Raw genomic sequence first — 97,999 nt, forward strand, 5'->3', positions numbered from 1 at the left:
GTCACCCGCGCCAAGACGGGTCCAGCGCAGCCTTCGGATGGATCGATGGCCTTGCCGGGAGATGGCCAGCAGATTGATACCAAATCGGGACCGAATCTGCAGGTCAGTTGCGCTCCGGTCCAGAAGCAGGGAATTGCTCTGGACTACCAGCTCCTGCAGTGTTGTATCGTCATCCTGGTTGCTATCAGTGTCGTCTTTTCGTTGTTTGTCGTCTTCTTCATCTACATCCTGGGGCGCTTCCGAGCTTTTTGAGTCATGAGTGTCTTCCTGATCCTCCGCTTCCTCATCCTTTACTGCGCGGGTATCTACCGCCTCCTCGAGTTTCAGGCCCAGGGTAGTCAGGGTCGCCCCCAGTGCATTGGGGTCTGCTTCTATCACCAGAATGTCGCCTGCGCGCAGTACCTCCCCCGGTAGTGGAGACGTAACCCGGAAGTCGTTGCGCACCAGGCCGACTATTTGGGCGTCCTCTTCGTCCAGCAGTTTTTCAACATCGCGCAGCTTACTGTCGACCAGTTTGGCATTCTCACTGATACGCACTTCTGTGAGATAGGTACCTGTATCGAAGCTTTCGGCGTCGTGCTTGTCCCGTTGAGGTACCAACCAGCGACCAAAAACCACTACAAAAAGCACGCCAATCAGTGCCACGGTCAAGCCCACTGGCGTGAAGTCGAACATGGTGAAGGTCGAGCCGATTTCGATCCTTCGAAAGTCGGCGACAATGAGGTTGGGCGGTGTACCAATGAGCGTGGTCATACCGCCGAGGATCGTACCGAAAGCCAGTGGCATCAAAACCTTGCCGGGCGCTATTTCCTGGCGTTTGGCTATTTGCATGGCTATGGGCATCAGTAGCGCCATGGCCCCCACGTTATTCATGAATCCGGACAGTCCGGCTCCAAGCAGCGTCAGCGCGCCAATACTCAACAGGGGTCCGCTATCGCGGGGCAGGATCTTCTGCGCCATATATTCTACGGCGCCGGTGCTCTGTAGGCCGTAGCCAAGAATAAGAACAGCGGCCACCGTAATGACGGCCGGTTGCGCGAAGCCGCTGAAGGCTTCCGTGCTGGGGGTCAGCCCCGCGAACACACATGCAAGCAGGGCGGCGAGGGCGACGATGTCATGACGCAGGCGTCCCCACAAAAACAAACCGACGGTCGCGGCCAGAATGCCGAAAATCAAAGCCTGATCAAGATTCATAATGTGCTCGTGGTCGCAGGACACTCAATGGGTATGGCTTCAGAGCAGGCGGACCTTGAATCTTCGCCCCTTTATCTTGCCCTGCTCAAGACGCTGAAAAGCTACGGGCGCCATATCTCTTTTGATCGCTACCAGAGCCTGGTAGTCGGTAATGCTGATCTTGCCAATGGCCTCGGCGGGTAGTCCTGCTTCGCCGGTCAGCGCGCCCAATAGATCACCAGGACGGACCTTGTCCTTTCTGCCGCCAGCAATAGCCAGGGTGCGCATCGGGGCTATAAGAGGGGTGTCCATCCCCGCAGGCAGTTTTGACAAGGGGTGCCAGTCAAGTGGTCGGCCGATTGCCGTCTCGATGGCGTTGGCACGCCCACCCTCGGACGGGGCAACCAGGCTTAGTGCCAATCCGGGTTCACCGGCCCGGCCGCTGCGGCCGATCCGGTGCGTATGCACCGCGGGGTCGGGGGAGAGTTCCACGTTGATCACTGCGGCAACGCCGGCAATATCGATACCTCGGGCGGCAACATCGGTTGCGACCAGGACACTGCAGCTCTGGTTGGCAAATAGCGCGAGAACTTCATCGCGCTCGCGCTGTTCCATATCGCCGTGCAGGGTCAGAGCGCTGACCTTGTGCGCTTGCAGGTGTTGGAGCAGATCCTGGCATTGCTGGCGAGTATGGCAGAACGCTATACAGGGTTGCAGCCGTTCTGCAGCAAGGAGCCGCACCACTGCCTGGAGTCGTTCGGCCGGGGTTATCTCGTAGAATCGCTGGGTAATGGGATTCTCGGGCTCGGCTTCCTCGATGCTGATGCGCTTTGGTGATTGCATGAAACGGCTCGCGAGCGCTTCGATTGAGGGCGGATAGGTAGCCGAAAAAAGCAGTGTTTGCCGACGAACGGGCGCCAGGTCGATGATCGCACTGATCGCGTCGTAGAAGCCCATGTCGAGCATCCGGTCTGCTTCATCCAGCACCAGGCAGTTAAGCCCCTTGAGTTCAAGGGTGCCTCGATCCAGGTGATCCTTCAAGCGCCCGGGCGTGCCTACGACAACATGTGCACCTTGCTCAAGCGAGGCAGCCTGGGGGCCAAAGGGTGTTCCGCCGCAGAGTGTGACAATCTTGATGTTGGGCATGGCGCTGGCAAGTGAGCGCAGGGCGGTTGCGGTCTGCGCGGCAAGCTCACGTGTGGGACTGAGTACCAATGCCTGGCAGCCAAGAAATGTCGGATTCAGTGGCACCAGCAGGCCAATACCGAAGGCGGCGGTTTTCCCGCTACCGGTACGCGACTGTGCGATCAGATCATCGCCGGTAAGAATGACCGGGAGCGCTTCAGCCTGTACCTGGGTCATTTGCTTGAAGCCAAGATGCTCGAGGGTTTGCAGGAGCGCGGTGGGTAATGACAGGCTGGAGAAAGAGGACGATTGCACTGGTGGCACCTGATGTTTAATGGCCTCTCAGTGTAGCAGAATGACTTATACCCTTAGCGCTTGATTCGGGACTTGCGAAACCCCCCGTGGCTGGTAAAGGAGCCGGTATCGCCGAAGATCCAGAAACGCGTGGCGCGACTGAACGCAGTTGTACGGGAAACATGGTAACTGCGCGCCTTGTTATACGCCCAGATCCAACCGCGGTTACTACTACTCATGATAATCACTCCATGATGACCATTGGTTAATGTGTTCAACACGCTACTGGCGGGATGTGACAATGTTACGTCACCAAGGGAGGGTGGTGCTGTTGTGCGTCTTTTTATTGGCGCATTCAGTTCGAGGCATAGTACGCCAGTGACTCGCAATAAGAAAAGGGAACGTTTCGTTCCCCTTTTAAATTCGTCGATAAGTGACGTGAATTAGTCTTTTGCGGCAATAGAGGTGCAATTCCGTCCATTTTCCTTGGACTGGTAGAGTGCCTTGTCAGCGGCTTCAATCAGGTGGGTATGGTTTAGCATTGACTCATTCAGCTCGGCGACGCCCAGGCTGATGGTGACATGCAGAACCTTGTCATCGTGGGGAATCTTCAGCTCGGCTATTGCCTTGCGCAGGCGCTCGGCAAATTTATATGCGCCATCCTCGGGTGTGTCGGGGAGGAGCACTGCAAATTCTTCCCCTCCGTAACGTCCAGCGAAATCGGTTTCCCTGGCAAATAACCTGGTCAGGCGCGCCACCTCGCGGATAACCTCATCGCCCAGCTGGTGGCCATAGGTGTCGTTGAAGTTCTTGAAGTGATCAATGTCGAACATCAAAAGGCTGGTGGGGCGTTCGTACCGCTGGTGGCGAGAAAACTCGTTTTCCAGGCATTGTTCCCAGTAACGACGATTGAGCAGCCCAGTCAGCCCGTCGCGCAGGGCCAGTTCCTGAAGTTGGTTGTTGGCCGACTCCAGCTGCCTCTTGTTGACCGCGACACTGGTCACATCATAGATGATCAGGCAAACATGATCGCTGACGCCACTGGTGCTGCGCAGGGGGATAATAGTGACATTCTGGTACATCTCGTCTGCCAGTCCGGTAATCGGCTGATAGCTCTTGAAACGCATCAGGTTGGGCCGCTGTTCCCAGATTGTGAAAGCTCGGGTTCCAAGCATCACGGCCGTTTCTACCTTGCGACTGAACCAGTTGCGTTCAATTTCCGGAAAGATCTCGAACAGGCTTTGCCCGGAAACCTCATCAGACCCACGCCCGGAATGGTTTTCCATGAAGCTGTTCCAGACCTCGATCTGATAATCACGATCCATGACTACCACGCCGACATCAATGCTCTGAACTACATCCAGGAGCCAGTGAAGTTCGGAGATGTCAAACTGGGCGGGCATGTTCCGTTCCTTTTGATGCGTTCAATTGATCATGAAGTCGAGTGTCTCGCGCAGCCGGGGTACCGAGTCCTCGGTGAACAGCAGGAGAAGGTCGAAATGGATATCCAGATCCTCCAGGCCGTAGCTGATTTCTACCGCAAGCGTGCGTTTCCAGCGGCGCTGATTAATGCGCACCAGATCTTCGATCGGACAGTGCTGGCCAAGTACCAATGGGTGGCTTTGCGACAAGCTGATATTGAGTTGTTCCGACAGGCCGTTGAGACAGGCGCCAATTATGATGCTGGCAAGATCCAGGAGCATTTCCAGTCTTGCAGACTCATCTTCCTGTGTGTCCAGAAGTTTGGCGACATCGTTGATTTCGGCATCATGAAAAATAAGCAGGGCTTCGCCTGCTAAACCGCCGCCGATATAGCCCTGGCATATTGCTGTGAGGCTCTGCCCCCTTTGTGCATCGGCCAGCGTCATATGCAGTTCGCCAACTTCCAGAATGTTGACGTTGGGAATGGGTAGTTCGATGAAGACACCGAGCACCTTGCTCAACAGGTTGGCAGCACGTCCCATGGCAATGTTGGTCACTTCACGAAACGCGTCGCGGAAGGAAACATTGGGCAGGTCGGAGAACTCGGAGGTCTGTTCAGATGGTGCTCTGGTCAGGGGAACTTCGACTCCGAGTGCACTGAGGGCTGCCGCCAGCTGCATGGGGTCAGCCGGTTTCTTGATGAAAGCTTTGGCGCCAAGGGCCTTGGCCCGGCGAACCGCTTCGTCCTGAACGTCGCCGGAGACGACTATCACCTCCGCTTGCAGGCCTTCCTCGCGTATCTGGGCGAGCACGCCGAAGCCGTCGAGTTCGGGCATCGTCAGATCCAGCAGCACAATCTGACCAGCGCCCTGGCGGATAGCTTCGAGACCTTCCAGGCCGTTGGTTGCCTGTGTTACCCGGAATGGCCAGTTTGACGGCAGCGACCGAATAAGCTGCTTGCGCGCCATGTTCGAGTCGTCGCACACCAGCAATGGTATGGTGCTCACATCCACTATCCTTGTTACATTGGGCGATTTGAATGAAGTTGTCGCCATTTGGCGCTTGCCTGGAGCAGGCATTTGGCCATACTTTGCGCAAGAATGCCAAAATGAGAAGTTATTGAGAAGCTATTGTGCGGAAATGTCGAGGATTTTTTTGTTCACACAGGACGTTGTACGGCACCAAGGAATAAGCAAGCCGATTCAGGAGTGGACGGATGAGCGTGGGATTGGAAACCAACCAGCAACACAGGCGCCTAGTGCTCAAGGCTCTGTTATGGATGACGGTGGCGGCAGGTACTCTGTTTGCCAGTATCAATATTGGGCGTGGGCTTTGGCTTTTAGCTGCAGGCGAGGCTTTTTTCGTGCTGTTTGCCCTGTGTGTATTGCGCCTGGTTGATCGCAGGGAGAATTTGAATTGGGTGACGATGGCGTATCTTGTGCCGTTTTTTTCCCTGATGGTGCTGGCCATGCTGCTCCCGCGTACGTCAACTACGGTCTTTGCCTGGATCCAGACTATCCCCATCATCTGCTATCTGCTGCTGGGTCTTCGCGGCGGTTTCTGGATGTCTCTGATTTTCATCAGTCTGGGGGTTACTGCCTTCAGCTTTCATTTTATTAACGAGCAGGAATTGTTGCTCACCTTGATGGTGCTCGCGAACGTGCTGTTCAGTAGTATGGCCATTATGATTTTCTCGCATATATATGAACGCAGCAGAGTACAGAATGAGGCACGTCTTATCGAGTTGGCGAGCACCGACAATCTGACGGGATTGGCTAATCGGATGAAGCTGGCGGAAGTGCTGGAGCGCGAGCGCAGTCACGCTTTGCGCGATAACAAGCCGCTGTCGCTGATCATGCTCGATGTGGACTATTTCAAGCGTATCAATGACCAATTCGGGCACGAAACGGGAGACCGGGCTTTACGTCATCTGGCTGGGGTACTTTCCAGCCGCTTGCGCGAAACTGACCTGCTTTGCCGGTTGGGTGGAGAGGAGTTTGCCGTATTGCTGCCGGGGGCAACGCTGGATCAGGCGGCGGAGTTGGCCAATGACCTGCGCCGGCACCTGGGTAATCGACCTCTGGAGGTTGGCACCGGTCAGCAGGTCATGACGTTCAGTGCCGGTGTGGCTACCCTCGGAGAGGATGGTCAGAGCCTTGACCAACTAATGCAGACTGCCGATCGGCGCATGTATGAAGCCAAGGCGGGAGGGCGCGACCAGGTTGTCGCCGCGGGCCAGCAGTATCCCTTGACGGCGCCAGGCACGACCCTGCTTTGAGTTCATGTAATTAATAACGCACATCCGTAAAATAAAATTGAATAAGCGGTCAGCTCTTCTACACTCAGTCTTGGGTCAAACGTCCAGACGGCTGGGCCGAGGAGTAAATCATGCGTATCGGCGTACCGCGGGAAATAAAGAATCATGAATACAGGGTCGGTCTCACCCCAACAGCGGTGGCCGAGCTCGTTCGTCACGGTCATCAGGTCTGCGTTGAGCACGGTGCCGGGGCATCTATCGGCTTCACTGACGACGATTACCGTTCAGCTGGGGCTCGCATGGCTGGCGTCGAAGAGGTTTTCAGCCAGAGTGACATGATCGTCAAGGTCAAGGAGCCCCAGCAGGCCGAGCGCGATCGCCTGGGACCGCAACATGTGCTGTTCACCTATCTGCACCTGGCACCCGATCGCCCACAGACCGAAGGGTTGCTTGCCTCAGGCGCGTTGTGCATAGCCTACGAAACAGTTACCGATAGCCGCGGTGGTCTGCCCTTACTGGCGCCCATGTCTGAGGTGGCCGGGAGAATGGCTGTGCAGGCGGGGGCGGGTTGTCTGGAAAAGGCACGCGGCGGCCGTGGTGTTCTGCTTGGCGGCGTGCCCGGTGTGCCCAGGGGGAAGGTGGTGATTCTCGGGGGTGGTGTTGTGGGCAGTAATGCGCTGGCCATGGCCGTCGGAATGGGTGCGGATGTCACTGTGCTGGACAAGAATCCCGACGTGCTGCGTCAGCTCGACGCACGTTACGGCAACCGCATCAATACGCTGTATTCCACCGCAGGCACACTGGAAGAACAGTTATTGGGTGCTGACCTGGTCATAGGTGCGGTTCTGGTGCCAGGGGCTGCTGCTCCGAAGTTGATCAGTTCAGACCTGGTGTCGCGCATGCAGGCCGGGGCGGTATTGGTGGATGTGGCCATTGATCAAGGGGGCTGCGCGCAAACCTCGCGTGCAACTACTCACGCGGACCCCACATTCGTGGTTGATGAGGTAGTGCACTATTGCGTTGCGAATATGCCGGGTGCCGTGGCGCGCACGGCCACCCAGGCACTGAACAATGCTACCTTGCCCTTTGTGCTGGCGCTCGCCAACAAGGGGGCCAAGCGCGCATTGGAAGAGGATGAGCATCTACGTCATGGGCTTAACGTGGCTGCGGGCAAACTCACCAATGCCAGCGTTGGTGAGGCTTTGGATATTCCAGTTCAGTCTCTGGAGGACGCGCTGGGTTCTATATCCTGATTGGGAGCAGAGGGCCTATCAGCTTGGTGTGTTGCGGAGTTGGCAGGGAAAAGCTCGGTGTGTAATTGCTCAATACGCTGGTCTTTTGTTTGCCAGAGATCATTAACCCATTTCTGAAAGCGGTTTTTGAACACAGCATCATTCTGGTAATCGCCCGAGAAGAGCTCTGGGGCAAGCTCCACCTGACGAATATCTATCACCACTCGGTCAACCTGACCGCTTACCAGCGCCCAGAAACCTGGTGGCTTGCCCTGGGGGTAAACGATGGTGACGTCGAGCAGTGAGCGCATCTGCTCGCCCAGCGCTGCCATCACAAAAGCCACTCCACCCGACTTGGGTTTAAGCAAATGCCGGTATGGCGAGTTTTGCGCGCGATGCTTGGCTGGCGTCCGTCGCGTTCCTTCAAGATAGTTGACGATGGTGACGGGTAAGTTACTGAACTTGCGACAAGCGCGCCGGGTAATCTCGAGATCCTTGCCCTGGTCCTCTGGGAATTTGGCCAGGTGAGCCTTGCTGTACCGCTTCATGAATGGGTAGTCCAGTGCCCAGAAGGCCAGACCAAGGAAAGGAATCCAGATGAGTTCCCGCTTCAGAAAGAACTTGAAGTAGGGCGTTTTACGGTTGAAAGCCTGCAACAGCGCGGGAATATCGACCCAGGATTGATGATTGGAAATGACCAGATAGGAATGTTGTGGGGCAAGCGTACCCTCACAACGTATGTCCCAGTGGGTGCCCGTCATTCGGTTTATCGTTGCATTGACGCCAGCGGCCCAGGTTTCCGCGATCCACATCACAATACGGGAGCTATGCCGTTGGAAACCCTTGAGGGGTATGGCAACCTTGAGAAGTGCCACGATAAGCATCGGGCCGATGCCAACCAGCGTGTTGAAAAGAATAATCAGACACGTCAGCGTGCCGGTTAACCAATGTGGCATGTACCTGTTTCCAATCTGCGACATCAGAATAATAACGTCTTTTATCGAACCCGGCAGCCCTCGGGTCATGGGTCAGAGTGATATCACCCGTTAAGGCGATTGTCGATATTCGGGGATGTCTCTAATGTTGCTTTAAATAACCTGTGCCGCTGCTTGAAGCTGATTTGCACAGGCATGCCCCGGAGTTTCTGTTCCATGTCCCGGCAGTTCATCTTTGCACAAGCCGTAGATGACGCACTTAACCGCGCGGATCCGCATGTCAGGGTGCTGCCCGTTGTTCTGAGACTTGCGCTTGCGATTGTGGCAGGAGCCCTTGTCGGGATTCCCTGGCTGAGCCCTTCTCTATTCTGGACTGCCTGGCTTGGCTGGGTCCCCCTGCTATTTGCGCTTCGCCATGCCAGCCTCGGTGTTTCCCTGATCGTTGGATGGACTGCCGGCACCGTCTGTTTCGCGATAGCCAGTCACTGGATGCTGAATTTCGTCGGCTATCTTGATGATTACTCGCCGTCGCTCACGTTCATCTTGAGCCTCGGGTTCTGGTTTTATGCGGGCCTCGCTCTGGGGCTGGGTTGCCTGTTGTTTCGCTGGCTAAACGTACGTCTGCAGGGGTGGGAGCTACTCACCTTTCCGTTGAGTCTGGTCGGCGTAATGGCGCTTTACCCCCTGTTGTTCAAAACCCACTTTGCTGAGGCGCAGGCGCAGTTCCTGACGGGGCTTCAGGGCGTTGACCTGCTGGGCGCCAAGGGCCTGGACCTGGTCATGATGCTCTGTAGCGTGCTCATTTATAGGGTGATGGTGGGTCCTGCGCGTGGTCATGCCTGGAGGGCTAACGCCCTGGCAGTGTTAGCGTTGCTGGCATGGTTTGCCTATGGCGCAGTCAGTGTTGCGCACTGGGACACGCAAATGGAGGATTGGCAGATTCGTCGCATTGGCCTTGTGCAACCTAATGATGCGGTGACCCTGGCGATCCCGGAGCCACCAAAGGGTTTCAGTCGTGAGAATCCGGAGGAAATGGCTGCAACGCTCAGGCTGGCCCAGGCTGGTGCCCAAGTGGTTATCTGGCCCGAAGCGCGTTACAAGGGCTATTTCGATAATTTCAGTGTGCGTCAGGCTTATTCCAAAGCATTGGCTCAGAGTGGTGTGGGCCTGGTTTTTCATGATGCCGAGAAGCGTTGGAAGGATGGCGAGGAGGTCTACTACAACTCGGTAGTGCATATTGACCGGCAGGGTAATGAGGTTGGTCAGTATCGCAAGATGCGCAGAATGCCATTCGGTGAGTACCGCCCCGCCGTTTTTGGACTGCCCGGCCTGAACTGGCTGACAACACAGCTATTCGGTGAATTCCTGCGTCCCCTCGCTGCGGGAACAGAGCATGGCGAGTTTGCCGTGGATGGTATGCGGTTGGTACCCAAGGTCTGTTATGAAACGGCGTTTCCCATGGATGTGGCCGATGCTATCGGCAGTGACGCGGCGGGCAAGGTCCTGCTGTTTGTTTCACAGGACAACTGGTTTGGCGAAAGCACACAGCCGTTTCAGCATCGTGCAATGTCAGTGGTGCGCGCGGTGGAGAACCGGGTTCCGATGATTCATTTGATCAACAATGGCCCTTCAATAGTGGCCGCGCCCAATGGTCGGGCCCTGGCATCGACATCTGCTTTCTCCCGTGCAGAACTGGTAGCAGATCTGCGTTTTTCGCCCACTGCGGGGGGCAGTCTGTACAGTCGTTATCCGGGTATCATCGACTGGCTGATCTATGGCGCGCTTGCAGTGCTTTGTATCGCTGGCGTTCTGGCTGGCCGCCACCGCGCTGCGAGTGACGTGGCGGATTAGACGAACAGGCCTGCGGTGTAGCCCGAAGACCATGCCCACTGGAAGTTGAAGCCACCCAGATGCCCAGTGACATCGAGCACCTCACCAATGAAGTAAAGCCCAGGCTGTTGTTTTGCCTCCAGGGTTTTTGAGCTGATGCCGGCGGTATCCACCCCTCCCAGAGTGACTTCTGCTGTGCGGTAACCTTCGGTACCGGAAGGCCTCAGCGTCCAGGTATTGAGCTGATGACCTATCTGTTCAAGCAGGCGGTCGCCCATTTCCGCCAACGGCAGCTCCTGCGCCTGCGGCCACCAGAGAGCTTGAAGTTCCATTACCAGGGACTTGGGTAGTTTCTGCCCCAGCAGAGTACGTAAGCGGGTCTTGCTCTGTTGCTGCTTGGCCTGGAGCAACCAATGATCCGCGGCTACGCCTGGCATAAGATCAATCAGTAGAGGGTCGCCAGGGAACCAATAGTTGGAAATCTGCAACATGGCGGGGCCACTCATGCCACGATGGGTAAACAACATATTTTCGGTAAAGCTCTGGCCGTTGCATGTTGCTGCTACCTCGACTGCCAGACCGCTGAGGCGCTCGCACATCGACTTTGTATTGTCACTGAACATGAACGGGACCAGGCCTGCACGTCGGTCGGTCAGAGGGATATCGAACTGCCGGGCGATATCATAGCCAAACCCACTGCCGCCAAGGGTAGGAACAGAAAGGGCGCCGGTGGCAACCACCAGAGAGTTGCATTCAAGTTTCCTTCGGATTCCGGCTTGTTCCACGCACAGGGCATAACGAGACGACTCGGACTCCAGTGCCTCGATGGCGTCGATGGTGCAATGGGTCTGTATCTCGACCCCGGCGCGGTCGCACTCCTTGAGCAGCATATTGACGATATCCTTTGCCGAGTCCACACAGAAAAGCTGACTGTGGCTGCGCTCTTCGTAGGCAATTCCATGCTGCTCGACCAGTGCGATAAAATCCCACTGGGTGTAGCGGCTCAGGGCTGACTTGCAGAAATGCGGGTTATCCGAGAGGAAGTTATCGGCTTCCACGAAATGGTTAGTGAAATTACAGCGGCCGCCGCCAGACATGAGAATCTTCTTGCCGACCTTGTTGGCTTTTTCCAGTACCAATACTCGACGGCCCCGCTGCGCTGCAGTGAAAGCACAGAGTAAGCCGGAAGCGCCTGCGCCGAGAATGATGGCGTCATACTGTTGAGCGGAAGGTCGGGCTGTTTGTGACACGCGATATCCATCGAAAATGGCGTTGCAGTATAACAATACTTGCAGCTGATTCAGCGATTGTCCGCGGGTATGGATGCCTTTACCCGCACACGATTATTTGCGTCCCGGCTGTCGCGGATCAACTGATCACTACCAGCGGCATAGACCGACTTTGCCAGGCGGTCGTATAGAACCACGTTGACGGTTGCCGCCAGGTTCATGCAACCAATGGTGGGGATGTAGATTACTGAATCGGCACGATCTATCAGCGTCTGCTCAAGACTGCCGTCCTCCGGCCCAAAAACATACAGCGCCTTTTCGGGGTGTTCAAAGGAGGGCAGGGCCGTAGCGCCCTCAACCAGCTCCACGCAGACCACTTTCACGTCTGCAGCGAGGTTGCAGAGTATATCTTCCACGGGTAATAGCGGGATGCGCGAGGCGGCGCTTTTGGTATCAGTGTGGAAGCGGGCCGCGCGATTGTAACGCTCGCCTGTATAACTGACGGACTGCGCGCCGTAGCACCCTGCTGCGCGCATGACCGAGCCGACATTGGTTGGGCTTTTGGGATTGACGAGACCGATACATATTGATGTATTCATTGGTTCGGACCCGTGGGAAGTTGGCAGCCGTTGGTCGGGAAGAAGAAAGCGCTCGACGTGTCGCCAAGGCTGACAGGATGTATAGTGCGCTGATCGAATTCTAGCACGGTAATCCCATGAAACTCCTGATCCGCAATTTGTCACGCACTACTACTGAAACAGAAATGCGCAACCTGTTCGAGGCGCACGGCCTGGTGCAGTCATGTGTCCTGGTCATGGACAAGCAAACCGGAGGCTCCAAGGGCTTTGGTTTTGTCGAAATGCCCCGCCACGATGATGCCAAGTCAGCTATCAAGGCCTTGAACAACCTTGAGGTGGCCGGTAGTCGCATTCGAGTCAAGCGCGATGAATCCGAAGAGGCTGCCAAGGGTGCCTGAGCAGCATGGGCATGACCCACTGCATGGTTTAACCCTGAAGCGGATACTCGAGGAGTTGGTCGAGGCGTATGGCTGGGAAGAGCTTGGACGGCGAATACGCATCAACTGCTTCATAGTCGACCCGAGCATTGGCTCGAGCCTGAAGTTTCTGCGTAAAACGCCTTGGGCACGGGAAAAGGTAGAGGCTCTCTACCTTGAGACTCAGCAGTCCTGAGCCAGGCAGACCTTTCCCGGAAACGTAATGCATAGAGCTCATCAAGATAGACCGAAGGTCGGAGCGGTCTAGGCCTATTCGTCGATACGGTGGGCGCGGTTGCCTCCCGATTTTTTCGCTTGATACATTGCGCTGTCTGCCAGATCCACCAGCCGTTTTTCCTCATCACCGTCATCGGGGTACAGCGCAATGCCGATGCTCGGAATAATGATCAGCTCCAGCTCGTCGAAAAACAGTGGGGCATTCAGCGCCTCACGGATCTTTTCGGCAATTGCATGGGCTTGCTCCGGTTGATCGAGGGTCTCCAGCAGGATAACGAACTCATCTCCGCCGATGCGAGAAACCGTGTCCGACTCGCGTAAGCAGCGCGTTATTCTGTCGGCGGCGACCTGCAGCAACTGGTCGCCGATAGCGTGGCCATGGGTATCGTTCACCAGCTTGAATTTGTCGAGATCCAGATAGAGCACAGCAGCCTTACCCTTTTCGCGCCGCGCTCGGGCCAAGGCCATGTTGATACGATCGCTCAACAGCATGCGATTGGGCAGCTTGGTCAATTGATCGTAGCGGGAAAGGAACTCCAGGCGCTCATGCATACGGGCACGTTGGATAGCCGTGGCTATCTGCGTCGAAATGTAATGCAGTAATTGCTGGTCTTTTTCGGTAAACGCCGGGGCTGAAAGCCGATTCTGAATAATCAGGGCCCCGTGGATGCCTGCGGTTGTCGCCAGGGGCACTGCCAGCCAGTCCATACTGCGGTCGCGGATATTGAGCGGATTGGGAGTAACAGTTGTATTTGGCTGAGCTTTCAAGCGTATCGGCTGACCACCCTGAATGACTGCACTGCACAACGCCAGGGTATCGGCATTGACTGAATCCAAGTCCTGATTTCCTTCGTCTGCGTTGTACACAAAGTCGGTTTTATTCTCCTGCGGGTCATGCAGAGCAATGCAGAAGACGCTGGCCGGCAGTAAGCCAGCAATGATTTCATGTATACGACGGAACAGTACTGGCAGGTTCGCTGCGTTGGATGCGGCTTCGGATATGGCATACAGCGCCGCTTGCATGGCTTCGGTGTGCTTGCGTTCGGTGATGTCATGGGCAACTGCGACGCGTAACTGGTCTTTCTCCGACCAGTTTGCCGACCACATGATATGCACGACGCTGCTATCCTTGCGGATATAACGATTCTCGAAATGGTTGGTCAGGCGGCCAAGCATGACTTCACGTGAGATGGCGATGGTTGCTTCATGGTCATCAGGGTGAACCTGATCAATCAGCGCCTTGCCAATCATGTCATGGGGCAGGTAACCGAAAATTCTTTCACAGGCCCCGCTGATGTATACGAGCCGTCCTGCCGTATCAACAACACATATGGCATCAAGTAGTAAATCCATTACTGCGGGTGAAAGCGGAAAGCGGCTGTCTTCCGTGCCGCTTGCGGTCCCTTGCTCTGCTTTTTTCAACGCCCAACTCCCTTAAGGCCCACGGGCTACTCTCAGAAAGATAGCTCAGGCCGCAGCTGGTGTCCTGAAAATTGCACCAAAAGGGGGAATGTCTAACCATACTTGCGTTTTTTTTCAGCCTTGCGGTATAGCGCTCGCAGGGCTTTGGACTCCTTGCTGGCGCCGCTGCCATGTGAAACCAAGATGCGGTGCCAGATAGCCTGTTTCTGCTCGGGTGACAGACGCTTCCATGATTTCTTTTCCTCGTGGGTGCGACCGCAGGCTTTGCATACATCATGTTTGTTGAAGTCGCAGAGGTCGATACAGGGTTTTTTGGTAATGGGTTCGCTCATATCACCCCTTAGGTGTTCAGGCTCAACCGTTTCGGCTGATAACCAAGGTGTTGGTGTGTGCAGGCATGAAGAGATCTTCTTCGGCTAGATAGTCCCACCTTTCAACATGGCAGCTGTGCCGTCCGTGCTCGCAAGTGTGCCTGATCAGGTTGACCGAGTTTGGAATGCCTCCGCGCACCCTGGATGACAGGGCTGTGCCGGCCTGGGCGGTCCAGCCAAGGCGGCCTTTAGCTCCATGCTGACCATGCAGTGGCCACACATAGGGCAGATGAATATGGCCTCCCACCAGCAAATCCAGCCCTGCATCGACCCATCGAGGTACCGCTTTTTCGTGGCCTATCAGCAGATTGGTCAAGTCGGATTGTTCTCGGGCGCGCACGGGATGGTGTTGCATTACCACGCGCAGTTGCTCTGGCCTGGCCTGGCCCAGCCTGTTGGCAACGCGCTCGATCTGCGCGCGACTGACCGCGCCGTCCGTGTGCCGAGAGGGTCGCGAGGTATTCAGGCAAAGGACCAGTAATCCTTCGCTTTCGTATACCGGCTCAAGTTCGCTGCCAAAGGCACGCTTGTAATTGCCATAGGGACTGAAGACCCGTGCGAAAAGATTGAATAGGGGGATGTCGTGGTTTCCCGGTACTGCCAGTACCGGCGCGGGCAGCTGTGTCACGAACTCCCGTGCGGCGGCGAACTGGGCTCGACGTGCCCGCTGGGTGATGTCGCCGGAAAGCAATATGACTTCGGGTTTTTGCTCTCTGGCCAGGCGTAGCAGTGCGTGCATGACCTGTGGCTGTTCAGTGCCAAAATGAGGGTCGGAGATTTGCAGTATGCAGGTCATTCACGCTCCCGTTTCGAGGGGTCGCGAGGCACCAGCAAGGGCAATTTGTCCGGTGCTACACGAAATGTCAAAGGGGCATTCATCCAGCATATTTCGCCATCCATCGCGACTTTCAAGCGTTTTCGGGTCCTGCCGGGGCGCACCGTCATGGTATCGAAACCGAAACTGATGACATCCTCTGACTCTCCCATGCGCCGTAAAAATCCCCGAATCAGCAGACCGTAGAGTGCCAGGGTACCCCGCGAGCGAGACGTCATTGCGACCAGGTGGTGGCGTTCAATCTCGTCCACCTGATCAAACCCCAGTTGTTCAAGCTGCAAGGCATTGTTGCCGACCACGATGGTGGGTGTGGTCAAATGGCGTCGGGGCTGGCCCTCGAGATCAATCTGCACTTTCAGGGAGCGGTGTGCATGCATCAGGGTCACCAGTGCTGACCAGAGCGCTATCAGTCGACTACGCCCATAACGACGCTTGTAGGTTTCGCGGTCTTCGAGCAGCTGTGGATACAGGCCTAGGCTCGCGTTGACCAGAAAGGTGCGGCCATTGAGCATGCCGATATCGACAGGTTGAATGACGGCGTCGAGCAGGCAAGCCAGGGCCGCCTCGGTATTCTGCGAAATTCCGTAGGTGCGGCCAAAGTAGTTGAAAGTGCCCTGGGGCAGAATACCGAAAGGTACGCCACTGCCGAGTACGACCTCGCTCACCGCACTCAGGGTGCCATCGCCGCCCACGGCCACCACGATACCGTCGTTTTCGATGGCCAGTTTCAGTGCGTGCCTGGCAGTAGCCGCCAATTGCGAAGGGTCATTGACCGGTATCAGTTCGAAGCGTCTGCCGGCCTGAGAAAGCGTTTGCTCAATGGTCTCGCGTGTCTGAAGCACGTCACGACTTCCCGAGCCATTGTTCATTACCAGGTAAAGGGGCTCTGTTCCGCTTAGTGATCTGGTCAAGTCCTGACTCTTCGCGCTCTCCGCACCCTGGTTTTCCGGGGGGGAATCTTGATGGGTTGTCGACATGCTGCGTGCGTAATCCATGGCCTAAAGGATGTTTGAGCCTGTTGGGCCGAGGAGGTTCAACGTAGCTGGCTATCTTTGCTTCCCCTGCGGTTATAAGCCGAATCGCCGCCGTCTGCCTCGTCGTGGGCTTGCTGACAGCTCACACAAAAGCGTACCCCGGGGACGGCCTTGCGCCGGGCCTCGGGGATTGGCGCTTCGCATTCTTCACAGTGCGTGAGGCTTTCACCTTTTGGCAACTTGTTGCGCGCCCGTTGTACTGCTTCATCCACAGTGTCGTCTATCTGATCCTGTACCGCTCCGTCCTGCGCCCATCCGGTAGCCATGGCTGCCTCCGCATTTGTGTGCACTGCAGATCATGGATGCCTGCAGGCCGCTTTAATCAGAGCATAGACGTATTGTCAGGTAGCTGCCGGTTGGCGCTTCGGGTTTCAAGCGGCCAGCATGGTCCAGATACCCACCATGCTAACGGCCAGTAGCACGCTACCCAGGATGCGGAAAAATACCGGTGTCTCGGCGTGCATGATGTGCGCATGTGCCCGCAGACCGATCAAATGGCCGATTGCCGCACACGGAAGCAGCCAGAGGTGATGGATCAATTGCAGGTCAACTCCCGCATAAAGAAAGGCTGCCATCTTGATAGTCACAAGAATGAACCAGAGGGCGAAAAGGGTATCGCGGAACTGCTCTTTGGCCAGATGCTGGGCTGCGACAGCAATGATGAGTGGAGCGCCGATCAGCGAGGTGCCACTGACATAGCCGCCAAGCATCAGAAATAGAGTATCGACTACCCGGCTGCGGCTGCGAAAAGGCCTGTTGGTGATGTACGACACGGAGTAGGCGGCGACGATGACAAAAATGATGATGCTCATGATGTTGCCGGGCAGCGTCAACAGGCCGAATACGCCAATCATCTTGGGCACGATCATGATGCCCAGAATGCGTCCCAGATAACGCCAGTCGACAGTGCCGACTTTTTTACCCGAGTCTGCCTCTTGCTGGCGGCTCTGCTTGCGGTTGTTCAGCGCGATGGTCAGCGAGGAAAAGAACAACAGATGCATTGCGATTAACGGCAGGAAGACCAGCGGATCGTTGTGCACCAGCAGCAGGAAGGGCAGTGACAGCACAGCGCCGCCAAAGCCCAGGCCCGAGCGCACGAAGCCGCTCCACACGAAAATCAGGCCAATAAAGGCGTACTGATAGGGCAGTAGATCGGCCATGGAATGCAGGTCTCAGGGCAAGGGGGCGACAGTCTAAACCTTAACGGGTGACTGACCAAAACGCAGCGCAGGGAGATTTTTCTTTTGGAATACGATCACTGGCAGGCCAGGTCATCACGCAATCGCCAGAATGACTATGTTGCGCGCGGCCCCGGGAACTACGGTATAAAGGCTGGGTCCCATGTTCAGCGCTGTTGCGCCCCTGGTCGAGCCGGTTCGAAACACTTAAGGAGTATTCCATGACTATTGCATTGACGCCTTTGATTTCCCTTATTGCGGGTATTCTTATTCTGGTGGTTCCCCGTCTGTTGAACTATATCGTTGCGATCTATCTGATCATTATCGGCCTGGTGGGCCTCTTTGGCGGTGGTTTCAATCTGCGGATGTAATAGCCCCTCGCCGTTATGCCGGCCGCTGACAACGGTCGGCATTCAGGCGCTTTATTGCGCTTGGTCGTCTGCAATCGTTCCCGCCAGCTTCTTCTCCCAGAACATGGCACGGCCCAGTCTAGGGTCAAGCTCGTACCCACTGAAGCCGTAAGCACGATACGCGGCCTGAGCAACTGTATTGCCCTCAAGCACCTCGAGCGTCATCTTGCAGCAACCGAGTCTCAGGGCCAGCTCCTCAGCTTTGTCGAACATCAGTCGTGTCAGGCCTCTGCCCCTGTATTCGCTTGCCACCACCACGTCGTGAATATTCAAAAGTGGGCGACAAGCAAAAGTGGAAAAGCCCTCGAAGCAATTTGTCAGCCCCGCGGGCTTGTCATCAACCAGCGCCAGAATTACATGGGCGGTGTTGCGTTTGCGCAGTTCACCGATCAAATTCTCCCGGGTACCTACAGCCAGCGGCTCACCGCCACCCATGGGGTCGCATGCATAGTGGTCTAGCAGGTCGATAATCGCGCGAGCATCTTCAGGAGAGTCAAGGTCGGCCTCTATTATCCGGGTGCCGGCATGGTCTGGCGCTGGTCTGAAAGGCTTCACGGTATTTTCTTTTCCTTGGGGTTGTCGTCCAGTTCTTGCTGGGCTACCAGCTTGGCCTCCTCGGTCTTCGGCGGAATCAGACTCAACACCTGCCAGCCGGGTTTGGGATCAAGAACACCTTCGTCTACGAACACCTCCAACCGTCCTTTTGGTGAGATTGCAAACAGCGGTACAACCTTGCCGTCATGCAATTGCGCCAGGTTTGTGAAATCAAACTCTTCGGTCAGTTTGGTGTTGCGAATCTCCCATCCTTTGCTCAACAGGCTGGCCAGCTTGCTGTAGCTCATGTCTTTATCGAACAGCGTATGGCCGCGGTGCTCGGTACCCAGTTTGTGTTTCTCGGCCTTATCGGTCTCAGTGGTGGAAAGCAGGGTATAGACTTTTTTGGCGCCGAACTCCGTACCGTAGCGCATGCTGGCCACCACGTTGATCCCCAGGCTAGGCGAAAGGGCGAGAAGACGGCCAATACCGATCAGGTCCAGATGTTGATCAGCGTAGGCCGAAACGGCATTGCCGTAGAAGGTGTCCAGTCCTTCCATCCGGGCTTCGCGGATGTTTTCCCACTGGGTGTCAGTCAGAATGACACGCACCCCCCTTTTATTCAGTGCACGGGCAATGCTCCTTGCCACCGGATTGGCACCTACTACCAGAAAACCGGACGCAGCGGGCTCGGCGACCTTGAGCAGGCGAGCCAGGCCACGGGACGTGGCACTCTGCAAAACAACCGTACCAATAATGATGGAGAACGTCAGCGGAACCAGTATGGCAGCCTCCGGATGTCCTGCCTCTTCCAGTCGGATGGCAAACAGGGCCGAAACGGCAGCCGCGACGATACCGCGAGGCGCGATCCATGACAGCAGCGATTTCTCCTGCCAGGTCAGACTTGAGCCGATCGAGGAGATCCAGATGGATGCCGGGCGTGCGACCAGTTGCATCACCAGCAACAACAGCAGGGGAGTCCAGCCGAGTGCGAGAATATCGTCAAGGGTGAGCCGAGCGGCAAGCAGAATGAACAGGCCGGAAATCAATACAACGCTGAGATTTTCCTTGAAGTTGAGGATCTCGTTGATGTGCAGATCCTTCTTGTTGGCCAACCACATGCCCATCAGCGTAACCGCCAGCAGCCCGGACTCGTGGGCCAGTGAGTCGGAGAGGCTGAATGCGGCGAAAACCACCGACAGTGTCGCCAGGTTCTGCAGGTAGTGTGGAACCCATCCACGCTTGAGTACAAAGCCGAGGAACCAGCCGCCGGCTATGCCAAGCAGACTGCCCACGGCCATAATCTCAAGAAAGGCCACCAGTCCATGAAGGACGCCCGCGCTCTGGCTTTGTGCAACTACAAACTCGTACACCACAACCACCAACAGGGCGCCGATGGGGTCGATAAGAATGCCCTCCCAGCGCAGGATGTTGGATATGTTGCGATTGGGGCGGACGGTTCGCAGCATCGGAACTATCACGGTGGGACCCGTGACCACTGCCAGGGCGCCAAACAGTACGCTCAGCTCCCAGCTCACGCCGATCAGATAATGCGTGGCGATGGTTACGATCAACCATGTGATAGCCGCGCCTACGGTGATGAGCCGCTGTATCACGGCCTTCTGGCTTCTAATTTCGCTCATGTTGAGCGTCAGGCTGCCCTCGAACAGGATGATCGCGACCGATAGGCTGATCAGCGGGAACAGCAGATCACCAAACAGCTGATCCGGGTCGATCACCGAGGTAAAGGGCCCAAGAACTATGCCAGCGGCAAGTAGAAACAGAATGGCGGGCAGCTTCACGCGCCACGCCAGCCATTGGCAGCCAAACGAAATGACGCCGATGACAGCGATGCTCAGACTTGCCGATAACAACATGGATTTTCCTTGGGTGCGCGAATCAGCCTCAGAGTGTAGCGGGAGTGTTGTCTATGTCTAGCGTTGGCTGGCAACGGAAGTTACTGAATGAACGGCATAAATCTGTGGAGCTTTGTCTGTCCCGATGCGAGCATCAGGACAGATCGTCACCTTCATCTGCATTTGAAGCAGGATTAACAGAGCTAGATTGCTTGTGGGTTTTGGCTGCTGGCCGTGTACGATCATCAAGGTCTGGCGTGAGTTTGTTCAGACCTTCAGCGGAAACGATATGCAAATCGCGTTGTGGAAATGGAAATTCGATATTGTTCTGATGAAACAGGTCCCAGATAGCCAGGCGCACCTTGCTGGCCACATTGACCAACCCTTGTTGCGGATCGCTTACCCAGATGCGTAGTTCGAAATCCACCGAGGAATCGCCGAAGCCAACCAAGTGGGCCTGGGGAGTATGTATGCCATCGCGTAGTACCCTGGGCTGTGTCAATGCGGCCTCGACCATTAGCTCGATGGCTTTGTGTACGTCGGAGCGGTAAGAAGTACCCACTTCGATCTTCAAGCGCACAGCGGTATCGGAGTAGCTCCAGTTAATTACCTGTTCGGTTATCAGGTTCTCGTTGGGAATCAGATATTCCTTTCCATCACGCGTGGCAACCGTTGCGTAACGCGCGCCCATTTGCTTGATCCAGCCGTATGCATCGCCAGTCTCGATGACATCACCGGGTTTCAGGGATCGGTCCAGAAGCAGGATAATACCGCTGAACAGGTTGGATACGACCTTCTGCAGGCCGAAGCCAAGACCAATACCCAAGGCTCCGGAAAAGACAGCCAAAGCTGTCAGGTTCACACCGACAAAGGTCAGAGCAACCACCACGGCCACCAGATACAATGCGATGCGCAGTACTTTGCCGATCAAGACGCGTGCTGCAGGAGTGACCCCCTCCAGATAGACGAGCCGACTTTCTACCAAGCGAGCGACCAGGCTCGATAACCATATGAAAATAGTCAGCACCAAAATGCCGTTGATGAACCCCATCAGCGACAGTCTCATCTCGCCTATATTGAAAGCGATGGAGTCAAGCAGATCCAAAAAGGCCTGCAGCCAACCGAGAATGGCCAATGCTGCCAGGAACCAGACTATAACCGCTATCAGCTTGGCCCACCCAGGCTGGCGCAGAAAACTGGTGGCTAGACGAATGATTACCCAAGCGGTAAGCAGGTTGGCCGCAATACGCAGGAGTTCGCCATCCAGCCCAAGCCGTGTTATTACACCATGGACTATCCAGGCGAGCAGAGCGGCTGCTCCGGTGCTAATAACCAATAGCAGCCGGTGCAGCGTGTAACGCATGCTGGGTAGCAACGCCTCGCCTGCCAGCATGCTGTCGATTTGCGGCACGACGCCCCGCCGCAATACATAAGCGGTTAGTAGAATGAGGCCAAGCAACAGTAGCTCAATCAACGTGCCTAGCGTGAGCAGATAAGTGCTGGCCCAGTTGCCGAACACCTCCAGGGTGTCCTCAATGGAGATGCTTGGAACGTCCAGAGGGTCCCGCGTGTTTTCTTCGATCATGGAAAGAGTGCAGCACCTAAACCTGGGGTTGTCGAGGTGCCTACGCCAATAGAGTCCAGCCAACACCCATTGCAGCACATGCTCCCAGGAGGGTCAGCATGCGTATTTTTTTCACGAAGAGCAGTACGAAGGCAATCAGGGTGATACCCAGCAGGGGTACATTGATACTGGCTAGTCGGGGTATCAGCAAATCCAGTCCGTAGATGGTGATTCGATCTTGCTGGGCAAACAAGGCGTTGAGTGCAAACCACAGCGCCAGGTTGGCAATAACGCCTACCACGGCGGCGGTGATGGCTGAAAGCGCAGCCGATAGCGCTTTATGTCCACGTAGCTTTTCTACATAGGGAGCGCCGGCAAATATCCAGAAAAAACACGGCAGGAAGGTCACCCAGAGCGTCAGCAGCGCACCGGCGGTAGCAGCCAGCAGGCTTGGCTGCGGTAACCCCTCACGAAACCCTGCAAGAAAGCCGACGAACTGGGTAACCAGAATCAGGGGGCCCGGTGTGGTTTCGGCCATCGCGAGTCCATCAAGCATCTCCCCAGGTTGCAGCCATTGGTAATGCTCCACGCCTTGCTGGGCGACATAAGACAGCACCGCATAGGCGCCGCCGAAGGTGATCAGCGCCATTTTCGAGAAAAACGAGGCAATCTGGGTAAACACGTTTTCGCTGCCAAGCAGCCCATGCATCCCGAGCAGTGTTCCGACCCAGAGCAGCATGCAGACGAGGGCGGCTGTGCGAGTTCCCGGGCGAAGATTCACCTTCATTTCCGCTGAATGCAGCTCCTCGCCCCCGGCGGGAAACAAACGTGCGCCCAGAAAACCGATCAGGCCGGCACCGATAACCACCAGCGGAAAGGCAAGCCCAAACACAAAGAGAGCAGTAAAGGCAGCGCCGGCCAGCAGCGGTTTGAGAATGCCCTTTAGTGTACGAGCGGCAATGCGTATCAGCGCCTGGGCAACAATGGCCAGGACTGCGGCCTTGAGCCCAAAAAACAGACCCTCGACCAGGGTCAGTTCCCCCAACAGGACGTACAGCCAGGACAACCCCAGGATGGCAACAGCACCTGGCAGGATAAACAGCAGGCCAGCGATCAGGCCACCGCGCACCCCGTGCAGCAGCCAGCCGATATAAGTGGCTAATTGTTGGGCCTCAGGCCCTGGCAGCAGCATGCAGTAATTGAGTGCATGGAGAAATCGTCTTTCGTCCAGCCAGGCCTTTTCCTCGACGATGATCCTGTGCATAAGGGCGATCTGACCAGCCGGTCCGCCGAAACTCAATAAACCGATACGCCACCAGACACCTGTTGCTTCACGCAGGGAGACTTGGATCATAGGAGATTGAACCTGTAGAGACATATATGGGTCTTTAAGTTAGGGCCTGTGTTTCGGGGTACGGCCTGCAACAGGATCGACGCTGTCATTGCAGTTCGATATTGACGTTGCCCTGACAGCCAGCCACTCAGCAACTACGCTGACGTTATTAATGATTATGTATAGAGGATATAACATGGCAGTTACAGCTACAGATCCGATCAAGATCCTTTTCGCGATTCTATTACCGCCCCTGGGCGTATTTCTTGAAGTAGGTTTCAAGGGGCATTTCTGGTTGAACATCCTCCTGACCTTGTTTGGCTTCATTCCGGGCATCATCCATGCCCTCTATGTCATCCTCAAGCACTGAGCCGCCAGGCTTTTTAACGCGCACAAAAAAACCCGGCCTGAGCCGGGTTTTTAGTGCCGCTATCAGCGGCCGTAGCGCGCCTTGAATTCGCGACGACGACGGTGCAGGACCGGCTCGGTGTAACCGTTAGGCTGCACTGTGCCTTCAACACACAACTCGACCGCGGCCTGGAAGGCGATGCTGTCATCGAAGTCGGGTGCCATTGGCTTGTAAGCCGAGTCGTGCTCGTTTTGCCGGTCAACCACCGAAGCCATACGTTTCATGGTTTCCATTACCTGATCCCTGGTGCAGATACCGTGGCGAAGCCAGTTGGCAATGTGCTGGCTGGAAATTCGCAGCGTAGCGCGGTCTTCCATCAGGCCCACATCGTTGATATCAGGGACCTTCGAGCAACCTACGCCGTGATCGATCCAGCGAACGACGTAACCCAGAATGCCCTGAGCGTTGTTGTCCAGTTCCTGCTGGATTTCCTCTGCGGACCAGTTGGTCTTCTCTGCCAGCGGTATGGCCAGGATGTCGTCTACCGATGCGGGCTTGCGCTTGGCCAGTTCGTCCTGACGTTCACTTACGTTCACCTTGTGATAATGCAGCGCGTGCAGGGTTGCGGCGGTGGGGGACGGTACCCATGCTGTGTTGGCGCCTGCCAGCGGATGCCCGATCTTCTGCTCGAGCATTGCAGCCATCAGATCAGGCATGGCCCACATACCCTTGCCAATTTGTGCCCGGCCCTTGAGCCCGGTAGCCAGACCGATATCCACGTTGCTGTTCTCGTAGGCGGCAATCCACTTGGCACCCTTGATCTCGCCCTTGCGAATGAACGCACCAGCTTCCATGGAGGTATGAATCTCATCGCCGGTACGGTCAAGGAAGCCGGTGTTGATGAAGGCAACGCGCTCGCTGGCAGCCTTGATACAGGCTTTGAGGTTAACTGTGGTGCGACGCTCTTCATCCATGATGCCGACTTTCAGCGTATTACGCTGCATGCCAAGCATGTCTTCCACTCGACCGAACAGCTCGGTGGTGAAGGCGACTTCCTCTGGACCATGCATCTTCGGCTTGACGATATAGACCGAGCCGGTGCGCGTATTCTTGCGCGTGGTGTTGCCATTGAGGTTGTGCAGCGCGATCAGACTGGTCACTGCGCCGTCCATGATGCCCTCAGGGATCTCGTTGCCGTCCTTGTCGAGAATGGCATTATTGGTCATCAGATGACCTACGTTACGAACGAATAGCAGTGAGCGGCCGTGCAGGTTCAATGTGGAGCCATCAGGACGAGTATATTCACGGTCCGGGTTCATCGTGCGGGTAAAGTTGCTGCCACCCTTGGAGACGCTTTCCGACAGATCGCCTTTCATCAGGCCGAGCCAGTTGCTGTAAATGACTGTCTTGTCATCAGCATCGACCGCGGCAACCGAGTCTTCGCAGTCCATGATGGTTGTCAGGGCTGACTCCATCAGAACATCCTTAACACCGGCGGCGTCAGTCTGCCCAACGTTGCTGGTGGGGTCGATCTGGATTTCGAAATGCAAACCATTGTGCTTGAGGAGAACGCCCTGGGGCTGGCCAGGTTCGCCGGTATAGCCGGTGAACTGCGCTGCATCCTTGAGGCCGGTCTGCTTGCCATTGTTCAGGGTAACGACCAGTTGGCCGTTCTCGATCACGTAGCTTGTTGAGTCGACATGGGAACCTTCGGCCAGCGGCGCTGCCTCATCAAGGAACGCACGTGCAAGAGCAATGACCTTGTTGCCGCGAATTTCGTTATAACCGGGGCCCTTGGTGGCGCCGTCGGCTTCGGAGATCGCATCGGTACCGTAAAAAGCATCGTACAATGAGCCCCAGCGTGCGTTGGCGGCGTTCAATGCGAAGCGCGCATTCATGACCGGTACAACCAATTGTGGACCAGCCAGAGTCGCAATTTCTTCATCGACGTTGCTGGTGGTGGCCTGGAAGTCGGCAGGCTCGGGGAGCAGGTAACCGATTTCCTGCAGAAAGGTCTTGTAAGCGGCGGCGTCGTGGGACTGGCCAGCGTGTTTCTGATGCCACGCGTCGATTTGCGCTTGCAGGTCGTCACGCTTGGCGAGCAGCGCCTTGTTCTTCGGTGCCAGATCGTTGATCAGTGCTTCGAAACCCGACCAGAAGGCCGCAGTGTCTACGCCAGAGCCGGGGATGGCCTGATGATTGATAAAGTCGTGAAGTACCTTGGCAACCTGGAGGCTGCCAACTTGGACGCGTTCAGTCATGGAAAACCCTCACTCTGCGGACAACCTTCGCGAACGTGCGTAGGTCGTGGAATTTGGAGACGCGGTATGTTACACGATGATCGATTGCAAATCATGTTCAAGGCATGGAATTGTGTCGCGACCCGTGTCGTGTCCGGGTAAACGTAGCTTACTCCTTGGGAATCAATACTCACCTTTTGATCAGTTGAGAAGTGAATGGATCAGGTTTTTTTGGACGTGCTGGTCGAACAGTTGCCAGAGTTGGAACCGGGGCTAAAGCTGGACGATTCTGCGCGGCGTTATGCGTCTTACTACGGTATCGACTTTAGTGATCGCGCGCGCCAGCATCTGGGTCGCATCCAGGTCGACGAGTTTGCCGTGGCTGTGCAGGTCTGGTTGCCGCCGCAGGCACGGGGAACCTTGATCATCCTGCATGGCTACTATGATCACATGGGTCTGTATCGCCACCTGATCAGTTGGGCTCTGCAGCGAGGTCTGGCGGTCATGGCCTTTGATTTGCCGGGCCATGGCCTGTCCAGCGGCGAGCGAGCAAGTATCGATTGCTTTCTGCGTTATCAGAAAGTGCTTGATGAGGTATTGATACACGCCTCTGGGTGGGGCTTGCCTGCGCCCTGGCATCTGCTTGGGCAGAGCACCGGTGGCGCAATTCTGATCGACAAGCTTTTGCACGGACCGTTGCCTGAGGAATTGGGGCGTACGGTATTGATGGCGCCTCTGGTCAGGCCACGCAAGTGGGGGGTATCGCAGGTCAGCCTGCGGTTGCTGGGTGGGTTCGTGCAGCAATTGGGCCGCCGTTTCACCGAGAATTCGACCGATCAGGAATTCCTCGACTTCATACGCGAACGCGATCCCTTGCAAGCCCAGTTTCTCCCTGTTGCCTGGGTGCAGGCGTTGGAGAAGTGGATACCCCGAATCGAGCAGGCCAGCCCCAGCGGACTGAGTCCGCTGGTGGTACAAGGGCAGTTGGATGGTACCGTTGACTGGCAGCACAACATGCGCGTACTTGAGCAGAAGTTCGACAATCCGCAGATTTTTTATCTTCCCGAGGCGCGCCACCATCTGGCTAACGAGGATGAGCTGATTCGCCGTCAATACCTTGCCTGGCTCGCTCGCCAACTGGATATCTGAGCCCGGGCCGCGCAGCCTGTGCTCAGGGGTTCAATGCCTCACTGGTGGCCTGGGTCATGGCCTGATAGGTAGCTACGCCTTCGGCAGTCTGGGTCCACTGAAGGTATTGCTCCAGTTCCTGGTTGCTGAGATCGCGGTAAACATAGGCAAGGGTGTTTGGCAGTTCAGGAACCATCTGGTTGCGTATGTTTTCACGGCGCGCACTGACCAGATCCACCGGTACCTGGAATAGACCGCCCAGCAGCTCATTGGCGCTATCGGTTGCCAGGTTGGCGAGGGCCATCGATACCTCAACTCCAACTTCCAGTGCGGGCAGGGTGGTGCCCAGTTGGCGCAGCAAGGTGTAACGCTGGGGATCAATCTGCTGCTGGGGTATGCCGCGTTGCATTTCCTTGACCGACGCGGGGGCGGTTGCTCGGGTTTCCATTGTGACTACCTTGCGACCCAGGGGGCTGCGGTAGAACTCGATTGCTTTTTCATGGGCAGAGTCGGGCAGCGTTACAGCCAGACGGCTACGCGCCCGGTCTTGCATGGCCTGGGGTTCAAAACGCTGATTGCTCTTGTTGACCAGGCTGGCATGCACATTGGCTGGTAACTGCTGTGCATATCGTTGCTGAGCGGCGCTCAGGGCATCCTGGAAATGGCGCTGGTGAGCTGCCATCCCCGACAGGTCGTAGAGCTGCGCGGGCGTCTGAGCCCTTACGTTCATGGCAATGAGGGCGACACTGATTAACAGTGCCATGGCCAGCAGGTGGATCGATTTAAGGCGCATAGATTCTCGCATTGAGGATTGTGGTCAGAACAGACTGTTTGGCAGGCTTGTTGTGCCAGCGGCAAAGGATACAATGCGCCGGCTGGCAGCCTGGGACGTCAAACCGATGTCTGGGGGTGTCAGGTACTCCAAGCGTAGCATCCAACGCAACATTCGAGTTTATAACCATGTCCGAGTTCCCCCTTGCCCTGGGCGATTGTTTCGAGCGCATCGCCGATGACCTGGTTGTCCGTCGCTGGTCCGTTCAGGAGCAGGCGTTGCCTGACGAGCTGGTCGGCGAACTGGGCGCGGTCTGCCGCCAGTTATGGCGCCGCGATGACCTGACACCGGCGGCTGTGGGTCCCGCTGGAGAAGAGCTGGTTATCCCGTCGATTCGTGGTGATTATACGCGCTGGCTGGATGACTGCCCGCCAACGATGGCTGGAGCCGCTTTTCTGCAGATCATGGATGGCCTGCGTTCTACGCTTAATCGCAATCTGTTCATCGGACTCGATAGCTTTGAAACCCACTACGCTCTCTATCCCCCTGGTGCGGGATATCGAAAACATCTGGACCGCTTCAAGGGAAGCCCCCTGAGGCAGGTATCGGTAGTGGCTTATCTGAATCAGGCCTGGCAGCCAGGGGACGGGGGAGAATTACGTTTGCATCTGGAGCAAGGCAGGCATGATGTCGCGCCGCGCGGTGGCACCCTGGCGGTATTCATGAGCGACAGTATTGTGCATGAAGTGCTGGCGGCGAACCGGGAGCGTGCCAGCCTCGTGGGCTGGTTTCGCCGTAGACCGGACAATCCGCTTTTGCGCTAGCAGATTGCCGGCCTGCTATTGGCAAATCAGAACAGGACGCGGGCGCGGATAGTACCCTTGACCTGCTGGACCTTCTCCAAAGCCAGCTCGGAGGCGTCAGCGGAGACGTCGATCACTACGTACCCCACCTTTTCATTGGTCTGCAGGAATTGGCCGCAGATATTGATGTTGTTCTGCGCGAATACCTGGTTGATTTCGCTCATCACGCCAGGCACGTTCTGGTGAATGTGCAGCAGGCGATGCATGCCAGGATGCGAGGGCAGCGCCACTTCCGGGAAGTTGACCGAAGTGATGGAGGTGCCGTTATCGCTGTAGCGCACCAGCTTCTCTGCTACTTCCAGGCCGATGTTGGCCTGCGCTTCCAGCGTCGAGCCGCCGACATGGGGCGTCAGGATGCAGTTGTCGAATTCGCGCAGCGGGCTGACAAATTCTTCCTTGTTGGAGCGTGGCTCGACCGGGAACACATCGATAGCAGCGCCATTGAGGTGCTTGTCGCGCAGTGCGCCGGCCAGAGCATCAATGTCCACCACAGTGCCACGGGCGGCGTTGATCAGGATCCCGCCGGGCTTGATTGCACGGATTTCCTTCTCGCCCATCATCCACTTGGTCGCAGCGGTCTCCGGTACATGCAAGGTTACGATATCAGCCATGCCCAGCAACTCGTGCAGTGAGGCGACCTGTACTGCATTGCCCAGTGGCAACTTGGTCACCACGTCGTAGAAGAACACCTGCATGCCCAGGCCTTCAGCCAGAACAGACAGTTGGGTGCCGATCGAACCATAGCCGATGATCCCCAGTTTCTTGCCACGGATTTCATAGGAATTGTCTGCGCTCTTGATCCAGCCACCTCGGTGGCAAGAAGCGTTTTTCTCCGGGATGCCGCGCAGCAGCAAAATGGCTTCAGCCAGAACCAGTTCGGCTACCGAGCGCGTGTTGGAGAAGGGGGCGTTGAATACCGCCACGCCCATTTCCATCGCTGCTGTCAGGTCTACCTGGTTGGTGCCGATGCAGAAACATCCGACGGCGACCAGTTTGTGAGCGTGGCTGAAAACCTCGGCGGTCAGTTGGGTGCGTGAGCGAATACCGATGAAGTGAGCCTCGGCAATCGCTTCCTTGAGCTGCTCTTCGGGCAGGGAGCCCACGTGGTACTCGATGTTGGTGTACCCGGCAGCCTTCAGTGTGTCGACGGCGGTCTGGTGGACGCCCTCGAGGAGCAGAAACTTGATCTTGCTTTTGTCCAGCGAGGTTTTGTTCATGGTGTCGGATACCCGCAATGCTGATTAAGATAAGCCATCAGTACTCTGTGACGTTTTTTGTCGCAGCAAGAGTCCTGTTTCGGAAGCCGCGTATGCTAGCATAATCTCCCTTTTTTGATGCTTGTACCTGTATGAAAAGTCTTCAGGTACAGCATGAATTCCGTTCGAGAGCCGCCCATGACCCCAGATACCATTATCGATACCCTTAAAACGCTGGTAGATGCCGACAAGGTGCGCACCGACGCGGAGTCGTTGAATACCTGGGGCAAGGACTGGACGAAGCATTTTGAGCCAGCACCACTTGCGATCGTGTTTCCGAAAAACACCGCACAGGTTCAGGCTCTGGTGCGATTTGCCAATGAGCAGAAGCTGGCACTGGTGCCCTCCGGCGGGCGCACCGGGCTCTCCGCTGCTGCGGTAGCGGCCAACGGAGAGATCGTCGTCTCCTTTGACTACATGAACCAGATCACGGAGTTCAATGAGTTCGATCGCACTGTCGTTTGTCAGCCTGGTGTGGTGACGGCACAGCTGCAGCAGTTCGCCGAGGACAAGGGTTTGTACTATCCGGTGGACTTTGCCTCCGCGGGATCCAGTCAGATAGGTGGTAATATCGGTACCAACGCCGGTGGTATCAAGGTAATTCGCTACGGTATGACCCGTAACTGGGTGGCGGGTCTGAAGGTGGTTACCGGTACGGGCGAGTTGCTGGAACTGAACAAGGATCTGACCAAGAACGCCACAGGTTATGACCTGCGTCAGCTGTTTATCGGCGCTGAAGGCACGCTGGGATTTGTTGTCGAGGCGACCATGAAGCTGGAGCGCGCGCCGCGCAATCTTACCGCCATGGTGTTGGGTACACCGGACTTCGACTCGATCATGCCGGTATTGCATGCTTTCCAGAATCGGATCGACCTGACGGCTTTTGAGTTTTTCTCTGACAAGGCCATGGCCAAAATCATGGGCCGCGGTGATGTCCCGGCACCATTCGAGACTGACTGCGCTTTCTATGCTCTTCTCGAGTTTGAAGCCTTGAATGAAGATGTCGCCAATGATGCGTTGGCCACCTTCGAGCACTGCGTCGAGCAGGGCTGGGTGCTCGACGGCGTCATGAGTCAGAGCGAGCAGCAACTGCAGAACCTCTGGAAATTGCGTGAGTTCATTTCCGAGACCATCTCGCACTGGACGCCTTACAAGAACGATATATCCGTTACTGTGGGTAAAGTGCCGGCTTTCTTGCACGATATTGATGCTATCGTCGCCCAACACTATCCGGATTTCGAAATTGTCTGGTTTGGCCACATAGGCGACGGCAATCTGCACCTGAATATTCTCAAACCGGAAAGCCTGTCCAAGGACGAGTTCTTCTCGCGCTGCGCCACGGTGAACAAATGGGTGTTTGAGATCGTGCAGAAATACAACGGTTCGATTTCCGCCGAACATGGTGTCGGCATGACCAAGCGCGACTATCTGACCTACAGCCGCAGCGAAGCGGAAATTGCCGTAATGAAATCGATCAAGAAGGTGTTCGATCCAAACGGAATAATGAACCCGGGCAAGATCTTCCCAGTGGCTTGATTGTCATCAACAGCAAGGAGATTCCATGCACTACCAACACCGTTTTTCCGATGGTTCTCCTGCTGATTTGCCGGTGGGCAAGGTGGTATGTGTGGGGCGTAACTACGCCGAACATGCCAAGGAGCTGAATAACCCGGTACCTACCGAGCCGCTTTTGTTCATCAAGCCATCGACAGCTATCACGTCGCTGGCCGACCCTGTCGAGCTACGCCCCTCGCGTGGTCCGGTACACTACGAAACCGAGCTTGCCCTGCTGGTTGGCAGCAGTCTGAGCGGCAAGATCGACGAGGCTGAAGCCCGTCAGGCCATCGTTGGAGTGGGTCTGGCGCTGGATCTGACCCTGCGTAAGCTGCAGGATCAACTCAAGGCCAAGGGGCATCCCTGGGAGCGGGCAAAAGCATTTGATGGTGCCTGCCCCTTGTCTTTGTTCGTACCGATCGTCCAGGCACCCGAGCTGAACGATCTGGGTCTCGAGCTGCGGATCAACGGCGAACTGCGTCAGCAAGGTAACGCTGACCAAATGATCACCCCGATCCTGAGGTTGTTGCAGCAGATTGCCGAGGTATTTACCCTGCTGCCCGGCGATGTTGTTATCACTGGCACCCCTGCAGGGGTTGGCGTGCTGCAAGCTGGTGATCAATTGGAATTGTCCATACCCGGCCTGTTAGAGCAGGCTGCATGCGTGCAGGGCTGAATGTGTCCCCCGCATACTTTGAGCTTTGTGGTCCTGGGATTTTGGAAGTGTTCACTGCATAGCTCTCACTGCGGGTCTGACTAGATGTCGATGCTGAAAATCATTGTGGTGCTGACCATTGCAAGTTTGCTGGCGGCAGTTGGTTACTTGCGACTCAATCACCTGGATGTCCTCTGGTGGTACGACTGGAAGCTCAATCGTGAGGTGACGTCGGACCAGTCGCTAGGGCTTGGTCGCTACCGGGTAGATATTGAGGCCCGCCAAGTAGAGGGCATCAATGATGACCTTTCCGCGCTCACCTACAATGCCGACACAGGAACCCTTTTCGCACTGCTCAATGGCGATCCGCTGCTTCTTGAGTTGAGCGTTGAGGGTGAGGTGCTGCGTCGTATCCCGGTGAAAGGGGGCAGGGATATGGAGGGGCTAACTCATGTGGCCGGGAATCAATACGTGATTGCCAAGGAGCGTGACCAGCGGCTGTCTCTGGTGACGATAACCGAAGCCACCCGGGAGCTAGATGTAAGCGCTGCCCCCAGCCTGGTGATAGCACTGGACGAGCCTGGCAACAAAGGATTTGAAGGATTGTCCTGGGATGATGCTAACCGCAGGTTGCTGGTGGTGCGGGAGCGCGACCCGTTGCGCGTGCTGGCAGTTACGGGTTTTGTCGACGCTGTGGCTGGCGAGCCCAGCAGCCTGGACATTACCGAAATCAAGTCAGATGGCTCAGCAATGTTGTTCATGAGTGATCTTTCGTCGGTCAGCGTGGACCGGAGTAGTGGCCATATTATGCTGCTCAGTGACGAGTCACATATGGTGGTCGAATATGATACTGAGCAGAAACCGATCAGTTTGCTGGGGTTGTGGCGCGGCATGAGCGGACTGCGCGACACTGTGCCGCAGGCCGAAGGACTGGCGGTGGATGATCTGGATCGGGTGTATGTGGTCAGCGAGCCGAACCTTTTCTATCGGTTCGTGCCCGCGGACTAGCCATTCAGACTGGCTTCAGCGTTTTGACTCCTTCGGCGGTACCCAATAGCAGAATGTCCGCCGGGCGGGCGGCGAACAGTCCGTTACAGACCACGCCGACGATCGCATTGAGTTGTTCTTCCAGCTTGCGAGGGTCATGGATCTGCATGTTGTGCACGTCGAGAATCACGTTGCCGTTATCAGTAACAACACCTTCGCGATAAACCGGGTCACCGCCGAGCTTTACTATCTCGCGGGCAACGTGGCTGCGGGCCATTGGAATCACCTCGACGGGAAGGGGGAACTCACCCAGCGTGTCGACCAGTTTGCTGCCGTCGGCAATACAGATAAAGGTACGAGCAACGGCGGCCACGATTTTTTCCCGAGTCAGGGCCGCGCCTCCGCCCTTGATGAGCTCCAGGTGCTTGTTCGCCTCGTCAGCGCCGTCCACGTAGTAATCCAGCCTGCCGACGCTATTGAGGTCGTGCACCTGAATGCCATGTTCGCGCAGCCTTTCGGCTGTGGCCTGGGAGCTGGCTACAGCGCCGTCGAAAAAACCCTTATGTTTTGCCAGTGCGTCGATGAAGCAGTTGGCTGTCGATCCGGTGCCGATGCCAATGACGCTGGTGTCTTCCAGGTTTGGTAGCAAAATATCCACGGCAGCCTGGCCAACGGCCTGTTTCAATTTATCCTGGGACATGGTTGATACCTCTGGTCGGCGTTATTCGAAGTCGCAAATTATACGCGCCATGGAGAGGCAGCGTGTAGTCGCAGACCGGGCTATTCGCTAGACTGGTGGTTTTCCCCGGAACAAGTCGAAGCCCCATGCTGGAAACCTACGTCAAGAAGATCCTCAACTCCCGCGTCTACGATGTTGCGGTTGAGACGCCCATTCACGCCGCACCTTTCCTGTCAGAGCGGCTGGACAATACGGTTCTGCTCAAACGGGAAGACCTGCAGCCAGTGTTTTCGTTCAAGATTCGTGGCGCCTACAACAAATTGGCACTACTGACTGACGAACAGCGCGCCTGTGGCGTAGTGACAGCTTCGGCCGGTAACCACGCCCAGGGTCTGGCCTACGCGGCGCGTCATCTGGGGGTGAAAGCCACCATCGTCATGCCGCGCACTACACCTGAGATCAAGGTGCGTGCCGTTCGTGCCCGAGGCGCAAAGGTTGTCCTGCATGGGGATGCTTTTGACGAAGCCCTGGCCTATTCGCAAAAGTTGATCAAGGAAAAGGGGCTTGTGTACATCCACCCCTTCGATGACCCCGATACCATAGCCGGTCAGGGCACCATTGCCATGGAGATCTTGCGTCAGCATCAAGGGCAGTTGGACGCGATCTTTGTGCCGGTTGGCGGTGGTGGTCTGATCGCAGGTATCGCTGCCTACGTCAAATATCTGCGGCCGGACATCCGCGTGATCGGTGTGGAACCGGAAGATGCCGCATGCCTTAAGGCAGCGATGGCTGCTGACGAGCGGGTGGTGTTAAGCCAGGTAGGACTGTTTGCCGACGGCGTGGCAGTTGCGCAGATAGGTCAGCATACCTTTGAGGTCTGCCGTCATCATGTCGATGAGGTGATCACGGTTACTACCGATGAAATGTGCGCCTCGATCAAGGATATCTATGACGACACGCGGTCTATCTGCGAGCCGGCGGGGTGCCTTGGTGTGGCCGGTATAAAGAAGTACGTCGAGCGAGAAGGTTGTAGTGGCAAGGTGTTTATCGCTATTGATTCGGGCGCCAACGTCAACTTTGATCGTTTGCGCCACGTGGCCGAGCGTGCCGAGATTGGCGAAAAGCGCGAGGCTTTGCTGGCCGTGACCATTCCGGAAAAACCCGGCAGCTTCAAGGCGTTCTGCCAGGCGATCGGTAAGCGATCGATAACCGAGTTCAATTACCGTTTTCACGATGATGCCGAGGCCCACATCTTTGTCGGCGTGCAGACCCACCCGGAACTTGACCCCCGGGATGCACTGGTGGAACTGCTGGGGCAGGAAGGCTTTCCGGTTCTGGACCTGACCGACAACGAACTGGCCAAGCTGCATATCCGCCACATGGTCGGAGGCCATTGCGAGCAGGTTACCGATGAGGTGGTTTACCGTTTCGAGTTTCCTGAACGCCCAGGTGCGCTGTTCAACTTTCTCAACAAATTGGGTGGGCGCTGGAATATATCCATGTTCCATTACCGCAACCACGGAGCGGCATACGGTCGGGTGGTGGTAGGACTTCAGGTAGCAGAGGCGGATAGACACAAAGTGCCGGAAATCCTGGACAGTATTGGGTATATGTATTGGGATGAAACGGACAATCCTGCTTACAAACTCTATCTGGCCTGAAAAGACGCCCCTGGATCGGTCCCTTTGGCCAGATTTGACATGGATCCTGACAAGGTCTAAAAAATGAAGACGTGATTCACGCTATGTATTCGTATCACTTGCGATCTTCTTTTGTTATTGGGGTTCGGCGAGGCGAGTCTGGCGTGGGCTTCCACTTACTAGAACAACGTTTTGAATAATAATAATGTACTGCATTTGGGGGAGGAGTAGCTGTGCGTCGTAAACCTGATTTGCTTTGGGTGCTGGTTATTGTTTTTGGCCTTGGGGTGGTGACTACGGGATACACCCAGGGGTTTCTGGAGAGCAGGTCTGTGGTGGAGCGCAATCAGCAGTAGCGCTTAGGCCCGCTTGAACATGAGACACTCTGCATCACTGATGATGCCATCGAGGGGAATGTCCCAGGACTCTACTGGCAACCTGTCTAGCTTCTGACAATCGTGGGCCAGTCCTATCAGGCTGGGCGCGAGCCACGTCTGCCTTTGGCGAAGATAGGCGAAGGTCCTGTCGTAGAATCCTCCGCCCATTCCCAGTCGGTTGCCCTGCACATCAAAGCCAACCAGCGGCATCAGTACCATGTCCAGTCGCCATGGCTGCGTCTGGCTGCTGATGCTGGCCCTGGGCTCGGTAATACCAAAGCGATTACGCGTCCATTGTTGATGCTTGTGAATGCGTTGAAATCCCATGCTGCCACGCGGCCACCGTTTCAAAACAGGCAGATAACAGGTCTTGCCGAGGCGAAGAGCGTGGCGTAAAAGCAGGATTGGGTCGATCTCACCGTCGTTAGCCAGATACAAAGCAATGTGCCGACTGCGGACAAACATCGGGTGCTTGGCCAGTTGCCGAAAAAGACGACGGCTGGCCTGCTTTTGCTGGGCGGGGGTGAGTGCCCGGCGCGCGGAACGCAGTTCCTTGCGTAGCGCCTTGCGTCGGGTAGGGATCATGTGAGGGTCCCCGGAGATGCCGCTGCCGGGTTAGCCCTTGAACCCGAAAGTTCAAGGTGGGGGACACGGCATTGCCTCAGGCTTTCCGTCATGCGGACATGCACACTGACAATGGCGCGTGGCCTCCTTTTACAGGAGTATCGGCTCAGGGACATCACCTGCTGGCAAACATCCCAGGGACAAAGGCCACTATACAGAAAAATGCGCACTAGTTCACGGCCGATCAGGATTGGTGGCGTGAAAGTGCCTGATCAAGGCGGCTGACCAGTTCGCCGATTTGCTGTTGTTGCCGATCGAGTTCGCCATCCTGCTTGCGGCTGCCGGTCAGCATCTCGTGGCTAATATTAATTGCAGCCATGACGGCTATCCGCTCCACGCCAATAACCTTGCCGCTGTTGCGAATGTCCCGCATGGTGCTATCCAGATGGCGTGCAGCCTGTTCCAGATTGCTACGCTCCTCGGGAGGGCAGCTCACACGATATTCCTTATCGAGAATGTTCAGGGTGACGGTCAGGGCGGTGCTCATGCATCATGCTCCAGGGATTTGAGACGAGATATCATGGCTTCGACCTTCTGACGGGCCAAATCGTTCTTTTCAATTAATTGCATCCGCTCTTCTCTCCAGGATTTTTCCTGTAGCTGCAGATGCTGGTTCTGCTGCTGGAGGCGGTCGCACAAGTCGATCAGTTGGGCCACTTTCAGTGTCAGAGTATTAATGTCGGGTGCTTCCATTTTCGCCATTCTGTCTTCCCGGTGTTGGGCAACTATAGAGTGGCGCTGCAAGCCGGTCAAACCTGTATCGGGAAGATACAGAGTCCCGGCCAGATGCCTGGGGTTCACTGCACTGGACCCTGCTCGCCGGGGGCAGTAGATTACGCAACATATAAGCTCCGCTATCGAAGCCCATCTGCTTTTATAATGTTCTGGTTACTCCTGGAGGCCTCGCTTTATGGCACTGATGCCAGCCGTATTTGATTTTGACCGTTATGCCCAGCTTTTCAGTGACCTGGGAGCGTCGGCCTTTCCCGCCGAGATGCATGGTCATCTGGTCGGTAGGCTATCCGCCGGCGCCCGTTACGACCATGGTACCTGGCTGAATGTAGCCCAGGAGTTGCTTGATACTCGGGGTACGCTCTCCGAGGCTGGCAAGGTTCAGCTCATCCTGTTGCACGATGCCAGTCTGGCCGAGCTGACCGGGAGTGGCTTTGATATCACTCTCCTTCTGCCGGACGACAGCGCAACCGTTGACAGGCGCACCCAGGCGCTTGGTCAGTGGTGCGAAGGCTTTCTGGGTGGTTTTGGTCTGGTTGAACGCAGTGGCGAGCTGAGCGAAGAGGCGGATAGTGCGCTACGAGATTTCGCTGCCATTGCCCAAGTGCAAACCGACCTGGAGGAGTCTGAAGCCAACGAGGTCGATTACATGGAAGTCATGGAATACGTTCGCATGGCGGTGCTGATGCTTTTCAGTGAATGTCAGCCCGCTTCCGACAGCGAGAAACAGCCCCCGGCATCATTGCACTAGGAAAAGAGGTAGGCATGCACATATCCAGACAGGAATACGCCCGACGTCGCAAGGCGCTCATGGCACAGATGGAGCCCAACAGCATTGCGGTGCTGCCTGCCTCTCCAGTGCGCGTGCGCAACCGGGATGTGGAATACCAATACCGCCAGGACAGCGATTTTCAGTACCTGACCGGGTTTCCAGAGCCCGAAGCGGTAGCGGTGCTGATTCCGGGGCGTGAGCATGGCGAATATGTGCTTTTCTGCCGCGAGAAGGACAAAGAGCGGGAGCTCTGGGATGGCTACCGTGCGGGCCAGGATGGCGCAGCCAGCGAATATGGGGCAGACGACGCTTTCCCGATTGCCGATGTCGACGACATCTTGCCGGGATTGATCGAAGGGCGCGAGCGGGTTTACTACGCGATGGGCGCCAACCCCGATTTTGACCGCCGTTTGACCAACTGGATCAATGTTATCCGCAGCAAGGCTCGGCTGGGTGCGACTCCGCCCAACGAGTTTGTTGCCCTCGACCACTTGCTGCACGATATGCGCTTGTACAAGAGTGCCGCAGAGGTCAAGGTGATGCGTGAGGCGGCTCAGATTTCCGCCAAGGCGCATGTGCGCGCCATGGAGATCTGCCGTCCGGGAAGCTGGGAATACCAGTTGGAAGCTGAGCTGCAACATACCTTTATGTGTCATGGCAGCCGATACCCTGCCTACTCCTCCATTGTCGCCGCTGGCCGAAATGGCTGCATTCTGCATTACACCGAAAATAACGCGCAGATTCGCGACGGTGATCTGGTGCTGATTGATGCCGGCTGCGAGCTCGACTGTTATGCCAGCGACATTACCCGCACTTTTCCCGCCAGTGGACGCTTTACCACCGAGCAACGTGCCGTCTATGACATCGTGCTTGAAGCCCAGGCCGCAGCCTTTGAGGTGATCGCCCCTGGCCGCAACTGGAATGAAGCCCATGAGGCAACCGTCCGGGTGATTACCGCGGGACTGGTCGAACTGGGTCTGCTGCAGGGCGATGTTGAGGAACTTATTGCTCACGAAACCTACAAGCGTTTTTACATGCATCGTGCCGGCCATTGGTTGGGCATGGATGTGCATGACGTGGGTGACTATCGCGTGGGTGGCGCCTGGCGTGAGCTGGAGGCCGGCATGGTGATGACGGTCGAGCCGGGAATCTATATTGCACCTGATGATGAGACGGTGCCGCGCAAATGGCGGGGTATCGGAATTCGCATCGAGGATGACGTGGTAGTGACCAAAACCGGTTGCGAGGTGCTGAGTGCCGACGTGCCCAAGGATGCGGATGAGATCGAGGCCCTTATGTCACGAGCTCGAGAGGATGTTGGAGTGCCTGCGTGAGTAGCGCGAAAAGTGCTGGCGCAGGCAAGGATCTGACGATTATTGGTGGCGGTATGGTTGGCGCCTGCCTGGCGCTGGCCCTGCAGGACTGCGCGCGCCGGGCCGGTTGGCGTATTCGTCTTATCGAAGCTCAGCCTTTGGCAGCGGGGCAGGTGCAACCCAGCTACGATTCACGCTCTACCGCACTCTCGCACGGCAGTCGTCTGCTGCTCGAGCGACTCGGCGTCTGGGACCGATTGACAGCTTGCGTCGAGCCGATCCGGCAGATCCATGTGTCTGATCGTGGGCACCCTGGCGTAACCCGACTGTATGCCGAAAAGGAACGCGTACCTGCGTTGGGTTATGTGGTCGAGAACGCCAGGCTGGGTGAGGTGTTGCTGGGCGCTCTTGACCCCCAGGCGGTCGAATGGATGGCTCCTGCACGTGCCAGCTCGGCGCGTGCGGTTCCAGGAGGCTATTCGCTTGATATCGAGACCGGCGAATCCAGCCAGACGGTGCACACGGATTTACTGGTACTTGCTGACGGAGGCAGGTCAGGATTGCTCGATCAGTTAGGTGTGCATCGCGAAATCAGCCCCTATGGGCAGACCGCAATTGTCACCAATATTACCAGCGCCCAGGGTCATGGATCGGTAGCCTATGAGCGGTTTACCGAATCCGGGCCCCTGGCACTGCTCCCACTGGCTGGTCAGCGCAGCGGCCTGGTCTGGACCCTGCCGGAGGATCAGGCAGATGATATTGCTGCGCTACCCGACCGGGAGTTTCTGGCCGCGCTACAACAGGCCTTTGGTTTTCGCATTGGTGCCTTGACGCGGGTGGGTGCGCGGACGGCCTATCCGCTCAAGCTGATCGAGGCCCAGGAGCAGGTCAGGGCCCACCTGGTGATTCTTGGTAACGCAGCCCATAGCCTGCATCCCATTGCCGGGCAGGGTTTCAATTTGTCGCTTCGCGATACTGTGGCCCTGGCAGACAGGCTGATTGCTGCCCAGGCAAGGCAACGACCGCTGGGTGATCTTGCCGTTCTGCAGGACTATCTGGACGGTCAGCGCGCCGATCAGCGTCTGACGGTAGCGTTCAGTGACTATCTGACCCGCCTGTTCAGCAATCGCCAGCCGGTACTGACCCTGGGCCGCAATCTAGGCCTGCTCGGCCTGGATCTTCTGCCGCCAGCGCGGCGCATGTTTGCGAAACAGGCCATGGGCCTGAAAATCTGAGCGCTTAAATTGCTTTGCAGCGCAGTCATTCGAGGTGGGTTTCATGCCGCAAGACTATGATCTGATTATTGTTGGTGGCGGCATGGTGGGCGCAACGCTAGCGCTTGCGCTGGCCGATACCGAATTGAATATCGCCCTGGTTGATGCCTTGCCACTGGATCCTCAGCCTGCTCGTCCGGCGCAAACCGTCTCTGGTTATGATTCTCGGGTGAGTGCGGTCAGCGCCGCGTCCGAGCGCATATTCACGCGACTGGGTGTATGGCCGCTGATTGATAGTGAGCGTCGCTGTGCATATCAGCATATGTGCGTCTGGGATGCAGAGGGCACGGGCGAAATCCGTTTCGATGCCCTCGCCCTGAACGAAAGCCGTCTTGGCCACATCGTGGAGAACGTTCGTTTGCAGCAGGCATTGCTGGGCCGGCTGGAGCAAACCAGCGTAGACATGCTTGGCAATCGAAAAATCGAGACTCTGGTGCGCGAGGATGCGGGCTGGCGGCTCAAGCTGGTGGGTGGCGAGGCCCTCTGCGCCCCCTTGGTAGTCGCCGCCGATGGCGCTCGATCCAAGGTGCGCGAGCTTGCCGGGTTCGCTCTCAGGGAGTGGGATTACCTGCACCATGCGATTGTCACTACTGTGCAGGTGGCCGAGCCGCACCAGGCCACGGCTTGGCAGCGCTTCCTGCCAACGGGGCCGTTGGCATTTCTGCCCTTGCCTGATCGGGCGGGTGAACACTACTGCTCCATTGTCTGGTCGTTATTGCCAGAAGCCGCAGACCGGGTCATGGCGTTGGATGATGCTGCGTTTGCGCGCGAGGTGGGTGCGGCAATTGAAGATCGGCTAGGTCAGGTCGTGGCAGTAGATCCGCGATTTCGTATCGAATTAAGACAACGCCATGCCAAGACCTATGCGATGCAGGGACTGGTATTGGTGGGAGATGCGGCGCATACCATCCATCCGCTGGCCGGGCAGGGAGTCAATCTGGGGTTGCTGGATGCTGCCGAGCTGAATGACGTGCTGCGTGCGGCAATTCAGCGCGGGGAGCCACTGGCGGACCTGGATGTGCTGCAGCGCTATGAGCGCAGGCGCATGGGTGCCAACCTCGGCATGATGGCGGCCATGGAAGGTTTTGAACGCCTGTTCCACGCCAATGCCCTGCCGCTGCGCTGGCTGCGTAACGCAGGTATGCAATGGCTGGATCAGCAGGCAAAGTTGAAGTCGGTTGTCATACGTCGTGCGATGGGGCTCGACGGTGATCTGCCTTCCTTGGCTGGCGACCCGGAATTGGATGGCAAGGAGAGCTAAACACGGTTGCTATTCTAAATTCGAATCATTACCATCTAGCCTCTGCTTATTATCAAGAGGCCTAGCCCATGTCCGTTATTCGCTCCATCACTGCGCTGAGTCTGGCTCTTACCACCTTCGGCAGCATCGCCCAGGCCAAAGAGCTGGTGGTTTATTCTGCACGCCAGGATCATCTGATTCAGCCGGTGTTCGATCTCTATACCGAGAAGACTGGCGTCAAGATCAACTTCATCACGGACAAGGAAGCGCCTCTTCTGGCTCGTCTTCAGGCAGAAGGTGAGAACACGCCTGCCGACATGCTGATCACCGTGGATGCCGGGAATCTATGGCAGGCGGAGCAGCAGGGCGTGCTGCGGGAGGTGAAGTCCGATGTCATCGAAAAGAACATACCAGCCCAGTACCGAGCCGAGAGTGGCAAATGGGTAGGCCTCTCGCTGCGCGCACGCACCATCGTGTATTCGACCGAACGGGTCGATCCCGCCGAGCTGAGCACGTATGAGGCATTGGCAGATGACAGCTGGAAGGGCCGAGTATGTCTGCGTACGTCAAAAAAGGTATATAACCAGTCCCTGACCGCCACCATGATTGAAACCCTGGGCGAAGAGCGCACGGGCGAAGTCATTTCAGGTTGGGTGAACAACCTGGCTACGCCAGTGTTTCCCGATGACACCTCGCTGATTGAATCAATCAATGCTGGCCAGTGCGATGTGGGGATCGTCAACACCTACTATTTCGGTCGTTTGCAGAAAACCAATCCTGACCTCAAGGCAGCCCTGTTCTGGCCGAACCAGGAGGATCGTGGTGTGCACGTGAATATTTCTGGTGCGGGTGTGACCATGCACTCCAAGCAGCCGGAAGAAGCCATCAAGCTTCTGGAGTGGATGACCACGCCTGCGGCTCAGGAAGTATTTGCCGAGGTTAACCAGGAGTTTCCTGCCAATGAAAGTGTGGATCCCTCCCATGAAGTCGCAGCCTGGGGAGATTTCAAGGCAGACCAGATTAATGTCGAGGTCGCGGGGCGTTTGCAGGCTGAGGCCATCATGCTGATGGATCGCCAGGGCTGGAAGTAAACCGGTCTGCAGCACTAGCCGGAGCCATCGCCGGCATTTCCCGATATACTGCACGCCCGGCCTAGCGCCGGGCGTTTGCATTTTTTCCGGCCGCTGATATCCAGCGTGCCTGTCCAACTGTCGCAGGAGCAGATGTGCCCCAGGTCATGATCAGCAAAATGCCTTACTGGCGGGCGGTGGCCTACGGCGCAGCCGCGCTGGTGGTGATGCCGTTGCTGGTGCTGGTGCTCAGTTGGCAGAACATTGATACCGACATCTGGGCGCATCTGTTGCAGACGCAGTTGCTTCAGTTGATTGGCAACACCCTGACGCTGGTCGCTGGCGTGGGCGCAGGCGTTATTTTGTTGGGGGTCAGTCTGGCCTGGTTGACCAGCATGTGCGAGTTCCCTGGTCGGCGCTGGTTGGACTGGGCGCTGATGTTGCCATTCGCCATTCCGGCCTACGTGCTGGCATTCGTGATGATCGGACTGCTGGATTTTGCCGGCCCGGTGCAAACGTTGCTGCGTGACTGGTTGGGTAATGATTTCCGCATGGTATCCATCCGCTCAACCGGTGGCGTCATTCTTGTTCTGGTGCTGGTTTTCTATCCCTACGTCTATCTGCTCGCCCGGAGCGCTTTTATGGCTCAAGGGAGGGGTTTGATGGAGGCTGCACGTGTTCTGGGGCAGACGCCGTGGAAGGGGTTCACCAAAATCGCGCTACCCATGGCACGGCCGGCCATAGGCGCGGGGGCGGCGTTGGCAATCATGGAGACTCTGGCTGATTTCGGCGCGGTATCCGTTTTCAACTATGACACCTTCACCACAGCGATCTACAAGACGTGGTACGGCTTCTTCAGCTTGCAGACAGCTACTCAGTTGGCCAGTGTGCTGTTGCTTTTTGTCTTTCTGGCCCTGTTTGCCGAGCGCAGGGCTCAGGGCAGTAGACGTTTCCCCGGGGTCGACCGACCCCGTCCCGGTGCGATATATCGGCTGCGCGGGATCAATGCATGGTTGGCAAGCGGTTATTGCCTGCTGGTACTGGCCGTTGCCTTTATCATCCCGGTGAGTCAGTTGGTCTATTGGCTGGTCGAGGGGGGCATGGCCCACCTGGATAGCCGCTACTGGTCACTCATTCGCAATACGCTGATGTTGGGCGGTATGGCTGCGGTTCTGACTGTCAGTCTGGGCATTCTGCTGGCCCTGGCCAGACGACTACAGCCTATTCGGCGTGTGCGCACGGCAGTGGCAGTGTCGAATCTTGGCTACGCGCTGCCAGGATCAGTATTGGCGGTCGGTATCATGTTCGCGTTCAGCTGGATCGATAATGCCTTTCTGATCCCGCTGCGTGGCTGGTTGGGTGCCGAGCAGCCGGCACCTCTGCTGCTGGGCAGCCTGTTTGCTCTGCTGTTAGCTTATCTCATTCGTTTCATGGCGGTCGCTTACGGTCCCCTGGATACCTCCCTCGCGCGTATCAAACCGTCGCTCCCGGAGGCCGCCCAGAGTCTGGGGCAGTCAGGCTGGGCGGTTTTGCGGCGTATCTATCTGCCCTTGCTGTTACCGGGCATTCTCAGCGCCGGGTTGCTGGTCTTTGTTGACGTGCTCAAGGAGATGCCCGCGACATTGCTGATGCGCCCCTTCGGCTGGGATACCCTGGCAGTGCGGATTCACGGGCTGACCACCGAAGGCAACTGGGAGCGGGCGGCACTACCAGCTCTGACGCTGGTGCTGGTTGGGCTCCTCCCGGTTATAGTGCTGATTCGACGCTCTGCACGGCGATAGCTAGGTTCGGATTCCTGGTCCCCGCGACCTCAATTGTCACCAAGGACTGCACACTAGGCTTATTTCTGGCTACAATTCACAGCCTGAACATCCTCCCTGCATCAAGGAAATGGCCACATGGGTTTGCGTACTCCGCTTTATGAGCAGCACCTGGCCGCCGGCGCCAAAATGGTTGATTTTGGCGGGTGGGACATGCCGTTGAATTACGGCTCACAGATGGAAGAGCATCATCATGTACGCCGCGATGTGGGTATGTTCGATGTGTCTCACATGACGGTGGTCGACGTTGCGGGTACTGAAGCCAAGGCTTTTCTGAGATACCTGCTCGCCAATGATGTTGAAAAACTGACCACTGCCGGCAAGGCTCTCTACAGCGGCATGCTCACTGAAGAGGGTGGCGTTGTAGATGACCTGATTGTCTATCTCGCCAAGGATGGGTACCGCCTGGTGGTGAATGCGGCAACCCGGGACAAGGATATAGCGTGGATGAACAGCCAGGCTGAAGGCTATGCAGTGACTCTGCATGAGCGTGATGATCTGGCGATGATTGCTGTGCAGGGGCCGCGCGCCCTTGACGTGGCGGCCTCCGTGGTCAGTGATGATCGCGCTGCGTTGATTGGTGATCTCAAACCTTTCCAGGGATTACCCAACGGCGACTGGTTCATTGGCCGCACGGGCTATACCGGGGAAGATGGGCTTGAGGTGATTTTACCTGCAGACCAGGCGGCTGATTTCTGGAACGCGCTGCTGGCTGCAGGCTGTCACCCATGTGGTCTGGCTGCCCGTGACACGCTGCGGCTTGAAGCCGGCATGAATCTGTACGGTGTGGATATGGACGAGAGTGTGTCGCCCCTGGCCGCCAATATGGCCTGGACGATCGCATGGGAGCCTGCCGAGCGCAACTTCATTGGTCGCAAGGCGCTCGAAGCTCAACGCGCCGCGGCAGATCAGCCCAAGCAGGTCGGATTGGTCATGGCCGAACGTGCTGTGCTGCGCGGTCATCAGAAGGTTCTGGTCGATGGTATCGGCGAGGGCGAAATCACCAGCGGCACCTTTTCCCCAACGCTGGGATGCTCCATAGCATTGGCACGTGTGCCGCGTGCTACTGGCGACAGCGTCCAGGTTGAAATCCGTGGCAAGTTGCTGAGCGCGCGCGTGGTCAAGCCAGGCTTCGTACGCAACGGCAAAGCCGTATTCGAATAACATTCCAATTCTTTTTCCGAGGACTTCCCCATGAGCAATACTCCCGCTGAGCTGCGTTACGCATCGAGCCATGAATGGACCCGCGAGGAAGCGGATGGCACCATCACGGTCGGCATCACCGATCATGCTCAGGACCTGTTGGGCGATGTTGTGTTCGTCGAACTGCCGGAAGTTGGTCGCGAAGTGACCGCTGGTCAGGAGTGTGCCGTGGTCGAGTCGGTCAAGGCTGCCTCTGATATCTATGCGCCAGTCAGCGGTGAAGTGGTTGCAATCAACGATACGCTTACCGACAGCCCCGAACTGGTCAACAGCGAACCCTATGCGGGCGCCTGGTTCTTCCGCGTCAAACCTAACGACTCGACCGAGCTGGACAAATTGATGGATGCAGACGCTTACAGCGCCTCTATCTGATATCCAGCGGTATTGCCGGCGAATGCGTTCCAGGAAGTTGGATGTACTGACAGGTTACTGTTTCTGGCTAACGCCGACACAGTAGCCTGCGTGACTCGGACGAACCGAGCCATTTAGCCGCGCCCTGTCTTTGGGGCCGCACAGGGCCACTCGGGCCCAACCTACCGCATTTTCAATCTTTGACAGGTATTTCCATGAGCCACACGCCAAGTCTCAACGATCTGGAACAGACAGATGCCTTTTTGCGTCGCCATATTGGTCCGGATGCTGCCGAACAGCAGGCAATGCTTGATGCCCTGGGCGTTGAGTCGCTGGATGCACTGATTGAGCAGACTGTCCCACGTAGCATCCTGCGTCAGGAGTTGCTGGACATGCAGGGGCCGCGCAGTGAAGCCGAGGTATTGGCGTATCTCAAGGAAATAGCCGGCCGCAATCAGGTATTTACCTCCTGCATCGGCATGGGTTACCACAACACGCTGACCCCGACGGTGATATTGCGTAACGTGCTGGAGAATCCGGGCTGGTATACGGCCTACACGCCGTACCAGCCGGAAATTGCCCAGGGCCGTTTGGAAGCGCTGTTGAATTTTCAACAGGTGTCGATCGACCTGACAGGTATGGAGCTGGCCAGCGCTTCTCTGCTGGATGAGGCGACAGCTGCGGCTGAGGCTATGGCGTTGGCTAAACGCGTAGCCAAAAGCAAGAGCAATCTGTTCTTTGTTGATCACGATTGCCACCCACAGACGATTTCAGTGGTGCGTACTCGTGCCGAGGCTTTCGGCTTTGATCTGGTAGTGGACGATGTAGCCAACCTCGCAGGACACGATGTTTTCGGAGCACTTTTCCAGTATCCGGATACCTGGGGCGAAATTCGTGATCTCAAGCCTTTGATCGATGAGGTTCACGCCAAACAGGGTCTGGCCTGCGTGGCGGCTGACCTGCTCAGCCTGGTGTTGCTGACACCGCCAGGTGAGCTGGGTGCCGACGTGGTATTCGGCTCGGCCCAGCGTTTTGGTGTGCCGATGGGGTATGGCGGGCCGCATGCGGCTTTCTTTGCCACCCGGGACGCTTACAAGCGCGCAATGCCTGGCCGTATCATCGGGGTCTCCATCGATGCCCGCGGTAATCGTGCGCTGCGCATGGCACTGCAGACTCGTGAGCAGCATATTCGTCGCGAGAAGGCCAACTCGAACATCTGTACTGCCCAGGTACTTCTTGCCAATATCGCCAGCTTCTATGCGGTATATCACGGTCCCGAGGGTTTGCGGACCATCGCCGAGCGGACTCACAGGCTGGCCTCGATTCTCGCCAGCGGTCTTGAAGCGGCAGGGTTCAAGCGGCGCAACGCGACATTCTTTGACACTCTGACCCTCGAAGTACCCGGCCAGGCCCGGGCCATCGTAGAGCGGGCGCGAGCGGCCCGAATCAACCTGCGGCTTATCGATGGCGATAACCTGGGGATCAGCCTGGACGAGAGCAGCACCCGTGCTACGGTTGAAACCCTACTGGCAGTATTTGCGGGCGAAGGTACGGTTCAGACCGTCGAGGTTCTGGACGCCGAGGTCGCTGGCAAGGAAATTGGAATTCCGGCCGGACTGCGTCGCCAATCGGACTTCCTTACCCACCCGGTATTCAATAGTTATCATTCTGAAACCGAGATGCTGCGGTATATCAAGTCGCTTGAGAACAAGGATCTGGCCCTGAACCACGCGATGATCCCCCTGGGTTCATGCACCATGAAACTCAATGCCACCACCGAGATGATCCCGGTGACCTGGCCTGAGTTCGGTCAGATGCATCCTTTCGTACCTCTGGTCCAGGCACAGGGCTACAAGGTAATGATCGACGAGCTGGATGAGATGCTGCGGCAGATTACCGGTTTCGATGCCATCTGCATGCAGCCCAATTCGGGCGCCCAGGGTGAATATGCAGGTCTGCTGGCCATTCGCAATTACCATGAAGCCAACGGCGACGAACATCGCAATGTCTGCCTGATTCCCACCTCTGCCCACGGTACCAATCCGGCATCGGCAATGATGGCCAGCATGCGCGTGGTGCTGGTGGGGTGTGATGATCAGGGTAACGTTGATATTGCCGACCTGCGTCAGAAGGCTGAAGACAATGCCGACAACCTGTCATGCCTGATGATTACCTATCCTTCCACCCACGGGGTATATGAGGAGGGCATTCGCGAGATCTGCGATATCGTTCATCAGCACGGTGGCCAGGTCTACATGGACGGTGCCAACCTGAACGCCCAGGTAGGTCTTACCCGCCCGGCGGATATTGGTGCGGACGTCTCTCACATGAACCTGCACAAGACGTTCTGTATTCCCCATGGTGGTGGCGGCCCCGGTATGGGCCCCATTGGTGTTCGCGCGCACCTTGCGCCTTTCGTTGCCAATCACCCCGTAGTACCGCTGGATGGCCCCAACCCCGAGAACGGTGCAGTGAGTGCTGCGCCCTGGGGTAGCGCAAGTATTTTGCCGATCAGCTGGACCTATATTGCGTTGATGGGCGCAGCAGGATTGCGGCAGGCAACCGAGGTAGCAATTCTCAACGCCAACTACCTTGCCAAGCGCTTGGGTGAGGCTTATCCGATTCTTTACAGCGGCGCTAATGGTCGGGTGGCACACGAGTGCATCATCGATATACGGCCACTCAAGTCAGCCAGTGGGATCAGTGAGGAAGATGTCGCCAAACGTCTGATGGATTTTGGCTTCCATGCGCCAACCATGTCGTTCCCGGTTGCCGGTACGCTGATGATCGAGCCTACCGAGAGCGAGTCCAAAGCCGAGCTGGATCGCTTCGTCGATGCCATGCTGACCATTCGTAACGAAATCAGCCGGGTCGAGCAGGGCGAATGGAGTGCCGAAGATAACCCGCTGCATCACGCGCCGCATACGCTTGCTGATATCACCGGCGATTGGGATCGCGCATACTCCCGGCAACAAGCGGTTTTCCCGCAGCCCTGGGTGGCAGCCAACAAGTTCTGGCCGAGCGTAAATCGAATCGATAACGTATACGGAGATCGCAACCTGTTCTGCGCCTGTCCGCCTATTGAAAGCTACGAGGACTGATACTCCTGCGCGTACCTGCGCCAATACCGGGCGGGCCCACCAGGCTCGCCTTCGCCGCTATAGAGCTGGCGCACCTTAAGGGTGAGCAAGCCGCGTCCACACCCTCCCGGATGCGACACAGGAGTTGGCAATTGCTATGACTGACGATACCAGCGACGCGATTCACACCGGCCAGGACGCGATTGTCGAGGCCCTTGCCAAGGGCAAGCTCAAGCGCGTGCGCAAACTTGTTCGGCCAATGCACCCGGGTAAGCTGGCAAGCCTGCTCGAAGCATTGGAGCCGGACCAGCGTCAGATTGTATGGCAGCAAGTAGCCGACGAGGACGAGGCGGCAGTGCTCCGTCACCTTGATCCACAAATGGCTGCGACCTTGCATCGGGACAGTGATCACGGCGATGTCGATGCTGATATGCAGGAGGAAGAGGAAAGCATCTTCACCCATATCGGCAGCGTTCGCGACGCCCTCCAGGCCGGCAAGTACAAACGCGTTGGCAAGGTTTTCAGGCACATGCATCCGGCCAAGGCGGCGGGCCTGCTTGAAGCCTTGCCGCCGGATGAGCGGAGTGCGGTCTGGGAGACCCTCGACAGCGAGCGGTCAGGCAAGGTACTGGTCCACCTGCACGAGGAGGTCCGGGCCAAGCTGGCCCTGGAGATGGATGATGACGAGCTGGTTGCCGCGGCGCGCAAGCTCGATCTAGACGATCTTGTCGATCTGATCCAGGCATTGCCCAGTGGCTCTGGCCGGCAACTACTGTTGTCGATGGATGAACAGAAGCGCAAACAGATTGCCGAGATGTTGTCCTATCCCGAGGATTCGGCTGGCGGTCTGATGAACGTCGACCATATCTCGGTGCGCGCCGATGTGCGAATCGGCTCGGTACTGCGCTATCTGAGACTCCTGGAAGACCTGCCTGACCATACCGACAAGGTTATGGTCGTTGACCGCAAGAACCGCTACCTGGGCGTGTTACGCCTGAGCCGGATGGTGACCAGTCTTCCGGAAGCCAAGGTCAGCGAGGTAATGGATGACGAATTCAAGCCGATCAACGTCGAGTCCTCGAGCCACGACGTCGCTCGTCTGTTCGAAGATCTCGATATGCTGTCGGCCGGTGTGGTGGATGATGACGGCCTGTTGCTCGGCCGCATCACGGTTGATGATGTGATGGACATTATTCGTGAGGACTCCGAGCGGGCCATGATGAACATGGCCGGTCTGGACGAGGAGGCCGACATGTTCGCGCCGATCCTCACCAGCACTCGGCGACGTTCTGTGTGGCTGGGTATCAACCTGATCACGGCTTTTCTTGCCGCCTGGGTCATAGGCCAGTTCCAGGGGACCCTTGAACAGATCGTAGCCCTCGCCGTATTGATGCCCATTGTGGCCAGCATGGGAGGTATCGCCGGGAGTCAGACCTTGACGCTGGTTATTCGAGGGCTGGCGCTTGGGCAGGTGGTCGGCGGCAATGCGCGGGTGCTGCTGATCAAGGAGCTGGGGATCGGATTGCTTAACGGGCTGCTGTGGGCGCTGGTGGTCGCCGCGCTGGCGATTTTGTGGTTCGGCAGTTGGCAGATTGGTGGAATCATAGGCGCTGCAATCTTGCTCAACCTGGTCTGTGCGGCTTTAGCGGGACTGGTGATTCCCCTGGTTCTGCGCCGGTTTGGTATTGATCCGGCGCTGGCTGGTGGGGTTATTCTTACCACGGTGACCGATGTCGTCGGGTTTTTTGCCTTTCTCGGTTTGGCGACGCTGTTGCTGATCTGATAACGGTTGGGGTGTTGCGCGCAGAGCGTTGCTCTGCGCGCAATGTCTTATGCCGTATCTGCTCTTGGATCGTCGGCAGCCATGCCAATCGGGCTTGCCTGGAGCCGGCGCGCGCAATACCAACCGACCATTGCTACGCTGGCGCCTGCCAGGCCAATCATCGGCATGGAAAAATGCTGTGTTACCTGGGCGCCCAGGGCAGCGCCAGCGCCCTGACCAAGGAACATCATTGAACCGTTCAGGGCCAGAGTGACCTGGCGCGCATGGGGTGCCGCTTCCAGCAGCTGGGCCTGCATCAACGGGCTCATGAAGAACAATGCCGATGCCCCAAACACCACCGCACTGCTTAGACCGATCCAGCTGATCACACCTAGTCCGGGCAGCCATATCATTGATGATGAGTATAGAATCTGTGTGGCGCCGACCACCAGGAACGCACGTTTGAGTACGAGTCCCGGATTGCTCGGGTTGCCCAGCCGGCCGGCAATTACTACGCCGCAGAGCGCACCTACGCCAACCAGCATCTGCGAGAAGGCTACCCACTCGGTACTGCCAATGATGATTTTCATCACCGGTGCGATAAAGGGCACGACGCAGAACGTGGCGCAGAACGAGGTGAGTGTCATGATCAGCAGACGGCGAACCGGTGGGTGCCAGCCTAGCTTCAGCAGTCGCCAACCGCTCTGGTCCTCACTGGTCACCTGCGGCAGCACCAGCCGGACCGCCACTGCGGCGCTGACGCAGAGTACCGCAGCCAGAATAAAGGTTGCGCGCCAACCAAACTGTGCGCCAATCAGGCTTCCAAGGGGCATGCCGAACATGAACGCCAACACCATGCCGCCCATGACCATAGCCAGCGCCGGGCCTCTGCGTTCCGGTGGCAGGAGGCTGGCGACAACGGCGGGAACGACCGGGGTGACGAGCGTTGCGCCCAGGCCGGCCATAACCCGCAAGCTGATCAGTTCGGTAAAGCTGCTGGCTACTGCGGCGCACAGATTGATCACGCCCAGTACCAGCAATGCGATCCACAGCAGTCTGCGACGTTCCAGTTGGCCGGTGCGCAACGCGATAAAGGGAGCGGTAAAGGCGTAGGTCAAGGCATAGGCGGCGGCCAGGTAACCGGCGACAGCAACCGTGATACCCATGTCGGCCGCCAACTCAATCAGCAGTCCGGCAAAGACGAAGGTTTGCGTGCCTACGGCGCAGGTTGCTGCAGTAAGCACAACTACATTTCTGTTCATATCGAGTTTGCCTGATCTTGAGCTGCGTTATTCGGTGCGCTGTTTTGAATAGCCGGCTGAGCGAAGCGAGGATGATAACGCAGGGCCCGATGGCTGGATCGATTCTTCATCCCAGTCTCCTTGACTACCTACCGATAGGTAGTTATTTGTATACCAATAATCCTGATGGGCCGTCTCTACGTCTGACCACGCTCAGAGGGTGCTGATGGTTTTCCACTCACTGCGTAGCTGCGCAATGGTTCGCTCAAGGGGTAAAGGACTGCTCTGTATCCTGGAGAGCAGCATGGCGCCCTGGATTCTGACCATGATCTGCTCTGCCCAGCGTTCGGTTTCAGCTGGAGCCTGGGTAAAACCACCCAATTCGGCAATCTTCATCAGCCAGGTGTATTGCTCGTTGAGCAACGCCAGTGCCCAACGTCGTGGCTCTGCTCCCAGGTGATCCCAGTCGCCCGTCACACCGCTCACCGGACAAAGCCGGCTGCCGGCGCCGATGTGACGCTGGTAGATATCCAAAAAGGCGTCGAGCTGACGCTGGGCAGGTTGCGCTCGCATACTTTCCACCCGTTTGCGGAGTTCGTTCAGACTATTCTCCAGAACGTCGGCCACCAATGCTTCCTTGTTGCGGTAATAATGGAAAAGCGACGCTTTACGAATCCCGACGCGATCAGCAATGTCCTGCAGGCTGAAACCGTTGACGGTTTGCCTTTGCAGCAGGTCCGAGGTAACGCTGAGTATCTGAGCTTTAGTATTCATGTGCCTACCGTATGGTAGTTTTTTTGATGGCGTCAACGTTTTTCTTTAATTACAGGAAAGGACTGTCGGACCCGCAAGCGGGTTTAATATTTCACCTTTAGCACGAGGCTGGCATACTACAACGGATATCGTTGCAGCTTGACGGCTTTGCCAGTGCTGTACCCCGATGACCTGAGGCGAGTTGCGGGGGGAGGTTGGCGGCAACCGGGAGTGATATGACGACCACCTTAGATTGCATGGACAGGAGAGCGAGATGGCAGAAGTGACACTGGTTGTCGACGATAACGGGTATGCGGATCACAAGCTGGCCTGGCTCGATGCTGAAGGCAAGATTCAGACCCTCAAGGTACCGACGATTATCGGTACAGACCGTCTGAGTTCCAACAGCGGTGAAACCGTGGATCGTTATCGCGCCGATGGAGTGGACTACACCTGTAAGCCTTCTGTTCGCTCCCCGATCAATTTGCGTAACGCAAATTACCCCGCTTCAGTAGAGAACCGCGTATTGGTGACCCACGCGCTGCGCAAGGCGAAACTTCTCAACAAGCCTCTGCACCTGGGTGTAACCCTGTCCTTCCGCGATTACTTCTCCGAGCAAGGAAGCCAGATCACCGAAAACAAGGCAGCCACTATTGCCAATTTCAATGGCAGCAAGGGCACAGTTGAGGTTGTCGGCAGTGACGACAAGTTGAATATCGATCAGGTCGACTGTTACTCCGAAGCTCTCTCTGCGTTCTTCGACTTCGTGCTCGATGATGAGGGTGAGTTCACTGATGCGGCCAAATACACCAAGGGTGATGTGGCCATAATCGATATTGGCGGCTCCACTACCGACGTTGTGAACCTGATCGTCGATGACAGTATCACTATCAACAATACCTATTCCGGCACCGACAAGGTCGGTGTGTTGGACCTTAAATTCGCTCTGGAAAAAGCGATCAAGCAGGAGTTGATTGATCTGGGCTTGCTGGAAAACTCCCATGATGCGGAGATTCCACCCAACCTGGTGAGCGAAGTACTGGAAACCGGATCCACTTTCTACGCCGGTGAAGTGCGCAACTTCGAAGTATTGCGTGACGACGTCGCCTGCTCAGTAGCGACCAAGATCATCAACAACGTCAAGTCGCGCCTCGGCTCAATCGGTATCTACCGTGCCATTATCATTACCGGGGGCGGGTCGGTGGTGTTCCATCATTGGCTGACCCAGGCGTTTCCCAATCCGGTCATGCTGGACGAGTTTTCCAACGCCCGCGGTGCGCTCAAGTTCATGCGCAATGTGGCCGCGGCCAAGGCGAAAGGCAAGCCTTCCAAGGCGTCTGCAAAACAACTGGAAGTCTGATTCCAGGCCGGCGTCCTCTCCGGACGCCGGTGCCTTCAAGTATTTGCAACTGCATGTTTCACTGCCCTGATCCGGCGTGCGATTACGCTATGGTATCGGCTCGATCACAGCAGGAGAGTTACACAATGCAATTTACTAAGACTGCAGCCGTTCTGGCCCGAGCAGCGCTAGGCTTGCGGCTTGCACTGGCGGCCGGCGCTTTGGTCTTGTTGACCTCCCAGGTCAGCATGGCTGAGCAAGGCACTACCGCTCCCGAATACCGCGACAAGGTCGCAATTGTGACCGGTAGCAGTTATGGGCTGGGCTACGAACTTGCCACGCTCAGCGCTGAGAAGGGCATGAAGCTGGTATTGGCTGATATGCGTCCTGAGCAATCCGAAAAGCTGGCCGAACAGGTTCGAGAGCGCGGTGGCCAGGCCATCGTTGTTGAAGTGGATCTTGCCGATGCCAAACAGCGTCCGGATGTGATCGAGGCGGCGATGGATGAGTTCGGCAGAATCGATTATCTATTCAATAATGCCGGCTATTCCTATCTGGCGCCGTTGGAACAAATGGATAGCGAAGAGGCGCACCGCCTTTTCGAAGTCAACTACTGGGCCTACGCAGACCTGGCACAGCGGGTCATCCCTATCATGCGCAAACAGGGTGGCGGCACGATCGTCAATGTTTCTTCGATACTGGGTATGAGTGCAGCACCCGCGAATCTGGGACATTATTCAGCTACCAAGCATGCACTGCATGGCCTGTTCCAAAGCGTTGCGCAGGAAGTCGAGGCAGATAACATCAACGTGTTTTTGGCAGCCCCCGGCGGCATGAGAACCAAGATCAGCCAACACTCTACTGGTCCGATGGCCGACCCAGAGAGTGATCGCGCTGCCAGCTGGGAAGATCCGGCCATTGCTGCGAAGGATATCTTCGAGAGCATCCTGGGTGACGACGTGATCTTCAATCCGGGTTATGTTGGCCGACAGTAGCCTGGCTCCAGCTAGTCTATTGCGTCAGCCATTTCCAGGATTGCGCTGACGATGTCGTTCATGGTGATGATGCCGACGAGTTCGTTGGCATTCGTCACCAGAATCCGATGGATGCCCATGGTCACCATCAGACGTGCAACATGCTTTACTGCCAGCTCGCGCGACACGATCAGCGCGGGTTTGCTGCATATGTCATAAACGTTGATCAGATCAATATCGCCTTCCTCGGCCACAATGGTCTTTAGCATGTCGTTGTAGGTCAGCAGGCCATAGGCATCGTGCTCGTTATTCTTGTTCACCACCAACGACTTGATATTATGCTCACGCATTTTCAGCATTGCCTCGCGAACTGTGGCAAATGCGGAAATGGTGATCACGCTGGTTTTCATGATGTCCTTGACCAACATGGCAGGGCTCCTCGTAAGCTTCAGATGTCGTTTCGAATCAATTGCTCGAACTGTTCTATCTGGGCGGGGTCAATACCGGCAATGTGGTCCAGCGGTAATGTGAAAACCACGCCTCGACTGTCGTTGTTAAGATCCAGGTCACGAACCATGCATTTCATTACCTGCAGCGACAGCTTCTTTTCCAGAACCAGAATCAAGACTGACTGGCTACCTTCGTAGGTCAGGCCGAAAAATGTCTTTTTCTGTTCTGCTCCCAGGCCTCGTCCATTGAGGATCGTTATCCCGCCGGCGCCGGCAGCCTTGGCACTCTTGATTGCCCTTTCTTCCAGATCTTCAGCCAGAATGGCAACCAGAACCGAGAATTTCATTGCACATCTCCTTCAGCGGGTTTTAACCGCTCCATCACGATAGCGTAGAGCAGAACGGTAACGATCGGGAATATCGATGCGAAGGCAATCAGCCCAAAACCATCAATCAGAGCGCTGCGCCCTTCGATCTGAGTGGCGAGCCCGATTCCCAACGCAGTGACTAGCGGTACAGTGACTTCCGACGTGGTCACGCCGCCCAGATCGAAGGCAAGCGGCACGATAAAGCGGGGTGCTAGCCAGGTCAGGAAAATCACCAGGGTATAGCCGCCCATAATGTAATAGTGGATGGAATCTCCGGTGATGATCCGGTGCACACCAACCGTTATGCCGATGGCGACGCCCAAAGCTACCAGCAGGCGGATATGCCTTGCGTTGAGCTTGCCGCGTGCCGCTTCCTCTGCCTGGCTACCGATAGCGATCAGCGCTGGCTCGGCCATGGTCGTGGCGAAGCCGATGGCCAATGCAAACAGGTATACATAGATCAAGGCATCCAAACCAATCAGTTGTTCTGCCATGCTGCGGCCGGTCGGGAAAAGCCCCAGCTTCAAGCCGATAACAAATGCATATAGCCCGAGGATCACCATGGCAAAGCCCATGATTACCCTGCGGACATAGGGCAGCGGTTTACGGATGACGGCATATTGGAAAAACAGGATGACCACGATTATGGGGAGTACGTCGCGCAGCATTATCAACAGGTCAAGGATCATGCTTGTCGGCAGTGACATTGCAGTAGTAGACGCCTGGCCCACTTGGTCAACAACCTGGAATGCAACATCGGTTATACCGACGGCCTCAACCGGAAAGAGGGTGTAAACGACAATGCCGTAAAACTGCACTGCAATCATTGGCACCATCACAGCCAATGCGACCAGGCCAAACCCATGGGCAAGCGGATTGCGACCCCTGATAGAGGCGGCCAATCCAATGCCAAGGGCCGCTATTAGCGGTACTGTGACGATATTGGTTGTGACGCCGCCGGAATCGTAGGCCAGGCCGACAATCTCCTCGGGAGCAAAGAAGGTTACACAGCTAACCAGAAGATAGCCGATGATCATGTACCAGTGCAGGGGATGACCAAGAAGGGTGCGCAGCACTCCAAGTGCTACCACCAGTCCTACCGAGAGGGCGATCAGCAACCGCAGGGTCAGCCCCTTGATCCGGCCCTCACTGATGTCTTCTGCCTGCTCGGCAACAGCTATAAGGGCGGGCTCGGCAATGACAGACGAAAAGCCCAGACAAAACCCGAACCCCATCAACAGCGGCAGAGAGCCGCGCTTGGCAAAGGCGTTTGACAGGCTCTTGCCTACTGGGAAGACGCCCAGTTCCAAGCCCTGGAGAAAGACCGCTACGCCAAATATCACCACTGCAAGACCCAGCAGCATATCTGCAAGGCCGTTCGGCACTTCCCGGATGACCAGCGCCTGAAAAACACCCACCACCAGAATGATAGGCAGCAGGTTGCCAAAAGCGTGTCGCAAGTTGTGCCAGAAGGTATGCAGGTGATTCACTTGGGGCGTTTCCAGCGCTTTCCAATTGTCGTGTCAGCCTAGCAAAACCACATCAACGTTAAGCTGACTTCGATCAATCAAGCACCTGCAATTCTGATCATCCCTCCTGAGTCAGTTCTACCATCAGATCGTCTGCCAGGTTCTCCAGGTCATCGCGCAGTGCATCAAGATCGGTCTGGGGATGGATACCCAGTCGGGCACGTGCCTTGAAAAGCAGATCAGCACTCATGGGGGCAGGGCTGCATTCGGTTTCCAGTTGCTCGACATTGACGCCATTGCGCGCCAGGACCCGCGATACCTCGTGAACGATGCCGGGACGATCGTTACCCAGCAGAGTCAGATGCAGTATCTCCAGTTCCGGCTCATCAGCCTGACCGCTGATGGCAACCTGTACATTGATGCCCAGACTGGTCAGACCGTCGAGATCGATACGCAGTCCCTCGACCTTGTCCGGTGCGATGTCGACCCGCAGTATGCCCGCGAACTGGCCGGCCATGCGGGCCATACGACTTTCCAGCCAATTGCCACCGTGACGATTGATAACCTGGGCGATACTTTCCACCAGGCCTGACTTGTCGGCTGAAATAACCGTGATAACGAGGGGTGTCGACATGTATTACTCCTTGAAACAGTTTTGAGACGTTGCCTTCAGTCCTGATAATACCGGCCCTCGCCGGTCGCCATCATTTCACGGCAATTGATCTCCAGATTTTCGTAGTCGTATTCGGTCAGGCCCACATATTCGAGTATCTCGTGACCCACGGCGTTCCATTCATGATCTACAGCCTGGTTGGCCAGGACGCGATGAGCCTGACAGATATGTTCTGCCATCTTCAAAATGGCCAGCAGGTTTTTCAGCCCCGGGTCGTAATCGTCCTGAGTGAAGATCTGTTCGACATTATGGTGGCTTGCAATGGCTTCACACAGGTGCCTGGGTAGCAGCCACGACTTGGCCGTAAAATACCCTACCACTGCATGGTTGGTGTTGAGGCGCTGGTTTTCCACGTCGACAATACGTTGTCCTGCCTGGGAGTAAGACTCTTCCAGCACTTCAATGTAATAGGGGAAACGCCTGAGCATCAGCGGAATACCGCAGTTGTGAAAAAGACCCAGGGCGTAGGCTTCATCCGGTTCGATACAGCCGATTTTCTTTGCCAGGGTCATGCACGTCATGGCGATGTCCTGGGCGCTGTCCCAGAAGCGGTTGAGATTAACGATGTTTTCATCGGTCATCTCGCCTCGGATCGACTGGGCGTTAATGATATTTATGACCCGTTTTACACCCAGCAGGTTGACCGCTTGCTGAATTGACGAGATTCGGTTTGCCAGCCCGAAAAAGGGCGAATTGACTACTTTCAGCAGGCTGCCTGAAAGTCCGGGATCCTGGCTAATAAGCCTGGCAATGACTTTCAGGTCCGGATCAGGCATCACCTGTTCCATTTGCAGGTCGACCATGATTTGTGGCTGCGGCGGCACACTGATGCCTTGCAGGGCGCGTCTGATCTGCTCTTCCGTTAGATCGTCTATCATGCGTGCGAGTCCGATATCATGCGTGAAATTCAAGTTTAGCCGCAGACTGGCGCACTGGACAGCCTGTATACTGCCCGCCCGGTGGAATTCACTGCCGGTAGAACGAGGAGCTCCCCGATGACACTGCCCAGCCTGCGTCTGAAGTCCAATAGCGATCGCCGAATCAAGGCCGGTCACCTATGGGTTTTCAGTAACGAAGTGGACACCGCGCAGACCCCTCTGACTGCCTTCGAACCGGGTCAGGAAGTACAACTTGAAAGCGCCACAGGCAAGCCCTTCGGTCTCGTCACCATGAGTCCGACTAACTTGATCTGCGCTCGGATGCATAGCCGCGATACGGGCACACCGCTAAACAAGTCGCTGCTGGTGCACCGCATACAGGTTGCACTCAGCCTACGTGAAAAGCTGTTCGACAAGCCCTTTTACAGATTGGTCTACGGTGACGCAGATTTGCTGCCGGGACTGGTGGTAGATCGTTTCGGCGATTATCTGGTTGTGCAGATCGCAACTCCTGGCATGGAGCGGGTCCGTGGCGAGATCGTCGAGGCCCTGGTGCAGGTACTCAAGCCTCAAGGTGTTCTTTTCAAGAACGACAGTGGCGCACGCAGCGCTGAAGACCTGCCATCCTATGTAGAAGCCGCTCACGGTGAGGTGCCCAAGCGAGTAGCCCTTGAAGAAAATGGCGTGCACTTCGAAGCGCCAGTGTGGGAAGGCCAGAAGACCGGTTGGTTCTACGACCACCGTATGAATCGCGCCCGCCTGGCGCCATATGTGAAAGGGAAGCGGGTGCTTGACCTATACAGCTATATTGGCGGTTGGGGTGTGCAGGCTGCAGCCTTTGGCGCCAGCGAAGTCATGTGCGTTGACAGCTCCGCTCCGGCTCTGGACCTGGTTGAGCATAATGCGAGCCTCAATGGCCTCGCAGAGCGGATGTCGGTGGTCGAAGGTGACGTGATGGATGCATTGCGTGAACTCAAATCCGCCGGTGAAAAATTCGATGTGGTCATCGCTGATCCGCCAGCCTTCATCAAGAAGCGCAAGGACCAGCGTAACGGCGAAGCCGCCTACCGTCGCCTGAACGAGCAAGCCATCAGGCTGCTGAACAAGGATGGCATCCTGGTCTCCGCCTCCTGCTCAATGCACCTGGCGGAAGATACCTTGCGCGACATCCTGCTGGCCTCCAGCCGGCACCTGGATCGTCATCTGGTCATCACCGAACGCGGCTTCCAGGGCCCCGATCATCCGCTGCACCCGGCCATTCCGGAAACCGGTTATATCAAGTCACTCTTCTGCAGGGTTCTGCCGGTCTGAGAGCCGGTAGCTCTGTAACTCCGAGCTGAATATAGACCGGCGATCCTGAGATATCGAGTTAGGCAGCCCAGGCCGACAGTCCACGCCGACACGCCGTAAATACGTCCCTGTAGGCTCGACGATGGCATCCCTGCCATCGACGGTCGGCTTAGTCCTCCCGCCCTGCGTCTGCCGCCAGCTCCTGTGTCGTCTGCTAGAAAAACCAAAGGCCTTTGGTTGAATTCTGGTTTTGACCTTGGACAGCAAACCCAACCTCACTCCGCTGCACATTGAGCGCACAGCCTGGCAGGGTGCAGAAAAAGTCTGAAACAGGGACGTTTCTGACAAGCCTCCATGGACGGATTTACGGCGGCTTTCGGAACCCTGCCAGGCTGGGAGCGGTAACCACGGTGATTCGGGTATAGAGCGGGCGGTAGTGAGTAGGCCGTTCAGCCCCGTAAACTCAACACAGGCCATCCCTGCTTTTCCGCATGCTCACGCAACGTATCATCAGGATCGACCGCCACCGGATGATCCACCATGCTCAGCAGTGGCAGATCGTTATGCGAGTCGCTGTAGAAATAACTCCCATCCAACGTTTCGTCATGCTCTGCCAGCCAGCGCTCGAGTCGGGTGACCTTGCCCTCACGGAAACACGGGATATCCGTCGTACGACCGGTATAGCGGCCATCAGCCGTCTCGCACTCGGTTGCCAGCAAAATATCGATACCCAGGCGGGCAGCGATGGGCCCGGTAATGAAACGGTTGGTCGCTGTGATGATCATCACCGTATCGCCAGCCTGCTTGTGCTTGTCGATCAGGGCCAGGGCCTGCGGCAGAATGATCGGCTCGATCATCTCCGCCATGAACCGCTTGTGCCATTCATCGAGCTGGCTTTGCGGATGTTCAGCCAACAGCTGCAGACAGAAATTGAGATACACCTCAATATCCAGCTTGCCGGACAGATAATCGTTAAAGAATTTGTCGTTCTGGGCCTGATAAGCGACCGCATCGACAATATTGTTCTGGACGATGAACTCGCCCCAGCTATGGTCACTGTCGCCGCCCAGCAGCGTGTTGTCGAGATCAAAAATAGCCAGTGGCACGTTGTACTCCCGGGTTATTGGAAAGGCAGTTTGCAAGGATAATCCAGACCGCGAACAAAAGCTTGGACCGCAGAGCAACGATGTTTGAACTATGCAATTGCTGCGCCGCGCGTCTTTGTGGAACAATGCAATGGATCATCAAATAAGGAACAAGGCAGTGATTGACCCTGATGGCTTCCGTCCCAATGTAGGCATCATCCTGACCAACGGGTCTGGGCAGGTGCTGTGGGCGCGCCGAATTGGTCAGGATGCCTGGCAGTTTCCCCAGGGTGGCATTCAGCGCAATGAGACGCCTGAGCAGGCTCTGTATCGAGAGCTGCATGAGGAAGTCGGGCTCATGCCTGAAGATGTCGAGATCCTTGCCTGCACGCGCGGATGGTTACGTTACCGTTTGCCGCAGCGACTTATACGCAGCCACTCGCAACCTATTTGCGTAGGTCAGAAACAGAAGTGGTTTCTGCTACGCCTCACCGCGGATGAGCAGCGCGTTTGCATGACCAAGACCCCCAAGCCGGAATTCGATGGCTGGCGCTGGGTCAGCTATTGGTATCCTCTGGGCCAGGTTGTGGCTTTCAAACGTGATGTTTACCGCCGTGCGATGAAAGAACTGGCACCCAGGTTGCCTTTGGAACTGGTGCAGTTTTGAGCATGCTCAATACCCTGCGGCGCATCGTGCAGGAGGTCAACGCCGCGCGGGATCTGCCCACAGCTCTGGACATAATTGTTCAGCGTGTGCGCGAAGCCATGGGAACCGAAGTCTGCTCGGTCTATCTCCTGGACCCGGTTACCTCCCGGTACGTCCTGATGGCCACCGAAGGTCTGAACAAGGATGCCGTAGGCGCGGTCAGCCTGGCCAATAATGAAGGTCTGATAGGTTATGTCGGCGCCCGTGAAGAGCCGGTCAACCTGGAAGATGCCGCAGCCCACCCCAAATTCCGTTACTTTGCCGAAACAGGTGAAGAGCGCTTCGCCTCATTTCTCGGTGCGCCCATCATCCACCACCGCCGGGTAATGGGTGTGTTGGTGGTGCAGCAGAAAGAGCGCCGGCAGTTCGATGAGTCCGAAGAGTCTTTCCTGGTCACCATGAGCGCTCAGCTTGCCGGCGTGATCGCACATGCTGAAGCCACAGGCTCCATACGCGGCCTGGGTTGGGGCGGTGAGCCGGTTCAGGATACGCGCTTTGATGCGGTGCCCGGTGCACCTGGCGTCGCCATCGGCCAGGCTGTGGTGATTCTGCCGCCGGCAGATCTCAAGGCTGTGCCCGACAAGACAGTCAAGGACATAGACGCCGAGGTTGATCTGTTTCGCAGTGCTGTAGCGACAGTGCGCCAGGATATGCAGGATTTGTCGGCCAGGCTTTCGACCCAATTGCGCCCGGAAGAGCTGGCGCTATTCGATGTCTATCAGATGATGCTCGATGATGCCGCGCTAGGTAACGAAGTCATCAATGTCATTCGTACCGGTCAATGGGCCCAGGGGGCGCTACGCGAGGTCGTCAGCTCCCACGTTGGCCGTTTCGAGATGATGGATGATCCGTACTTGCGCGAGCGGGCGTCGGACGTCAAGGACCTCGGGCGGCGCATTCTTGCCTATCTCCAGGAGGCGGGAAAGCAGGAACTGGTATTCCCTGAGCACACCATTCTGGTCAGCGAAGAGCTCTCACCCGTCATGCTTGGCGAAGTGCCCAAGGAAAAGCTGGTAGGACTTGTATCGGTATTGGGCTCAGGCAGTTCCCACGTCGCCATTCTGGCCCGGGCCATGGGTATTCCTACGGTAATGGGTGCGATTGACCTGCCTTATACTCGCATGGACGGTCTGGAGCTGATTGTCGATGGCAATCACGGTGAGGTGTATGCCAGTCCGTCGCCAGAGTTGCGCAGACATTACCTGGAACTGGTGCGTGAAGAGCTCGAACTTGTTCAGGGCCTGGAAAAACTCAAGGAAGTGCCCTGTGTGACCACCGATGGTCATCGCATGCCCCTGTGGGTCAATACAGGCTTGCTGGCGGACGTTGCCCGCTCCCTGGATCGCGGCGCTGAAGGTGTGGGTCTATACCGTACCGAAGTGCCTTTCATGATTCAGGACCGTTTTCCCAGCGAAAAGGAACAGCAGGCCACCTACCGCGAGCAGCTCGAAGCGTTTCATCCGCTACCGGTGACCATGCGCAGCCTGGATATCGGTGGTGACAAGGCGCTTACCTATTTTCCGATCAAGGAAGACAATCCCTTTCTTGGCTGGCGGGGCATCCGGGTCACCCTGGATCACCCGGAAATTTTTCTGCTGCAGACCCGAGCCATGCTCAAGGCCAGCCGTGGTCTGAATAATCTGCGCATCATGCTGCCCATGATCAGCAGCGTGTATGAAGTCGAAGAGGCGTTGCACCTCATACACAGGGCACACAGCGAAGTGTGCGACGAAGGCGTAGCGGTGCCCATGCCCCCGGTCGGCGTCATGATCGAGGTGCCAGCGGCTGTCTATCAGGCACGCGAATTGATACAGATGGTCGATTTTCTCTCCGTGGGTACCAACGATCTTACGCAATATCTGCTCGCGGTTGATCGTAACAATCCCCGCGTGGCTGATCTGTATCATTCCCTGCATCCTGCCGTGCTGCAGGCGCTACTGAAGATCGCGGCCGCCTGCCGGGATGCGGGCAAGCCCATGAGCGTGTGTGGCGAGATGGCCGGCGACCCTGCATCAGCAGTGCTGTTGATGGCAATGGGTTGTGATGTGCTGTCGATGAACGCGACCAATCTGCCCAAGGTAAAATGGTTGCTGCGGCAGATAAGCCTGTCTGACGCCAAGGCACTGCTGGATGAGGTCATCGAGCTGGATAACCCCTATCTGGTGCAAAGCACGCTGCATCTGGCGCTTCGCAATATGGGGCTCGAGCGTGTGTTACGTCAGGGTCGTTAGTCCAGCTGCCATGACGACTCGCCGGTCATTACGCCCATCGGGCCATAACGCCTTTCCACGAATGTAAATCCACCGGACTGACCCAGCCGCAGAAATGTACTGGCCCTGGTGCCGTATTGATCACCCGTAATGAATGCCGCCGAGAGTGCCCTTTCCAGCTCAAGCCGGATGCCTGTGCTGGGCAATTCCGCATCCGGATAAACGCGTGAGTCCGCTAACAGCTCAAGCAATGTAGCGCTGTCTCTATCAGGGTTCTTCTGGAGCCCGTCACGCAAACGTTGCTGTTTTGGCCAACCGCTTTCCAGATTACCGTTGGACAGTCCATACACGCCGGGCGCTAGCTGCCTTGCCTGTTTGTCGTGGCTGTTGAAAATCCACAGCTGCTGTTCATCACCGACGATCAGGTTGAAGCCGCCGTATTCGCCTGCGTCGGCTGCCAGCTGTTCAAGATAATCATCAGGGGACATGGTTGAACAGAGGTAATCCAGGGCCAGCTGCCCACGTGAGCGCGGTGCGGTACTTGCGCCGGGTGCTCGGATGTTGGTCAGCGCGGCAAAGCGTCGGCCTCGGGTCACTCCAAGCCAGGTACCTCCAGCCTCGAGGTCTTTGCCGGCCAGCAGATCCGGCAAACCCTCTTCTACCCAGAAGACCGCCTCGCGGGTAGGGCGGGCGTAAAACTCATCTCGGTTACCCAGCAACGTCAGCGGATACTTTCCTACTTGCCAGGCAAAAGCCATCAGACACATTGGCTACTCCTTTTTTGGGAGATCAGTTTACCGATTTTTAAACAGGAGTGGCGCCAATTGCCAACGGGGTTTTCTCCTGAATCGCCCTGCTTTTACGAAAAAGGCCGATCTATTCAGATCGGCCTTTATTACCTTTAATCCTTTTCGGATTAGTGTTGGCATCCGTCAGTCGACGATCAATACCGGCGTAAGAGGCGCAGGCAATACATCGGTGGCGATAACGGTATAGATACTCCCTGCACTCAAGGCTGTTGCCGGAAGATCAATTACCGTATCGGTGGTGCCGGTTACATTTACCTCAAGGTCATAATTGCCGGCGGGCACCGTCAGATAGGATGAGGCAGTAAAATAGGGCACGTTTTCAAGGGGCTGAAGTATCGCACCATTGGCAAGTACATCGACGTTTGGCGCATCGGGGGCTGCATGGATGACTCGAACCTTGACGTCATTGCCTGATGCAGGAGTAGTGTCGTCCGCAAGGCCGCGCAGGGTGAAATCCTGAGCTGCTGTTGCCGGGGTCAGCAATCCGGTGGCCAGTGCACTATAGGATTGGCCTGCTTCGGCTTCCAGGGTGAAAACCTGCCCTGCTACCGGGGTTGTGGTACCCGGTATGGCGACCGCCAGATCATATGTGCCTGCTTGCACCACCAGATAATCGCTGAACTCGGTAAAGGCGAGCTCTACACCCGTGCCCGCGCCGTTAACAAGTACTTCTACCTGGGGCGCATCAGGTGCCAGGTGCACCGCGCGAATTTGCACGCGGTTGTCTTCCAGCGCCACGAAAGCTGGATCGCCCACTAAAGCCACTACCGATGCAGGAGCAATTCCGGAGGGGCGGTCCAGCGCTGCAGCGAAGTAGGAAAGGCCCCCTCCCAGCGTCAGTTCACCGGAGTCATAGGCCACCTCGCTGCTACCTGTCGGGGTGATGCGGATACGATAAGTTCCCTCTGGAATCTCCAGATAGTCGCTGGTATCAGTACCCGGCAGAAAGTTTTGAACCGTGGGCGTAGCGGCCAGGTCGTCGCCGGTATTGGTGTAGACGTCTACCGGACCCACAGCCGGAGCGCCATGCAGTACAAATAGTCGGGTAAAGCCGTCTGCAGGAGTCTGGATCTGGTCGGGGATCACTAGCAGGTCAAGCGGCGTGGCCTGGCTGCCTATGACTCCGTACGCGACCAGGGTAAAGAAATCACCCTCGGTAGGAGTAACCACCGTGCTGAAGACCGGGTCAGAGTCAGCTGCTGCGCCTGCCGCACGGATATCGATTTCCAACGCTGAGGCGGGGAGTGGGATAAATGCAGTCCCTTCACCAAATGGCAGGTTGGGAATGCCTAGATCGCCGTTTACGTAAATATCAACATTGGGTGCGCCAGCCGAGGCGTGTAATACCCTGACTTGTGCGGTGGGGCCTTCGGGTGCGGGTAGATTTGAACTAGGACCGCCACCGCCGCCAAGACAGCCCGACAGGGCCAGGGCCAACGAGGTCATTAGAATAACTAGTAATCTGTTCACCGGGATTTCCTCCATGTTGCTCCCAACCCGGGAGCGGATTTCAGGCTTAAGGCCTGATAGGAATAAATAACAATATCTATACAAAATCCAACGTTAAGTTATACAAAATGCGTATTTCGTACACCTGGTCCCTTTGGTCGAGGACTTCTCTGATGTGCGTTGTGGCGAAACTGATCTAACGGCAATGTTTGGGGCAGGCTCGAAAGGCAGAATTCGGCTACACTAGCGGGCCCGTAAATCGGGGGTGAGAATCACATGAGCCGGGGGTGTTGTGGAGTTTCTGGTCTATCTCGTTCTGGGTGGTTTCGCCGGCGTGCTGGCTGGCCTGTTTGGCGTGGGCGGTGGCATGATTATCGTGCCAGTACTGGTTTACAGTTTTGCCTTGCAAGGATTTTCGCCCGAGGTGTTGACTCACATGGCCGTGGGAACATCGCTGGCTACTATCGCATTTACTTCGATCAATGCGATCCGGGCGCACCATCTCAAGGGCGCCGTGCGTTGGCAGCTGTTTGTCTGGATGACGCTGGGCATTGTCTTCGGCACCGCACTGGGTGCGCTGACAGCATCTATGATTGCGGGGCCGGTATTGCAGAAAATTATCGGCGTCTTCGCAATTTGCGTAGCAGTACAGATGGCGTTCGAGCTCAGGCCCCGGGCTGCTCTGGACGTGCCAGGCAAGCCCGGGCTTACCTTGGCAGGGGGGGTTATTGGCTGGGCGTCGGCTATTTTCGGTATCGGGGGTGGCAGCCTGACGGTACCCTTTCTGGTCTGGCGCAGCGTTCCGATGCAGCAGGCTGTGGCAACCTCTTCGGCCTGCGGTCTACCCATAGCCTTGGCTGGCGCTATCAGCTTTATTCTGACCGGATGGTCCATTGAGCCACGTCCGGATTGGAGCCTGGGTTATGTATATCTGCCGGCAATGGTGGGTATAGCCGCTACCAGCATGTTGTCCGCCGGCTTTGGTGCGAGGCTTGCGCACAAACTTTCACAGCGCCTGCTCAAGCGGTTGTTTGCGCTTTTGCTGCTGTGCGTAGGTATCAATTTTTTAATGTAGGGAATGACCATGCTGGCTTATCCGCAGATCGACCCGGTGGCACTTTCACTGGGCCCGTTACAGATTCATTGGTATGGGTTGATGTACCTGATCGGTATTGGTGGCGCCTGGTGGCTGGCCGGTCGCCGATTGAATTCATTTGATTCAACCTGGACCAGGGAAACCTTGTCAGATCTCGTGTTCTGGGTCGCGCTGGGTGTGATGGCAGGCGGACGAATCGGCTACATTCTATTCTACGATCTGCAATCCTATATTGCAGATCCCTCGCTGATACTGCAGGTATGGAAAGGCGGTATGTCCTTCCATGGCGGTCTGCTTGGTGTCCTAATCGCCGTCTGGTGGTTCGCCCGTCGCACCCGCAAGCGTTTCTTCGAACTGATGGATTTTGTCGCTCCGCTGGTGCCGATCGGCCTGGGTGCCGGTCGAATTGGCAACTTTATCAATGCCGAGCTTTGGGGCAAATCGACGGACGTGCCCTGGGCTATGGTGTTCCCAACCGATCCCCTGCAGTTGGCCCGGCATCCGTCGCAGCTTTATCAGTTCGCGCTGGAGGGTGTGGCTTTGTTCATTATTCTCTGGCTGTATTCAAGCAAGCCGCGCCCCACCATGGCCGTGAGTGGTCTGTTCGGTGTCTGCTATGGCGCCTTCCGGTTCCTCGTCGAATTCGTCCGTGAGCCGGATGCACATATTGGTTATCTGGCGTTTGGCTGGCTGACAATGGGGCAGTTATTGTCGCTGCCAATGATTCTGATCGGCGCTGCGCTCATGGCGTGGGCCTACCGAAACGAGGGAGCCAAGCGTGAAACAGTATCTTGATTTGATGCGCCATGTGCGCGAGAGCGGAACCTTCAAGAGCGACCGCACCGGAACTGGCACTTACAGCGTATTCGGCCACCAGATGCGTTTCGACCTGGCCGAGGGGTTTCCCCTGGTCACTACCAAGAAGTGCCATCTCAAGTCGATTATCCACGAACTGCTATGGTTCCTGCAGGGCGACACCAATATTGCCTACCTGAAGCGCAACGGGGTTTCCATCTGGGACGATTGGGCCGATGAGAATGGCGACCTGGGGCCTGTTTATGGCTACCAGTGGCGCTCCTGGCCTGCGCCCAACGGTGAGTCAATTGACCAGATCAGCAAGCTGTTGGACATGATCGGCAATAACCCGGATTCACGTCGCCTGATTGTCTCAGCCTGGAATCCGGCGCTGGTCGACGAGATGGCGCTACCCCCATGCCATGCGCTATTTCAGTTCTACGTGGCGGACGGAAAGCTGAGTTGCCAGTTGTATCAGCGCTCTGCCGATATTTTTCTGGGCGTACCGTTCAACATTGCCAGTTATGCGCTCCTCACCTTGATGGTTGCTCAGGTATGCAATCTTCAGCCGGGTGATTTCATCTGGACTGGCGGCGATTGCCATTTGTACGCAAACCATCTGGAGCAGACGGATCTGCAATTAACGCGCGAACCCTATCCGCTGCCGACCATGCGTCTTAATCCGCAAGTCACAGATCTGTTCGCGTTCACGGCCGACGATTTCTCCCTGGAGAATTACCAGGCACATCCGCATATCAAGGCCCCGGTGGCAGTATGAGCGACTTTTCAAGTCCACGTATCGCCATGATCGCTGCCATGGGATTGAACCGGGTCATTGGCAGCAATAACAAGTTGCCTTGGCATTTGCCAGAGGATCTGAAGTATTTCCGCAGCGTTACCTGGGGCAAGCCCATCGTGATGGGTCGCAAGACATTTGATTCCCTTGGGCGTCCTTTGCCTGGCCGAACCAATATTGTGGTTACCAACAGCCCAGGTTTGCAGATACCGGGTGCTTCGGTTCAGGGCAGCATTGATGAAGCTATACAGCAGGCAATGCGCCAAGCGGTGCTGGACGGCATGGATGAGGTCATGGTGATTGGTGGCGAAACGGTGTATCGGCAGATGCTGGAGCGAGCTGACCGTTTATATCTGACGCTGGTTGATGCCGAGCCTGAGGGCGATGCCTGGTTTCCACCCGTTAATCGCGATGAATGGACGTTGGCGGATAAACGCGACGTGGCTGGTACCGATAGCTATCCCGCGCATTCCTATCAGGTTCTGGACAGACTCAGGGGCTGACCAATCAAGTCTTCAAGGGGGCGTGGTCGTCCGATCCAGAAGCCCTGGAGAAAGTCGCCGCCCCAATTGGAGAGTTGGTCGGCGCTATGGGCGTCCTCGACGTAGTTGGCGACAACCTGCTTGTCCATCCCACGGGAGAGTGTGACCAGGTTCTTGAGATAGTTGGCGTAGTCGTCATCGTCTTTTAATAGCTGACGAGCGTCCAGCTTGATGCCCTTGATGGGCAGGCGCGCAAGGTATCCCAGGGCGCCGTATTCTTCACCAAAATGATCCAGCCAGAGATCCACTCCGAGCGCTGCCAGCGTCTTGCACAGCGCCTCAGCCTGTCCTGCGTGCTTGAGCAGTGCGTCCTCGCGAAGTTCCAGCTGGACTACACCAGGGCTTATACGATGCTTGCTCAGTAGTTGTCTGAGTTGATCGGCAAAGCGTGGCTGCTTCAGCTCCCGATCGCTGAGATTGATCGAGAGTCGACAGTCAACTCCGGCATCACGCCATTGTTTGACGGCCTCCAGCGCCTGACTGATCACCCAGTGCCCCATGGGCAATATGAGACCGCTGTGCTCTGCCAGACGCAAAAACGCATCCGGAGTTAGCAACCCCAACTGTGGATGTTGCCAACGCAGCAGCGCTTCCCAGGCCACGGTATTCCCGTTACGCGTTTCCACTATCGGTTGATAATGCAAGCGGAACTGGCCCTCCAGTAACCCATGGCGCAGGCCCTGTTCGATGTCCAGATTGTGCTGTGTTTCTCCATCTTCTTCGGGGCTGTAGAAGCGATAACCGTTGCGCCCGCCGGCCTTGGCCCGATAAAGCGCCTGGTCGGCGTGGGAGAGTAGTTCCTGCGCAGTGGTGCCGTGCTGGGGGTGTGTGGCTATACCAACGCTGGCGGAAATGAGCAGGTGATGACCGTTCAGGGTAATGGGCTCGCTCAGCGCATGAATGATCTTGCTCGCAATCAGCGCAGCGTCATTTGCGTCATGCAGGTCGTTGAGCAATGCAACAAACTCATCGCCGCCAATCCGAGCAATCAGATCGACATCGCGCATACTGCGCCGCAAGCGGTTGGCTATGACGGCGAGCAACAGGTCACCGAGACCATGGCCAAAACTGTCGTTGATCTGCTTGAAGTAATCCAGATCGATATACAAGAGCGCGAAGCTGGTATGGCTGCGCTTGCTAAGCAGCAGCAGGCGGTCCAGTTCTTCCTCGAGCATGGCCCGGTTGCCGAGTCCGGTCAGCGGATCCTGTTTGGCCTGGCGCGCAAGCTTGCCACCGCTTTGCCGACGCCAGTCGGCGTGGCGCAGTGCCCGTTGCAGTCCTGGAGAAGTAATGTTGCGCCGCAACAACACTTCATCAGCGCCGTCCCTGATCGCCTGGCTGTCGGTCTCGGGAGAATCATCATCGCGAATCATCAAGGTCAGCGTAGGCTGGGAAACACGCCGAACCTCCTGCAAGAGCGCAAGGTCTTCGGGGATCAGGCAATAGTGGAAGTCGCCAGTGGCGAGCCGGTGGGAGGCCTCTTTGGGGCGGTTGCAGACTTCTATTTCCAGGGGCATGCCGTCGAGCTTGCGGAGAAGCCCGAGCAAATGCTCGCGCTTTTCCGCATCCGCTTCTACCAGCAGTGCTCTGTGTTCGGCTGTGTCCATCTATCTGCGTCCGATCTTCTTTCTGCTTATAGCATTTGGCCATCTATCACTTGATATTAACGCCATCACCCTTTGGCAACTCATTTTCGAGTCGCGAAAGGGTCCTCTGTCCGACAGATGGTAAGACAATCACTCGGACTGTTCGGTTCATTGACGCTTCAAGTTATCGCTGGCGCGCTATGTCAGATCAGTGACGCAGTGCGACTCGCTATTTCCTGTCAATCGTCCAGCATGGCCTTGTCGCGCACCGCACCCTTGTCGGCACTCGTGGCCAGCAGCGCATAGGCTTTCAACGCAGTGGTTATCTTGCGCGGACGCTTCTCTACTGGTTTCCAGCCCTTCTGGTCCTGTTCAATACGGCGGTGGGATAGCTCCTCGTCGCTGACCAGTAGATTGATGCTGCGATTGGGAATATCGATGAGCACTTTGTCGCCATCGCGCACCAGACCAATGGCGCCGCCAGCGGCAGCTTCGGGGGAGGCATGGCCGATTGACAGGCCCGAGGTGCCGCCGGAAAAGCGGCCGTCGGTCAGCAGCGCACAGTCCTTGCCCAATCCTTTGGATTTCAGATAGCTGGTGGGGTAGAGCATCTCCTGCATGCCAGGGCCACCCTTGGGACCTTCGTAGCGAATAATCACGATATCGCCGGGTTTTACCTCGTCGGCGAGAATGCCTTTCACCGCGCTGTCCTGGCTTTCGAAGATTTTTGCGTTACCTTCGAACACATGGATAGACTCATCTACACCCGCGGTCTTGACCACGCAGCCATCCAGAGCGATGTTGCCGTACAGCACAGCCAGGCCGCCTTCCTGTGAATACGCATGCTCGACGCTACGAATGCAGCCGCCTTCGCGGTCCAGGTCCAGCGTGTCGTAGCGGGTAGACTGGCTGAAAGCCGTCTGGGTCGGTATGCCGGCCGGGCCGGCGCGGAAAAAGGTATGCACTGCCTCGTCATCGGTAACGGTGATATCCCATTTGGCGATAGCCTCTTCCATGCTGGCGCTATGCACCGTAGGTACCTGGGTATGCAGCAGCCCACCGCGCGCCAGGGAGCCGAGGATACTGAAAATGCCGCCGGCACGGTGTACGTCTTCCATATGGTACTTCTGGATGTTCGGCGCGACCTTGCACAGTTGCGGTACCTTGCGCGACAGGCGATCGATATCGCGCAGATCGAACTCGATCTCGCCTTCCTGGGCAATGGCCAGCAGGTGCAAAATGGTATTGGTCGAGCCGCCCATGGCAATATCCAGGGTCATCGCGTTCTCGAAGGCCTCGAAACTGGCGATGCTGCGGGGCAGCACGCTCTCGTCATTCTCCTCGTAGTAACGCTTGCACAACTCGACGATGGTGCGCCCGGCGCGCAAAAACAGCTGCTCGCGGTCGCTGTGGGTTGCCAGTGTGGAGCCGTTGCCGGGCAAGGCGAGGCCCAGGGCCTCGGCCAGGCAGTTCATCGAGTTGGCAGTGAACATGCCTGAACAGGAGCCACATGTAGGGCAAGCGCTGCGCTCGTACTCGGCAACCTTTTCATCGCTGGCAGTTTCATCCGCGGCAATGACCATGGCGTCGACCAGGTCCAGACCGTGGCTGGCCAGCTTGGTCTTGCCGGCTTCCATCGGACCACCGGAAACGAATATCACCGGAACGTTGAGACGCAAAGCAGCCATCAGCATGCCGGGTGTGATCTTGTCGCAGTTGGAGATACAGACGATGGCATCGGCGCAGTGCGCGTTGACCATGTACTCCACCGAGTCGGCGATAATTTCGCGCGAGGGCAGGGAATAGAGCATGCCGTCATGCCCCATCGCGATACCGTCATCCACCGCGATGGTGTTGAATTCCTTGGCTACGCCACCGGCTTTTTCTATCTCACGGGCAACCAGCTGACCCATGTCCTTGAGGTGGACGTGGCCGGGGACGAACTGGGTAAAGGAGTTGGCTACCGCGATGATCGGCTTCTTGAAGTCTTCATCCTTCATGCCGGTGGCACGCCAAAGGGCACGTGCTCCAGCCATGTTGCGACCGAAGGTTGAGGTTTTCGAACGGTAATCGGGCATGACGGCAATCTCATTGGTTTGGCAATCGCGCAAGCATACCAATTTGACGCCATGAGTGCAGCCAGCGCCAGGTTTGGACGGAAACTTGGTGGCGTTATCAAGCAAGAGTTTTAGTGCTCCTTAATGCCTGTCAAGACGTCCTGACTGCCCGCATACTGTCGCTGACTGTCTGAATCAAGAGAGAGCGACCATGTGCGAATTGCTGGGTATGAGCGCCAACACACCTACGGATATCTGTTTCAGCTTTTCCGGGCTGATGCAGCGTGGTGGGCGCACTGGGCCACATTGTGATGGCTGGGGTGTGGCCTTTTACGAAGGCGGCGGTGTGCGCTGCTTTCATGATCCGCAGCCCTGCCACAGCTCCGCCATTGCCCAGTTGATCGAAAGCTACCCGATCAAGTCAGAGAACGTTATATGCCATATTCGTCAGGCCAATGTCGGTCACGTGACGCTGGCTAATACCCATCCCTTTACGCGCGAGCTTTGGGGCCAGTATTGGACCTTTGCGCATAACGGCCAGATGCACGCGTTCGTACCCGGTCACGGTCCTTTTCAGCCAGTTGGCACAACCGATAGCGAAGCTGTTTTCTGTGATCTGCTCAACCGTTTGCGCACGGAGTATGACCAGCAGCCTCCGCTGGAAGAACTCATGGCCTGCATGACCGCGGCCTGCGCCGAGTATGTCGGGCAGGGGGTCTGCAATCTGTTGATCAGCAATGGCGAGTGGCTGTTCACCCTGTGCACCACCAAGCTGGCCTGGATCACTCGGCGAGCACCCTTTGGTCCTGCGCAACTGAGCGACGTTGAACTGGCGGTGGATTTCCAGGAACACACCACGCCGAATGACTTGGTGACGGTCATCGCCACCGAGCCGCTTACCAGCAATGAATCCTGGCACACCTATGTTCCAGGCGAGTGGCGCCTGTGGCAGGGCGGGGAGATCGTATCGCAGGGCAGTGTGCCCTTGCCTGTTCAATCAGGTGGTCTTCCCAGGTCGTAGCAAGCAAAGTGTCTGGACGTTTTATGCCATCGACTGGACCCTGCTTAGCTATCTGGCTTCTGCAAATAGAGATTAGATTGACGCGCTCACTACAGTTATCGAGTTGTCTTCGAACACATCAATAAAAGCTGATTTAAAGCGCCTTTTCGAACACCTTCGAATTGCGCTGGAAGTTGTACAGCGAAGCCCGTTTTGCCGGCAGACGTTCAACCGAGCTGGGCACGAAGCCGCGCTCGCGGAACCAGTGGGCTGTGCGCGTTGTAAGCACAAACAGGGTATCGATTTTCAATGCCCGGGCCTGGGACTCAAGGTGCTCAAGCAACTGGTCACCCCGGCCGCCGTGGCGGTAGTTGGGATCGATCGCCACACAGGCGAGCTCCGCTGCGCTGGAGTCTTCCAGTGGATACAGCGCGGCGCAGCCGATGATCATGCCGTCGCGCTCGACCAGGGTGAACTGGCCGATCTCGGTTTCCAGAATCTCCCGCGAGCGGCGTACCAGAATGCCGGCCTCTTCCAAAGGACGCAGTAGCTCGAGCAGGCCGCCGACATCTTCAATTGTTGCGGTGCGAACTACCTCGAAAGCTTCCTGGGTAACCAGGGTGCCACCGCCATCGCGCGTGAAGAGCTCGGTCAGCAGCGCGCCGTCATCACTGAAGCTGACAATGTGGGCCCGTCTGACGCCTTTGTTACATGCCTTGCAGGCGGCAGCAAGCAGCGAGCCGGGTAGGCTGTTACCCAGCGCATTCAGAAGGGGTTGTGCGCGGGTTGGCTTGAGTTCGCGCAGCAGCTCACCTTCGGTGTTGATGATGCCCTGATCGGGTCCGAACAAAATCAGTTTGTCGGCTTCAAGGGCGCTGGCTGTGCTGGTGGCAACATCTTCGCAGGCCAGATTGAATACTTCGCCGGTAGGGGAGTAACCGATCGATGACAGCAACACTATGGCACTCTCATCAAGATGCCGACTGATCGCCTTGCGATCGATTCGGCGGACTTCGCCCGTGTGGTGAAAGTCCACCCCGTCGACCACGCCAATGGGTTTGGCCGTGACAAAATTGCCGCTGACCACCCGGAGTCTTGAGCCCTGGCCAGACGCAGAGGGTGCTGAACAGAGCTGAGCCTCTATTGCGATCCGCAGGCTGCCTACCGCATCCATGACACACGTTAGAGTGTCATTGTCAGTGATGCGTAGGTCATTGTGGTATCTGGAAGAGATGCCCCTGGCGTTTTGCCGCTCCTCGATCTGTGGACGTGAGCCATGCACCAGAACGAGCCTGACACCGAGACTGTTGAGCAGGATAATATCGTGCACGATATTGCCGAAATTGGGGTGCGCAAGGGCCTCACCCGGTAACAGCACGACGAAGGTGCAGTCACGGTGGGTGTTGATGTAAGGCGTCGAGCGGCGGAACCAATTGACGTAGTCGAGCATGTTTGGACGGTCCGAGCAAAAGAGCAGTTTAGGGACATTGATAGATCCGCTTCAAGCGCTGATTGCGCACAAACGGGCTGATAGCTATGACCGCGGCGCTTATTGAAGGCAAGATAGCCGTTAACCATGCAGCAAAAGAGAGTGTGATGTGAGCGCAAAAGATCAGGATTTCAGAATTGTAGATACGCCAGATGCTGCCGTTGACCGCTTGGCTCTGCTCTACGGGCAGGCTACTGGCGCGCTGAGGACAGCGCTGAATGCTTATTTGCGTGACCGTAGCAAGCCCAGTGAAGACCAGTTAAGGCAGTATCGCTATCCCCAATTGCGCGTGACCTATGAGTCCCAGGGTGAGGCTGCCGCGACCGTGCGAGCTTATGCCAAGGTCCAGGAGCCGGGAATCTACAGCATCACCGTCACGCATCCCGAGGACTTTCGCCGCTATCTTCTGGAGCAACTGGGTCCATTGATGCGTGATTTCACGCTGCAGGTCGAGGTCGGCATCAGCGACCAGGCGATTCCCTATCCCTATGTGTTGGAATATGCAGACCTCGCCGCATCCGGTGTAACGCCCAACGAGCTCGCACGGTTTTTCTCCAGCACTGATCTTTCGACGGTGACTGACAGCACGGCAGATGGACTTTATGACTGGGAGGATGCTTCGCAGTTGCCCCTGGCCCTTTTCGATGCGGCTCGCGTGGATTTCTCCCTGCGACGCCTGGTGCACTATACCGGCAGTGACTGGCGGCACGTGCAGCCATGGATACTGCTTACCAACTACCATCGCTACGTGGATCAGTTCATCCGTCACGGTCTGGATATGCTGGCGCAGGATTCGCGCTACCAGCGCATGGTCCTGCCCGGCAATGTGGTGGTCGAACGAGGTATGTCCGAGGAGCAGGCTCAAGCGCTGGTATCGGGCGTTGTGTGGCACCGCTACCAAATGCCGGCTTATCACCTGCAGACTGAAGAGGGCGACGGAATTACCCTGGTCAATATCGGGGTGGGGCCCTCCAATGCGAAAAACATCACAGATCACCTGGCAGTACTGCGGCCGCACTGCTGGCTGATGATCGGGCACTGCGGCGGGCTGCGCCAGTCGCAGACCATTGGTGATTACGTGCTGGCCCACGCCTACATGCGTCGCGACGGGATTCTGGATCGCGTACTACCGCCGAACATACCCTTGCCGGCGCTGGCGGAAGTGCAGCTGGCGCTGCAGGAAGCTGCAGCGCAGATTACCGGCGACCGGGGCGATGATCTTAAAAGGCGGCTGCGGACCGGGACAGTGTTGACCTATGACGATCGCAACTGGGAGCTGCGTTGGGCCCAGGAGCGTCCGCTGATCAATCAGGCGCGCGCCATTGCAGTCGATATGGAAAGCGGCACTATTGCCGCCCAGGGATATCGTTTGCGGGTGCCCTACGGAACGCTGCTCTGCGTCTCGGACAAGCCGCTGCACAGCGAGCTCAAGTTGCCTGGAGCCGCGGGCGCCTTTTACGAGCGTGCGGTAACCCAGCATCTGCATATCGGTATAGCAGCAGTGGATCTGCTGCGCAGCCAGTTGAATGCGTTGCACTCGCGCAAGCTGCGCAGTTTCGACGAGCCGCCGTTCCGCTAGATTCTGGCGCGGCTCAGGTCAGGCAGAACCGTTCGATCAGGCCGCGCAGAACCTTGACGGTCGGGTCGATTCGGTCCATCTCCAGATATTCATCCGGCTGGTGGGCCTGGTCGATGTCGCCCGGCCCCAGTATCAGCGTCTGCATGCCCAGGCGATTCAGGTAGGGGCCCTCAGTGGCAAAGGCCACGCTTTCGGCGGTATATCCGGTGAGCTGTTCACAGGCCTTTACTATTTCCGCGTCGGCGGCTGTCTCGAATGGCGGCACGCCGGGAAAGAGCGGGTTGTAGGTGATATCCACCTGCTGTTCGGCGGCTATGATCTTCAACTGCTCGCGTATTTCTGCTCGTAACCCATCCGGGTCCATGCCGGGCAGGGGGCGAATATCAAACTCCAGTGCGCATTTGCCACAGATGCGGTTGGGGTTGTCGCCACCATGGATGCAGCCCAGGTTCATCGTCGGTACAGGCACGCCGAACAGCGGGTCATTCCAACGCTTTTGCCACTGCTGGCGCATGGTCAGTAGATCGCCGATTACCCGGTGCATGACTTCCATCGCATTGTTGCCCAGCGAAGGATCGGAGGAGTGCCCGGACTGTCCCATGATGTCTATGCGTTCCATCATGATGCCCTTGTGCACCCTGACTGGCTTGAGTCCTGTTGGCTCTCCGATGACCGCATGTCGGGCGTTGGACAGGTCGCTTGCTGCCAGCGCCTGGGCGCCGCTCATCGAGCTTTCCTCGTCAGCGGTAGCGAGAATGATCAAGGGATGCTTGAACTGGCGGTCGGTGTATTCCTTGAGTGCCTCTATGACCAGCGCAAAGAAGCTTTTCATGTCGCAACTGCCCAATCCGTACCAGCGACCATTGGCCTCAGTCAGCTTGAACGGATCGTGCTGCCACAGTTCCGGGTCACAGGGTACGGTATCGGTATGGCCTGCCAGCACCAGTCCGCCAGGGCCCGACCCCAGGGTGGCGATCAGATTGGCCTTGCCAGGCTCGTCGGGTACTGGCTGAATCCGACAATTGAACCCCAGGTCCTCTAGCCATGCAGCGAGCAGGTGAACCACGTCGAGGTTGGACTGATCGAGTTCAGGCTGACTGCAACTGATCGATTGGGTCTGGAGCAGGGCGTCGAACTGTGCCCTTAGAGAGGGGATAGCCATAGAAACTCCTGGCGGTCTGAGCTGACAATTTCAGCCAGCTTAGCCCGCCAGGGTTTCAGCGTCAGCCGAAAATACCGCTGAGGATAAAGAAAAACACAATTGAGAGTGCCGCGCCGGCGGGCAGCGTGATTACCCAGGAACTGAAGATGGTGCCAATCACACGCAGGTTCAGAGCTCCGATGCCGCGGGCCATCCCGACCCCCAGCACGGCCCCGACGAGGGTGTGGGTGGTGGAAATCGGCAAGCCGATGGCTGAAGCCGAGACCACGGTAGTGGCGGTTGCCAGCTCGGCGGCAAAACCGCGGCTTGGCGTCAGCTCGGTAATATGTCGACCGATGGTGGCGATAACGCGGTAACCGTAGGTAGCAAGACCAATAACAATGCCGACGCCACCCAATAACAATACCCAGCCCGGAACGACGGAGCGTGCGGCGACTTCGCCGCCGTGTTGCAGTACGCCGACGATTGCGGCCAATGGCCCCACAGCGTTCGCCACATCATTGGAGCCGTGGGCGAAGGCCATGGCACAGGCGGTGAAGATCATCAGTACTGCAAAAACCTTTTCTACGCTGGCGTAGTGGAAGTCCTTGTCAGCGGCTGGATCGGCCTTGATGCGGGTCAGCAACATCATGCCCAGCAGCATCACCAGTACACCTATGACTACCGCCAGAATGAAGCCCTGTAAGTTGCTGATGTCCAGGCCAACGTGCTTCAGACCTTTGGTCAGGGTCATCAGCGTGACCACGAAACCCACCGCAAACATATACAGCGGCACGTAACGTTTGGCGTTGATAAACGGGTCATCGGTGTTGAGGATCAGTTTGTGCACGCTCATGAAGATCATGAACGCAACGATCCCAGAGAGCAGTGGCGAAATGACCCAGCTGGCTACGATGGGCACCACACCGCCCCAGTTCACCGCCTCCATCGAGACGCCGACGGCACCAAAGCCGATAACCGCACCGATAATCGAGTGGGTGGTAGAGACTGGCCAGCCCTTGATCGAGGCAATCAGCAGCCAGGTGCCGGCTGCCAGCAGCGATGCCATCATGCCGAAAATCATTTGCTCGCCACTGATCAGCTCAGAGTCGAGAATGCCGCTGCGGATCGTCTGGGTAACCGAGCCGCCAGCCAGATAGGCGCCAAGAAACTCGAAGACGATAGCGATCATGATCGCTTGCTTGATGGTCAGCGCGCGGGATCCCACCGAGGTGCCCATGGCGTTGGCGACATCGTTGGCGCCGATGCCCCAAGCCATGAAGAAACCAAAAAGACAGGCCAATATCAGCAGGATGGTGCCGTATTCTGCAATCAGGGTCATGTTGGAAGTACTCTGTTTGGGTGCATGTCGAGACTGACCGCTAGCGGGCCATCAGTTGTTCCAGGCGGTTGCCTACGCGCTGGGCCCGGTCCGCAACATCACCGATCCACTCGATGATCTGGTACAGGAACATCACGTTCACGGGTGGTAAGTCGCGCTCCAGCTTGAACAGGTCTGCGCGCAGCTTGATCTGTAACGTGTCGGTGTCGTGCTCAATGCGATCAAGTTCTTCGATCAGATTTTCCACCAGGGTGACTTCCCGGCCGGCGAATCCGGTTTCAAGCAGCTCGTCCAGCTCATTCATGGCCTTGAGAGCCTGGGCGACGGCATCCACCGAGCGTTGCGTGAAAGCCTGGAATGCCGGACGAATGGGGGTCGGGATATCCATCTGGCGGCCTAGCATCAGGCCGGCTATATCCTTGGCACGATTGGCTACTTTGTCCTGTACACTGAGCAATTCCAGCAGATCAGACCGTGGCACAGGCAGAAAAAGGCTCTTGGGCAGGTGTACTCGAACATCCTTCTTCAATTTATCCGCGTCGCGTTCTAGCTGGGAAATGTGCTGTTGCAGGCGTTCGGCTTCGGTCCAGTCATTAGCTACCACGGCTTCCATGAACGGCACCAACTGAGCTGCACATTCGTGGGCCTTGGCCATATGCTGCTGCATCGGACCAATGGGTGAGCGGCCAAACAGGCTGAGGAAAGGATTGCTGGGCATGAGGCCTCCGGGATGTATTTGCCGCGAGATTATAGTTGCTGAGCAGTTCGTCGTCACCAAAGCGTCACGATATCGTCATTAAATAGACATATATGGCCGGACCCGCGCACTACGCCTGTTATCAGCCAAGGGCGTTGCGACCGGCGTCAGCGCCACAAAATTTCCGATACTGGGCCGCGTTCTGTCCAGTGTGCTTGTTGAACACAATCGAGATCATGAGACACCCGATGGCCAAAGAAACCGAAATCAAGTTGCGCACAACGCCTGAAACCCTCGAAGCGTTGCGCACACACCCGCTGCTTGAAGCGCGGCGCCAGGGCGAGTGGCAATCAGGGCCGCTGCTTAATCAATATTTTGACAGCCCTGAGCGGGATCTCGCCGGGGCGAAAGTTGCCCTGCGCATGCGTCGCGATGGAGATCGTTTCATCCAGACACTCAAGAGCCGGGGACAGAGCGTGTCCGGCCTGTCCGAGCGCAATGAATGGGACTGGTACCCAGATAAACCGGAGCTTGATGTGGGCCTGCTGGATGACAGCTGCTGGCCACAGGCGCTTGCCGAGCTGGACAAGAGTCTTCTGCAGCCAATCTTCACCACCGATTTTCAGCGCACCAAGGTGTTATTGCGTTGGGAGCGTGAGTCGGCGCAGGGGCTGGAAACCGTAGAGGTGGAAGCAGCTCTGGATACGGGCAAGGTAGTGGCGCATGAACGCGAAGAAATCATCTGCGAGCTGGAGCTTGAAGTTCGCCAGGGCCCGGCCGTAGCGGTTCTTGAGCTGGCTCTGGAGCTTGCTGCAGATCTGCCCTTGATGCCGTGCGACATCAGCAAGGCCGAACGGGGTTACCGATTGTTCGATCAATCCAGCTATGACCTGCGTCTGCAGCCTCCAGAGTGGACCGCTGAGTCGACCGTCGATGAGGTCATAGCCGGCTCGACTCGTCAGTTGCTGGGGCAAAGCCAGCGCCTGGCTGAGCAATATCGTTTTTCCCAGCAATGGCGGTTGTTTCGCGATATGACCACACATTTGGCGGCGTTGCGTGCCTCTTTCGGGGTCTTTGATCTGGCACTACCCAAATCGAGTGCCCAGCAGTTTACCCGGCCGCTCGATGCCCTGCTTGATCGTTTTCGTCCACTGGTCCTGGCTGGTTGGGCCGATGATGAAAATGGGCGTACTGCCCGTGACCAAGCTCCGGCGGTATTTGCCGAGGCTGCGGATATGCTCACCTGGGGGCAGCTGTTCATCGGTTTGGCATTGTGGCTGGAGCAATCAGCGTGGCAGCATAATCGGCCCCCCAAGGGTGACCGTATCGGGGTGCTGGCCTTGCCTCGCTGGCTGCTCGCGGCCGTAGCCAAGGAAATCCAAGAGCTGAAGGTGCCGCACCATAACGATCCGGATGCCGCAGTGAGTCAGTGGATGGATCAGCAGCCGCGGTTGGGCCGCTTGTACTATCTTTTGTCCCAGTTCCGCCAGTTTCTGCCGGTTCCTGAGCCCGACCGTCTGTTTGGCGAGCTGAACAAGTTGCAGGCGCTGCTTGAGCAGTATCCGTCTATCGACGATGAGCAGAAACCCTTGTTGCTGGATGCACTGCGCAAGCAGGGTCAGCGATTGCGCAAGCTCAACGCCTGGCGCGAGCTGAATACCTGAGCACAATGCAATCTGGCGAAATGGAGGATGCGTGGAGACATTGAAGCAACTGGCGATACCCGGCAGTGATCGTCCGCTGGATCTGGGCGACATTCTGAATGTGCTGGTTGCACAGGGTCGTCTGAATATGGAAACCGCGGAGCAGCTGAGCATGTTGCGCCGCGCGGCCACCGGAGAAACCGCCAAACTTCACCCTCTGGAGTTTATTGCCGGGCAGGCACCTGCGGATCTGTCGCGCCCAGGCAAGATACTGGATCTGGAAACACTATCGCGTTGGCTAGCCGATGAGGCAGAGCAGCCCTTTTATCGTATTGATCCCCTGAAAATCAATGTGGCAGCGGTTACCCCGCTGATGTCCTTCGCCTTCGCCCAGCGCCATCGCATACTCGCGCTGGAGGTTAACGAGCGAGAAGTGCTGATCGCCAGCGCCCAACCCTTTGTCAGCAGTTGGGAAACCAATCTGGTGCATGTGCTCAAACGTGAAATTCGTCGGGTGGTGGCCAGCCCGGCAGATATTCAGCGCTATTCAGTGGAGTTCTTCCGGTTGGCACGCTCGGTTACCGGCGCCAACGCAACGGATCAGAAAAGCAGTGCCATCGGCAACTTCGAACAGTTGCTCAGCCTGGGCAGTATGAGCCAGGAGCCTGACGCCAATGATGCCCACGTGGTCAATATCGTCGACTGGTTGTTCCAGTACGCTTTCGAGCAGCGCGCCAGTGATATTCATATCGAGCCCCGGCGAGAAGCGGGCAGTGTGCGACTGCGGATCGACGGCGTATTGCACACCGTATATCAGTTCCCGCTGCAGGTTTCGGTTGCGGTAGTCAGCCGCTTGAAAACCCTGGGGCGCATGAATGTGGCTGAGAAGCGCAAGCCACAGGATGGCCGGATAAAGACCAAGTCGCCCCAGGGAAATGAGATAGAACTGCGCCTGTCGACCTTGCCCACAGCCTTCGGGGAGAAGATGGTGATGCGCATCTTTGATCCTGATGTTCTGCTTCGCAGTTTCGATCAGTTGGGGTTTTCTTCGGAGGATCAACGGCGCTGGCAGGCAATGGTTGGGCAGCCCAACGGCATCGTGCTGGTTACCGGGCCCACCGGGTCGGGCAAGACGACCACGCTTTATACGACTCTCAAGCAACTGGCCACCCCTGAAGTGAACGTATGCACCATTGAAGACCCGATCGAAATGGTCGAGGACAGCTTCAATCAGATGCAGGTGCAGCACAACATAGATCTGGACTTTGCGGGTGGGGTGCGCGCCCTGATGCGTCAGGATCCGGATATCATCATGGTGGGGGAGATCCGCGACCTTGAGACGGCGGAAATGGCCATTCAGGCGGCGCTTACCGGCCACTTGGTGCTCTCGACCCTGCACACCAACGATGCGCCCAGCTCGATCAGTCGTTTGATCGAGCTGGGCGTGCCAGCCTATCTGATCAAGGCAACGGTCCTGGGCGTCATGGCGCAGCGTCTGGTGCGTACCCTGTGCCCCCACTGCAAGGCGCCAGCCGAGGTGGATGCTGACGCCTGGGTTGAGTTGACCCGCCCGTGGAATGCGCCGCTGCCTACCCGCGCCCACCGACCGGTGGGCTGCGTGGAGTGTCGAGAGACCGGCTACCGCGGGCGCGCAGGGGTATACGAGTTGATGACTCTGAGCGATCCGCTCAAGCCTCTGGTGCAATCGGATATCGACCTGAACGCCTTGCGCAGACAGGCGTACAAGGAAGGTATGCACAGCCTCCGGTTGTCGGGTGCGCAGAAGGTTGCGGCCGGAGAAACCACTATTGAAGAAGTGCTGCGAGTGACGCCCAGCAGCCAGCAGGCCTGAGCTCCTCGCCGCACTGCCGCAGAGCGCGTAGAATTCCGCGCTCTGATTTTTATGGAATCCGCTAGATGAATTACCGCCACAGTTACCATGCCGGAAACCATGCCGATGTCTTCAAGCATGCAGTGCTCCTGCGCATGTCTCAGCTTATGCAGCGCAAGGAAGCGCCCTATTGTTATCTCGATAGCCATGCGGGCACCGCGCTTTACGATCTGCAGGGCGATGCATCCGGCAAGACCGGTGAGTATCTCGACGGCATAGCGCGGCTTTGGGATCGAAAGGATCTGCCGCTCTTGCTGCAGGGCTATGTAAACAGTGTCGTGGCACAAAACCCGGACGCGCAGCTGCGTTACTACCCTGGGTCTCCGCAATTGATTGCGGGCGGACTGCGCGAGCAGGATCGAATGATTCTAAGCGAGCTGCATCCAGTAGATGCCGCAACCCTGCGTGAGCATTTTGTTGGCGATCACCGTGTTGCGGTTCACCAGCGCGATGGGTACGAGCTGGCCAAGGCATTTTTGCCAGTTGCCGAAAAACGCGCGCTCTGGCTGCTGGATCCCCCTTTCGAGCGGGGTGATGATTTTGATCGTTGTCTCGCGTCCATTCAGGTTGGGGTCCAGCGGATGCGCCAGACGGTTATCGCATTCTGGTATCCAATCAAGGATGAGCGCTTGTTACGTGAATTCTATCGGCAGATTGCAGGCGCCGGCTTACCCAAAGTATTGAGAGTAGAGCTGACGGTGCGGCCGGCCGATACTTCCCTGGGTCTCAATGGCTCTGGTCTCATGTTGATCAACCCGCCATGGCCGCTCTGGGAAGAGCTGGAAGAGGCCTTACCCTGGCTCGCCAGCCAATTGGCGCAATCGGGCAGTGGCGGCTGGCGCCTGGACTGGCTGGCAGGTGAGCCGTGACGGCTTAAAATTCGTTTTGTATGGGTGGCCGGGGAGGCCCGAAACTGGCAATAACCGCTCAGTCGGCTAGTCTTGTCCCTTAGTTGTGGCGCCACCCGACCTTCCGTATCGGGCCGCTGCGCACCAAGGAGCGTAATCTGCCGTGGAACGTATCGCCATTGGCAGTGTCAAAAATTGTGTCCGGCTCACAAGGCCGGACGATTACGTTTCAGGATCTCAACTTTAAGGAGCTCGACCATGGCTGAAGCAAAAAAGAGTACACCGGTAACCGGGAACACAACGGTCAATAGCGAAAAAGACGCAGGTAAGGAGGCAGTTATGGCAGCGTACAGCAATCTTGTAGAAGCCAAGGAACACTTCAAGCACGCAGCAGAAGCAGCGGGTCTGGATCTCAAGAACGAAGCGTCTGATCAGTTTATGAAGGGCAAGGCAAAAGCCGGCGAGCTTGGCAACCAAGCTAACAACTATGTTCAGGAAAAGCCGCTTGCCAGCCTTGGCATCGCATTCGCAGCTGGATTCCTCATCTCGCAGCTGTACAGCAGGAAATGAGCGAGATCCCAGGCGCAACCAATCTGCAGAGTGGCGATCCTGGGAAAGGCCCCGAGCCTGGGCAGGATGAAATTCAAGCCTGGCTAGATTGGTTCAAGCATGCAGTCTCGGCCGGGGGTGATCTGGCTAAGCTTGCGAGGATGGAGCTTAGCCTTGCACTGGGCGACACCAAACGGATTGTTCTGCTCGCCCTTGTCGCAGTGCCGCTGATCGTCCTTGCCTGGATGGGTCTTTCAGTTATGGCGGCCTGGCTGGTTTTTCTGCCTGTCCAATCCGTGGCAGCAGCAATAGGTGTATTTATCGCAGTGCAGATTATTCCCCTGGTGATCATCGGGTGGAGCATCAAACGTTATCGTAAGAGTTGGGCTTTCGCGGCAACCCGCGAACATCTGCAGGCGTTCAAGGAGGGTGCTGAGAGTGCCGCGAAAACAACTGATTGAAAATATTCGCCAGCTCGACGGTAAGTTGTCTCTGGAGCAAAGCCTCTTGAAGCTCAATGGTCGCGAGCGCGTGGCCTACCTGCGCAGCCTCTCTCCCTGGATTCTCATCGGTGCTGGCGCTGCTGGCGGGATAGCGCTGGGCCTCCTGGGTAGCAGTGGAAGGTCCAGACTTGTATCGGCGAGCATGACCGGTATGCACCTGTGGCGATTGAAGTCGCTGGCAAGCACCCTTACTGGTGGAGGCGAGGCGGAGGTGGCTGATGCTGTCGCTACGGGAGGAGATATCGTTTGACCGCCGCCGATAGCGGTGAGTCGCTCGGCGCCGAGCGGCAGTCTTTTTCACGGGAGGTCGTAAGCCAACGCAAGTCACCTATGTATCGGGTAGCGGTCTGGCTTCTGGCCCTTGCACTTCTATATACCCTTTATTTTGCCAAGTCATTATTGATGCCGCTGGTTGTAGCCCTGCTCTTTACGCTACTGCTCAGCCCGCTGGTGGCGGTGCTGAAGCGACTCTATGTGCCCAGGACACTGTCGGCCATTCTGATGATTTGCGCCATCGGTGGGCCCTTTACGATTCTGGCCATCGAGCTTGCCGAGCCCGCACAAAAGTGGGCCAGACAATTGCCCGAGTTATCCGAGCGAATGACCGCACAGCTCGATAATCTGACTGAATCATCTCAGTCAGTTCCGGTCCAGACTGCCAATCAGGAAGCTGAATCCGAGGGTTTCAGTTTCTTCGGGCTCTTTGAAGGAAAGAAGAAGCAGCCCGCACCACAGCCTGTCATCCAGTCGTCCAGTGATGCCGCTGAAACGGTCAGCAAGCGCGTAAAACAGGGCGGAATGGAGCTGATGGTCGCCATTCTTGCAGCTACACCTGTGGTGATAGCCCAGCTTCTTACCTGCGTCATTCTGATTCTGTTCCTGCTGATTTTCGGTCCGCGTTTATTCAATGCCTATATCCATATATTCGTTCCGCCAGATGCGCGCGAGGACAGGGTCAACCTAGTGGGTACGATTCAGCTGGAGCTTTCGCGTTATATCGGAACGGTCAGTGTCATCAACGCCGGGCTGGGTATGACGACGGGGTTGGCTTTGTGGTTATTTGGGGTGGAAGACGCCCTGCTCTGGGGAGTGCTGGTCGGGTTGCTGAATTTTGCGCCATATGTAGGGCCTATCTTCGGCATGGCGATGTTGTGTCTTGCGGGGCTTGCCCAATACGGCCCGGTAGCCCTGGCAGCTCTACCGGTATTGATTTACTTCTCCATCAATCTGCTCGAAGCGCAGTTCGTCACGCCGCTGGTGCTGGGTAAGAACATGCGATTGAACCCTCTGATTCTGATCATCTGGTTGTTTATCTGGGGCTGGTTGTGGGGAGCGGTTGGGGTATTGATCGCAGTCCCCTTGCTTGTGTGCATCAAGCTCGCAGCCGGCAAGCTGCCGACCGCCGATCGCTGGGTAAGGCTGATAGAAACCCGGGCTTGAATGTTTTCACTGCCTCCGCGCGACCTGCTCAGGAGTGAGCCTCAGGCTGGTTTTGGTGGCCGTTGCACCAAAGCCAGTGCCGATACGATCAGAACCCCACCGAACAGCATGAAAAGGGTGGGTTGCTCGGCAAACAGGAACCAGGCAAACAAGATGCCATAGACCGGTTCCAGTGCAAAAAATAACGAAGCCACCCTGGCTTTGAGCACCTGCAAGCTGGCCACAAACAGACCGTGTGCCAGTCCGGTGCAGAGCAGTCCGAGCAATGCAATCCATAGCCAGTCCAAGGCTGCCATTTGGCCAAGCGCCATGGGAGTGAATGGCAGCAGACACGCCAGTATGACCAGATTCTGCCAGCAGGCGACCTGGACAGGGTGCAGGTCGCCTGCGGTGTAGCGATTGCCTACGGAGGCGCCGGCAAAGCAGAAGCCTGACAGCAGGGCCCAAAGCAGACCGGCTGTTGCCTGATTTCCGAGGCTGAAGTCGGGCGTGACCAATACCAGTCCGATACAGATCAACATTACCTTGAGCAGGTCCATGCGACTTGCCGACTCTTTCCACAATAGCCATTCCAAAAGGACTACGAAGGCCGGAAAGCTGGCAAAACCCAGTGTGGCTATACCGACGCCGGCAATCTTTACCGCGTGAAAAAAAGTCAGCCAGTGCACGCCCAGGAGAATGCCGCAAACCGCCAATTGCACGAAGCGCGTTCTGTTGATACCGCGCAAGATCGGGGAGCTGAAAATTCGAGCAAAAATCAGCAGCGCGAGCACGGCAAAGAATGCTCTTCCCAGAACGATTGCAATGGGCCCAGCCTGGGTGAGCTTGCCGAAGATGCCAGTAAGCCCAAACATGAGCGCGGCAATATGCATGCTGGCAATCGCCCGGCGCGGTGTCATCTGCATGGTGTCATCCTGGTGCGGTAAGAGTGGCAGGGCGCGCAGTCTAACAGGCCCGTTGAGCTGGCCAAGCTACAGCTGTGCTCTTACAGTTCACGACAGCCAGTCGCGGATGTTACATTGATATCACTTTGTAATATTCAGACAAGAATAAGGGCCTCGACTTGAGCGATGAAATACATGGTCTGGCGCAATGGACGGCCCGCCTGAATAATGCCGAACTGCCTGCGATGGCGGTGGTCGTTCATGACCTGCTGCGGCTTTCCCAGTCCCGAACCGCTTCAGTCAAGCAACTGGCAGAAGTTCTTCTGCGCGATGCTTCACTTACTTCCAAGGTTCTGCGGATCAGCAATAGTGTGTATTGCAACCCGGGACGTGAAGTAATCAGGACCATTTCGCGGGCTGTCGTGGTGATTGGTTTTGATCAGGTACGCATGATCGGTCTGTCGGTCAGCCTGCTTGATGGCCTGCTCAAGGATTCGCCGCGTGAGCAGCTGCAATCACTATTGGCGCGGTCTTTCCATGGCGCGATGCAGGCGCGCAATCTTGCGGATTACCGGGCACTGCCGGAAAAGGAAGAGATTTTCATTGCGACGCTCTTGCGCCATCTTGGCGAGATGGCGTTCTGGAGTTATGGCGCAAAGCAGGCCGATGTCCTCGCAGACGCATTGGCAGTGCCCGGGGTTGATCGGGACAAGACGGTAAAACGAATTCTGGGCGCCAGTTTTGATCAGCTGACCTTCGGTTTGCTCAAGACATGGAACATGGGTGAGATCGGTCAGCTGGTCAAAGCCAGCCATGACTCCTCAGGACCTGCCGCACGCGCCGTTACCCTGGGCTCTTCCATTGCCGAAGCTGCCCGTGCGGGCTGGGCCGGGGAGGCAATGCAGGCCCTGCTGGACCCGGTCGCAGAGTTGACTGGCACTACGCGGGAGGAGGCCATGCAACAGATTCTGGCTAGTGCCAACGAGGCGGTACGGGTCGCGGGTACCTGCTCCAACGCCGACCTCGGGGCCTGGATTCCCCGTACCGATGACTTGCCGCTGGATCTCTCCGAGCTTTTGCACATGGACGCTGTGCCCGCGCAGTCTGCCCGCACAGCGGTGCAGGAGCCGCTGCTGCAGCCGAACGTCGAGATGCTCAAGCTGTCCGTACAAAATATGGTCTTGATGGTCAAAAGTCCGATCAATGTCGAGAATACTCTGACCGGTGTCATGAATGGATTACACCTGGGGGCTGGGCTTGAGCGAGTCATGCTTGCTGTGCTGGCAGACAATCAGACACGATTTCGGGCGCGCCGTGTAGCCGGTAAGGGGACGCAAAGCTGGTCTCAAAACTTCGATTTACCCTGTGTGGCTTCAAAACCACATATTTTCAGCTACGCGCTGCAAAACAATGAAGTGATCTGGATGGGTCCGCCAAGCAGCAGCGTGCTGCAGGACCTGATAACGCCCGATATTGCCAGCTGGCTGGGCGCGGGTCCGTTCTTCATTGCTCCGGTAATGGCCGGTACCCGACGAATTGGCGTGCTTTACGGCGATATGCGCCTGTCGGGTAGACCCTTGAGCAAAGCTCAGTTCGCGGCGTTTCAGCGTCTCACGGAACTCACCGGGAACTGTCTGGAGTCCTTGAGTCGGCGCGGCTGATCAACTGCCGGGCATGCAGATGCCCGTACCGGCAAGATTGCAGTAGCCGCCCGGGTTCTTGTGCAGGTATTGCTGATGGTAGGGTTCGGCATAGTAGAAGGTGGGGGCGGGAATGATTTCTGTAGTAACAGAATCCTTGCCGGCCTGCATCAGCAGGTCGGCGTAACTGGCCTTGCTGACTTCCGCCGCAGCCTGCTGTCCCGGATTGTTCACATAAATGCCGGAACGGTATTGAGTGCCGGTGTCGTTGCCCTGACGCATACCCTGTGTGGGGTCATGGTTCTCCCAGAAAGCTCTGAGCAGTTCCTCGAAACTCACTGCGTCTGGATCAAAAACAACCAGAACCACCTCGTTGTGGCCGGTCATGCCCGAGCACACCTCGTCGTAAGTAGGGTTGGGAGTCAGCCCAGCGCTGTAGCCAACAGCAGTGGTATGCACACCAGGAATCTTCCAGAAAAGCCTTTCCACGCCCCAGAAGCAGCCCATACCAAAAATGACTTGCTGCATGCCCGCTGGAAAGGGGGAATGTATGGAAGTGCCCAGCACGGCATGGGTCTGGCTGGTCGGGATGGGTTCATCACGGCCGGGCAGAGCCTCCTCAGGTGAGGGAAGGCGCATCTTGTGTTCGGGGATACGGCGAAAAAACATGGATGACTCCGGGGCAGGGGGGCGCGAAATTCTGGATTCATGGTGCGCCTGGCAGTGACTGCCTGTCCAGACGCTGTTTCGTTGCGGTGTGTGTCCTGTCAGTTGCCAAGCCCTAGAGCCTGCAGCAGATCGGAAGGCAACTTGCCTGCTGCAACAAAGTGAGGGTTGAGCCAGGTTTCACGGGTCGGATAGCCGAATCGCTGGCCGTCCAGCCCCAGCACTTGTCCACCTGCGCCCTCCAGCACAGCCTGGGCTGCGGCGGTATCCCATTGACTGGTTGGGGCGAACCGGGGGTAGAGATCGGCATTGCCCTCAGCCAGCAGGCAGAACTTGAGCGAGCTGCCAATATTCACCAGCTCGACCTGCTGCAGGGATTTCAAGCGGCTGAGCAGCGCCTCCTGTTCGGGGCTGGTGTGCCTGCGGCTGGCAACCACGGTCAAGGCATTGCTGGCATGGCGGCAGCGAATGGCTTCGGCGGGTTCTCCGTCTGCGCGGCGCCAGGCGCCCAGTTCCAGGCCGCCCCAGTAGAGTTTATCGCGGGCCGGGACACCCACCACGCCGAAGCGGATCTGCCCTTGCTCGACCAGCGCAATATTGACGGTGAACTCATCGGTACCGGCAATGAATTCCTTGGTTCCGTCGAGCGGATCGACCAGCCAGAAACGCTGCCATCTTTCTCGCTCGTTCATTGGGACATCCGCATCTTCTTCCGAGAGTACCGGGATGTCGGGCGTCAGTTCGCGCAGGCCGGCGAGGATCATGTGGTGTGCGGCAAGATCCGCGGCAGTTACCGGTGAGTCATCCGGTTTGGCGGTAACCTCGGGCTCCTTGCGCCACCATTTCAAGGTTTCTTTCCCCGCCCGGTCAGTCAACTCCAGCAAGGCAACTGTATCGAAAGGAAGGTTGTTGAAGGATGTACTCATCTGTGCAATTCGCCCCTCTGCTCAAGCAGATCGCGCACCAGATAGAGTGCAGCCAGGGCACGGCCTTCGGTAAAGTCCTCGCGGGCCGCCAACTCACTGAGCCGGTAGAGATCCACACTGTCGACCCGCATGGGTTCGGGCTCGTCGCCTGGCAAGCGTTTCTCGTACAGATCGCGGGCCAGCACCACCGAGATCTGCTGGCTCATGTAGTTGGGCGAAAGGGATAAGTGAGTCAGATATTCCAGCCGGCGAGCGCCGAACCCGGCTTCCTCCATCAATTCACGATTGGCGGCATCAAGCACATCCTCACCTGGTTCAACCAGGCCCTTTGGAACCGACATCTGGTAGTTACCCATACCGCCGCAGTATTCCTCAATCAATAAAGCGTGGCGCTCATCCTGCATGGCTATGACCATAACCGCTCCATAACCCTGGCTGCGGTTTACCAGACGCTCGTAGGTACGTTCTACGCCGTTGCTGAAACGCAACTGCACCTGCTCGACGGTAAACAATCGACTCTTTGCGACGATCTGTGCCTCGAGTGTTTCGGGCAGTTTTGGCATTGGGGGGCTCCGTGGTTAACAGCGTGTGGCTTGGGTATCATAGCGGCTCATGTCACCAAAGCCCAAACACCCATGATTTACTGGAACAACATCGATACCGTCCTTCTGGATATGGATGGCACCCTGCTGGACCTGCACTTTGATAACCATTTCTGGGTTGAATATCTCCCCCAGCGCTACGCTGAACATCACGGTCAGTCGATCGAGTGGGCCAAGTCCGAGATCTATCCCCTGATGAAGGAGAAGCAGGGGCAACTGGACTGGTACTGCCTGGACTTCTGGACCCGCGAACTGGACATGCCGATTGTCGAGCTCAAGCGAGAAGTGGCGCACCTGATCAGCCTGCGACCTGATGCGGACGTATTTCTCCGTGCGCTACAGGCCAGCGGTCGTGACGTGATACTGATCACCAATGCGCACCGCGGCTCGCTGTCATTGAAGCTTGAACGCATCGAGCTGCGAACTTATTTTCAGCGGTTGATCAGTTCCCACGATTTTGGTTTTCCGAAGGAAGCGCCAGCTTTCTGGGACGCCTTGCGCGCCGAGGTACCTTTCGATCCCGAGCGTACGCTGTTTATCGACGACAGCCTGGGAATCCTGCGCGCTGCTCGCGATTACGGAATAGGCCACCTGCTGGCGGTCAGGCAACCGGACAGTCGCGGTGCGCTTCGTGATACCGAGGAGTTTGACGCTGTGGAGGACTACCGCGACCTGGCGGCAGCCTGTCAGCGCGATTAAGGATCAGCCTTCGCCCTTGGTTCGTGTCTGATTGGGTTTGGCGTTCTTTTCGATGTACTCAATGATCAGCCCGGCGATGTTTCGACCAGTGGTGGACTCGATGCCTTCCAGGCCGGGAGAGGAGTTGACCTCCATCACCACCGGGCCGTGATTGGAGCGCAGAATATCCACGCCGGCCACGTTCAAGCCCATTACCTTGGCTGCACGCACTGCGGTCATCCGTTCCTCGGGGGTGATCTTGATCAGGCTGGCGCTGCCCCCGCGGTGCAGGTTGGAACGGAACTCGCCGGGTTTGGCCTGGCGCTTCATCGCCGCAATCACCTTTTCGCCAACGACCAGGCAGCGTATGTCAGCTCCACCCGCTTCCTTTATATATTCCTGCACCATGATGTTGGCTTTCAGACCCATGAACGCCTCGAGTACCGATTCAGCAGCCTGCTCGGTTTCGCACATCACTACACCGATGCCCTGTGTGCCCTCGAGCAGCTTGATTACCAGTGGCGCCCCGCCGACCATGCTGATCAGGTCCGGAATGTCGTCGGGGGAGTGGGCGAAACCGGTCACCGGCAAACCGACGCCCTTGCGTGCCAGCAACTGCAATGACCGCAGTTTGTCCCTGGAGCGCGTAATAGCAACCGACTCGTTCAGGGGAAAGACCCCCATCATCTCGAACTGGCGCAACACTGCTGCGCCGTAGAAGGTAACCGATGCGCCGATGCGCGGAATAATTGCATCGAAGCCTTCAAGTACCGCACCTTTGTAGTGAATGGTGGGCTTGTGGCTGGCGATGTTCATATAGGCTCGAAGGGTATCGATCACACGTACCTCATGGCCGCGTTCGCGGGCTGCTTCAACGAGCCGGCGGGTGGAGTAGAGGTTGGCGTTACGCGACAGCACCGCAATCTTCATGATGATTCCTTCAGGGTTTTACGGCAAACAGTGAGGTTTGGGGTTTTTCCTGGACAAAGCGGTGACCGGGATCGATCACCAGCTCTCCTTCCAGCATCGCAGTACAGCCCATCAGTACCCGATAACGCATGGACTTGCGACAGGTCAGGGTAAAAAAGACTGACCAACAACGATCGCCAAGTACCAACGGGGTGCGTATGACATGGCGTTCCTGCATGTGACCGTTGGAGCTGCGAACGGTCTTGTACTCCACCAGTAACGCCTCGCAACGCTGTAGCCGTTGCTTCTTCTGGCTACCAATATGAGCATTGAAGCGCACCCAGGTTTCACCTGCGCGTTCGAACGTCTCGATATCGCTGGCGTGTAACGCGGAGGTTCTCGCCCCGGTATCGATTTTTGCCATGATTTGATCGATGCCCAGTTCAGGCAGTCCAATCCACTCGCGCAACCCGATAACATTGAGGTGGTCAAAAGTTTTCACGCAGGCAGCTCCCTGTGCATTTGGCGCGCATCATGGGGCAAGTCAAGGGCGGCGACAAGCCTGATACACTCGGCCTGAAAGAGGAGTACAGACCCTATGGGCGATGATAGCAAGGTGCGGTTGGATAAATGGCTCTGGGCCGCTCGGTTTTTCAAGACCAGAGGACTTGCCAAGGCAGCCATAGAAGGCGGGAAGGTGCAGTGCCAAGGGGACCGTTGCAAGCCGAGCAAGGAGCCTAAAGTTGGTGATCAGCTGCAGATTCGTCAGGGCATGGAGCAGCGAACGGTGGTCATTCTCGATCTTAGCGGCCAACGCCGTGGGGCGGCTGAGGCGCAGTTGCTCTATGAAGAAACTGCCGACAGCATTCGTCAACGCGAGGAGGCCGCGGCCAAGCGCAAGGCCATGGGTCCTGGGCTCCTGATCAGTGAGCACCGGCCAACCAAGAAGCAGCGTCGGCAGATCCACCAGTTTCGCAATGCACGCAATTCACCGGAGGAAGGCTGAAGGGGTATAATTGCGATTTGTCGGAGGCCGAACATGGCTTATCAAGATACCACCCAGCGTTTTCTGTTTGAAAACGCCGACGTACGCGGTGAACTGGTAGCGCTCGAAACCAGCTATCGAGAAGTGCTGGCCAAGCATGACTATCCAGAACCGGTTCGTGAGTTGTTGGGGCAGATGCTTGCTGCTGCAGTTCTGCTGTCGACCACGATCAAGTTTGATGGTCTGCTGATACTACAGGCGACTTCGACGGGTCCTGTTTCCACGTTAATGGTCGAATGCGCCAGCGATCAGGCAGTGCGGGGTATTGCCCGTTACAATGAAAATGTGACTGACGGCAGTCTGGCCGATCTGATGCCTGGCGGAATCCTTGCCATCACGGTAGATCCGCAGGAAGGACAGCGGTACCAGGGGATCGTTTCGCTGGATGGCGCTAACCTGGCCGAGTGCCTCAACGGTTACTTTGAGAACTCCGAGCAATTGCCCACCCGCTTTCGTCTGCAGGCTGACGGACGCTCGGCCAGGGGGTTGTTGCTGCAGGCGCTGCCTGCCGACAGGCAGCCTGACCTGGAGCAGCGCGCGGCGACCTGGGAGCATTTGAATATTCTTGCCGACACTCTCACCGCTGAGGAACTCCTGTCTCTGGACAACGCAACGATCCTGCGCAGGCTATTTCACGAGGAGGACGTGCGTTTGTTTGATCACCGGGGAGTGCGATTCGAGTGCAGTTGTTCGATGGAGCGCTCGGGCAATGCACTGGTCAGCCTGGGTCGCGATGACGCGATGGCCCTGCTGGACGAGCAAAACGGTGAAATCGAGATCGACTGCCAGTTCTGTAACACCCGTTATCTGTTCGATCGGTCTCGCCTGGAGGCGTTGTTTCACTCCGCGCAGGAGCATGCCAAACGGTTGCATTGATCTTCGTTGGCGCAAGATATGCATCACAATTCAGACACATAGCGATTGTCTATGGTCATGATCAACAAGTAGTACTGATCAGGTTTAGCGCGGCTGGTATTTTTTTGGCATAATGGCGCGCCCGCGCGCTGACCTGGCGTACACACGATGAGCTGAGGCCGATCTGTCGGTCCCATGGAGATTTCGGCCCACGCCGAACGAGGATGAGGTTTGATGACGCACAGTAACCATACGGTTTATACCGACCTGAGTATTCCCCACCTCGTTGAGCTGGCTATTCAGCGTAACGAAGGTCAGTTGGCTGACAACGGCGCACTCGTGGTCAAGACCGGTGAGCGCACCGGCCGTTCACCCATGGACCGTTTCATAGTCGAGGAATCATCGACGCGTGACTCCATAGCATGGGGGCCGATTAACCGCCCGTTCCCGGCGGACAAGTTTGACGCACTATGGGAGCGCGTTGCGGGCTACCTGGCCGAGCGCACCAGCTTCGTATCCCACGTGCATGTAGGCGCTGATCCGGAGCATTATCTGCCCGTGGTGATGGCCACCGAAACAGCCTGGCACAACCTCTTCGGTCGTACGCTTTTTATCAATCCTGACCAATTCAATCCTGCTGCCAAGGATCGCTGGCAAATCATCAATGCACCGCATTTTGTTTGTGAGCCCGAGCGCGATGGCACCAACAGCAATGGCTGTGTGATTATCAATTTTGCCGAGCGCAAGGTGCTGTTGGCGGGCATGCAGTACGCCGGTGAAATGAAGAAGGCAATGTTCTCGGTACAGAACTTCCTGCTGCCAGCCAAGGACGTTCTGCCGATGCACTGCGCTGCCAACGTTGGTGACGAGGGTGACACTACCCTGTTCTTCGGTTTGTCCGGTACGGGCAAGACCACACTTTCAGCTGATCCGGCACGTAACCTGATCGGTGATGACGAGCACGGCTGGGCGACCGGCAGCGTTTTCAACATCGAGGGTGGTTGCTACGCCAAGTGCATCGATCTGTCGGAAAAGAACGAGCCGGTGATCTGGAAGGCGATCAAGTTCGGGTCCATTATCGAGAACGTCGTTATTGATCCCCAGAGCCGTACAGCAGACTATGCTGATGTTAGCCTGACCCAGAATACCCGTGTTGCCTATCCGCTTGAGCACGTTGAAAAGCGTGTGGAAGCCAACCGGGCTGGTGAGCCTAATGCGATTATCTTCCTGACCTGCGACCTGACCGGCGTTCTGCCTCCAGTGTCGATCCTCAACAATGAGCAGGCGGCCTATCACTTCCTTTCCGGTTATACCGCGCTTGTCGGTTCAACCGAGATGGGCTCTGGTGATGGCATCAAATCGACCTTTTCTACCTGTTTCGGCGCGCCGTTCTTCCCACGCCCGGCGGGCGAATATGCCAAGTTGTTGATCAAGCGCATCAACGCCTTTGGCAGCAAGGTATACCTGGTCAATACCGGCTGGACCGGTGGCAGCTACGGTACGGGCAAGCGCTTCAGTATTCCGACTACCCGAGCGATCATCGCCGCTGTGCAGTCCGGTGCGCTGATCGGTACCGAGACCGAGCATTTACCGGTGATCAATCTTGATGTGCCGACTTCAGTACCCGGTGTTGATAGCAATTTGCTGAACCCGCGCAATACCTGGGCAGATCCGGCAGAGTACGACGCTGCAGCGCAGACACTGGCCAAGCTGTTTGTCGATAACTTCAAGAAATTTGAGGTTGCGCCCGAGATTGTTCAGGCAGGCCCGCAGCTCTAAGCCTTCAGGCGCTGAGTTGTCCGGCAAGATCAAGCCCGCCATTGGCGGGCTTTTTTGTGGCCGCCAGTTGGTGTCTGAGGCGCTTGGGTGCGATTTCGGGTGTTGTCGTGCGAGTACTGCGCGAGTTAATTGCGGGAATCACAGGTGCTTTTTCAAGATAGTGTCTACAAGCGCATTTTTAGGGTTGACAGTCTGACTGCGCCCGGTAAAATGGCGCGCCTTGGCAGGGGATATGTAACGACAGTTACTGCTCAAGTCAGGACGTTTTAGGTAATTCCGCGATAGCTCAGTTGGTAGAGCAAATGACTGTTAATCATTGGGT

At 56.9% G+C, this 97,999-nt stretch carries 94 protein-coding genes and 1 other RNA gene (1 of these 95 cut by a window edge); 47 read left to right on the top strand and 48 right to left on the bottom strand.

All coding sequences use genetic code 11. From position 1 onward, the window contains the following. The 5 genes from AAC076_RS00540 to AAC076_RS00560 form a co-directional block, all read right to left on the bottom strand. A protein-coding gene (locus AAC076_RS00540; protein WP_339842388.1) for an SLC13 family permease crosses the window boundary here: on the bottom strand, positions 1-1,194 show its 5' portion. Its footprint begins 687 nt before the window's first position; 1,194 of the gene's 1,881 nt are visible here — the first part of the coding sequence; the start codon lies at positions 1,192-1,194; the stop codon falls past the left edge of the window. A 39-nt stretch (positions 1,195-1,233) separates the two neighbouring features. After that, complete coding sequence (gene dbpA, locus AAC076_RS00545) at positions 1,234-2,613, bottom strand: ATP-dependent RNA helicase DbpA (protein ID WP_339842389.1); 1,380 nt, start codon at positions 2,611-2,613, stop codon at positions 1,234-1,236. Positions 2,614-2,666: 53 nt separating this feature from the next. Continuing rightward, complete coding sequence (locus tag AAC076_RS00550; RefSeq protein WP_339842390.1) at positions 2,667-2,831, bottom strand: hypothetical protein; 165 nt, start codon at positions 2,829-2,831, stop codon at positions 2,667-2,669. Positions 2,832-3,035: 204 nt separating this feature from the next. Then, on the bottom strand, positions 3,036-3,995 hold the full coding sequence (locus AAC076_RS00555) for a diguanylate cyclase (RefSeq protein ID WP_339842391.1): 960 nt from the start codon (positions 3,993-3,995) through the stop codon (positions 3,036-3,038). 21 nt (positions 3,996-4,016) lie between these two features. Then, the gene (locus tag AAC076_RS00560) at positions 4,017-5,021 is read right to left on the bottom strand and encodes a response regulator (RefSeq protein WP_339842392.1); all 1,005 of its coding nucleotides are present in this window, start codon (positions 5,019-5,021) and stop codon (positions 4,017-4,019) included. Positions 5,022-5,230: 209 nt separating this feature from the next. On the opposite strand from AAC076_RS00560, the gene AAC076_RS00565 reads away from it, so the two are divergent. Together AAC076_RS00565 and ald are read left to right on the top strand one after the other, a co-directional pair. Beyond that, entirely contained in the window at positions 5,231-6,292 is a 1,062-nt protein-coding gene (locus AAC076_RS00565; RefSeq protein WP_339842394.1) for a GGDEF domain-containing protein, read from the top strand. Positions 6,293-6,402: 110 nt separating this feature from the next. Further along, positions 6,403-7,524 (top strand): alanine dehydrogenase, encoded by a 1,122-nt coding sequence (gene ald / locus AAC076_RS00570; protein WP_339842395.1) that lies wholly within the window; start codon positions 6,403-6,405, stop codon positions 7,522-7,524. Here the strand turns inward: ald and AAC076_RS00575 are convergent. Next, a complete protein-coding gene (locus AAC076_RS00575; RefSeq protein WP_339842397.1) occupies positions 7,488-8,459 on the bottom strand; it encodes an acyltransferase in 972 nt (323 codons plus the stop codon). The two genes, ald and AAC076_RS00575, sit on opposite strands and share 37 nt — an antisense overlap. 195 nt (positions 8,460-8,654) lie before the next feature. Here AAC076_RS00575 and lnt point away from each other — a divergent pair, with 195 nt between their 5' ends. Next, positions 8,655-10,289, top strand: coding sequence for an apolipoprotein N-acyltransferase (gene lnt / locus AAC076_RS00580; protein WP_339842398.1), 1,635 nt, complete (start codon positions 8,655-8,657; stop codon positions 10,287-10,289). Here the strand turns inward: lnt and AAC076_RS00585 are convergent. Together AAC076_RS00585 and AAC076_RS00590 are read right to left on the bottom strand one after the other, a co-directional pair. After that, positions 10,286-11,518 (bottom strand): NAD(P)/FAD-dependent oxidoreductase, encoded by a 1,233-nt coding sequence (locus AAC076_RS00585; protein WP_339842400.1) that lies wholly within the window; start codon positions 11,516-11,518, stop codon positions 10,286-10,288. The genes lnt and AAC076_RS00585 overlap by 4 nt on opposite strands. 50 nt (positions 11,519-11,568) lie before the next feature. Further along, complete coding sequence (locus AAC076_RS00590) at positions 11,569-12,096, bottom strand: RNA methyltransferase (protein ID WP_339842401.1); 528 nt, start codon at positions 12,094-12,096, stop codon at positions 11,569-11,571. A gap of 116 nt (positions 12,097-12,212) precedes the next feature. On the opposite strand from AAC076_RS00590, the gene AAC076_RS00595 reads away from it, so the two are divergent. Continuing rightward, positions 12,213-12,473 (top strand): RNA-binding protein, encoded by a 261-nt coding sequence (locus AAC076_RS00595; RefSeq protein WP_339842402.1) that lies wholly within the window; start codon positions 12,213-12,215, stop codon positions 12,471-12,473. Beyond that, positions 12,442-12,687, top strand: coding sequence for a VF530 family protein (locus tag AAC076_RS00600; protein WP_339842403.1), 246 nt, complete (start codon positions 12,442-12,444; stop codon positions 12,685-12,687). Before AAC076_RS00595 ends, AAC076_RS00600 begins: the two co-directional genes overlap by 32 nt. A 74-nt stretch (positions 12,688-12,761) precedes the next feature. Here AAC076_RS00600 and AAC076_RS00605 read toward each other — a convergent pair whose 3' ends face one another. The 6 genes from AAC076_RS00605 to AAC076_RS00630 all read right to left on the bottom strand — a co-directional run bounded on the left by AAC076_RS00605 (position 12,762) and on the right by AAC076_RS00630 (position 17,550). Further along, complete coding sequence (locus AAC076_RS00605) at positions 12,762-14,081, bottom strand: diguanylate cyclase (protein ID WP_339842485.1); 1,320 nt, start codon at positions 14,079-14,081, stop codon at positions 12,762-12,764. Positions 14,082-14,242: 161 nt separating this feature from the next. Beyond that, positions 14,243-14,482 carry a DUF1289 domain-containing protein gene (locus AAC076_RS00610; RefSeq protein ID WP_339842404.1) on the bottom strand — a complete coding sequence of 80 codons (240 nt, stop codon included), beginning with the start codon at positions 14,480-14,482 and terminating at the stop codon, positions 14,243-14,245. A 22-nt stretch (positions 14,483-14,504) separates the two neighbouring features. Further along, positions 14,505-15,317, bottom strand: coding sequence for a metallophosphoesterase (locus AAC076_RS00615; RefSeq protein ID WP_339842405.1), 813 nt, complete (start codon positions 15,315-15,317; stop codon positions 14,505-14,507). Further along, positions 15,314-16,267, bottom strand: coding sequence for a diacylglycerol kinase family protein (locus tag AAC076_RS00620; protein WP_339842406.1), 954 nt, complete (start codon positions 16,265-16,267; stop codon positions 15,314-15,316). Before AAC076_RS00620 ends, AAC076_RS00615 begins: the two co-directional genes overlap by 4 nt. Before the next feature lie 122 nt (positions 16,268-16,389). Then, positions 16,390-16,656 carry a DksA/TraR family C4-type zinc finger protein gene (locus tag AAC076_RS00625; protein ID WP_339842407.1) on the bottom strand — a complete coding sequence of 89 codons (267 nt, stop codon included), beginning with the start codon at positions 16,654-16,656 and terminating at the stop codon, positions 16,390-16,392. Positions 16,657-16,761: 105 nt separating this feature from the next. Then, the gene (locus tag AAC076_RS00630) at positions 16,762-17,550 is read right to left on the bottom strand and encodes a sulfite exporter TauE/SafE family protein (RefSeq protein WP_339842408.1); all 789 of its coding nucleotides are present in this window, start codon (positions 17,548-17,550) and stop codon (positions 16,762-16,764) included. Between the two features lie 239 nt (positions 17,551-17,789). Here AAC076_RS00630 and AAC076_RS00635 point away from each other — a divergent pair, with 239 nt between their 5' ends. Further along, entirely contained in the window at positions 17,790-17,939 is a 150-nt protein-coding gene (locus AAC076_RS00635) for a DUF3096 domain-containing protein (protein ID WP_339842409.1), read from the top strand. Positions 17,940-17,990: 51 nt separating this feature from the next. On the opposite strand, the gene AAC076_RS00640 is transcribed toward AAC076_RS00635, so the two are convergent. The 4 genes from AAC076_RS00640 to chrA all read right to left on the bottom strand — a co-directional run bounded on the left by AAC076_RS00640 (position 17,991) and on the right by chrA (position 23,286). Further along, positions 17,991-18,533: a GNAT family N-acetyltransferase gene (locus AAC076_RS00640; RefSeq protein ID WP_339842410.1), complete on the bottom strand. Its 543-nt coding sequence runs from the start codon at positions 18,531-18,533 to the stop codon at positions 17,991-17,993. Next, positions 18,530-20,389: a sodium:proton antiporter gene (locus AAC076_RS00645; protein WP_339842411.1), complete on the bottom strand. Its 1,860-nt coding sequence runs from the start codon at positions 20,387-20,389 to the stop codon at positions 18,530-18,532. The genes AAC076_RS00640 and AAC076_RS00645 overlap by 4 nt, the downstream gene beginning before the upstream one ends. A 133-nt stretch (positions 20,390-20,522) precedes the next feature. Beyond that, a complete protein-coding gene (locus AAC076_RS00650) occupies positions 20,523-21,953 on the bottom strand; it encodes a mechanosensitive ion channel domain-containing protein (RefSeq protein WP_339842412.1) in 1,431 nt (476 codons plus the stop codon). Positions 21,954-21,993: 40 nt separating this feature from the next. Further along, complete coding sequence (gene chrA, locus AAC076_RS00655; protein ID WP_339842413.1) at positions 21,994-23,286, bottom strand: chromate efflux transporter; 1,293 nt, start codon at positions 23,284-23,286, stop codon at positions 21,994-21,996. Positions 23,287-23,461: 175 nt separating this feature from the next. Here chrA and AAC076_RS00660 point away from each other — a divergent pair, with 175 nt between their 5' ends. After that, a complete protein-coding gene (locus AAC076_RS00660; protein ID WP_335604807.1) occupies positions 23,462-23,635 on the top strand; it encodes a YqaE/Pmp3 family membrane protein in 174 nt (57 codons plus the stop codon). Between the two features lie 62 nt (positions 23,636-23,697). Here AAC076_RS00660 and AAC076_RS00665 read toward each other — a convergent pair whose 3' ends face one another. Further along, the gene (locus AAC076_RS00665; protein WP_339842414.1) at positions 23,698-25,875 is read right to left on the bottom strand and encodes a malate synthase G; all 2,178 of its coding nucleotides are present in this window, start codon (positions 25,873-25,875) and stop codon (positions 23,698-23,700) included. 195 nt (positions 25,876-26,070) lie between these two features. Between AAC076_RS00665 and AAC076_RS00670 the strand changes: the two genes are divergently transcribed. Continuing rightward, the gene (locus AAC076_RS00670; protein ID WP_339842415.1) at positions 26,071-27,003 is read left to right on the top strand and encodes an alpha/beta hydrolase; all 933 of its coding nucleotides are present in this window, start codon (positions 26,071-26,073) and stop codon (positions 27,001-27,003) included. A gap of 22 nt (positions 27,004-27,025) precedes the next feature. Here AAC076_RS00670 and AAC076_RS00675 read toward each other — a convergent pair whose 3' ends face one another. After that, complete coding sequence (locus AAC076_RS00675) at positions 27,026-27,775, bottom strand: DUF2059 domain-containing protein (RefSeq protein ID WP_339842416.1); 750 nt, start codon at positions 27,773-27,775, stop codon at positions 27,026-27,028. Between the two features lie 167 nt (positions 27,776-27,942). Between AAC076_RS00675 and AAC076_RS00680 the strand changes: the two genes are divergently transcribed. After that, the gene (locus AAC076_RS00680; protein WP_339842417.1) at positions 27,943-28,578 is read left to right on the top strand and encodes a 2OG-Fe(II) oxygenase; all 636 of its coding nucleotides are present in this window, start codon (positions 27,943-27,945) and stop codon (positions 28,576-28,578) included. Between the two features lie 26 nt (positions 28,579-28,604). Here the strand turns inward: AAC076_RS00680 and serA are convergent, their stop codons facing one another. Then, complete coding sequence (serA, locus tag AAC076_RS00685) at positions 28,605-29,834, bottom strand: phosphoglycerate dehydrogenase (protein WP_339842418.1); 1,230 nt, start codon at positions 29,832-29,834, stop codon at positions 28,605-28,607. A 177-nt stretch (positions 29,835-30,011) separates the two neighbouring features. On the opposite strand from serA, the gene AAC076_RS00690 reads away from it, so the two are divergent. The 3 genes from AAC076_RS00690 (at position 30,012) to AAC076_RS00700 (ending at position 33,090) form a co-directional block, all read left to right on the top strand. Further along, complete coding sequence (locus tag AAC076_RS00690) at positions 30,012-31,409, top strand: FAD-binding oxidoreductase (protein ID WP_339842419.1); 1,398 nt, start codon at positions 30,012-30,014, stop codon at positions 31,407-31,409. Positions 31,410-31,434: 25 nt separating this feature from the next. Next, complete coding sequence (locus tag AAC076_RS00695; RefSeq protein ID WP_339842420.1) at positions 31,435-32,103, top strand: fumarylacetoacetate hydrolase family protein; 669 nt, start codon at positions 31,435-31,437, stop codon at positions 32,101-32,103. A gap of 84 nt (positions 32,104-32,187) precedes the next feature. Then, a complete protein-coding gene (locus AAC076_RS00700; RefSeq protein WP_339842421.1) occupies positions 32,188-33,090 on the top strand; it encodes an SdiA-regulated domain-containing protein in 903 nt (300 codons plus the stop codon). Positions 33,091-33,094: 4 nt separating this feature from the next. On the opposite strand, the gene rpiA is transcribed toward AAC076_RS00700, so the two are convergent. Further along, positions 33,095-33,769: a ribose-5-phosphate isomerase RpiA gene (gene rpiA, locus AAC076_RS00705; protein ID WP_339842422.1), complete on the bottom strand. Its 675-nt coding sequence runs from the start codon at positions 33,767-33,769 to the stop codon at positions 33,095-33,097. 125 nt (positions 33,770-33,894) lie between these two features. On the opposite strand from rpiA, the gene ilvA reads away from it, so the two are divergent. Then, a complete protein-coding gene (ilvA, locus tag AAC076_RS00710) occupies positions 33,895-35,409 on the top strand; it encodes a threonine ammonia-lyase, biosynthetic (RefSeq protein ID WP_339842423.1) in 1,515 nt (504 codons plus the stop codon). 212 nt (positions 35,410-35,621) lie between these two features. Next, entirely contained in the window at positions 35,622-35,744 is a 123-nt protein-coding gene (locus AAC076_RS00715) for a hypothetical protein (protein ID WP_339842424.1), read from the top strand. Positions 35,745-35,747: 3 nt separating this feature from the next. Here AAC076_RS00715 and AAC076_RS00720 read toward each other — a convergent pair whose 3' ends face one another. The 4 genes from AAC076_RS00720 to AAC076_RS00735 form a co-directional block, all read right to left on the bottom strand. Then, on the bottom strand, positions 35,748-36,350 hold the full coding sequence (locus AAC076_RS00720) for a 5-formyltetrahydrofolate cyclo-ligase (RefSeq protein ID WP_339842425.1): 603 nt from the start codon (positions 36,348-36,350) through the stop codon (positions 35,748-35,750). Positions 36,351-36,353: 3 nt separating this feature from the next. Further along, positions 36,354-36,533, bottom strand: a non-coding RNA gene (gene ssrS, locus AAC076_RS00725) — 6S RNA. 40 nt (positions 36,534-36,573) lie between these two features. Further along, positions 36,574-36,876, bottom strand: a complete 303-nt coding sequence (locus AAC076_RS00730) for a cell division protein ZapA (RefSeq protein ID WP_339842426.1) — start codon at positions 36,874-36,876, stop codon at positions 36,574-36,576. Next, positions 36,873-37,082: a TIGR02449 family protein gene (locus AAC076_RS00735; protein WP_150278190.1), complete on the bottom strand. Its 210-nt coding sequence runs from the start codon at positions 37,080-37,082 to the stop codon at positions 36,873-36,875. Before AAC076_RS00735 ends, AAC076_RS00730 begins: the two co-directional genes overlap by 4 nt. Positions 37,083-37,299: 217 nt before the next feature. Here AAC076_RS00735 and AAC076_RS00740 point away from each other — a divergent pair, with 217 nt between their 5' ends. The 10 genes from AAC076_RS00740 (at position 37,300) to mgtE (ending at position 51,027) form a co-directional block, all read left to right on the top strand. Then, a complete protein-coding gene (locus AAC076_RS00740; RefSeq protein WP_339842427.1) occupies positions 37,300-37,872 on the top strand; it encodes a UPF0149 family protein in 573 nt (190 codons plus the stop codon). A gap of 14 nt (positions 37,873-37,886) precedes the next feature. Then, on the top strand, positions 37,887-39,227 hold the full coding sequence (pepP, locus tag AAC076_RS00745) for a Xaa-Pro aminopeptidase (protein ID WP_339842428.1): 1,341 nt from the start codon (positions 37,887-37,889) through the stop codon (positions 39,225-39,227). Continuing rightward, on the top strand, positions 39,224-40,441 hold the full coding sequence (gene ubiH, locus AAC076_RS00750; RefSeq protein ID WP_339842429.1) for a 2-octaprenyl-6-methoxyphenyl hydroxylase: 1,218 nt from the start codon (positions 39,224-39,226) through the stop codon (positions 40,439-40,441). The genes pepP and ubiH overlap by 4 nt, the downstream gene beginning before the upstream one ends. Before the next feature lie 43 nt (positions 40,442-40,484). Next, positions 40,485-41,741: an FAD-dependent monooxygenase gene (locus AAC076_RS00755; RefSeq protein ID WP_339842430.1), complete on the top strand. Its 1,257-nt coding sequence runs from the start codon at positions 40,485-40,487 to the stop codon at positions 41,739-41,741. Positions 41,742-41,809: 68 nt separating this feature from the next. Then, a complete protein-coding gene (locus AAC076_RS00760; protein WP_339842431.1) occupies positions 41,810-42,811 on the top strand; it encodes an extracellular solute-binding protein in 1,002 nt (333 codons plus the stop codon). Positions 42,812-42,957: 146 nt separating this feature from the next. Further along, positions 42,958-44,571: an iron ABC transporter permease gene (locus AAC076_RS00765; RefSeq protein WP_339842487.1), complete on the top strand. Its 1,614-nt coding sequence runs from the start codon at positions 42,958-42,960 to the stop codon at positions 44,569-44,571. Between the two features lie 117 nt (positions 44,572-44,688). After that, the gene (gene gcvT, locus AAC076_RS00770) at positions 44,689-45,774 is read left to right on the top strand and encodes a glycine cleavage system aminomethyltransferase GcvT (RefSeq protein ID WP_339842432.1); all 1,086 of its coding nucleotides are present in this window, start codon (positions 44,689-44,691) and stop codon (positions 45,772-45,774) included. A 30-nt stretch (positions 45,775-45,804) separates the two neighbouring features. Then, entirely contained in the window at positions 45,805-46,185 is a 381-nt protein-coding gene (gcvH, locus tag AAC076_RS00775; RefSeq protein ID WP_339842433.1) for a glycine cleavage system protein GcvH, read from the top strand. Positions 46,186-46,379: 194 nt separating this feature from the next. Continuing rightward, positions 46,380-49,265: an aminomethyl-transferring glycine dehydrogenase gene (gene gcvP, locus AAC076_RS00780; protein ID WP_339842434.1), complete on the top strand. Its 2,886-nt coding sequence runs from the start codon at positions 46,380-46,382 to the stop codon at positions 49,263-49,265. A gap of 136 nt (positions 49,266-49,401) precedes the next feature. Next, complete coding sequence (gene mgtE, locus AAC076_RS00785; protein ID WP_339842435.1) at positions 49,402-51,027, top strand: magnesium transporter; 1,626 nt, start codon at positions 49,402-49,404, stop codon at positions 51,025-51,027. A 47-nt stretch (positions 51,028-51,074) separates the two neighbouring features. On the opposite strand, the gene AAC076_RS00790 is transcribed toward mgtE, so the two are convergent. Further along, on the bottom strand, positions 51,075-52,268 hold the full coding sequence (locus AAC076_RS00790; RefSeq protein ID WP_339842436.1) for an MFS transporter: 1,194 nt from the start codon (positions 52,266-52,268) through the stop codon (positions 51,075-51,077). A 192-nt stretch (positions 52,269-52,460) separates the two neighbouring features. Beyond that, positions 52,461-53,021, bottom strand: a complete 561-nt coding sequence (locus tag AAC076_RS00795; RefSeq protein WP_339842437.1) for a TetR/AcrR family transcriptional regulator — start codon at positions 53,019-53,021, stop codon at positions 52,461-52,463. A 253-nt stretch (positions 53,022-53,274) separates the two neighbouring features. Here AAC076_RS00795 and AAC076_RS00800 point away from each other — a divergent pair, with 253 nt between their 5' ends. Together AAC076_RS00800 and AAC076_RS00805 are read left to right on the top strand one after the other, a co-directional pair. Beyond that, the gene (locus AAC076_RS00800; protein WP_339842438.1) at positions 53,275-54,360 is read left to right on the top strand and encodes a ParM/StbA family protein; all 1,086 of its coding nucleotides are present in this window, start codon (positions 53,275-53,277) and stop codon (positions 54,358-54,360) included. 125 nt (positions 54,361-54,485) lie between these two features. Then, positions 54,486-55,334, top strand: coding sequence for an SDR family NAD(P)-dependent oxidoreductase (locus AAC076_RS00805; RefSeq protein ID WP_339842439.1), 849 nt, complete (start codon positions 54,486-54,488; stop codon positions 55,332-55,334). A gap of 11 nt (positions 55,335-55,345) precedes the next feature. Here AAC076_RS00805 and AAC076_RS00810 read toward each other — a convergent pair whose 3' ends face one another. From AAC076_RS00810 to AAC076_RS00830, 5 genes are all read right to left on the bottom strand, one after another. Beyond that, positions 55,346-55,741, bottom strand: coding sequence for a CBS domain-containing protein (locus tag AAC076_RS00810; RefSeq protein WP_339842440.1), 396 nt, complete (start codon positions 55,739-55,741; stop codon positions 55,346-55,348). Between the two features lie 20 nt (positions 55,742-55,761). Beyond that, entirely contained in the window at positions 55,762-56,109 is a 348-nt protein-coding gene (locus AAC076_RS00815; protein WP_339842441.1) for a transcriptional regulator, read from the bottom strand. After that, complete coding sequence (locus AAC076_RS00820) at positions 56,106-57,620, bottom strand: DUF1538 domain-containing protein (protein ID WP_339842442.1); 1,515 nt, start codon at positions 57,618-57,620, stop codon at positions 56,106-56,108. Before AAC076_RS00820 ends, AAC076_RS00815 begins: the two co-directional genes overlap by 4 nt. A gap of 97 nt (positions 57,621-57,717) precedes the next feature. Continuing rightward, the gene (locus AAC076_RS00825; protein WP_339842443.1) at positions 57,718-58,233 is read right to left on the bottom strand and encodes an ACT domain-containing protein; all 516 of its coding nucleotides are present in this window, start codon (positions 58,231-58,233) and stop codon (positions 57,718-57,720) included. Between the two features lie 35 nt (positions 58,234-58,268). After that, positions 58,269-59,150, bottom strand: a complete 882-nt coding sequence (locus tag AAC076_RS00830; protein WP_339842444.1) for an HDOD domain-containing protein — start codon at positions 59,148-59,150, stop codon at positions 58,269-58,271. Between the two features lie 117 nt (positions 59,151-59,267). On the opposite strand from AAC076_RS00830, the gene AAC076_RS00835 reads away from it, so the two are divergent. Beyond that, on the top strand, positions 59,268-60,461 hold the full coding sequence (locus AAC076_RS00835) for a class I SAM-dependent rRNA methyltransferase (protein ID WP_339842445.1): 1,194 nt from the start codon (positions 59,268-59,270) through the stop codon (positions 60,459-60,461). A gap of 428 nt (positions 60,462-60,889) precedes the next feature. Here the strand turns inward: AAC076_RS00835 and AAC076_RS00840 are convergent, their stop codons facing one another. Continuing rightward, positions 60,890-61,546 carry an HAD family hydrolase gene (locus AAC076_RS00840; protein WP_339842489.1) on the bottom strand — a complete coding sequence of 219 codons (657 nt, stop codon included), beginning with the start codon at positions 61,544-61,546 and terminating at the stop codon, positions 60,890-60,892. 157 nt (positions 61,547-61,703) lie between these two features. Between AAC076_RS00840 and AAC076_RS00845 the strand changes: the two genes are divergently transcribed. Next, complete coding sequence (locus tag AAC076_RS00845; RefSeq protein WP_150278001.1) at positions 61,704-62,192, top strand: RNA pyrophosphohydrolase; 489 nt, start codon at positions 61,704-61,706, stop codon at positions 62,190-62,192. A 2-nt stretch (positions 62,193-62,194) separates the two neighbouring features. Continuing rightward, the gene (gene ptsP / locus AAC076_RS00850; RefSeq protein ID WP_339842446.1) at positions 62,195-64,462 is read left to right on the top strand and encodes a phosphoenolpyruvate--protein phosphotransferase; all 2,268 of its coding nucleotides are present in this window, start codon (positions 62,195-62,197) and stop codon (positions 64,460-64,462) included. On the opposite strand, the gene AAC076_RS00855 is transcribed toward ptsP, so the two are convergent. Both AAC076_RS00855 and AAC076_RS00860 read right to left on the bottom strand, forming a co-directional pair. Beyond that, positions 64,459-65,208: an NRDE family protein gene (locus AAC076_RS00855; protein WP_339842447.1), complete on the bottom strand. Its 750-nt coding sequence runs from the start codon at positions 65,206-65,208 to the stop codon at positions 64,459-64,461. The genes ptsP and AAC076_RS00855 overlap by 4 nt on opposite strands. A 165-nt stretch (positions 65,209-65,373) precedes the next feature. Continuing rightward, positions 65,374-66,720 carry a DUF4397 domain-containing protein gene (locus tag AAC076_RS00860; RefSeq protein ID WP_339842448.1) on the bottom strand — a complete coding sequence of 449 codons (1,347 nt, stop codon included), beginning with the start codon at positions 66,718-66,720 and terminating at the stop codon, positions 65,374-65,376. Between the two features lie 271 nt (positions 66,721-66,991). Here AAC076_RS00860 and AAC076_RS00865 point away from each other — a divergent pair, with 271 nt between their 5' ends. The 4 genes from AAC076_RS00865 to AAC076_RS00880 are packed head-to-tail and all read left to right on the top strand — an operon-like array spanning position 66,992 to position 69,889. Continuing rightward, positions 66,992-67,774, top strand: a complete 783-nt coding sequence (locus tag AAC076_RS00865) for a sulfite exporter TauE/SafE family protein (RefSeq protein WP_339842450.1) — start codon at positions 66,992-66,994, stop codon at positions 67,772-67,774. Positions 67,775-67,783: 9 nt separating this feature from the next. Further along, positions 67,784-68,590, top strand: a complete 807-nt coding sequence (gene lgt / locus AAC076_RS00870) for a prolipoprotein diacylglyceryl transferase (protein WP_339842451.1) — start codon at positions 67,784-67,786, stop codon at positions 68,588-68,590. Then, on the top strand, positions 68,574-69,368 hold the full coding sequence (locus tag AAC076_RS00875; protein ID WP_339842452.1) for a thymidylate synthase: 795 nt from the start codon (positions 68,574-68,576) through the stop codon (positions 69,366-69,368). The genes lgt and AAC076_RS00875 overlap by 17 nt, the downstream gene beginning before the upstream one ends. Further along, positions 69,365-69,889 carry a dihydrofolate reductase gene (locus tag AAC076_RS00880; protein WP_339842453.1) on the top strand — a complete coding sequence of 175 codons (525 nt, stop codon included), beginning with the start codon at positions 69,365-69,367 and terminating at the stop codon, positions 69,887-69,889. The genes AAC076_RS00875 and AAC076_RS00880 overlap by 4 nt, the downstream gene beginning before the upstream one ends. Here the strand turns inward: AAC076_RS00880 and AAC076_RS00885 are convergent. Together AAC076_RS00885 and ilvD are read right to left on the bottom strand one after the other, a co-directional pair. Next, complete coding sequence (locus AAC076_RS00885) at positions 69,862-71,535, bottom strand: EAL domain-containing protein (protein WP_339842454.1); 1,674 nt, start codon at positions 71,533-71,535, stop codon at positions 69,862-69,864. The genes AAC076_RS00880 and AAC076_RS00885 overlap by 28 nt on opposite strands. A 218-nt stretch (positions 71,536-71,753) precedes the next feature. Beyond that, positions 71,754-73,592: a dihydroxy-acid dehydratase gene (gene ilvD / locus AAC076_RS00890; protein WP_339842455.1), complete on the bottom strand. Its 1,839-nt coding sequence runs from the start codon at positions 73,590-73,592 to the stop codon at positions 71,754-71,756. 190 nt (positions 73,593-73,782) lie between these two features. Here ilvD and AAC076_RS00895 point away from each other — a divergent pair, with 190 nt between their 5' ends. Further along, positions 73,783-74,592, top strand: coding sequence for a class II glutamine amidotransferase (locus AAC076_RS00895; RefSeq protein ID WP_339842456.1), 810 nt, complete (start codon positions 73,783-73,785; stop codon positions 74,590-74,592). 133 nt (positions 74,593-74,725) lie between these two features. Here the strand turns inward: AAC076_RS00895 and argA are convergent, their stop codons facing one another. Further along, a complete protein-coding gene (gene argA / locus AAC076_RS00900; protein ID WP_339842457.1) occupies positions 74,726-76,021 on the bottom strand; it encodes an amino-acid N-acetyltransferase in 1,296 nt (431 codons plus the stop codon). 148 nt (positions 76,022-76,169) lie between these two features. Between argA and amn the strand changes: the two genes are divergently transcribed. Continuing rightward, positions 76,170-77,639: an AMP nucleosidase gene (amn, locus tag AAC076_RS00905; RefSeq protein WP_339842458.1), complete on the top strand. Its 1,470-nt coding sequence runs from the start codon at positions 76,170-76,172 to the stop codon at positions 77,637-77,639. A 13-nt stretch (positions 77,640-77,652) separates the two neighbouring features. Here the strand turns inward: amn and argE are convergent, their stop codons facing one another. The 3 genes from argE to AAC076_RS00920 all read right to left on the bottom strand — a co-directional run bounded on the left by argE (position 77,653) and on the right by AAC076_RS00920 (position 80,840). After that, positions 77,653-78,801 (bottom strand): acetylornithine deacetylase, encoded by a 1,149-nt coding sequence (argE, locus tag AAC076_RS00910; RefSeq protein ID WP_339842459.1) that lies wholly within the window; start codon positions 78,799-78,801, stop codon positions 77,653-77,655. A gap of 61 nt (positions 78,802-78,862) precedes the next feature. Continuing rightward, positions 78,863-80,122, bottom strand: coding sequence for an inorganic phosphate transporter (locus AAC076_RS00915; RefSeq protein WP_339842460.1), 1,260 nt, complete (start codon positions 80,120-80,122; stop codon positions 78,863-78,865). Between the two features lie 40 nt (positions 80,123-80,162). Then, positions 80,163-80,840, bottom strand: a complete 678-nt coding sequence (locus AAC076_RS00920) for a TIGR00153 family protein (protein ID WP_339842461.1) — start codon at positions 80,838-80,840, stop codon at positions 80,163-80,165. Between the two features lie 227 nt (positions 80,841-81,067). Here AAC076_RS00920 and AAC076_RS00925 point away from each other — a divergent pair, with 227 nt between their 5' ends. The 7 genes from AAC076_RS00925 to AAC076_RS00955 all read left to right on the top strand — a co-directional run bounded on the left by AAC076_RS00925 (position 81,068) and on the right by AAC076_RS00955 (position 87,693). After that, complete coding sequence (locus AAC076_RS00925; RefSeq protein WP_339842462.1) at positions 81,068-82,483, top strand: CYTH domain-containing protein; 1,416 nt, start codon at positions 81,068-81,070, stop codon at positions 82,481-82,483. A 40-nt stretch (positions 82,484-82,523) separates the two neighbouring features. Next, entirely contained in the window at positions 82,524-84,314 is a 1,791-nt protein-coding gene (locus tag AAC076_RS00930; RefSeq protein WP_339842490.1) for a GspE/PulE family protein, read from the top strand. Positions 84,315-84,379: 65 nt separating this feature from the next. Further along, a complete protein-coding gene (rlmJ, locus tag AAC076_RS00935; RefSeq protein ID WP_339842463.1) occupies positions 84,380-85,222 on the top strand; it encodes a 23S rRNA (adenine(2030)-N(6))-methyltransferase RlmJ in 843 nt (280 codons plus the stop codon). A gap of 237 nt (positions 85,223-85,459) precedes the next feature. Then, positions 85,460-85,771 carry a DUF883 C-terminal domain-containing protein gene (locus AAC076_RS00940; RefSeq protein ID WP_339842465.1) on the top strand — a complete coding sequence of 104 codons (312 nt, stop codon included), beginning with the start codon at positions 85,460-85,462 and terminating at the stop codon, positions 85,769-85,771. Continuing rightward, the gene (locus AAC076_RS00945; protein WP_339842466.1) at positions 85,768-86,211 is read left to right on the top strand and encodes a hypothetical protein; all 444 of its coding nucleotides are present in this window, start codon (positions 85,768-85,770) and stop codon (positions 86,209-86,211) included. Before AAC076_RS00940 ends, AAC076_RS00945 begins: the two co-directional genes overlap by 4 nt. Next, positions 86,189-86,503 (top strand): hypothetical protein, encoded by a 315-nt coding sequence (locus tag AAC076_RS00950; RefSeq protein ID WP_339842468.1) that lies wholly within the window; start codon positions 86,189-86,191, stop codon positions 86,501-86,503. Before AAC076_RS00945 ends, AAC076_RS00950 begins: the two co-directional genes overlap by 23 nt. Then, positions 86,500-87,693 carry an AI-2E family transporter gene (locus tag AAC076_RS00955; protein ID WP_339842469.1) on the top strand — a complete coding sequence of 398 codons (1,194 nt, stop codon included), beginning with the start codon at positions 86,500-86,502 and terminating at the stop codon, positions 87,691-87,693. Before AAC076_RS00950 ends, AAC076_RS00955 begins: the two co-directional genes overlap by 4 nt. A 41-nt stretch (positions 87,694-87,734) precedes the next feature. On the opposite strand, the gene AAC076_RS00960 is transcribed toward AAC076_RS00955, so the two are convergent. After that, positions 87,735-88,592: a DMT family transporter gene (locus tag AAC076_RS00960; RefSeq protein WP_339842491.1), complete on the bottom strand. Its 858-nt coding sequence runs from the start codon at positions 88,590-88,592 to the stop codon at positions 87,735-87,737. A 230-nt stretch (positions 88,593-88,822) separates the two neighbouring features. Here AAC076_RS00960 and AAC076_RS00965 point away from each other — a divergent pair, with 230 nt between their 5' ends. Next, a complete protein-coding gene (locus tag AAC076_RS00965) occupies positions 88,823-90,238 on the top strand; it encodes an HDOD domain-containing protein (RefSeq protein ID WP_339842492.1) in 1,416 nt (471 codons plus the stop codon). Here the strand turns inward: AAC076_RS00965 and msrA are convergent, their stop codons facing one another. The 3 genes from msrA to nudE form a co-directional block, all read right to left on the bottom strand. Next, positions 90,239-90,886, bottom strand: a complete 648-nt coding sequence (gene msrA, locus AAC076_RS00970; protein WP_339842470.1) for a peptide-methionine (S)-S-oxide reductase MsrA — start codon at positions 90,884-90,886, stop codon at positions 90,239-90,241. Between the two features lie 98 nt (positions 90,887-90,984). Beyond that, complete coding sequence (gene cysQ, locus AAC076_RS00975) at positions 90,985-91,809, bottom strand: 3'(2'),5'-bisphosphate nucleotidase CysQ (protein WP_339842471.1); 825 nt, start codon at positions 91,807-91,809, stop codon at positions 90,985-90,987. After that, the gene (gene nudE / locus AAC076_RS00980) at positions 91,806-92,372 is read right to left on the bottom strand and encodes an ADP compounds hydrolase NudE (RefSeq protein ID WP_339842472.1); all 567 of its coding nucleotides are present in this window, start codon (positions 92,370-92,372) and stop codon (positions 91,806-91,808) included. The genes cysQ and nudE overlap by 4 nt, the downstream gene beginning before the upstream one ends. A 72-nt stretch (positions 92,373-92,444) precedes the next feature. Between nudE and yrfG the strand changes: the two genes are divergently transcribed. After that, positions 92,445-93,110, top strand: coding sequence for a GMP/IMP nucleotidase (yrfG, locus tag AAC076_RS00985; protein ID WP_339842473.1), 666 nt, complete (start codon positions 92,445-92,447; stop codon positions 93,108-93,110). A gap of 3 nt (positions 93,111-93,113) precedes the next feature. Here yrfG and rimK read toward each other — a convergent pair whose 3' ends face one another. Further along, a complete protein-coding gene (gene rimK, locus AAC076_RS00990; protein ID WP_339842474.1) occupies positions 93,114-94,019 on the bottom strand; it encodes a 30S ribosomal protein S6--L-glutamate ligase in 906 nt (301 codons plus the stop codon). A gap of 10 nt (positions 94,020-94,029) precedes the next feature. Further along, on the bottom strand, positions 94,030-94,500 hold the full coding sequence (locus AAC076_RS00995) for an ATP-dependent zinc protease (protein WP_339842476.1): 471 nt from the start codon (positions 94,498-94,500) through the stop codon (positions 94,030-94,032). 96 nt (positions 94,501-94,596) lie between these two features. On the opposite strand from AAC076_RS00995, the gene AAC076_RS01000 reads away from it, so the two are divergent. From AAC076_RS01000 to AAC076_RS01010, 3 genes are all read left to right on the top strand, one after another. Continuing rightward, on the top strand, positions 94,597-95,004 hold the full coding sequence (locus AAC076_RS01000) for a S4 domain-containing protein (protein WP_339842477.1): 408 nt from the start codon (positions 94,597-94,599) through the stop codon (positions 95,002-95,004). A 33-nt stretch (positions 95,005-95,037) separates the two neighbouring features. Further along, on the top strand, positions 95,038-95,919 hold the full coding sequence (hslO, locus tag AAC076_RS01005; RefSeq protein ID WP_339842478.1) for an Hsp33 family molecular chaperone HslO: 882 nt from the start codon (positions 95,038-95,040) through the stop codon (positions 95,917-95,919). Positions 95,920-96,132: 213 nt separating this feature from the next. Further along, positions 96,133-97,677 carry a phosphoenolpyruvate carboxykinase gene (locus AAC076_RS01010; RefSeq protein ID WP_339842479.1) on the top strand — a complete coding sequence of 515 codons (1,545 nt, stop codon included), beginning with the start codon at positions 96,133-96,135 and terminating at the stop codon, positions 97,675-97,677. Positions 97,678-97,999 lie beyond the last annotated feature (322 nt).

This window comes from uncultured Halopseudomonas sp., from assembly GCF_963977355.1.
GTDB lineage: Bacteria > Pseudomonadota > Gammaproteobacteria > Pseudomonadales > Pseudomonadaceae > Halopseudomonas.

Bases quoted from the DNA above. Each gene is read 5' to 3' on its own strand.
- AAC076_RS00550 (WP_339842390.1), bottom strand. From the start codon at position 2,831: ATGAGTAGTAGTAACCGCGGTTGGATCTGGGCGTATAACAAGGCGCGC.
- AAC076_RS00555 (WP_339842391.1), bottom strand. From the start codon at position 3,995: ATGCCCGCCCAGTTTGACATCTCCGAACTTCACTGGCTCCTGGATGTA.
- AAC076_RS00565 (WP_339842394.1), top strand. From the start codon at position 5,231: ATGAGCGTGGGATTGGAAACCAACCAGCAACACAGGCGCCTAGTGCTC.
- ald (WP_339842395.1), top strand. From the start codon at position 6,403: ATGCGTATCGGCGTACCGCGGGAAATAAAGAATCATGAATACAGGGTC.
- AAC076_RS00575 (WP_339842397.1), bottom strand. From the start codon at position 8,459: ATGCCACATTGGTTAACCGGCACGCTGACGTGTCTGATTATTCTTTTC.
- lnt (WP_339842398.1), top strand. From the start codon at position 8,655: ATGTCCCGGCAGTTCATCTTTGCACAAGCCGTAGATGACGCACTTAAC.
- AAC076_RS00590 (WP_339842401.1), bottom strand. From the start codon at position 12,096: ATGAATACATCAATATGTATCGGTCTCGTCAATCCCAAAAGCCCAACC.
- AAC076_RS00595 (WP_339842402.1), top strand. From the start codon at position 12,213: ATGAAACTCCTGATCCGCAATTTGTCACGCACTACTACTGAAACAGAA.
- AAC076_RS00600 (WP_339842403.1), top strand. From the start codon at position 12,442: ATGAATCCGAAGAGGCTGCCAAGGGTGCCTGAGCAGCATGGGCATGAC.
- AAC076_RS00605 (WP_339842485.1), bottom strand. From the start codon at position 14,081: ATGGATTTACTACTTGATGCCATATGTGTTGTTGATACGGCAGGACGG.
- AAC076_RS00610 (WP_339842404.1), bottom strand. From the start codon at position 14,482: ATGAGCGAACCCATTACCAAAAAACCCTGTATCGACCTCTGCGACTTC.
- AAC076_RS00615 (WP_339842405.1), bottom strand. From the start codon at position 15,317: ATGACCTGCATACTGCAAATCTCCGACCCTCATTTTGGCACTGAACAG.
- AAC076_RS00625 (WP_339842407.1), bottom strand. From the start codon at position 16,656: ATGGCTACCGGATGGGCGCAGGACGGAGCGGTACAGGATCAGATAGAC.
- AAC076_RS00630 (WP_339842408.1), bottom strand. From the start codon at position 17,550: ATGGCCGATCTACTGCCCTATCAGTACGCCTTTATTGGCCTGATTTTC.
- AAC076_RS00635 (WP_339842409.1), top strand. From the start codon at position 17,790: ATGACTATTGCATTGACGCCTTTGATTTCCCTTATTGCGGGTATTCTT.
- AAC076_RS00645 (WP_339842411.1), bottom strand. From the start codon at position 20,389: ATGTTGTTATCGGCAAGTCTGAGCATCGCTGTCATCGGCGTCATTTCG.
- AAC076_RS00650 (WP_339842412.1), bottom strand. From the start codon at position 21,953: ATGATCGAAGAAAACACGCGGGACCCTCTGGACGTTCCAAGCATCTCC.
- chrA (WP_339842413.1), bottom strand. From the start codon at position 23,286: ATGATCCAAGTCTCCCTGCGTGAAGCAACAGGTGTCTGGTGGCGTATC.
- AAC076_RS00660 (WP_335604807.1), top strand. From the start codon at position 23,462: ATGGCAGTTACAGCTACAGATCCGATCAAGATCCTTTTCGCGATTCTA.
- AAC076_RS00665 (WP_339842414.1), bottom strand. From the start codon at position 25,875: ATGACTGAACGCGTCCAAGTTGGCAGCCTCCAGGTTGCCAAGGTACTT.
- AAC076_RS00670 (WP_339842415.1), top strand. From the start codon at position 26,071: ATGGATCAGGTTTTTTTGGACGTGCTGGTCGAACAGTTGCCAGAGTTG.
- AAC076_RS00675 (WP_339842416.1), bottom strand. From the start codon at position 27,775: ATGCGCCTTAAATCGATCCACCTGCTGGCCATGGCACTGTTAATCAGT.
- AAC076_RS00680 (WP_339842417.1), top strand. From the start codon at position 27,943: ATGTCCGAGTTCCCCCTTGCCCTGGGCGATTGTTTCGAGCGCATCGCC.
- serA (WP_339842418.1), bottom strand. From the start codon at position 29,834: ATGAACAAAACCTCGCTGGACAAAAGCAAGATCAAGTTTCTGCTCCTC.
- AAC076_RS00690 (WP_339842419.1), top strand. From the start codon at position 30,012: ATGACCCCAGATACCATTATCGATACCCTTAAAACGCTGGTAGATGCC.
- AAC076_RS00695 (WP_339842420.1), top strand. From the start codon at position 31,435: ATGCACTACCAACACCGTTTTTCCGATGGTTCTCCTGCTGATTTGCCG.
- AAC076_RS00700 (WP_339842421.1), top strand. From the start codon at position 32,188: ATGTCGATGCTGAAAATCATTGTGGTGCTGACCATTGCAAGTTTGCTG.
- rpiA (WP_339842422.1), bottom strand. From the start codon at position 33,769: ATGTCCCAGGATAAATTGAAACAGGCCGTTGGCCAGGCTGCCGTGGAT.
- ilvA (WP_339842423.1), top strand. From the start codon at position 33,895: ATGCTGGAAACCTACGTCAAGAAGATCCTCAACTCCCGCGTCTACGAT.
- AAC076_RS00720 (WP_339842425.1), bottom strand. From the start codon at position 36,350: ATGATCCCTACCCGACGCAAGGCGCTACGCAAGGAACTGCGTTCCGCG.
- AAC076_RS00730 (WP_339842426.1), bottom strand. From the start codon at position 36,876: ATGAGCACCGCCCTGACCGTCACCCTGAACATTCTCGATAAGGAATAT.
- AAC076_RS00735 (WP_150278190.1), bottom strand. From the start codon at position 37,082: ATGGAAGCACCCGACATTAATACTCTGACACTGAAAGTGGCCCAACTG.
- AAC076_RS00740 (WP_339842427.1), top strand. From the start codon at position 37,300: ATGGCACTGATGCCAGCCGTATTTGATTTTGACCGTTATGCCCAGCTT.
- pepP (WP_339842428.1), top strand. From the start codon at position 37,887: ATGCACATATCCAGACAGGAATACGCCCGACGTCGCAAGGCGCTCATG.
- AAC076_RS00755 (WP_339842430.1), top strand. From the start codon at position 40,485: ATGCCGCAAGACTATGATCTGATTATTGTTGGTGGCGGCATGGTGGGC.
- AAC076_RS00760 (WP_339842431.1), top strand. From the start codon at position 41,810: ATGTCCGTTATTCGCTCCATCACTGCGCTGAGTCTGGCTCTTACCACC.
- AAC076_RS00765 (WP_339842487.1), top strand. From the start codon at position 42,958: ATGATCAGCAAAATGCCTTACTGGCGGGCGGTGGCCTACGGCGCAGCC.
- gcvT (WP_339842432.1), top strand. From the start codon at position 44,689: ATGGGTTTGCGTACTCCGCTTTATGAGCAGCACCTGGCCGCCGGCGCC.
- gcvH (WP_339842433.1), top strand. From the start codon at position 45,805: ATGAGCAATACTCCCGCTGAGCTGCGTTACGCATCGAGCCATGAATGG.
- gcvP (WP_339842434.1), top strand. From the start codon at position 46,380: ATGAGCCACACGCCAAGTCTCAACGATCTGGAACAGACAGATGCCTTT.
- mgtE (WP_339842435.1), top strand. From the start codon at position 49,402: ATGACTGACGATACCAGCGACGCGATTCACACCGGCCAGGACGCGATT.
- AAC076_RS00790 (WP_339842436.1), bottom strand. From the start codon at position 52,268: ATGAACAGAAATGTAGTTGTGCTTACTGCAGCAACCTGCGCCGTAGGC.
- AAC076_RS00795 (WP_339842437.1), bottom strand. From the start codon at position 53,021: ATGAATACTAAAGCTCAGATACTCAGCGTTACCTCGGACCTGCTGCAA.
- AAC076_RS00800 (WP_339842438.1), top strand. From the start codon at position 53,275: ATGGCAGAAGTGACACTGGTTGTCGACGATAACGGGTATGCGGATCAC.
- AAC076_RS00805 (WP_339842439.1), top strand. From the start codon at position 54,486: ATGCAATTTACTAAGACTGCAGCCGTTCTGGCCCGAGCAGCGCTAGGC.
- AAC076_RS00810 (WP_339842440.1), bottom strand. From the start codon at position 55,741: ATGTTGGTCAAGGACATCATGAAAACCAGCGTGATCACCATTTCCGCA.
- AAC076_RS00815 (WP_339842441.1), bottom strand. From the start codon at position 56,109: ATGAAATTCTCGGTTCTGGTTGCCATTCTGGCTGAAGATCTGGAAGAA.
- AAC076_RS00825 (WP_339842443.1), bottom strand. From the start codon at position 58,233: ATGTCGACACCCCTCGTTATCACGGTTATTTCAGCCGACAAGTCAGGC.
- AAC076_RS00830 (WP_339842444.1), bottom strand. From the start codon at position 59,150: ATGATAGACGATCTAACGGAAGAGCAGATCAGACGCGCCCTGCAAGGC.
- AAC076_RS00835 (WP_339842445.1), top strand. From the start codon at position 59,268: ATGACACTGCCCAGCCTGCGTCTGAAGTCCAATAGCGATCGCCGAATC.
- ptsP (WP_339842446.1), top strand. From the start codon at position 62,195: ATGCTCAATACCCTGCGGCGCATCGTGCAGGAGGTCAACGCCGCGCGG.
- AAC076_RS00855 (WP_339842447.1), bottom strand. From the start codon at position 65,208: ATGTGTCTGATGGCTTTTGCCTGGCAAGTAGGAAAGTATCCGCTGACG.
- lgt (WP_339842451.1), top strand. From the start codon at position 67,784: ATGCTGGCTTATCCGCAGATCGACCCGGTGGCACTTTCACTGGGCCCG.
- AAC076_RS00880 (WP_339842453.1), top strand. From the start codon at position 69,365: ATGAGCGACTTTTCAAGTCCACGTATCGCCATGATCGCTGCCATGGGA.
- AAC076_RS00885 (WP_339842454.1), bottom strand. From the start codon at position 71,535: ATGGACACAGCCGAACACAGAGCACTGCTGGTAGAAGCGGATGCGGAA.
- ilvD (WP_339842455.1), bottom strand. From the start codon at position 73,592: ATGCCCGATTACCGTTCGAAAACCTCAACCTTCGGTCGCAACATGGCT.
- AAC076_RS00895 (WP_339842456.1), top strand. From the start codon at position 73,783: ATGTGCGAATTGCTGGGTATGAGCGCCAACACACCTACGGATATCTGT.
- argA (WP_339842457.1), bottom strand. From the start codon at position 76,021: ATGCTCGACTACGTCAATTGGTTCCGCCGCTCGACGCCTTACATCAAC.
- argE (WP_339842459.1), bottom strand. From the start codon at position 78,801: ATGGCTATCCCCTCTCTAAGGGCACAGTTCGACGCCCTGCTCCAGACC.
- AAC076_RS00915 (WP_339842460.1), bottom strand. From the start codon at position 80,122: ATGACCCTGATTGCAGAATACGGCACCATCCTGCTGATATTGGCCTGT.
- AAC076_RS00920 (WP_339842461.1), bottom strand. From the start codon at position 80,840: ATGCCCAGCAATCCTTTCCTCAGCCTGTTTGGCCGCTCACCCATTGGT.
- AAC076_RS00925 (WP_339842462.1), top strand. From the start codon at position 81,068: ATGGCCAAAGAAACCGAAATCAAGTTGCGCACAACGCCTGAAACCCTC.
- rlmJ (WP_339842463.1), top strand. From the start codon at position 84,380: ATGAATTACCGCCACAGTTACCATGCCGGAAACCATGCCGATGTCTTC.
- AAC076_RS00940 (WP_339842465.1), top strand. From the start codon at position 85,460: ATGGCTGAAGCAAAAAAGAGTACACCGGTAACCGGGAACACAACGGTC.
- AAC076_RS00945 (WP_339842466.1), top strand. From the start codon at position 85,768: ATGAGCGAGATCCCAGGCGCAACCAATCTGCAGAGTGGCGATCCTGGG.
- AAC076_RS00960 (WP_339842491.1), bottom strand. From the start codon at position 88,592: ATGACACCGCGCCGGGCGATTGCCAGCATGCATATTGCCGCGCTCATG.
- AAC076_RS00965 (WP_339842492.1), top strand. From the start codon at position 88,823: ATGGCGGTGGTCGTTCATGACCTGCTGCGGCTTTCCCAGTCCCGAACC.
- msrA (WP_339842470.1), bottom strand. From the start codon at position 90,886: ATGTTTTTTCGCCGTATCCCCGAACACAAGATGCGCCTTCCCTCACCT.
- cysQ (WP_339842471.1), bottom strand. From the start codon at position 91,809: ATGAGTACATCCTTCAACAACCTTCCTTTCGATACAGTTGCCTTGCTG.
- nudE (WP_339842472.1), bottom strand. From the start codon at position 92,372: ATGCCAAAACTGCCCGAAACACTCGAGGCACAGATCGTCGCAAAGAGT.
- yrfG (WP_339842473.1), top strand. From the start codon at position 92,445: ATGATTTACTGGAACAACATCGATACCGTCCTTCTGGATATGGATGGC.
- rimK (WP_339842474.1), bottom strand. From the start codon at position 94,019: ATGAAGATTGCGGTGCTGTCGCGTAACGCCAACCTCTACTCCACCCGC.
- AAC076_RS01000 (WP_339842477.1), top strand. From the start codon at position 94,597: ATGGGCGATGATAGCAAGGTGCGGTTGGATAAATGGCTCTGGGCCGCT.
- hslO (WP_339842478.1), top strand. From the start codon at position 95,038: ATGGCTTATCAAGATACCACCCAGCGTTTTCTGTTTGAAAACGCCGAC.
- AAC076_RS01010 (WP_339842479.1), top strand. From the start codon at position 96,133: ATGACGCACAGTAACCATACGGTTTATACCGACCTGAGTATTCCCCAC.